A 115343-nucleotide genomic window follows, 5' to 3' on the forward strand; every position below is an offset into this window, starting at 1 on the left:
ATACTTTGCGCTCGGTACCTTTTCGCCGAAGGTACTGCAAGCCTTGCAGGTCAAGGACGGCTTTGTCGGTGGACTCGTTTATAACGTGCTGCTGTTCGCCGGAGCGATCTTTGGATTGCTAATCGTCGACAGACTCTCGCGCCGCGCGTTTCTCATTGGTAGCTTCTATCTCGCAGCGATCGGACTGGCGGTGCTCGCCTACGCCGGATTCGGTCCGCTCGGCACAATCCTCGCATTTGGCATTTTCGCCTGTATTCTCTCGGCCGCCGCGAACCTCGAATTCGTCTATCCGCCAGAGCTTTTCCCGACCCACCTGCGCGCGTCAGGCGTCGGGCTCGCCGTTGCCTCCAGCCGCTTCGGTTCCGCGATCAGTACGTTTCTTCTGCCCGTGGCCGTGCAACAGGTTGGCATTCACGCAGCGCTCGGCGTGTGCGTGGCCGTATTGGTGTTCGGCGGCGTGTTCTGTCATTTGTTCGCACCGGAAACCGGCAAAGAGAGTCTTTCGGATATGGGTTCTGGTCAGGGCAGCAACGAGCCGGCGGCGGACGGCGCACCGAACGTGAGCCTGCATACAGCGGGACATCGCCACTGAAGGCCTGGCGTGTGACGCTCCCACGTTGGCGCACTCGTGGCAACGTCTGCTGACAGTAACTATGGGAGAGTTCATCGTGTCGCTCAACAAGCCGATCGATATGTATGCGGTGCAGGTCTTCGTCGCAGTGGCGGAGGAAGGCAGCATGTCCGGGGCGGCCGCACGCATGGGCATTTCCCAATCGGGTGTCTCGCAGATCGTCCGCCAGCTGGAGGACGAACTGGGGGTCGTGCTGGTCAATCGTACGACCCGTCCGCTCGCGTTGACGCCATACGGCATCGCATTGAGGAACCGCGGAGCGGTGCTCAGCGAGGAGATCGCCAATCTGAAGGCCCAGGTCGTCGAAGCGGGGCGCGGCATCAAGCCTGATCTTCGCATCGGGTTTGTCGACTCGTTCGCTGCTACCTGCGGCTCGGCTCTTACGAAGCGGCTGCTGGAGAAGGTATCGCAACTGTCGATCCGTACGGGATTGAGCCCGCAGCAAGGCGAGGCGCTGCTGCGGCGCGACCTGGACCTCATCGTCACGAGCGACGCGTTGATCGACGCCAATGACGTAGTGCGCTTCCGGCTCCTCTCCGAGAAGTACTTTGTCATCACGCCGCGGGATTTCCGCAAGTCGGTCCGCACCGTGGAGGACATCCGGGCCCTGGCGGACGCATTGCCCATCGTGCGCTTTAACCGCAAATCGCAGGTCGGCATGCAGATCGAGCGCTATCTGCGTCGAATTGAAGTGCGTACGCCGACGAGGCTCGAGCTCGACAACGCCGACGCGCTGACATCGATGGTGGCCGAAGGCATCGGCTGGGCCGTGACCTCGCCGATGTGTCTGCTTCAGGGTGCGGCTTACGCGGATGGAGTGACTCGCCACGTTGTCGACAGACTGGGCCTCGAACGGTCGCTGTATCTGGTAGCGCGGCGCGACGAATACAGCGCGTTTTTCGAAGATGCATGCGACACGGCGTCCGAAGTGATCAAAACATCGTTCCTCCCGCGAGTGAAAAAGGCTCTCGGTCAGGAAATTGAACAACTGATTGATATTGGAAACAGGAACTCAAATGAACAGTCAAGCCAAAGCTGAAACGCGTACCGAACGCGATTACGTTGGTGAAGTCGAAATTCCGGTCGAGAAATTGTATGGCGTCAACTCGGTGAGGGGCGTCGACAATCTGACGGTTTCTCCTCTCAGCATTGCTCACTACCCGGCGTTCGCGGTGGCTTTCGCGCAGTGCAAATGGGCGGCCGCGCTCGCGAACCGGGACACCGATGTCATCACGCCGGAACAATGCGACGCAATCAGCCGTGCGTGTCAGGAAATCATCGAAGGCAAGTTTCGTGACTCACTGATCGTCGATCTGCTCGAGGGCTCGGGTGGAACGTCGACGAACATGAACTTCAACGAGGTGATCGCCAATCGGGCGCAGCAGCTTTTGGGTCACGCGCCGGGCTCGTACGACGTGATCCATCCCAACGATCATGTCAACCGCTCGCAGTCCACGAACGACGTGTATCCCGCTGCGCTGAAGATTGCGACCTACGCAATGCTCGGACCGCTCATTGCGGAAGTGGAAAAACTGGCTGCGCAGTTCGATCAGAAGGCTATCGAGTTTGCCGACGTCCTTCACCTCGGCCGTACCTGTCTGCAGGATGCGCAGCCGATGCGTCTCGGTCAGCTTTTCGGCGGTTACGCGTCGCTCACACGACGTCTCGCGGAAGAACTGATGGCGGTTCGCGACAAGCTGCGTACGCTGCCGCTCGGTGGTACGGCTATCGGTACGGGATTTGGTGCACCGGCCGGGTATCGAACTGCGGTCTACCGGCACCTCGCGGATATCGCAGGCGTCGACTATGTCGCGCCGGCAAACTCGTTCGACGCGATGCAGAACATGGACGTGTTCTCGCGCGTTTCGGGTGAGCTTCGCACCTGTGCGGCGTCCATTGCGAAAATTGCATCGGACCTGACGGTGCTCTCCTCCGGTCCCGTGGGCGGAATTGGGGAGTTGCGCTTGCCGGAGGCGCAGGCCGGCTCGTCGATCATGCCGGGCAAGGTGAATCCTGTGCTGCCGATGGCGATGATCCAGTTGAGCTTTGCCGTTATCGGCAATGATGTCGCAGTGGCTCAGGCGGTTCAGTATGGAGAACTGGAAATCAATCACTTCGAGCCCGTAGTGGCCTCCCGTGTGTTCGACAGCATCATGCTGCTGACCAACGGCATCGAGAGATTCACGCAGAAGTGTATCGCCGGCATCACCGCCGACGGTGCATGCAATGAGCGACACCTGATGGACTCGATGGCTGTGGCCACAGCGCTCGTGCCGAAGCTTGGATATGCTCGTGTCAGCAAGCTGGCGCGACAGTCGGTTGCGCAAGGTCGGCCACTCGTGCAGATTCTCGACGAATCCGGGCTGCTTTCGCGCGACGATACCCTGTCGCTGATCGATACGGCCTCGTACCCGGTATTCGAGCCGAGGTAATTGACCCTGGATTGAGGCAACCTGGACCCGGCCCGGCGACCGCACTCAGCACGCCCTCGGAATACCGCCACACTTGTTACTCCCGACTTCCGATTCCCGGTAGCAAACTACTCACGTCACCCAATGAGCGACGCGTAGCGGACGCAATCGCGCCGCAGGAATTTGCCCTATTCAGGAGGTCGCAAAAGCCATGAGTTCATCAGCCGAAAACGGAAGGAAAGGCGGCCAGCCCGCCATGGCCACTCCACCGGTCGTCTCATCGCAAGCGTGGGAAGCAGCGCGCCAGCAGTTGTTAGTAAAGGAAAAGGCGCTGACCCGGGCTCGAGACGCCCTGGCCGCCGAGCGCCGGCGAATGCCCTGGATGGCGGTGGAGAAGGCCTACGCATTCGAAGGTCCCGCGGGCAAGCTCAGTCTGCTGGATCTGTTCGACGGCCGGCGTCAACTGATCGTCTACCGCGCTTTCTTCGAACCGGGCGTGTTCGGGTGGCCCGAGCATGCCTGCCGGGGCTGCTCGATGGTGGCGGATCAGGTCGCCCACGTCGCTCACCTGAACGCCCGCGACACGACGCTCGTCTTCGTCTCGCGTGCGCCTCAGGCCGACATCGCGCGACTGAAGGCGCACATGGGCTGGCAGATGCCATGGTTCACCATTACGGACAGCTTCGACGCCGACTTCGGTGTCGACGAGTGGCACGGCACGAACGTGTTCTACCGCGATGGCGAGCGCGTATTCCGTACGTACTTCATCAACAATCGCGGCGATGAACAGATGGGGGGCACCTGGAACTACCTCGACATGACGCCGCTGGGTCGCCAGGAGCTCTGGGAGGACTCGCCCGAGGGCTATCCCCAGACCCCAACCTACAAGTGGTGGAACTGGCACGACAGCTACACCGCAGACGCGCCGCCCGACAAGAAGTGGGTCGAGGTATCGGATGCAGGCGAGGCTGCGTTCCGCAAAGAGCACAAGGAATGAACGCCCTGGGCGAAGCGTGTTCGGCCGTATGCATGCCTCAAGCAGCAAGCGCTGCATCGACGGCAGCCAGGTATTGCTGGAAGCCGGTCTGCAGCAGCACGGTGCGCACGCGCGCGAGCTCGCCTCGCGCGGCATCGTCGGCGGGCGCCTGCAGGACGCGCGCTAGCGCGCGTGCGCGTGCCGCGAACAGCTCGGCCCAGGGCAGCGGTTCGTGCCGCGTGTAGTCCTCCAATGCGCTCGCGTAGCGCAGCACGCCGGCCGGATCGCGGGCCGCCAGCATCGCCTCGATCGCGTCGCGGTAGAACCAGAGATGGTTGTGGCCGACCGTGCCGAGGCGCAGCAGGTCCGCGCCTTCTGCGAGCAGGCGCGTGCGCTCGTCATGATCGTCGACCGCGCGGGCGAGGGCGCTCAGATTCTTCGGCGCGGAGAATTGCGTGCCGACCTCGCGCGAGATCGCAAGCGCCTCGCGCAGCGCATCGACGGCTTCGCCGCGGCGTCCATCGGCGAGCCAGACACGTCCCTGCATTTCCAGGTTCTGCGCTTCGAACCGGCGCGCGCCCAATTGCCGGATCACGCGCTTTTCCTGCTCCAGATGGACCTGCGTAGCCGGCATATCGCCTAGTTCGTAGCAGGCGAACACGCCGAGCGTCTCGCCCAGCAATTGCGCGCGCGGCTGCCCGATCAACGCGGCGGCGCGAACGGCGGCAACGGCGTCTTCGCGCGCCTGCCGCGGCTCGTTCAGGTAGATGCGGCTGAAGCCCTGCATCGACAGATTGGCGACTTCGATCCGGCCGCACCCGTGCTCGCGGCTCAACGCCACGCAATCGCTGAAATGGCGGAACGCGGTCCGCATCCGCCCTTGCGCGTAGGCGGCATCGGCGAGGCCGCCGAGCGCGCGGGCCTCGGCCTCCGGCAGGCCGAGGCGGCGCGCATAGTCGAGCCCGCGTTCGTGTTCGGTGCTGCAGGCATCGATCTTGCCGAGCGGGAAGTAGATGTTGCCGCGCAGATAGTGAAGGCTCGCGAGTTCGGCCACCCGGTCATCGCGCTCCGCGATCCGCTGCGCAGCCTCGATCAGGTCCAGCGCTTCGTCGAGGCCTTCGCTCACACGCAGGCCTTCCGCAAGTCCTAGCTGGCAGCGGCACAGACTGGCGTCGTCGGGGGCGGCTGCGAGCGCCGCGCGCCAGGTCGCGATCGATCCCGCGATGTCGCCGAGGTCGCGCTGCAGTTCGCCCTTGCAGCAGCTCAGGCTGTGGCGGTCCGTCTCGCTCTGGGCAATCTCGAGGCCCCGCTCGGCGAGGCGCAGCGCGGCCTCGAGCAGGTGCGCCGTGCGCTGCGCGAGCGCGGCGGCGAGGTAGGCTTGCGGCGCGCGTTCGTCCTCGGCGCGGTCGAGATGCTGGGCGTGCAGCGTGGGGTCGCCGTGCGCGAACCAGTCGGCCGCGCAGCGGTGCAACTCGCGTCGGCGCGCACGCAGCAGCGTCGAATAGGCGCTCTCCTGGATCAGCGCGTGGGCGAACAGAAACTCTTCGCCCTCCGGCAGCACGAGCGCATTGGCGAGCAGGCCGTCGCAGACGTAGCCGGGGTCGTCGATGAGCCGTCGCAACAACGCGATGCCGAACCGCTGCCCGATCACGGCAGCCGCCTGGAAGGCCAGACGGTCGCGCGGCGCGAGCCGGTCCATCCGCGCGAGCACGAGGCTGCGGATCGAACCTGGCACGGCGTTGCCGCTGCCTTCCTCGGCGTTGCGCAAGAGCTGCTCGAGGAACAGCGGGTTGCCGCCCGCGCGCTCGATGCAGGCGAGCGCGACCCGTTGCGTCGCGTCGATGAAGTTGCCTGCGAGGCTCAGTGCTTCGTCCTGGCGCAAGGGCCCGAGGTCGATCGTCGCGAACGGGATGTCGCGGCAGCGCGCGCGCCACGCCGCATCGATCGGGTCGCCTTCCACGCGCGAGGTCGTCACGAGCAGGCCCGGGCCGTTCGCGATGCCCGAGGCGAAGGCCGAGAGATAGTCGAGCATTTCGGGCTCGGCCCAATGGAGGTCTTCTACGACGATCAGCGTGGCGGCCCGCCTGCAGGCGTCGCCGGTCAGTCTCGCGGCGAGCGCCTGCTTGCCGCGCTTGCGCGCGCCGTGGTCCATGGCGTCGTAGACGGTTCGCCATTCGTCCGCGAGCGGCAGGTCGAGAAGGTCGTGGAGGAACGCATGCTGCCCGGCCTCGAGGCTGCCTTCAGCGGCGAATCGCGCGGCGGCGGCGCGCCGCGCGTCGCTCGATGCGCCGGCCGGCAGACCGAACAGACTGCCGGCGATCGTGTGCACGGGATCCTGCCCCTTGCCCACGCCGAAATCGAGCACGAGGCCCCGATGGATCTCGAAGCCCTGCGACTGCGCATGGCGGCGCATCTCGTCGACGAGACGCGTCTTGCCGATGCCCGCTTCGCCGCGCACATGGACGATGTGGCCAGCCCGCCTCGCGACGCACGCGCGGACGATACCGTGAAACTGCTCGAGCTCGGCCTCGCGTCCGACGAAAAGGCTCTGACCCGTCTTCGCCGATTCGCTCGCCGGGTCGCTCGAAATCGCGCGCAGTCGCCATGCGCGCACTGGCGTGTCGATGCCCTTGAAGCACTGCTCGCCGAGCGCGTCGCAGACGGCGGCGTCGCCAAGCGCGCGCGCCACGTCATCGGAGAGCCAGGTCTCGCCGGCCGCCGCTGCGACCTGCAGGCGCGCGGCCAGGTTCACCGGACTGCCGGTGACGGTGTAGTCGCGCGCGTCGACGCAGCCGAGCGCGCCGGCGACGACTTCGCCGCTCGCGATGCCGATATGGGCCTGCAACGTGCGTGCCGCCTCCAGGCTCAATGGCGTCAGCGCCTCATGGATCTCGAGCGCCGCGCGCGCGGCGCGCAGCGTGTCCGTCTCGTGCGCGCGCGGCGCGCCGAACAGTGCCATCACCGCGTCGCCGATATGCCTGTCCGTCGTCCCGCCCCAGGCGAGCACGATGCCGTCGACGAGCGCCGTGAAGCGGCCGATCAGCGCGCGCACCTCCTCGGGATCGAGCGTACGCGAAAGCGCGGTGAAGCCGCAGAGATCGGCAAACAGGACGGTGACCTGCCGGCGTTCGTCCGCGGGGATCTCCAGCGCGTGGGGGGCGACCGCCGTTTGCGCCACGGGCAAAGCCGCGGCTGGCGGCTTCGGCGCGGCGGCAGCGAGGATGCGCTTGCGGTGGCCGAGCGACTGCACGCCGAGTTCCCGCAGATCCGCGTCGGTCAGCTGCGCGAGCAGCGAGAGATCGATGTCGTTAGCCGCGAACGCTTGCGCGTACTGCTCGAGTCCCAGGGCGTGCAGCCATTGCTCAATATCCATGTTCGCCGCCTGGATGCGATGCCGGTTGCCTGATGCGAACCGCCCCGAGCCCGTCGGGGGATCGTGCCGGTGAATTTCCAGTGTAGGCGCGCGCAACGGGCTGCGTACGGCGTTTGACAGGCTTTCCGGCGCGGACGGATACTGGATCGCTCCCCATCGCGCCTCGCGCATTCCACCGGGAATTCACGTGAAGCCGGGCAAGACCGTTACTGTCGCCGACGTCCCGCCGCGCTCGCGCATCGCGGCGCTGCCCGGCGATCTGGCGGCCGGCGCGGTATCGGCGCTCGTCATGCTGTGCTACGCGATGAGCCTCGGCACGCTGATCTTCAGCGCCGATCTCGCCCGCTACGCCATGCTCGGCGTGCCCACCGCGCTCGTCAGCTGTGTCGTCACCGCGCTCGTGATCGCCTTGACGAGTTCGATGCGCCTGAACATCGGCGGCCCCGACAGCAATGCGGCGGCGTTTCTTGCGGGCGTGGCGGCAGGCGTCGCGAGCAGCGTGCGGGCGGACGGCGGTTCGCCGCAAACGCTGCTGCTCACCGTGCTGATCGCCATCGCGCTTTGCTCGCTCGTGACCGGCGTCGTGCTCTACGCAATCGGGTCGTCGAAGCGCAGCCGCTCGCTGCAGTTCCTGCCTTACCCGGTCCTCGGCGGTTTCCTCGCCGGCACGGGCTATCTGCTGCTCGCCGGCGCGTTTCGCGTCATGACGGGCGAGTCGCTGCAATGGCGCACGCTCGCGTTGCTGACGCATCTCCACTGGCTCGCATGGTTGCCCGCGCTCGTCGTCGGCGTGCTGGCCACGATCCTGATGCGCAGCTGGAAGCACGTTGCCGCGCTGCCGCTCACGCTGGCCTTCGGCATCGTGCTCTTCTACGTTTTGCTGCGTGCCGCGGGCCTGTCGATCGACGACGCGCGCGCCATGGGCCTGCTGCTGCCGCGCGCGGCGCTGCGGCTCACCGGGCTACCGGAGCTGCACCTGCGCGCGCAGCTCGGGCAGGGCGGCATCGACTGGACGGCGATCGCCGCACACCTTCCGGAGAGCCTCGTGGTCACCTCGGTTTCGGCCGTCACGATCCTGATGAATTCGACGGCGATCGGCGCGGCGACGGGCGAGGAAGTCGACCTCAATCGCGAGCTGCGGGCCGCGGGCCTCGCCAATCTCGCGAGCGGTCTGTTGGGCGGCATGGTCGGTTATCAGTCGTTCAATCGCTCGATGCTCAACGCGCGCGTGGGCGCGACGAGCCGGCTGGCGGGCGTGTTCGCCTCGCTCGCATGCCTCGTCGTGCTGGCCGCGTCGCCCGGTTTTGTCGCGCTCTTTCCCGTGCCGGTGCTCGTCGGCCTCCAGCTTTTCATGGGGCTGCGCCTCATCGTGCAGTGGGTGGTCGGCGCCTGGGCGAAGCTCGCCTGGTACGAGTATCTGCTCGTGCCCGTCATTCTCTGCACGATCGCGGGCTGGGGCGTGCTCATCGGCGTGGGCGCGGGCGTGATTGCCGCCTGCGTGATGTTCACGCTGCTCTACGGCCGCGTGAGCTGCATTCGCATGGCGTTCGACCTGCGCACCCGGACCTCGAATGTCGAGCGCAACATCGAGGAGACCGAAGCGTTGCGAGGGCTCGGCGCGCAGGTGTGCGGCATGTGCCTGCAAGGGTTTCTCTTTTTCGGCACGGCCAATTCGATCCTCCAGCGCATACGGGAGCGCCTCGCCGCGCGCACTCCGGTGCGGGTTCGATTCGTTGTACTTGATTTCGCGGCGACCCAGGGCATCGACGCGTCGGTGTCGATCAGCTTCGTCAAGCTGCGGCAGCTCTGCGCGGCGACGGACGCGGACCTGATCCTGACCGCGCTGCCGTCGCGCTCGCGCGATCTGCTGACGAAAACCGGCACGCTCAATCTGCGTATTCGCGAATTCGACACGCTCGATGCGGGCCTGGAATGGGTCGAAGACCAGCTGCTCGCGTCGAGCGCGCTCGCGCCGAAACCCGGTGACGACCTCAACTCACTGCTCGCGCCGCATTTCACGGCGAGCGCGCTGAACACGCTCTCCACGCGGCTCGAAGCGAAGGATCTGCAGGCGGGCCAGGCGCTGTTTCTTCGCGGGGACCCGGGCGACGCGCTGTACCTCATCGAGCGCGGGCGGCTCGCCGTTTCGCTGCCGCTCGGCAACGGGCGGTCGGTGCGGGTGCGCGCCTGCCTGCCGGGCACGGTCATCGGGGAAATGGCCGTATACACGCAGCAACCGCGCAGCGCGGACGTGTTCGCCGAGGCGCCGACGCGGGTGCGCAGGCTGTCGCTGGCGGCGCTCGTTGCGCTCGAGCGGGACGACCCCGTGGCCGCCCAGCAGTTTCATCGCTTTCTGGTGAAGGTCATTGCGTCGCGCCTTGCCTTGGCCACGGAGGCCCTGCGCGCGGCCTACTGAGCAGCGGAGGGTTCACGTCAGACTGAATTGTGCGGTGCGTCTTGCAGACCTCGCGCCGCAACGCGTTCCGGTACACCTTCATGCGAGTGATCGTCGAGCGAAATCCGCGACGTTTCCGGCAAGGACAACCCGCCAACCAGTGCCAGCAGCGAGACGGCGATGAGGTAGTAAGCGGGCGAGATGCTGTTACCCGTCGACTCGATCAGCCAGGTGGCGACAAGCGGCGCCGTGCCGCCAAAGATCGTGTAGGCCAGGTTGTAGGTGATCGCCGAAGCGGTGTAACGGGTGCGGGTCGGAAAGATTTCGGAGAGCAGTGCCGCCGTGACCACACCCGACAGGACCGCGCCGAGCGCAAGCATGCATGCGCCAGCAATCGCGGAACAAAAATCCCCTGAGCCTCCCAGCGAAAAAGAGGGGTACACCGCCGCGATCAGGATGGCGCATGCCGTGAAGACGGTTTTTCGTCTTCCCACGGCATCGGAGTAGAGGCCGGCGAGCGGGCAGATGGCCGCGGCAAAGACGAGTGCGAAGACCGTGACCAATAACGCGTTGGCCCGGCTCAGATGACCGACGACCTGCAGATACGTCGCGAAATAGGTCGTGAACGTATAGAAGGAGAGCGCAGTCACGGACACGAAGGCACCCAGGCGCACGATCGCGCCTGCCTGGGTCTTTAGCGTTTCGCGCAGCGGGGCATGAGCGAGGTCGTGATCGTGTTCGACTGCGGCAAACGATGGCGTTTCACCAAGGCGCGTGCGCAGATACAGTCCGACCAGACCGATAGGCGCCGCGGCGATGAATGGGATTCTCCAGCCCCAATTGCTCATCGCCTCTGGCGACAGCACGGCGTCCAGTCCCGACGCCACGACTGCGGCGCTCGCGAACGACAGGAACGTGGAGACCGGAAGAAAGCTCCCGTATCGCGCGCGCTGGTGCTTAGGCGCATGTTCCATCAGATACGCGCAGGCGCCGGCGTATTCGCCGCCGGCGGAAAAACCTTGCACGCAGCGCACGATTGCGAGCAGCAAGGGGGCGAGCATGCCGACCGATGCGTAGGTCGGCAGGAAGCCGATGACCGTTGTTGCCCCTGCCATGATCAAGATGGTCAGGGCGAGCGTTTTCTTGCGGCCCACCCGGTCTCCCACCACGCCGAAGAAGACCCCGCCGAGCGGCCTGAATGCAAAGGCGACGGCGAACACCGCGAAGGTCTTCATCAACGCGATCGCCGGGTCGCCATTCGGAAAGAACTGGCGAGTCAGCAGGGTTGCCAGAAATCCATAAACGGCAAAGTCGAACCATTCGACGAAATTGCCAACCGCAGCGGCAACGATCACCTTGCGAAGCGTCTTTGGGTCCACTTTGGGCTGATACGCTTTCATGATCTGGCCGTCCCTTGTGCGTTGAATAAGACGTGCGTCTCACCCCGAATGGTGAAGCCATGGGAGGCGAGCGGTTTTAACGCTGAAGTCGCACGGTAATGATTTGCACAGTTAATGCGACCAGAAATGTCGCTCCTAGAACGAAGCCGACAGGGTGACGCGCTGGAAGCGACATCGGACTGGTGCTGTCGCGCGAGGGCAAGACAACGTCGTTTTTCGAATGGTTTGGTTCTTCGGCGGCGGAAAAGTCAGATCTCATTCACCAACCGGCCTCGCAATTGTCGCCGCATCAGCTCGGCGTGAATCTCACTTATCGCGAACTGGACGGGTACTCCGCGCGCCTTGAAAGGCGATCCTGTCGCCGAAGCGCGCGACGGCCTGTACCGGCAGGGCTGCCATCGAGGGGTAGTCGTCGAGGTCGACGTCGGCCGCAACGCCAGCAGGATATTGCGAAAGCCAGGGCAAGTTTGACATTGGGATATGGCTATTCGACGGGAGCCGGCTGAACGTTGATTTCCAGCGGTTCGCCAGGCATTTGCGACGCGGGCGCGGCGTCTTCTACCGGCGTCGGCTGGGCGGTCTGAACGGCGGGCGGCGGGACGCCCTTGCCAACAACGGGCGCGTCGGAAACCGGCACGGGCGCTCGGGGCTCCGCGCTATGGGCAGCGGTCATGCCCGTGCCGACGTTCGAGCCCGTGCTGTTGGCGCCCTTGAGAAGACCGTGCGAATCGAACAGAAACACGGCCGCCGACGAGTGTGTGTCGGCGCCGGCGACCAGCGAGCCGATGAAGGGGATATAGCTTTCCGGGTGCGGACGCGACGTCACGTAGGTGTAGACGAGCAGCGTCGAGCCGTCGTCCAACGCGGTCTCGACCGACGCCGGGCCGAGCGCGACGATCACGTCCTGCAGCGTCGTCACACCGTGCCTGAAGTTCGCCATCTGTTCGGGCCTGACCTCGACGCCGGCCGTCACGCAGCCGGCGAGTAGTGCGCCGCACAGCAGCCCAGTGACCACTTCGCGCTTCATGTCGCCTCCCCCTGAAAGGAATTCTAGGACGAAGAAGACTGGCCGGTTGACGTAAAGAGCGTCTGCGTTTCGCCGCCGTACGGCCCCCGGAGGTCGTCGACATGACCGGTGCGCTAATCGACGCCTGCACGTCGATTTCGTGCGGTGCGTCGACATGGACACGCCGGTTACCTGAGCGTCATTGCGTGGGGGGAGGGCCGCACGGCACGCGTCGATCCTTGATATCCGGCTCACGCTCAAAACGACTGATGTGGTTGAAGCATTGCGGTACTGCATTCACAATGACCGCCAGGCGCTTTCCCACCGCGTGAGACGAGGTCGACTCCATGATGAACGGGTTCCAGGAGAAGTTCGCGTACGTCAACGGCATCCGCATGCACTACGTCGAAAGAGGCACGGGCCCGCTCGTGCTGCTTTGCCACGGCTGGCCGGAGTCCTGGTACGTGTGGCGCTGGCAGATCGATGCGCTGGCGGCTGCGGGCTATCGCGCGGTTGCGCCGGACCAGCGCGGATATGGGCTCACCGACGCCCCGGAAGCGATCGAGGCTTACGACATCCTGAACCTGGTCGGCGACCTCGTTGGCCTCGTCAAGGCGCTCGGTGAAGAGCAGGCGATTCTGATCGGACATGACTGGGGCGCCGCTGTCGCTGCTTACGCAGCGTTGCTGCGCCCCGACCTGTTTCCCGTTCTCGGCCTGCTGAGCGTGCCTTACATGCCTCGCCGTCCGGTGCGCCCATCGGTGCGCTTTGCGCAGATCACGCAGGAGTGTCACTTCTATCAGGACTATTTTCAGTTGCCGGGACGCATCGAGCGTGAACTGGAAGAAGATGTCCGTCGCTCGATGCTTGGCATTCTCTACTCGGCGTCGGGAGACCCGGTGGTGAAAGGACAGCCGGCCAATTTCGCGATCTTTCCCAAATCGACTCGACTCGTGGACAACCTCACGTTGCCCGACGAGCTTCCGCCATGGTTGACCGAAGCGGATCTGCAATATTTCGTCGCTCAGTTCGAGCGCAGCGGGTTTCGCGGGCCAATCAACTGGTATCGGAATATCGACCGGAACTGGGCGCTCACCAGCTTTCTCGACGGCGCCCGGATCATGCAACCGACGCTCTTTCTCGCGGGAGAGCTGGACGGCGTCGTGAAAATGGCCGCGAAGGACTACGACGCGTTGGAGAGCAACGTTCCCAACCTATGGAAGAAGCATCTCATCGCGAAGGCGGGTCACTGGGTGCAACAAGAGCGTCCGGACGAGGTGAACGAATTCATCCTGAACTTCCTCGCCGGATCGGTTCACGCGCTGGCCGGCGGCGCAGCCGAAAGCCAGCCGAAAGCACCGGCTGGCAAGTTCCGGTAAGGCGAGGCGGAGCCGCCTTGCGCGTCAGTGTGTGGCAACGCTGACGGCGACGATTTCGTATCCGGGGTCGGCGTGCTCGGACGCCGCCTTTTCGGCTTCCTCGTATGAGACGAAGGACTTGGCCCCGCCAATCTCCGGCGCCATGCCGATATCGCCGTCCTCTGCGCAGCAGAGGTACTGCTCGCCAGTCTTTACCACGTAGACAGTCGTCATGATTCCCTCCATGGTTCGCGGGGGAACTTCCAGTCTAGCAGGTCAAAACCGCGCCCGAAGCCGGCTCGATTGCCTTTACGCTATCGGCTGGAACCTTCGATTCTATTCGCTTCACGGTGGACGGCAACCCTTCCGTTGTTTCGAACCCAACATCGGCCGTCGTCGCCGGCAGATTTGTTCCGGATGTGCAACGATAGACGTGCAACTCGCAGCTGTGTGTTGAGCTGGACAATCCAACGGGGAGGGTAGATGAGAGAGAACGCCGAGACGCTATTCGTCGCTTCCGAAGACATTGCAACCGCGTTGAACCTGCTGGAGAGCATAGAGGTCGAGGTCGGCTTCGACAGCGACGATCCGGAGAGTATCGAGCAGGCGATTCTCGCCGTCGAGGAGGCGATCGATACTCGCCTGAAGGGCCATCGCGGCGACGCACGGGTCGAATCCGCGATCCTTCGCGTCAAGTTCGATTTCCGCTGCGCGATCATCGAACAGGCCGCGTCCGAAGATGCGGGTGCCGACACCATCGGCAGCGTCCAAACCCTGCATTGAAACTTTCGGGGAATCCGGCGCCAGCTTGATTCCAACGGATGAATGGCACCGCGCTCGGCGCGCCGCCATTCATCCGGCAACGAACTTTACACGTTGTTACCCGCGCGCAGCGGACGTCCGGGCGGGCTTTGCTTATACTGCCGCGCAATCGCCACTCCTCCTCATGCTTGTCGTGCCCGCAGCGGCGGCAATGCGAACCCACCGTGACGTCCATGCTCTCTACCAAGTCCGCCCTCACCGCCGCGCTTGTCGCTGCAGCCAGTCTTTCGTTGTCCGCATGCGTTGCTCCGGGCTACTCGCAGTACGGCGCGCAGCAAGGCTACCAGGGCCAATATGCAGCACCGGCGGCGTCTGCGTACGGCCAGCCCGCTTACGCACAACCGGGCACCGTGCAGCAACCCGCCTACGCACCGCCGCCTGCGCCGCAACAGCCGTATGACTCGCAAAGCAACGGTCAGTACGGTGCGCAGTACAACCCGCAATACGGCAACCAATACGGTACGCAGTACGGCACGATCTCGAGCATCCGGCCGTTGAGCAACGCCACGGGTGCTTCGGGCATCGCCGGAACCGTGGTCGGCGCGCTGGTTGGCGGCGTGCTCGGCAATCAGGTCGGCGGTGGCCACGGCCGCGACGCGGCGACCGTCATCGGCGCGCTCGGGGGAGCCTATGCAGGCAACCGGATCGGCCAGCAGATGGGCCAGCCCGCAGGATTCCAGATCGACGTGCAGTTGAGCGACGGCTCGACCCGCGCGTTCAACGTGCCGACACCCGGCGACCTGCGCCCAGGCGATCGCGTACAGGTCAACGGCAGCCAGCTCGCGCGCTACTGATTCCGGCGGCTGTTTCATCCGACGTCACGGAGGCGTTTGCCGCCACGCAAGATCGACGAAGCGACGCAGCAAAACGCGGCGCTCGTGGAGCAGGCGTCGGCGGCGGCGCAATCCATGCAGGATCAGGCGAGGCTGCTCGAAAGAACGGTGAGCGTGTTTCACGTCGCCGCCTGATCCGCTGCGTTCGTCCAACGGGCGAGCGCAGCGGGAGTGTGGAAAACCTGCGCCGTAACGCCCGTGCGCCGCACGGGCTAATACGCGCACTACTGCGCGATCTGCTGACGCTGATATTCGTTGTGCTTCATTTGCATGTAGTCGGCGCGGCTGACCTCGTGCAATTGGCGCGGATACTGCTCGGTGGCATCGAACCACTTGGTGAGGCGTTTGTCGAGGCGGCCATTGGGCGGGCTGGAAAGCGCATCGAGATACGCTTCGATGGCGAGGTAATAGCGCATGGTGTTGCGTTCGACCAGACCGCGTACGCCGGCGATGTATCGCGTTTCGTTCGTCGACGGATCGCGGGTCGTGGAAAAGCCGACTTTGTCGCTGCCTATCGTTGCCAGATAGGCTTTCATGGCAAGCCGGCCGGCCGTGCCGTAACCGTAGGCGTAAGTCAGATGAATAAAGGTCCGATCGTCGCCCACGGGTATGGCCTCCACCACGATCCGGTAGTCTTTCGTACTCAGCGGACCCGTGGCGGCGGAAAGCTCCACGCGAAAATAATCAGGGCTGCTCACTGCCTGGTTCCAGGCGAATTGCACGCGGTAGGATGAGGTAAGCGATTCCTCGGTTTTCTTGCCGATATTCACCGCGAGCACCGTACCGCTCGCGCCGGTCGAGGCATGGCAGTACTTGATGTTCAAGTGCAGGATCAGCACATCGCACCAGTTGGCCGGCCCTTGAGTCGGATGGTTGAGCGTGTCGCTGACCGTCGCGAAAGGGAAGTTGACCACACCGTAAATGTCCCCTTTGAGTGCCGAAGGCAACTCCTGCGATTCGAGGTATAGCGGGCGCTGGAACTGGTTTTGCGCGAGTTGCTGCGTGAGACTCTGGTACTTTTCGCGCAGGCTCGTCGCCCTGACGTCCGCTTGCGCGAAAGCGCCCTGGCCCAGCAAACAGAGCGCCGCGGTCATCGCGGCCATCCACCACAGGCGCGTGCACCGGACGCCCGATGTGAATCTGGCAAGCGTACTCATGGCCTTCCTCCCACGTTGACTCCGTGTGATCTGCATCGCTACGACTACCCATTTGGGTGGTGCGCGCCGCCCGTCGTTCTGTCATTGTGAACCCACGAATGGTGAACCCACACTGGCAGGAGACGTGAAATGGAAACGACATCTTCGGGCGCAAATCCTTTGATGGCTCTCTCGGACGGTCTGGCCGACATTGTCGCGCGAGTCGGGCAGAGCGTCGTGGCAATCCATGGCCGGCATCGCATGCCGTCGAGTGGCGTAATCTGGCGCCATGGCGTCGTCGTGACGGCTGCCCATACGATCCGGCGCGAGGAGGGGATCGAAATCACCTTGAGCGACGGTCGTACGGTTGCCGCGGTCCTCGCAGGCCAGGATCCGGGCACGGACCTCGCCGTGCTGAAGTTGGACGGCGTGGACCTGGGCCCGGTCGAGTCCGGCGATGCCGGCTCACTGAAGCCGGGTCATCTGGCGCTCGCCGTCGCGCGTGCCGACGAACTCGGCGTCAGCGCGGATTTTGGCGTGATCGGCAGCACGGGTGGTGCCTGGCGCACGTGGCGAGGCGGCCAGCTCGACGCATTCGTGCGGCTGGACGGCGGTCTGCGCCCGGGGTTCTCGGGCGCGGCGCTCGCCGATATGCGCGGTCAGGTCGTGGGCATCTGCACCTCGGGACTGATGCGCGGCGCCGGCATGGTGATTCCCGCGATGACGGTGGAGCGTGTCGCCGACGAACTGCTGGCCAAGGGACGCGTCTCGCGGGGCTACCTTGGCGTCGGCACACAGCAGGTCAGCCTGCCGAACGCATGGGCGGAGAAAATGAACCTGTCGTTCAATAGCGGATTGCTGATCAGCTCGCTTGCGCCGGGCGGTCCTGCGGAACAGGCAGGCGTGCTCATCGGCGATGTGCTGATCGAACTGGACGGCCAACCTTGCCGCGACATCGGTGACCTGCACGCCGCGCTGGGCTCGACGGGCATCGGGCAGCCGTTGCCAGTCACGTTGATCCGGGGCGGCGAGCGCCACGCGTGCACGGCTACCGTGGGCGAACGGCCCCAACGGCATGCATGCAGGTGAGGTCCGGGACACGGCGATATGTGGGATGGAACGATGGAACCCATGGGGCCGGTGCGGGTCGCGGTAATCGCGGCATCGCCGGAGGTGCGTGCGAGCCTCGAGGCGATCGTCGAGGCGCAGCCGGCGCTCGCGTTCCTGGGTAGCGCCGCCGACGCCGAAGCGCTTGCCGCTTACCTCGCCGGTTCGGTGCCGGACGTCGTCGTGGCCGACATCGAGCCTCTGGCGAGCGACGCGCTCAAGACGCTGTTCGACCCAGGCCACGCACCAGCGGCGCTGGTCCTGTTGCTCGACGACCCGGATAGCGACGCGTTCCTCGACGAACTGCCCGCCTATGCGACGGCAATCCTGTCGCGCGACGTGACGCCCGCCGAGATCGTCGCGGCCATCGAAGCGGCGGCCGCCGGCCTGTGCGTGCTGTCGCCCGACATCCTCGCAAGGCTGCTCGCTGGACGAAAACCGTTGCGCCAGTCGGCAACCGGCGGACCGTTCGAAGCCTTGTCGCTACGGGAGATCGAAGTGCTGGCGATGCTCGCCGACGGACTCGGCAACAAGGAGATCGCCCGGCAACTCGACATCTCGGACAACACGGTGAAATCGCACCTCTCGTCCATCTTCGGCAAACTCGGCGCGACCAATCGCACCGAGGCGGTGATGCTCGGCATGCGGCACGGATACATCATGGTGTAAGCAGGCCACGACCGCCCCGCGATAAAAGCGGCACGGACAGCGCTCAAGAAACCGTCAAGCTTGCCGATAACACGCGGATAGGGCGTTATTCGGCAGCGCTGCGCAGCCCCTGACTTACGGCGAGAAAGATTCCATGCAGATTCAACCCATTACCGCGACGACGACCACGACGACTGCCTACGGCGGCGGCACGCAGGCTTCGACGGGCGGCGCAGGCAACGGCGCTTCCTCGGGCGCGGCATCGTCGAACTCGAATGACAGCAGCACGACGAGTTCGTCGACGAGCACACCCAGCAGCGGCACCACGTCGACGTCGACGTCGACTTCGACGCAGAGCACTTCGGCGTCTTCGAAGTCGGGCGGCGGCGGTGGAGGCGCAGCGGCATCCTCCCGCAGTTCGTCTTCGAGCGAAGTCGACGAATTGAACGCGCTCATCGCGTCGCTTCAGGCGCAACTCGCACAGGTGTCGTCGCAGACATCCAGCGCCGCGGCGCAAGGCTCGAACTCGGGCGAGGTCAGCCAGATCAAGGCGCAGATCCAGAATGCGCAGAGCGCGTTGAGCTCGGCGTCGCAATCGGACGCGAGCCAGGTCAGCCAGATCGCGTCGCAACTGGCGAGCGTGCAGACTTCGCTGGCGCAGCTGATGGTCGCGAGCGGCAAGACCACGGGGCTGGTCTCGGCGACGGCTTAAGCGGGGCAGGCTGAGTCGACCAGCCTGCCGGTGGCCGAGCGCAACGGCGGCTGGGCTTGCTACTATCGTCGGCGCCAACAACGGAGCCGACTGTGACCAACCCCGCTCTCCACCTCTACGCCGACGCACAGTACGCCAGTCCCTACGCGATGTCCGTCTTCGTCGCGCTGCACGAAAAGGCGCTCGCGTTCGAGCTTTCGACCGTCGATCTCGCGAAGAGTGAAAACCAGCAGCCGGAATTCGCGGCGAAGTCGCTCACGCGGCGCGTGCCGACCCTGATCCACGACGGCTTCGCGCTCTCGGAGTCCTCGGCGATCACGGAGTATCTCGAAGAGACCTTCCCCGGCGTGGCGCTTTATCCGGCAGAGCGGCAACAGCGTGCCCGCGCGCGCCAGGTTCAGGCGTGGCTGCGCAGCGATCTCATGCCGATCCGCCAGGAGCGCTCGACCGAGGTTGTGTTTTACGGCCCGACCACGGCGCCCCTTTCCGGCGCGGCCCAGCTCGCGGCGGAGAAGCTCTTCGCGATGGCCGAAGCGCTGCTCGCACGAGGCGAAAAGCATCTTTTCGGCGAGTGGTCGATCGCCGACGTGGACCTCGCGTTGATGCTGAACCGTCTGGTGCTGAACGGCGATCCGGTGCCGCATCGGCTGGCGCAATACGCCCTGGCTCAGTGGCAGAGGCCCTCCGTGCAGCGCTGGCTCACGTTCGAGCGGCCGCCGCTCTAAGGCTGTGTCGTCACGCAGGGCTTGCGGATGCTGACCGGATGACGTTCACCCCAGCCTCAGAAAATCGAGCGCCCGGTGCGCGTCGTCAACCACTCCAGCGCCAGCGAGCCGACCAGCGAATTCCCCGTCGCGTCGAGGCCCGGCGACCACACGCACACCGCGAATTCGCCGGGCAGCACCGCGATGATCCCGCCGCCCACACCGCTCTTCGCGGGCAAGCCGACGCGGTACACGAAATCGCCGGCCGCGTCGTAGGTGCCGCAGGTCAGCATCAGCGCGGAAAGGCGCTTGGCCGAACTCGCGTCGAGCACGGGTTCGCCGCTCGCGGGCGAGACGCCGCCGTTGGCCAGAAAGAGTGCTGCGCGCGCCAGTTCCACGCAGCTCATCGAGATCGCGCACTGGCGGCAATACGCGTCGATCACGGTATCGGCGGGCATCTCCAGGTTGCCGAAGCTTGCGATGAAATGCGCCATCGCGCGATTGCGTTCGGCGTGCGCGAGTTCCGACTGCGCGACGCGCAGGTCGTAGCCGATGCCGGGCTCGCCCGAGAGGCGCCGCATGAAATCGACGAGCGCGGTTTCCGCCTGCACGAAGCGGCGGCACAGCACGTCGGTCACGACGAGCGCGCCCGCGTTGATGAACGGGTTGCGCGGCTTGCCCGCCTCGAATTCGAGCTGCACGAGCGAGTTGAATGCTGTGCCCGAAGGCTCGCGGCCCACGCGCTGCCAGAGCACGTCGCCGAGCAGCTGGAACGCGAGCGTACAGGCGAACAGCTTCGAAATGCTCTGGATGGAAAAGCGCACATCGGCGTCGCCGGTGCGGTACACCTGGCCGTCCACCGTGACGATAGCCATGCCGAAGTGATCGGCGCGCACCGTGGCGAGTTCGGGAATGTAGTCGGCAACGCGGCCCGTGCCGATATACGGCTGCAGGTCGCGATGGATGGCGTCGAGGATGGGCGTGTAGTCGAACGTGTGATTCATGGAGGGAGCCAGGCAATCGCGGCAGAGCGCCCGCCGCGGTCCCGCGATTGTAGCGGCTCGCGCTTACCGCCACGGCTTCATTGCGCGCCCTGACTCGACCTTTCGGGTCAATGCGCCCCTGCTGCGCCGCCGCCTGCGCCGCCCTTCGTCGACTTCGTGATCCAGATGAGCGGAATGATCACGAGAAAGATGATCGCCGAGATATAGAAAATGTCGTTCAGGCCCATCATGGCGGCCTGCGTGGTGAGCTGGAAGTCGAACAGCGCGCGTGCGGAGGGCTCGCTCATATTCAGCACCTTCTGGGTCTGGTCCATCGCCTGCACGAAAGTCGGGTTGTTGACCGAGGCTTGTTCCGTGAGTCGCGCGTGATGCAGGATCGTGCGGTTGTTCCAGGCGTTGGTCGCGATCGAGGTGCCCACTGCGCCGCAGAACACGCGCACGAAGTTCGAGAGGCCAGCCGCCGCCGGCACGCGGCTCGGCGGCTGGCCCGCGAGAATGATCGCGGTGAGCGGCACGAAGAAGAGCGCCATGGGGATGCCTTGCAGCAGCGTGGGCAGCACGAGATGGAAGGTATCGATTTCGATCACGTACTGCGAACGCATGTAGAACACCCCCGCGAACATCACGAACGCGATCGTCGCGATGATGCGCGCGTCGGAGCGCGGCAACAGGCGCCCCACGACCGGAGACAGGATCACCGCGAACACGCCGAGCGGCGCGGTCACGAGGCCCGCGTCCACCGAGCGATAGTTGAGGTACTCCTGCATCCATTGCGGCAGCAGCACCAGATTGCCGAAGAACACCGCGTACGCCACTGAAATCGCAATCGTGCCGCCGAGGAAGTTACGTTGTCCGAACAAACGCAAATCGACGATCGGGTGCTCCTCGGTCAGCTCCCACACGAGGAAAAACGCAAAACTGATGAGCGCGAGGATGCCGAGCGTCACGATCACCGGCGAATTGAACCAGTCGAGGTCCTTGCCCTTGTCGAGCATGATCTGCAGCGAAGCAACCCAGGTGATGAGCAGACCGAGGCCCACGACGTCGATAGGCGGCTTGCGCGTGGGTGACTCGCGGTTGCGATAGATCGTCCACGTGACGAAGCCCGCGAAGAGGCCCACCGGAATGTTGATGTAAAAGATCCACGACCAGTTGTAGCTATCGGTGATCCAGCCGCCGAGCGCCGGTCCCGCGATCGGGCCGACGGTCGTGGTCATCGCCCAGAAGGCGAGCGCGGTGGACGATTTGTCTTTCGGCCAGGATCCGAGCAGCACGGCCTGGGAAAGCGGAATGAGCGGGCCGGCCACGGCGCCTTGCAGCACGCGCGCGACGAGCAGAAACGGCAGGGTCGGCGCGATGCCGCACAGCCACGACGCCAGCACGAACGAGAGGATCGAGGTGACGAACAGGCGCACCTGGCCGAAACGCTGCGTGAGCCAGCCGGTCAGCGGAATGGAAACGGCGTTGGCCGCCGCGAACACGGTGATGACCCATGTGCCTTCGTCGACGGAAACGCCCATGTCGCCGGAGATGGTCGGAATGGCGACGTTGGCGATCGACGTGTCGAGCACGTTCATGAAGGTCGCGAGCGAGACCGCGATAGTGCCGAGGACCAGACTGCCTCCCTGGAGCGGCGGCGGCGCGGGCGGCGCCGATGATGCGGCGGGCTGATTCAAGCGTGTTCTCCGCGTATTCGGTTTGCGGCACAGGATACCTGTAATCGCCTTTTGTCATCGCCAGCCGCGGAGCATCCCCATGCAGCGCAGGGTCATGGGGCTTGCGAATGGCTTTCGCGCGCGATCGGGCTGCCGTTGCGGCTTTATGTAACGCCGGGAAATGGAGTCTTTCGTACACGCGTAGCGCGGCGAGCGTATCCTTGCGCCTGCCGCGCGCCGCGCAAAATGCGTGCGCTGGACACACAATACGATCGTCAGTACAGGGGAGGTCCGACCATGAGCTGGGAAGCATTCGAAGGGGGCTGGCGTCTGGCGCCGGCCGATGGCGCCGCGCACGCGCTCGTCGTGCTGCTGCACGGGGTAGGCAGCAACGCACAGGACCTCACGCCGCTCGCCGACGTGTGGCGCGACGCGCTGCCGGGGGTCGCGTTCTCGTCGCTCGACGGCAGCGAGCCGTTCGACGGCGGCTTCGGCGGACGCCAGTGGTTCAGCCTGCGCGACATCAGCGAGACCAATCGCGAGGCGCGCGTCGTTGCCGCCTCGCAGGTGTTCGAGCGGCGGCTCGCCGCCGAACTCGCCCATTGGGGGCTCGGTCACGACGCGCTCGCGCTGGTGGGCTTCTCGCAAGGCTCGATCATGTCGCTGTACCACGTGGCCACACAGGCGGCGGGCGCGGCGGCCGTGGTCGCGTATGCGGGCCGGCTCGTTACGCCCGTGGTCGCGAAAAGCCGCACGGTGCTCACGCTCGTGCACGGCGAGGACGACGAAGTGATTCCGGCGAGCGAACTGGAGCGCGCCGCCGCCGCGTTCAGCGACGCGGGCTTCGCGGTCACCGCTTTCGCGCTGCCGGGCGTCGGCCACACGATTACGCCGCAGGGCGTCATGCTTGGGCGCGACGCCCTGGTGCGCGCGCTCGCGCGCGGCTAATCGCGAGACCGATCCGGTCGCTGGCGGGGACGAGGTCGGTCCCCGTTAATCAGCATGTATCGGCCGGCATCGGCGGGCCAAATCGGTACGAATTGGCAGTGGCATAAGCCCGTAGTGTCGTATTTCGGCCATATTTTCCGCATAACCTAGGCAGTTGTTTTTGGACCGGCTAAAGTTCGCGCCGGTCGCGGCCGTTAATACGGGGAGTCGCCGCGACCTTATGGGCCGCGTAGGCCCGTTCCGCCCGGCGCGCGGCTGGTTCGCGCTGCCTGGACGAGGCCGCCATCGGGAATGCCATCCGGCGGCGCGTCGTCTGCCGGGTCGCCAAAAAGAACCGAACTTCAGACCAATATGGCCCGAGCCAAGCCGCAATCCATTTTTTCCAAAAGGCTGTTCCGCCAGGACGTGGCGCTCGATCTCGGTACGGCCAACACGCTCATCTACACCGCCGACAAGGGCATCGTGCTGAATCAGCCCTCCGTGGTCTGCTTCGAACGCCGCGCGGGGGCGAGCGAGACGACGGTGGCCGCGGTGGGCCGCGAGGCGAAGGATCTGCTTGGCCGCGCCCCGGCCAATATGGAGACGGTGCGGCCGCTCTCGCACGGCGTGATCGCCAATTTCTCCGCTGCCGAACACATGATGCGCCGCTTCGTGGCGATGGCGCAGCCGCGCCGTCTGCTCGGCCGCCGTGCGGCATTCACGGTGTGCGTGCCGGCGGGCGCGACGCGCGTCGAGCGCCGCGCGATTCGCGAGGCGGCCTTCGCGGCAGGCGCGGCGAGCGTGAACCTGATCGGCGAGTCGCTGGCTTCGGCGCTCGGTGCGGGTTTGCCGGTGCACGCGGCGACGGGCTCGATGGTCGTCGATATCGGCGGCGGCACGACGGAAGTGGGCATCGTCGCGCTAGGCGGCGTGGCGTGCAGCGGCTCGGTGCGCGTGGGCGGCGACCAGTTCGACCGCGCCATCGTCGATCATGTGCGCACGCTCTATGGCGTCGTGCTGGGCGACCAGACCGCGGAACACGTGAAAAAGACGATTGGCTGCGCGCTCTACGGCGAACCCATCGAACGCATACGCGCGACCGGACGCAGCATGGAAGACGGTCTGCCGCGCACGGTCGAGATCACGAGCCACGACGTGGTGGACGCGCTAGCCGCGCCCTTGCGCGTGGTGATCAACACGGTGCGGCAGGTGCTGGAGACGGCGCCCGCCGAACTCGTCACCGATATCGCCGATAGCGGCATCGTGCTCACGGGCGGCGGTTCGCTGCTCGGCAGGCTCGACCAGTGCCTCGCCGCCGAACTTGGCGTGACGGTGCGCGTGGCCGACGAGCCGCTCACCTGCGCGGTGCGCGGCGCGGGCGCGGCGGCCTCGCTCATGAGCGAGCACGCTTTCGAAATGGTCGAATAACGGCCCAAGCCGGCGCACGAGGCAAGGCCGCTTCGCGAGGGCGCCGGCTTGACCGCTGTTGGCGCCGCGGGCATGGGACAATACGCCACTTTGCCGGCGTGCGCCGCGATGGACTGCCCGTAGGCCGTTGTCCGTTGCAATGCGCCGCTGTCCCGTTGTCTCCACATCGTTCAGCCGTGAATCCAGCCGCCTTTCCGGCCCCCGGTACGTTCATCGAACTGCCCGGCGGCCTGCCCATGCCCTATGTCGAACGAGGCGCGGGCGAACTTCTTCTCTTCGTGCACGGCTCGCTTTGTGACTACCGCTACTGGCAGCCACAGCTGGCCGGCCTCGCGCAGCAGTATCGCTGTGTCTCGGTGAGTCTCACGCACTACTGGCCCGCCGCGGAGGCGGCACGCGGCCTGCCGTTCAGCTGGCGGCAGCATGCGGATGAGCTTGCGGCGTTCGTCGATGCCCTGGGCGCCGGCCCGGCGCACGTGATCGGGCATTCGCGCGGCGGCCTCGTGTCATTCCAGTTCGCGCGGCGCCATCCGCAGCACGTGCGCACACTCACGCTCGCCGATCCTGGCGGGCCGGTCCACCAGCCGGGCCAGACGCTCGCCACGCTGCCCGAGAACGTCAATGCGCTGCGCGCCCGCGCCGTGGCGCTGATCGAGTCGGGCCAGGTGGACGCGGGGCTGGAGTTGTTCGTCGATTCGGTGAGCCGGCCCGGCTTCTGGGCGAAGAGCACACATGGGTTTCGCCGCATGGCCACCGACAACGCGCACACGCTTGGGCCGCAGTTTCAGGATCCGCTGCCTGCGTACTCGCGCGAGCAAGCCGCCGAGGTGCAATGCCCCGTGCTGCTGATCGACGGCGAGCTGAGCCCGGAAGTGTTTCATCGGGCCGTGGCTGCGCTCGATGCCTGGCTGCCTGATGCGCGCCGCGCGAGTGTGGCGGGCGCATCGCATGGGATGAATCTGGCGCGGCCCGCGGCGTTCAACGAGTTGATCGACCGCTTCGTGAGCGGCCACGGGCGCTGACGCGCGCTGATTCACGCGATGCGAAAAAGGGGCGGCCACGCGATGCGGCCGCCCCTTTTCGTTGCTGCGAGAAATACCGTAGTCCGAAGGACTCTCGCCTAGTCGCGACCGTGCGCGTGGGCGTCGAGCTTGTGCTCGGCCGCCTCGCCGACGAGGCCCGCGTAGTAGAGGTGCACGCCGATCGCGAGCGAATCGTTGCGGATTTCGTGAAAGGCCTTCCATGCCTTCACCGGATCCTTGAACACGAGATAGTGCGCTTCCTGCGAAACGAGGCGGGCGACCTGGTGCAGGCCGTGGCCGTTGAGCGCGTCCACGAGGTGATCGAGGCTGCGGTGCGTGCGCGCGTCGGTGCGCGGATACAGCATGTGCAGCACGGCCACGCGTTCGCTGGCGAGCGCGGCCGACAGTGCGACCACGATGTCCTGGTGATTGAGTGCCGTGACAACGGCGCCCTCTGCTTGTTCGTCTTCTGCGAACAGGGTGTCGACCGAGATGTTCATCTGTTGCTTCCTTACGTTTTGCTTTAAGCGCGTGTGGCGGTGAAAACGGCCGCCCGTGAGATCAGGCTGGATTACAAAATGCAAGTAATGGAAAACCCTTGCATGTCAAGCAGTATCGCAAAGATGGGGTGCGACATGTTGCGCTGCAAGAGCAAAATATTGTTGCAGGAATCGGCGTTAAGGAAGCCGCAAGCTTCGCAGTGTTGCGGGGTTGAAGAGGGATTGTTGCTGGCTGCGCTATCAATCGATGCTGCACCGCGCCGTAGAATGCGGCAAGCGGTCGCAGCGATGCCGGCCATTCCGGCGGCTGCGTCCTGTTGCGCGAAGTTATGCGCGAAGTATTGCGATGTGACAGCAATTCAAGGACACACAATGATCGACTCGAAGACACACGCCACGCTCACGATCCCCGGCCACGCTGAAGGCGTGCAGTTGCCGGTCTACAAGGGCACCCAGGGCCCGGACGTGATCGACATCCGCAAGCTGTACGGCCAGACCGGCATGTTCACGTATGACCCGGGCTTCATGTCCACGGCGTCGTGCAACTCGGCGATCACCTATATCGACGGCGACAAGGGCGAGTTGCTCTACCGCGGCTACCCGATCGACAACCTCGCGCAAAACGCCGACTTCCTCGAAAGCTGCTACCTCCTGCTCAAGGGCGAGCTGCCCACGCAGCAGCAGAAGGACGAATTCGTGGCCTCGGTGACGAACCACACGATGGTTCACGAGCAGATGCACTTCTTTTTCCGGGGGTTCCGCCGTGACGCACATCCGATGGCGATTCTGGTGGCGGCGGTCGGCGCGCTGTCCGCGTTCTATCACGACTCGCTCGACATCAACAACGCGGAGCATCGTGAAGTGTCGGCGATCCGTATGATCGCGAAGCTGCCGACGCTCGTCGCCATGGCGTACAAGTACTCGATCGGCCAGCCGTTCGTGTATCCGCAGAACGACCTGTCGTACAGCGCGAACTTCATGCGCATGATGTTCTCCGCGCCGAGCGAGGAGTACAAGGTCAACGACGTGCTCGTGCGCGCGCTCGACCGCATTCTCATCCTTCACGCCGACCACGAGCAGAACGCTTCGACGTCTACCGTGCGTCTGGCCGGTTCGTCGGGTGCGAATCCGTTCGCGTGTATCGCCGCGGGCATCGCTTGCCTGTGGGGCCCGGCGCACGGTGGTGCGAACGAAGCCGCACTGAACATGCTCGAAGAAATCGGCTCGGTCGATAACATCCCGAAGTTCATCGAGCAGGTGAAGGACAAGAACTCGGGCGTGAAGCTGATGGGCTTCGGCCACCGCGTGTACAAGAACTACGACCCGCGTGCGAAGCTCATGCGCGAAACGTGCTACGAAGTGCTGAACGAACTCGGTCTGCACGACGATCCTTTGTTCAAGCTCGCCATGCAGCTCGAAAAGATCGCGCTGGAAGACGAATATTTCGTGTCGCGCAAGCTGTACCCGAACGTCGACTTCTACTCGGGCATCGTGCAGCGCGCGCTGGGCATCCCGACCTCGATGTTCACCTGCATCTTCGCGATGGCGCGCACGGTGGGCTGGATCGCGCAGTGGAACGAAATGATCGCCGACCCCGAGCAGAAAATCGGCCGTCCGCGTCAGCTGTTCATCGGCGAAACGCCGCGCGTCGCGAAGCCGATTTCGCAACGCTGATCCTCACGGCGCGCGCCGCTTCCGGCGCGCGAGCGCATTGCCTCCACGGGCGCCCGCACGTTACGTCGTGCCGGCGCCCGCAATTTTTTCCGCGCACGTTCCTTGCTCCGCACTGCGATTTGCCACTCATTTCGCGCGTATCTTTCGGCCGTTCTTTGCGCATTCGCCCAACGCGTGCGCCGAAGCCACTACAATCAACCGCAAGCGAACCGTACCGTAACCCTTTGCATGGCACCCAGGAGGCACGCAATGCAGGATCCTGAAACACTCGGCGGCGTCACGCGCTCAAGCGGCGTGGATCATCCCGACCAGGACACGCGGGAAACCGACAGCGCGTTCATCGCGCCCGAAACGCCGGAGGTCGCAAGCGCCGACCAGCATGTGCTGAAGTCGGGCGGCACCTTCATCGTCAACGATCCGCTCGGCGACATCACCGGCATCGACGACGGCCTGTTCGTCAACGACACGCGTGTGCTCTCGTCGCTGCGCCTCACTTTCGGCGGACGCGTGCCCTCACTGCTCTCGGGCAGCGTGAGCAGCGACAACGCCGTGTTCACGGCCCACCTGACCAATCGTCCGCTGCCGCCGCTCGGCGGCAGTACCACGCCCGAAGGCGTGATTCACGTGCAGCGCGAGCGCGTGCTCTCCGGCACGATGATGACCGAGGCCATCGAGCTCACGAACTACGGCACGGAAGACGCCGTGGTGCCGCTTTCCATCTCGTTCGCGAGCGACTTCCGCGACATGTTCGAAGTACGCGGCCTGAAGCGCGAAAAACGCGGCACGCTCATGCCGCCGCGAGTCGAAGACGGCGAGGTCCGGCTCGAATACGTCGGCCTCGACAAGGTTGCGCGGCGCGTGCGTATCGAGTTCTCGCCCACGCCGAACAAACTCCTCGCCGATCGCGCCGACTTCACGGTCGATCTGCCCGCGCAGGCCTGCGTCTCGATCTATCTCACGGTGGCGATCGAAGTCGAGGCCATGCCCGGTGCCGCGCCCGGCACACAGAGCGCGGGCATCTTCCAGCCGCCGCATTGCCTCGCGGGCTCGCAGGAGCAGCGCGTGGGCCGCGCCGCTCAGCGCGCCGCGCTGGTGGATTCGCATATCGTGATGCGCGAACGCCGTCGAGCGGCGGCGCACTTGCGTTCGAGCAATCCGCTCTTCAATGCGTGGATCAACCGCTCGATCGCCGACCTCGGTCTGCTCACCACCGACCTGCCGACCGGCCCGTATCCGTATGCGGGCATTCCATGGTTTTCCACGCCGTTCGGCCGCGACGCGGTCATCACCTCGCTGCAGACGCTGTGGCTCACGCCCGCGCTCGCGCAGGGCGTGCTGCGTTTTCTCGCGGAACATCAGGCGCGCGAGGATTCGGCGTTCCGCGACGCGGCGGTCGGCAAGATCATGCACGAAATGCGCAAGAGCGAGATGGCCGCCACAGGCGAAGTGCCGTTTGCGCTCTACTACGGCGGGGTGGACACCACGCCGCTCTTCGTCGTGCTGGCGGGCGCTTATGTCGAACGCACGGGCGACGTTTCGCTGATCGACGAGTTATGGCCGGCGCTGGAGCGTGCGGCGGCCTGGGTCGCAGGTGTATGCGACCGCAATAGACTCGGTCTGCTCGACTACCGGCGCGAATCGGAGGGCGGGCTCGCGAACCAGGGCTGGAAGGACAGCCACGACTCTGTATTCCACGCGGACGGCCGTTTCCCCGATGGCCCGATTGCGCTCGTCGAAGTGCAGGCATATGCGAGCGCTGCGTTCGAAACGATGTCGCGCTTCGCCACGCATCGCGGCCAGATCGAAGACGCAGCGCGCTACGCCGCACGCGCCGCCAAAATCCGCCTCTGCGTAGAGGAGAAGTTCTGGATGCCGGAGTCGGACTTCTACGGCATTGCGCTCGATGGCCACGGCGATCTGTGCCGCGTGCTCGCGTCGAACGCCGGACATCTGCTCGCCTTCGGGCTGCCCGAGGAGGAGCGCGGCCGCGCCGTGGCGGAAGTGCTCGAATCGGCGCTGTTTCACACGGGCTGGGGCGTGCGTACGCTCGCGGCGGGCCAGGCGCGTTTCAATCCCATGGCGTACCACAATGGCTCGGTCTGGCCGCACGACAACGCGCTGTGCGCACGCGGTCTCGCGCGCTATGGCCGCAAGGCGGCAGCAGTGCGCCTCTTGCAGGCGCTGTTCGAGGCTGCGGTGACCTTCGACATGCGTCTGCCCGAACTGTTCTGCGGGTTCCCGCGCCGGCGCGGCGAGCCGCCCACCGCGTATCCGGTGGCCTGCCTGCCGCAAGCCTGGGCCGCGGGCTCGCCGTTCATGATGCTCGAAGCGTGTCTTGGCGTGACGATCGACGCGGCGCGCAACGAGGTGCGTGTCGAGCAGCCCATGCTGCCCGAAGGCATCGACTGGCTGGAAGTGGACGATCTGCGTGTGGGCAAGAATACGGTGACGCTCATGTTCCGCCGTGTGGACGGCAAGGTGGTGGCATCGGCCGATCGCAGCGACGTGAAAGTCGTGGCGTTGCTGTGAGTCTTGGCGCGGGCTTGCAAAGCCCGCGCCCTCATTTTGTGCTGGCTACGAAGCGACGCGCTCGAGTGAGAACTGCGGCGCGACGCAACCCGTCTCGACGCCCATCGTGTTGACGATGCGCGGGGCTTCGAATTTGCTTAGTTGTGCCAGCTGTTGTGGCGTGCCAATGCCCAGTTGTCTGAGCACTTCCACGACGGTGACATGGAGCGCGGTCAAATCGCCGTCCTCGATCTTCACCGCGATACCCAATGCCGGGCCGCCCGTATGCGTTGCGGTCGCCGCGCTTGCGCGCACGCCAATCGCATAACTGCCCGCCGCGCCGAGCTTGCCGACGAGCGCGCCTTCGAACGCGCTCATGAGCGTCGTGCAGAAGCGGCCTTCGCCCGCCACGAGTTCCGGATACGACGTCATGGCGCGATAGATGTGGGCGAGCGCCTGCGAGCGCGCATCGGCCGCGGCCGAGCCCGGCAAGGCCGCGTGGTCCTGCGCATCGGCGAGCTTCACGAACAGGCGGGCGAGCCGGTCGAGCGGGAAGGCGGGCGTGGGCAGATTGCAGCCGTCGATGCCCCACTCGACGCCCGTCTCGGGAAGATCGCAAACCTCGGCCACGACCTGCTTCACGCGTTGCTGCAAGGGGTGTGAAGGCAGATGGTAATCGGCCAGCGCCGCGCCGATGGCGCGGGCGCCGGCCAGCATGCCCGCGTGCTTGCCCGAGCAATTGCTGCACACCGCGCCCGGCGTGAAGTCGCGTTTGATCCACGCCTTGTAGACGGCGTCCGAGATCGGCACATGGCCGCCGCAGCGCAAATCCGATTCCGTGGCGGACACCTTCGCGAGCATCGCGCGCGTCCGCTCGATATGGCGGTCCTCGCTACTATGCGAGGCGCACATGAGCGCGAGATCGGCGTCGTCGAAGCCAAAGCGCTCGAGCGCGCCGGTTTCGACCACGGCGAGCGCCTGCGCGGGCTTGGCCGCCGAGCGCACGAGCGTCATGCGATGCGGGTCGCCGAGCGCGTAGAGCAGGCGGCCCTGAGCGTCGACCACGGCAATGTGGGCGATATGCGTGGTTTCGATGACATCGCCGCGCAGGATTTTCACGGCGGGTTGGGGAGCGCTCGTCGTCATGGTGCCGTTTGCCTTGGGTCTCGGATGGGATCGTGCTGCGCGGTCGATGTGCGATTCTAATCCGCGTGTGCGGGTCAGCGCATTTGCCGGGCCACGCGGCACGCGGCGAGATCCCAGGCGCCGCTGCCGACGGTCTTCAGCAGCACCGGACCGCCGTCATGTGCCGCGCCGTCCGTTACAGCGGAGCCGATCGTGCGCACGTTCGCCCAGTCGACGCCTGCCTGCAGCAGGTCACCGGCTTCTTCGCGCGCGGCTGCGAAATCGTCGACGAACACGCAGCTCGCACGCACCGTGTCCTGGGCGATTTCGGCCGCGTCCGGCGTGAAGGCGCCCACGCCGATCACGAGCCGGTCCTTGCGTGCCGCTTCGTCGTACACGGGCGTCTTGCTCGTTGTCGCGGCGATGACGACGTCGACTTCTTTCGGAACCGCACCGTGCGCGGGCGTCACGTCCACGCCAGCCTGCGCGAAGTGGGCGCGGAACGCCTGTTCGGACGCTTCGGTCCGGCCTTTCACGTAGAGCGTCGCCGACGGATACAGCTGGCCGATCGCCTGGGCATGAAATCGCGCCTGCTGTCCGGTGCCGATGACCAGGAATGCACGCGGCGCGCCGGGGTGAAAGAGGCGCACGCCCAGCATGGAGAGCGCCGCGGTGCGCCGCCCGGTGACGGTCGGGCCGTCGAGGATGAACTCCGGCTGCCCCGTCGCGCCGTTGCACACCGTCACCGCGCCGAAGATGGTCGGCATGCCGAGCGCCGTGTTGGCCGGGCACACGCTCACGAGTTTGTGGATGGCAATGTCGTCGGCGCTGGCGGGCATCGAAAGCATGACGCCGTTGCCCTTGAGCGGCACGCCCGTGCGCACGGGCGCGTGAATGCGGCCCGCGTCGTGATCCTGCGCGGCCGTGGCGAGGGCGTCGAGCAGCACGCCGAAGTCGAGCAGGCGCGCGGTGACGGTTGCGTCGTAAATCGCGATGGGCTCCATCGAATCTTCTCTCCTGATGAATGATGCGTGGGTGTGGCGCGTGAGTACTGCCGCCGGCCTCAAAAGCGGTCGATGCGAAACGGCGCGAGATCGACGGCGGGCGTCTCGCGCGCCATCAATTGTGCGACGAGTTCGCCGCTGAGCGGCCCGAGCGTGAGGCCCAGATGCTGATGGCCGGTCGCGACGAACACGTTCCGTGCGCCGCGCATCTCGCCGATCATCGGCAGATAGTCGGGCAGCGTGGGGCGCTCGCCGTACCAGCGGCTTGCGACCTGCACCGCGGGCGCGCCGGGAAAGAGCGTCTGGAATTGCGTGGCGAGCATGTCGGCGCGGCGCCAGTCGGGTGCGCCGCGCGCGCCGAGTTCGACGGTGCCGGCAAGCCGGATGCCTTGCGCCATCGGGTTACAGGTGAAGCCGCGCTCGACGAAGCTCACGGGCACGCGCAGCGTGTCTTGCGAGGGCGCGCCGACCTGCACGTGATAGCCGCGCTCGTTGGTCAGCGCAATCCTGGCGCCCAGTTGCTCTGCAAGTTCGGCGCTGCGCGAGCCGGCTGCGATCAGCACCTTGGCGGCTGGGTGCGTCGCGCCGTTCAGCGTGACGCCGATACGGCCGTCGGGGAGGGCGCGCAAGGCGTCGACGGCAGCGCTCGTGAATTTCGCGCCCGCTGCGAGCGCCGCCTCGAAAATGCGCTCGACGACCTGCTGCGGATTCGTGACCGAGGCCATGCCGGGAAAGTAGCGCGCATGGTTGATATGCGGCGTGAGCGACGGTAGATAGTCGCGCCGTACCTGCTCCGCTGTGAGATTCACGTAGCGCACGCCGTACCGGTCGAGCAGATCGAGTTGCGCGCATTCTGTTGCGTGCGCAACGGGTCGCTCGAACACGTAGAGCGAGCCGATGTCGCGAAAGAGGTCGGCGGCGATGCGCTGATCGAGCAGACGACGCCAGGCCTGTGCCGCACCGGTCACGAGACTCGCGAGCGCACGCGTGTTGCGCCGAAAGCGCGGGCGCTGCGCCTGCGCGGCGAACTCCAGCACCCACGGCGCCATGCGCGGCAGGCTGCGTTTGTGCAGGCGCAGCGGGCTGTCGCGGCGCAGCAGCATGCGGGGCAGACCGGCCATCGTCTCGGGGCTCGCGAGCGGCGCGACGTGATCGACCGCGATCAGGCCCGCGTTGCCGAACGAGCAGCCCGAACCGGGCGGCGCGCTGTCGACGATATGTACGCGCATGCCACGCTGCGCCAGATTGAGGGCGGCGCAGACCCCGATGATGCCTGCACCGATGACGACGACATCTTCCATGTCAGTCTCGCGACGAAGAAGTGATTTCGTTCGATGCTAACCTAACTATTTCCTATAGGAAACTTTTTTCTGATCGTATATCACGCGTACTCGACCCGCCGATCAGCGTTGCACTTGCGAAGCGTTGTAGGCGCTCGCCTGCTCGAGCAGCCACGCGCGGAACATCTCGAGTGGCTTGCCGTGGCTGAGTTCGGTGGGATAGACGAAGTAGTAGCCGCCATCGGCAATAGCAGGGGCTTCGAACGGAATGACGACGCCGAACCGCTCGAGCTGGCCTTCAACGAAGAACTTCGGCACGAGCGCCACGCCGAGGCCGGCGGCGGCCGCGGCGATCAGCATCGTGTGCAGCTCGTAGCGCACGCCGTGCATGGTGGCGTTGTCTTCCACGCCGAGGTCGGAGAACCAGCGCGTCCAGGCGTCGGGGCGCGTGGTGGAGTGCAGCAGCGGGTAGGCGAGCAGTTCGTGCGCCTTCTTGACGGGGCGCGCAAGCAGTGACGGAGAACAGACGGGCACCACTTCCTCGCCGAACAGAAAGTCGGAGGACGTGCCGGGCCAGGTCGGCTTGCCGTAGTGGATCGCGGCTTCGAAATGCGACTCCTCGAACGAAAACGTCTCGGTGCGCACGCCCATGTTCACGCGCACGTCGGGCGTGCGGTCGTAGAAGTCCTTGAGGCGCGGAAGCAGCCATTCGGACGCGAAGGTCGGCAGCACGGCGAGCTCCAGATAACCGCCGCCGCTGCCGTGCGCGATGATGGAGAGCGTGTCGCGATCGAGGTTTTCGAGCGCACGCCGCACCTGGGTGCTATAGAGCCGGCCCGCGCGCGTGAGCACGACCCGCTGTTTGGCGCGCACGAACAGGCGCACGCCGAGATTCGATTCGAGCGTGGCGATCTGGCGCGAGACCGCGCTTTCGGTGAGGAACAGCTCCTTGGCGGCGTGAGTGAAGCTCTCGTGCCGCGCCGCGGCTTCGAAGGCCGTCAGCGCGCCGATATTCGGGATCTTGAACTTGCGCATGGTGATTCCAGAAACTCATCAAGTGACAATTTAAACTCGCTTTACGCGGTGCGCAACCATTTGAATAATGCGTTTTACGTATAGCTGACCGAAACCGATGGCCAGAGGCCCCTTTGATGACTGCCGCCAGGCGGTCGTTTCCTGTGAGATTGGTGATGCGCAATTCGAACGTAGAACGCTTGTTGTCCGCGCTGCTGGGCCGCGAGAAAACTGAAACCCTGTTTGCAACGCTGAACTTTCCGTCGATGCTCGGCGACTGGGAAAGCGGCACCGTCACGCGTGCCGAACTCGCCCAGGCGATGAACATGGCGCTGTTCGAAGACCTGCTGGAGCGCTCTCCCAACGGCCGCACGTACACGAACGACACGGTGGCGCAGGGCGGTGCGGTGTACTTCGACCATGGCGCGCTGCGCACGGTGCGCTGGGCACAGAACGGCGCGCTGCCGCCCGGCGAAGCGGCGTTCACGCGCATTCTGCGGCCGCTCGGCTTTCGCCTGAATGGCCGCTATCCGCTTGACAAGCTCGGCATGACGGGGCGCGCCTACGCCCACGAAGACGCACCCGACGAGATCGCGCAGTTCTTCGTGAGCGAGCTGCACCCCGAGCGCTTTTCGGCGGCGTTCCAGCAAGCCGTGACGAACGTGGTGGGCGCATCGAAAGATCCGCTTACGCCGCTGGCCGTGGCGCAGCTCTCCGAACTGGAACGCGACGGCTCGCTGCCGCTCGACGCGGCGCTGCAACTGCTGCCCGTGATCGTCGGTGCATTCGCACGACAGCACGACGTGCCATCTATTTCGAACTACGAGACATTGCTGCAGGAATCGGCGGAAATGGCATGGATCGCGACGGAAGGCAACGCCTTCAATCACGCGACCGACCGCGTGGAAGACGTATTTCAGCTTTCGGACGACGAGAAGGCCAAGGGGCGCCCGATGAAGCCCAGCGTCGAGACTTCGCGCTCGGGCCGCGTGTTTCAGACGGCCTATCGAGCCGACACCGTGACGCGCGAGTTTCGCGCGGCGGACGGCCAGCGTGTGACGCGTGAGGTGCCGGGCTCGTTCTACGAGTTCATCACGCGCAAGCGCACGTTCGATCAGGTCACGCGGCGCTGGCAGACCGATCTGCGCTTCGATGCGGGTAACGCCACGGGCATCTTCAAGATGACCGCGAACGCCGCGTAAGCATGAAGGATCAAACGCCCGGCGCGCCGTCCTGCGTGTCCGGGTGCGGTTCGTTGATGAGCCAGAGGACTTCGGCGTCCTCTTCGCTCGTGGAGACGGCCGCATGCCCCGTGCGGCTGTCGAAATAGAGACTGTCGCCGGTTTCGAGATGTGTCGGTGCGTAAAGCTCGGAGTAGAGACACACCGAGCCGCTCAATATGAAGAGAAATTCCTCGCCTTCATGCCGGCCCCATTCCGTGAACTCGTCGAGCGAGTGCGCCGTCACGCGAATGCGAAACGGGTGCATCGCCTTGTGGGCGAGTTCCGTCGCCAGCAACTCCATCTGATAACAGCCTGCTGAATGCTGTTGCCCATCGCCCTTGCGGGTGAGCGCGCGGCGTCCGCTCGCGCGCGGCCTGGGCGCCGAGCCGAACAGTTCGCCGAGGTCGATCTTCAGACCGTGAACGATCTTCTGCAGCACGTCGAACGTCGGCGACATGACGCCGTTTTCCACCTTCGAGAGCGTGGAGCGCGACACGCCGCACACGCGGCTGGCGGCCTCGAGCGTGTAATCGTGCTTCAGCCGGGCCGCCTTGACGCGCTTGCCCAGCTCCGCCGAAGCATTCTCGGCGGCCTTGAGGGACGGGGTTTCCATTCGGGAACTCGGGGTGTTCGCTGGTGGTTCGCTGATGGTTCGCTGATGGTTCGTATCGTACTCTATGTTTCCGATAATAACATTTGCGTATCGCGCGACGTTTGGCGCGCCATCCAGCAATTAACAAGCATGGCTAAGTAAATCGATCGCCCCGAAGGTTGATGATTTCTGACGCAAACCCAGACGGCGCAAGGCCTGGCGTGCGCTCGATCCGGGCTCGCATGGCATCCACGCACAGGGGGCATATCGGCGTTATCGGGTATTTCCCAATGCCAGCGGGGCCGCGTCACGCCTTGCCGTATTCCCCGCGTGGACGGGCTTGATGAGAAAAGCGCATTACGTGGTGATTAGATTTCGTTTGATGCCGCCTGCACGGCTGCCGACAATCCGCTTACGTCCCGCCGCTCGGCATAGCGGGATGAATCCAGTGCGTCCGAAGGTCCGCGCGACCATTCGAACGCATCACGTGCCGGCTCCAGATACCGAAGGAATATCGCATGTCTCCTCGTTTCCTCGCTTCTCGTCGTGGCTGCGCGATCGCAGCGTCGTTGATGTTGGTTGCCGGCGCGGTGAGCGCACAGGAGATGGTCGTGAAGATCGGCGTGGCCAGCCCGCTTACGGGCGGCGGGGCAGCGTATGGCAAGGACATCGAGAACGGCGTGCGTCTGGCCGTGGACGAAGCCAACGCCGCGCATCCCACCATCGGCGGCAAGCCGGTCAAGTTCGTGATCGACTCGCAGGATGACCAGAGCGATCCGCGCATCGGCGTGCAGGTCGCGCAGCAACTCGTGGATGACAACGTGGCCGTCGTGATCGGCCACTTCAATTCGGGCACGACGCTGCCGGCCTCGAAGATCTACGCGAAGGCGGGCATTCCGATGATCACGCCGGCCGCCACCAACCCGGCCATCACGCAAAGCGGCGCGCCGACCATCTACCGCGTGATCGCCACCGACTCGCAAAACGCAGGCAACGCGGGCAACTATGCGGCGACGGTGACGAAGGCGAAACGCATTGCCATCATCGACGATCGCACGGCCTTCGGCCAGGGTGAAGCCGACGAGTTCGAGAAGGCCGTGAAGGCAAGCGGCGGCACGATCGTCGCGCGCGAGTTCACGAACGACAAGGCGGTGGATTTCAGCGCCCAGCTCACGAGCATCAAGCGCACGAATCCGGATCTCGTGTTCTTCGGCGGCCTCGACGCGCAGGCCGCCATGATCGTCAAGCGCATGCGCCAGCTTGGCCTGAAAGCGCAATTCCTCGCGGGCGGCGGCGTCATGGACGCGAACTTCATCAAGCTCGCCGGCGATTCCGCCGATGGCGCTTCGGTGTGGGAATACGGCCAGCCGCTCGGCACGCTGCCCAAGGGTAGGGGCTTCGAGGCGAAGTTCAAGCAGAAGTACGGCATCGACATGCTCGCCTACGCGCCGTTCGCCTACGACGCGGCGTGGGTCGCGATCACGGCGATGGAGAAGGCCGGCTCGGCGACGCCCGCGCAGTTCAACGCCGCGCTCAAGGCCACGAACTACGACGGCATTACGGGCAAGATCGCTTTCAACGCCCAGGGCGACCTGAAGAGCCCGAGTTCGACGCTGTATCAGGTCAAGAACGTGGCGTGGGTGCCGGTCACGACGCGAACCGCGGACTGAGATCACACGCCTCTGCTACCTTGAAGGGCGCCGGCACTGCCGGCGCCCCAATGCATTGTTTCCAATAGGAAAACAAAGGTGTGCCCGCAGTGCGGGTACATGCCATTTTCATGGCGCAAAGCCGGGCGGAAGCGGTACACGCGGCATGGCGAAATTCCCGTCGATTTTCGTGTTGTCGCCGCAAAATTGCGCGTGTATAGTTTCCTAAAGTAGCAATGTTTCGTATCGGAAATTTTTAAGGGATTCTACCTATGAAAGCCTCCTCCATCCTCTCGGATCTCGGTATCTCCCAGCTCGCGGAAGCGGGCGACATCGCCGTGCATTCACCGATCAACGGCGAACTGATCGGCCGCGTCGCGAGCCAGTCGGCGGCCGACGTCGACGCTGTGCTCGCGAAGGCGCAGGAGGCGTTCAAGACCTGGCGCAATGTGCCCGCGCCGCGCCGCGGCGAACTCGTGCGCCTGCTGGGCAACAAGCTGCGCGAACAGAAGCGCGCGCTCGGCAGCCTCGTCTCGCTGGAAACCGGCAAGATCTTCCAGGAAGGCTTGGGCGAAGTGCAGGAAATGATCGACATCTGCGACTTTGCGGTCGGCCTCTCGCGTCAGCTTTACGGTCTGACCATTGCTTCGGAGCGTCCCGGCCACCGCATGGCCGAATCGTGGCATCCGATGGGCGTGTGTACCGTGATTTCCGCGTTCAATTTCCCGGTCGCCGTGTGGTCGTGGAACGCCGCGCTCGCGCTCGTGTGCGGCAACGCTGTGGTCTGGAAGCCTTCGGAAAAAACGCCGCTCACCGCGGTTGCCGTCAACAAGATCATGCAGGACGTGTTGAAGGAATTCGGCGATGCGCCCGAAGGCCTCACGAGCCTCGTGGTCGGCGGCCGTGAAGTGGGCGCGAAGCTCGTGGCGGATCCGCGCTCGAACATCGTCAGCGCAACGGGCAGTACCGAAATGGGCCGCACCGTCGGCGTCGAGGTCGCGCGCCGCTTTGGCCGCTCGCTGCTCGAACTGGGCGGCAACAACGCAGGCATTGTCTCCCCGACAGCCGATCTCGAACTCGCGCTGCGCGGCATCCTGTTCTCGGCGGTCGGCACGGCCGGCCAGCGCTGCACGTCGCTGCGCCGCCTCTTCGTGCACGAGAGCGTGTACGACAAGGCAGTCGAGCGCCTGAAAGCGCTCTACGGCAAGGTGGTGATCGGCAATCCGCTGGAGCAGGGCACGCTGATGGGGCCGCTCATCGACGAGCAGTCGTTCGCCCGCATGCAGTCGGCACTCGAGCAGGCGAAGCGCGAAGGCGGCAAAGTGTTCGGCGGCGAGCGTCACACGGTGGCGGGCAACGAGAAGGGCTTCTACGTTCGCCCGGCTATTGTCGAGATGCCGTCGCAAACGGAAGTTGTCCTGAAGGAAACCTTCGCACCGATTCTTTACGTCCTCAAGTACAGCGACTTCGGCGACGCGATCGATGCTAACAACGCCGCCCACCATGGCCTGTCGTCGTGCGTATTCACGACGGACCTGCGCGAGAGCGAGCGCTTCACGTCGGCCGCGGGCAGCGATTGCGGCATCGCGAACGTGAATATCGGCCCGAGCGGCGCGGAGATCGGCGGCGCGTTCGGCGGCGAAAAGGAAACGGGCGGCGGGCGCGAATCGGGATCCGACTCGTGGAAGGCTTACATGCGTCGTGCGACCAACACGGTCAACTATTCGTCGGCGCTGCCGCTCGCACAGGGCATCGATTTCAACGTCGAATAAGCGCGTTTGAGGTACGTGACCGGGTGCATCGTGCGCCCGGTCGATGGATCGATTCGCGCAAACCCAATCCATGCGCGCTGCAGTTTTCCGCTATCTGGAGCAAGTCGTGAGTTCTCAAGTCGTTATCGTTGGCGGCGGGGTAATCGGTAGTTCTATTGCTTACTTTCTGCGCGCAGCCGACCCAACGGTTTCCGTGACCGTGTTCGAGCGCGACCCGAGTTATGCGCGCTCGTCGTCGGCGCTTTCGGCCGCGTCGATCCGGCAGCAGTTTTCCACGCCGTTGTCGATCCAGATGTCGCTGTTCGGCATCGAGTTTCTGCGCGGCATTGGCGAGCGGCTCGAAGTGAACGGCAACCGCCCGTCAATCGATCTGCACGAGGGCGGTTATCTCTTCCTCGCCACCGAAGCGGGCGATGCGACGCTGCGCGAGAATCACGCGCTGCAAACGCGCCTTGGTGCCGACATCGAACTCATGTCGCGCGATGCGCTGCACGCGAAGTTTCCCTGGCTCAACGTCGAGGATCTCGCGAGCGGTGCGTATGGACGCAGCGGCGAGGGGTGGTTCGACGGCTACGGCCTCGTGCAGGCGCTGCGCAAGAAGGCGCAGTCGCTCGGCGCGCGCTATGTGCCGGCGGATGTGACCGGCGTCGTGCGCAGTGGCCGCAAGGTCACGCACGTGATCGCGAGCGACGGCGAACGCCATGCGTGCGACACGCTCGTGAACGCAGCCGGCGCGTGGGCGCGCAAGCTCGCGGAAATGATGGACATCGACATTCCGGTTTATGCGCGCCGCCGCAGCATTTTCAACGTGTCGTCGCCGGCGCGGCTTACCACCTGCCCGTTGCTGATCGATCCGTCCGGCGTGTATTTCCGCCCCGAGGGCAACACGTACATCACGGGAACGTCGCCGAGCGCGGAGAACGACCCCAACGATCTGCCGCTCGACGAAGTCGATCACGCCATCTTCGACGACGTGATCTGGCCCACGCTTGCGCACCGCGTGCCGGGCTTCGAGGCGCTGCGTGTGGAGAACTGCTGGTCCGGTTATTACGAGTACAACGTGCTCGACCAGAACGCCATCATTGGTTACCACCCGGCTATCGACAATTGCGTGTTTGCCAATGGTTTCAGCGGGCACGGTCTTCAGCAGGGACCGGCAACCGGGCGCGGCGTGAGCGAGCTGATCCTCAACGGCCGGTATACGACGCTGGATCTGTCTTCGCTCGACTGGTCGCGCGTGCTGGAAAACCGGCCGATCGTCGAAAAGAACGTCGTGTGACGGTGGCATAGGCAGGCCGCACAACGCACAAAGTAGCGCCCGCGATTTCAGCGGGCTTTTTTATTGCGCGACGGCTTGATGAGCAAACCGCATGACGTGGTGATTAGATTTCGTTTGATGTGCCCGTGAGGGCTGACCACAATCGAAGCTTGTCCGTTGCCGCGCTTAACCGCCATCGACTCCATGTCCGCCATGTACGATTTCACCGCACCCTTTCAGCATCCCGCTGGTTCGCCCATTCGCGAGCTTTTCAAGTACCTGGGAGAACCAGGCATGATTTCCTTCGCTGGGGGCTACCCTGCCAGCGACCTGTTCGATGCCGATGGACTGCAGGCGGCAGCGGCCCAGGCATGGCAGGCTTCCACGCGCTGTCTGCAATATGGCCCGACCGACGGTTTGCCCGAATTGAAGACGCAACTGCTCGCGCTGATGGCGCGCCGCGGTGTGACCTGCGCTCCTGAGGAGATGCTCGTCACCACGGGGTCACAGCAAGGCCTCGACCTCTTGTTGCGCGTGCTGCTCAATCCGGGCGACACGGCCTTGACCGAGCAGCCCGCCTATCCGGCCACGCTGCAGGCGCTCAGGCTCCAGCAGGCGCATGTCGTGACGGTGCCTGTCGACGGCGACGGTCTCGACGTGGACGTACTCGCCGCGAAGCTTGCTTCGGGCGCGATCGTCCGGCCCAAGTTGCTGTACACGGTGCCGACCTTCGCGAATCCCACCGGGGCCACGCTCACACGCGAGCGGCGCCTTGCGCTCCTGCGTCTCGCCGTTCAGTACCGCTTTGTGATCGTCGAAGACGATCCGTACGGCGATCTGCGTTTCGCTGGCAACGCGGTGCCGTCGATGCTGGCGCTGGCAAGCGAGGTGCAGGGAGCACGCGATTGGCTCGTGCACTTCTCGAGTCTTTCGAAAGTCGTCGCGCCTGGCTTGCGCGTAGGCTGGACTATTGCGCCCGTTGAAATCGCGCGGCGCTGCGTGATCGCCAAGCAGACCGTCGACCTGTGCAGTACGCCGTGGACTCAGGCTATCGCCGCGCACTACCTGGCGGCGGGCTCGCTCGAACGGCACCTTCCGCACATCACGCAGGCTTATCAACGCAAGTGCGAAGCGCTTTGCGATGGCTTGCGCGCGCAATTCGGCGACGAGATCGCGTTTCATCAGCCCGAAGGCGGCATGTTCGTGTGGGCGCGCATTCCGGGTGTGGCGATCGATGCGCTCTTGCCGAATGCGATTGCCAACAAGGTGATTTTCGTTCCCGGCAAGGCGTTCTTCGCTGACGAGCCCGACACCGCGTCGCTGCGCCTTTCGTTTGCGGCGCCGAACGTCGATGAGATTCGCGAAGGCGTGACGCGTTTGAAGCGGGCCACGCACGCCACGCGAGCGGCGGACGTCACGTCGGCACGCGTCTGAATTTCGCGCGGTTCATGAGGCGCCGCGCGTATCCCGTTACGCAAGCGCCTGTGCAAGCTCGACGAAGAGCTCCACGTAAGGGCAACCGCCTGGTTGACAGCCCAAAGGAAGCGGCCGACAGTGAGGTGCCGAGTTATTGACCAGCGGAACACCGATCTGGCCGAGAAGCTTACGCGCGAACAGTCGATGCTTTCCAGAAACGCTTCCTCGAGGCAATCGCCGCCATGCACTTCCGAAAGGAGTAACCGTGGAATTGACTGACTTCGACACACTGACTTTCGACTGCTACGGCACGTTGATCGATTGGGAAAGCGGCATCTTCGCTGGCCTTAAGCCCCTGATCGAACGGGCCAGGGTGCCGCTGTCGAGAGACCAGGTTCTGGAGGCCCATGCGCGACACGAGTCGTCGCAGCAGAAATATACGCCGGCCAAGCGATACCAGGAGCTGCTGCCCATCGTCTATAAGCGGCTGGCCGAGGAATGGGGACTGCCCTTCACGCACGAGGAGTGCATGGCGTACGGGCGGTCGGTGCGGAACTGGCCGGTATTCGAGGACACCGTAGCCGCGTTGCAGTACCTGAAGCAGCACTACAAGCTGGTCATACTCTCCAACGTCGACAACGAAACTTTCAGCTACAGCAATGCAAGGTTGCAAGTAGCGTTCGACGCCATTTTCACGGCGGAAGATATCGGTTCGTACAAGCCATCGCCGCGAAACTTCGAATACATGCTCGAGAAGCTGGGTGAGCGTGGCATCAAGAAGGAAAAGATCCTTCACACAGCCGAAAGTCTTTTCCACGACCACAAGCCAGCCAGTGAATTTGGTCTGGCGTCGTGCTGGATTTACCGCCGTCATTCGCAGCCGGGCTTTGGCGCGACCATGAATTCCGGATGGCTGCCGAACGTCGCTTTCCGCTTCAACAGCATGGCGGACTTTGCGAAGGCGCATCAGGAAGCCGCGGCGCAAAAGTGAGGCGCGATTGATGCCCACGCCCGCCGAACACGAATCGCTGAGAGCACGCCTCGCGCGGGCGCGCCGGCTACTGGCACTTGCGCAAACGGGGTTGCACTACGCCACGAGCCCATTCGACACGGAACGGTACACGGAAATCGCCAGCATCGCGCATCAGCAACTCGCGGAAATGGCGTCCATGCGAACGAGCGATCTCGCCGCGCTGTTTGCTCTCGAAACGGGATACGCGAATCCTAAACTCGACGTCAGATGCGCCGTATTCAACCAGTCCGGTCAAATCCTTCTCGTGCGAGAGTCCGTGGACGGCTTGTGGTCTCTGCCCGGCGGTTGGGCCGACGTGGGCGTTTCGCCCGCCGAGAACGCGGCAAAAGAGGCACGTGAAGAAAGCGGCTACACGGTGAACGTCGTTCGGCTATTGGCCGTGTGGGACATGCTCAAGCACGGGCATCCGCCTTCTGTGTTTCACATCTGGAAACTGGTTTTCCTTGGGGAAATCGTGCGCGCGGGGAAAATAGCCGGAGCCGAAACCGACGCCGCTCAGTTCTTTGATATCGATAACCTGCCAGCCTTGTCCCAAGGCCGGATTCTGCCGGAACAAATTCGACGACTGGATGCACTGCGCAATAACAGTGACGTCGAATTCGACTGAAGTTTTGCTTTAACGCCGGGGCGGCGTTTAACCCGTCATGCTTTCAGGCGGCGCCGGAGTGCTCTGTTCTGACTTTTGCCAGGCGGCTGCCGGCAAATGGGTCCTGTCGCCAGTCCACGCTTGGGGCTTTCACTGATTGCTGTTCAGGTTCAGCCGCCTCGCCGACTGCAAAATGCTCGAGCGACTGCCCCGCGCTTGTCGCCTGCACCACCCACCGCGGGGCGTCGCCCTTGCCGTCCCACGTGTGGCCAGCCGCATCCCGGTAACGGGCGGCGCGCATTTGCGCGGCGTCTGCTGCCATTGACGCAGCAACATCTTCGGGTTCAATACCATATTCGGCCATCCGACGCCGCAGATAGGCCACGATGCTTTCGCGTTTTCGTTCGTCCATTTCTAGTTGTGCTTCGCTCTGAATGCAACTCTTGAGCAGAATATAGCGCAAGTCGCGTGCCGCCACGATATCACAGCTTGAATAGGCGTCCCCGGCGGCTGTCGCGAAAGGTCCGGCGGGAATCAGGTGTTGAGCTTCTGGGCGCGCTCGGCTTGATGTTCTGCGGCCCGTTCCTCCGCATGCTTTTTCGCAACGTGATGCCCCACGATGCAGCCGCCAACGGCGCCAGCAACGGCGTGGTGGCCCGCATAATGTCCGGCTACACCACCCACGACAGCACCTTTGAGGCAGCCGGCGGCATGTGCGCTGCTGGCTGCCGCGAGGCCTAAAGTTGCCGCCGCGGCAAGCACCCTGATTCGATTATTGACGTTCATGATAAACACTTGTGTGAAATATTAGCTTTGGAACCGGCTCAATAGCCCCAGCGGCCATTATCGTGCCACTCGCGCTCACGCCATTGGTGTTCGCGACGCTCGTGCTCCCGCCATTCGTGTTCCCGCCACTGACGCGCGCGCCAGTCGTCGTCGCCGCGCCAAGCCACCGCGACCGGAGGAGGCGCATAGGCGGCAGGCGGCGGAGCAACGTACACGGGCTGAGCCGGAGCGTAGGCGGCGCCAGGCAGTGCGACGCCCACGGCCAGATCGACGTGCGCAAACGCTGCGCTCGAAGCAGCCAGTGCGGCCGCGCCCAGTACCACGCCGAGAATCGTCCTTTTCATTTCACTACTCCTTCGCACCTGTCGTGCGTTTCTGGTGAGCACGGTTCGGAGTGTAGGCGGCGAGCCCGGACACAGGTGCAACGGCCGTGCGATTTTCGTAACGGCGCGTTATTTCGCATGTTCCGATATGTAAAAAAAGCGCGGACGCTCATTCACAGCGTTCCGGGCTGCCAGGTACCAAGAGGAAGAGGGCTAGCGGACAAGGAATCCGTAAGTCAGCGGATCGCGCTCGTCTACGATCCAGGTCGCGAAGCCGCACACGAACGCGTTGCCTTCGACTTCGGGAATCACTGCCTCGAAGTCGCCGACGGTCGTTTCGCCGAGCACGCGTCCCTTGAAAACCGTGCCGATAATGGACTCGTTCACGAGGGTCTCGTCTTTGCCGAGTTCGCCACGCAGGTACAACTGGGCGACGCGTCCACCCGTGCCGGAACCGGTCGGTGAGCGGTCCACTTCGCGGTCCGCGAACACGCAGCAGTTGGCTTGCGTCGAGCCTTCGTGCCGCGGTGCATTGGCGATGATGGTCCCGTAAATGTGGTTGATTTCGGGAATCTCGGGATGCTCGACAGGGTAGGCCTTGTTCGCGGCTTCCTTCACCTCTGCGCCGAAGCGGATGAGTTCCTCGACCGACGACTCGCGCACGGCGAGCTCATGTGGCTGGCCGTCAGTATAGAAATAAAACGCGCCGCCGAAAGCAATGTCGCCCTTCACCGTACCGAAGGACGGCGTCTCGACAGTCACATCGCGCTTCCAGATGAACGAGGGGACGTTCACGAATCGCACGTTGCCCGCGTGTTCGCCATCCCATTGAACGAAGGCTTCGATAAAGCCACAGGGAGCGTCGATGCCGACACGCGTTTCCGGAACACTGCGCTGCACCCAGCCAAGCTCGACCGCTGCGGTGGACAGCGCGATCACGCCGTGTCCGCAGTGGTCGCTATAGCCCTCGTTGTGAAGGAAGATGATGCCGAAGTCGGCGCTCGGGCTGACCGGTTCGGTCAGATAGCCGCCGTACATATCGGCGTGACCGCGCGGCTCGAACATCAACGCGGTGCGGATTTCGTCGGCGTTTTCCTTGAGCCACGCACGACGCTTCACGATCGTGTCGCCGGGCAGGCGAGGCAATCCGCTGGTGACGATACGGAATGCTTCGCCGCCGGTATGCACTTCGACGGTCGTTATCGTGCGAGTAGTCTTCATGATGTTTTTACGCTATTGACTCACTGGCCGTACGGAACCGGCAGGCCGTCCATTTCTCGGGCGCAATGTGGAACCAATCTATACCACTTGTGGTGGATAGCACGAAATGTGTCAATGTGGACTTAAACTAGACCAAAAAGTCTCGTCAGGTCCGGAAAATTGGTTTCTTCGCATGAACATGCCGCCAAGGCCAGCAGGGAGTGGTCGCGAAAGTGGTATGTTTGAGAACAACTCAAGGCGCACTGAGAACTCACGATGACCACTCGCGGAAGAAATTGCATCGACCATGGGCCAGTCGCTGTGCAAGCGACTCAAGGACGATGGGATTGACGACCCGGCTCGCATTCGGCTGTACGTTGCCGAGCATCGTCTGATTTACGAAGCCATTGTCTGCGGAGACGCCGATGCGGCGGCGTTCTATGTCGAGCGGCATATTCATCGGGTGCAAAGAGATATCACGCCGCAGTAAGTGACTTTATTGCGGCTCCCGGCAGCGTCATCGAAACGACATCCAGGCAACATGCTTCGTTCACCGTTTCAACAAACTGATGGTTGAAACTGGGGCCTTTGGCTAATACAGCAGAGGTGAACGATGTCGACGAAGGTCCGCAGCTATCTCTCCCCGACGCTGGTTTTACTCGCGCTCGACTGGCCGGACGGTGCGACACGTGCCGACTTCCTCGGTTTCGCTATTGAACGCGCCCCGGGCTTCACTAGCCCGGACGGTAAATCCCATGAGACGAGCAGCTGGCTCCCTAATCGAATCACGTTCAAGGGGCCCGTGCCGGACGGTAAACCCGATGCGCCTTCGAATATCGCGCCGATTCAAAAATTCATGTGGTGGGACGCGCGCATCGAGGAAGCCGACAGAGGCAAGCAATTCAGGTACACCATCTACCCGGTAGTCGGTACGCCGGACAATCTGAATCTGCTGAACGCAGAGGCGAGTTCGTGTGAGGTCACGTTACCGGCGCATATCGAAGACGGCGTGGGTACCTGGTTCAACCGCGCGGTGGTGAGCTCGCAGGCTTTCGCACGACAAGTGAAGGCGATGGGAATCGATCCGCATACCGCGCCGCCGGCCGCACAGGCGTTTGAACTTCGTACGTGGCTCGCCAACGATATGCAGCTCGTGTTCAAGGAAATATTCCAGGACGCGTCGCGCGCTGCAGCAGCCGTCTATCACCTGACCGACCCGCTTTGGGCGATCCCGGCGTTCAAGGAGTTCGGAACCGCTCACGGCAAAGCCAATGTCGCCGTCGTATACGACTCGCATCGGGTTCGCGAAAAAGGCAAAGCGCCCGCTGCATCGCCCAATCAACCCACGGTCGATGAACTGGGCAACGTCGTGACGTTCTGCCCGCGTGACAAGACGCACATCATGCACGACAAGCTCATCGTGACGGATAGGGGCGATCGGCAAGGCAACCCGGCATTCGTGGTTGCGGGTTCTGCGAATTTCACGACAGAAGGCATTACGGAGCAGGCCAACGTACTTCATCTGTTCGATTCGGCAGACCTCGCGAAACTGTACGACGACAGAACGAAAGCCATCGCCGGCAATCCGCCGATCAACCAGACCGCCGAACTCACGAATGGCTGGTCCGATTCCGTGACGGTGGGAAGCGCAGCCGTGCGCGTTTGCTTCTCTCCGGAAACGAAAACCAGACGTACCCAGATCGATACCATCGTCGAAGCGATAGGAAAGGCGCAGCATTCGGTTTTGTTCTGCCTCTTCATGCCGACAGACGAACCGCTTCGCGACGCCTGCTTTGCCGCCGGCGACAAGGGGCTCATGATGTTCGGCCTCGTCAACAATATCAGCGGAAAGTCCGCTGAGAATGCGCAAGAGGCGCAAAAAGCGGGAGAGGCAGTGAGTACGACTGCGCTGGCAAACCTCGCGCTCTATCATCGAAGCAGGGAAAACCGCGACGTCATCGATGCATCGTACTTTTCCCCGGCGACCGTGCCTGAAGGTTTCGAACCCGAGCTCCGCCTCTTTCCCGGCGAAGTCGCGCCCAGTTACGCGCCGGTCATTATCCACCATAAGTTCATCGTCATCGACGCCGAAGGAGACAATCCGATTGTCTACACGGGCTCGGCCAACATGAGCAACAACTCCGAGCATTTCAACGACGAGAATCTGCTCGAAATACAAGACAAGCGAATCGCCGCCATTTACCTCGCGGAATTCATGCGGTTGTACGAGCACTATCGTGCGCGCGCCGTTGGCATCGAGGAGCAGCAGCATAGAACCGTGCAACGGCTGTTGCTACAGCCCGACCGCAAGTGGGCCGACAAGTATTACAAGGCGAATAGTCCGGAGGAGAAGGCGCGGATTGCGTTGGCATCGGAGCCGGCCAGTTGATGCATTCGCTTCTGTGTTTGCGAAGTCACCGTGCACGCCTCGCACGACGGGGGCGCTGCGCGTTGCCGGCTAAAAATCCAGCGTGAACTGAGGCGACTCGTTACTGGAAGCTTCTCCGGTGTGTTGGAGGTTGCCGGCCTTCACCCCTAGCAGCCTGATGGATTTAACGAGTTCGACTCTTTTCAGGCACTCAGTCGCCGCGCGCCGCAATGCTTTCGCGTCATCAATAGGCTCAGGAAGCGTGACGTCACGCGTGACAGTCTTGAAGTCATTAAAGCGCAGCTTGATGCCGATCTTCCTGGCCAGATAGCCTTTTCGCTGGAGGTCGAGCGCCACCTGTTCGCATAGGCGGGTAAACGCTGCGCCCAGTTCCTGTCGATGCCGCACCGCGTGCAGATCGCGCTCGAATGTGGTTTCGCGACTCATCGAGACGGGCTCGCTATACGTCACCACCGGCCTGTCATCTAGTCCGTGTGAAACTCTGCGAAGCCACGCCCCGTAGCTTCGTCCGAAGTTTTCGATGAGCCAGTGCTCGTCGCGCGCAGCGATCTCACCGATGGTCGTGATTCCAAAAGACGCAAGCTTGGCGGCCGCCTTGGGGCCAACGCCGTTGATCTTGTTTGCGGCCATTGGCCAAATCCTGGATTGCACGTCCTCCGGCGTCAGGATTGTGATTCCGTCCGGCTTTTGCATATCGGAGCACAGCTTGGCGAGCAGCTTGTTTGGCGCGATACCGACGGAGCATGTGAGATTGGTTGCTTCGAAGACGGCGGATTTCAACTTGCGCGCGATTGCCTCCGAATCGCCATTCGTGAGTGAAACGTCTGCGTAGACCTCGTCGATTCCAACGTCTTCCATGCTCGAACTGATTGACCGGACGGCATCCTTGAACAGTCGCGAGTACGTTCGGTAGAGGTCGAAATTCACTGGAAGGAGAATCGCATCTGGCGCTAACCGGGCGGCTTTCATGGCGGGCATTCCGGAATGAACGCCGAGCGCGCGAGCCTCGTAGGTCGCGGTCGTCAGGACACCTCTGCCCACATAGTCGCGCAGGCGCGAGAATTCGCGAGTGCCGTCCGGCTTCGTTCGGGGCGTATCCGAGCGACGGCCAGCAACCACCATGGCTTGGCCTCGTAGCTCCGGATACTGCGAAAGTTCACACGACGCAAAGAATGCGTCCATGTCGATGTGGGCTATGCGCCGATCATCTGGCATGCCTTGGTACTCAAAAATAGCTCTCGATGGCTCCGCGCGACCGGCACGCTACTCATCATCGGGTATGGCGGCAGGAGCAGCGGGACGACGGCACCGTGCGTCCTGTGGAAAATTGAATGGAACTGTACATTTATACAGTCACTTTGTCAGGATACTGGAGCTGATTCGGAGATATTTTTTTGAGTGCGAAGATGTTCGCAAACGGCTCTTCCGCGGACGCCGCCGCTCTGACTGTGGAATCCAGGAAAAAGCCCGCCAATGCGGCGGGCTGTTGCGAACAGGCTGGTGGAGCAGCCTGTCATGTTTCAGTCCTGGCGCGGGTGCAAACGCCGGTAGACGCTCCAGATCGCCACGGCGGCGATGACGACGACAGCGGTGAGAATAAGCATGTTCAGTCCTCCGGTTGCTTGTCTGTTTGGTAATGCTTCAATGCTACGGAGCTTGGGTGCGCGCGAGGAGTGGCGCGACGTCGCGAATGGAGTACCTGGTCGAATTCTGGTCCGCTACGAATTTTCGCCTTCAAACGTCTTCAGGAGCGAGGGTTCGCGAGCAGGCCCCGAATTACATGGCATCGACCGTCCGGTTTACTTTGCATGCGAACTACCTATATACTTCGCATGCAAACTAAATTTCAGGAGAGCACATGAGCGCGGAGATTCACGTCGAACAAGCCGATGGCATTCTGACGATTACGCTGGCCCGACCGGACAAGAAGAATGCATTGACGAACGAGATGTATGGCACGCTGGCAGACATCATCGAGAATGCGGAGCACGACAGCGATGTCCGCGTATTGCTGCTGCAAGGGGACGGAGACATGTTCACCGCGGGCAACGATGTGGGCGAGTTCGCAGCCATTGCATCGGGGAAGGGGCCCAGTGAGCGACACGTGCATCGCTTTTTGCACGCCCTGGCGAAGTCGAGCGTGTCCATCATCGCGGCGGTTCAGGGCAAGGCGGTCGGTATTGGCACGACGCTTCTACTGCACTGCGACTACGTCCTGCTCGCGCCAGACGCAGAACTGATCACGCCGTTCGTCAATCTCGCGCTCGTCCCCGAGGCGGCGTCCAGCTACCTGCTTCCGCTGCGCGTCGGCCACGTGCGGGCGTTCGAGATGTTTGCGCTGGGCGAGCCGCTCGACGCGCAAACCGCTGTCGCGTGGGGTCTCGCCAACAAGGTCTGCGCAAAGGATCAACTACGCGACGACGCACGCAGGATGGCGGAAAGAATCGCCGCCAAGCCGGCCGGTTCACTGAGCGCCATGAAAAAGCTGATGCGCGAAGCCGAAACCCTGGTTGCGCAAATGGACAGCGAGAGCGCGAAGTTTCAGGAGCGGCTGACGAGCGCCGAGGCAAGAGAGGCATTCGCGGCCTTTGCCGAGAAGCGCAAGCCGGACTTCGCGAAGGTTGCCCGGCACTAGCCAGTGCCTTGCTGGCCGGCCACGGTCGAGGTTACGCGTCGCCGTCTTCGGCGAGCGGAAACCTGGTCTGCAGGCTGGTCAGCCACCGCGCTACGACGTCGATCTCCGCTTCCGTAAATCCTTCGGTCAATCGGGCGTTCAAGTCTTTCATGCGAAGCTTCGACTTTTGGCGCGCGGTACGTCCTGCTTGCGTCAACCACAGGCGCGACACCCGGCCATCGGTCTCGTCAGCCCGACGTTCGATCAACCCTGCCTTTTCTGTCCGGTCAGCGAGACCGCTCATGCCTGGTGCGCCCAGATCCAGCGCAGCAGCGGCTTCGCTCATGAGTGCGCCGTTGCGATCACCTAAAAAAAACAGCAGCCCGGCCTGGGCTGCTGTGACGCCGCCTCCGGCCGCGCGTGTTTGCGACCACCGTTGCAGCCGGCGCTGTCCGACGTTCAATAGATAGACGAGGCGATGTTTCATTTCCGCGCAGATAACATTGTGCGATTTAGTTCGCGTGCGAATTATATCATGCGGTGATCGACCCTTTCGAAAGGGCGCGAAGACGTTCAATGGCTTGCGGCCGTCGCGACAATCCCACTGGCCACGAACGGCTGATTGAGCACGGGTACACCCGCCTCTTGGACCCACGGCGTAGTGGTGAGGTCCGTGCATGCGGGAACGCCTTGCAGCAGGCCCAGCTTCGCGAGTATCAGCGTGGCGGAGCACTGTGCTCCGAGCAGCTGGCGCGTTGGGTCGAGCCGGATTTGAGACATCAGCGCAGCATGGACTGGCGACGGCGGCTATTGAACGGCGCGCGGGATGACGAAATGCGTCTGGCAGGGCCGATCATGAATGAAAAAACACCCCAAAGATTGGATCGACGTCCAACTCTTGGGGTGCAATTCACTAGCCAGGATTTCTTTGTCGGGGCAATGCGTCCACGACCCCGAGCTTCTGAACCTGCTATTAGAACCGGTGGTACATGCCAATGTTGGCTTGAACCTGGTTGCCGCCCGACGCCGTGTTGCCGAAGTCGGCAGCCGAAGCCTGAGCGCCCTGAGCATGAACGTAGGCACCCATGACGTATACCGACGTGAGCTTCGACAGCGCGTACGTAGCACCCAGCGAGGCCTGGTTGATCGAAGCCATCGTGCGGCCCTCAGCGGCTTGCGCAGGCGTGGCTGCCGAACCGTAGACGTACGTGTACCCAGCAGCCAGCGACAGCGCCGGGGTTGCCTGGTACTGCAGAAGGGCGCCCACTACGTTGAAGTGGATCGACGCCTGGCCGTCGTTGCCCTCGTATTGAGCGTTCGAGTACCGAAGGCCAGCCGTGTACCGGCCAAACTCGTATTGGCCAGCGATTTGAGCGATGCCCGCGCTCTTGAACGCATTGCCACCGTAGTAGCCCGAGCTCGGATAGCCCAGCGCACCACCGAACGACGGTTGTGCCGTTGCGTTCTGCCAGCCGTTCTCACCCTGGTTTGCAGCATGGAAGTAGCCGCCAGCGACCGTCAGACCACCTTGAGCGTAGTCCGCAGCCACCGACCACGATTGACCCGAACCCATCGCACCGGCAACGCCGCCGAACGAGTACGCGCCTTCAGCCTGGAAGCCATGGAAAAGCGGCGAAATGTACTTGACGGCGTTGTTCTGGTTCGTCGTATTGTCGTTGTTGTCCACGTCGCCCGGGGTCGAGAATGTCGACGCCGAAACGGCGTCGCCGGTCAGGCCCTGAACCATTTCCGTCACGGCGTCGATCTGGCGACCCATACGCAGGGTACCGTACTGGTCCGACGTGAGGCCTACATAGGCCTGGCGGTTGAACAGCGAACGCGAGGAACCGATGGGGCCCTGGCCGCCGATGCCACCGCTGGCAATGTTGAAACCGTTTTCGAGCTTGAAGACCGCCTTGAGGCCGCCGCCGAGGTCTTCCTGACCCTGGAGGCCCCACTTGTTCGAACCCGAGGCGCCGCCAACGAGGCCGACCAGCGAGTGGCCACCGACGTTCGAGGTGTAGCTGATACCTGCGTCCAGCATGCCGTACAGGGTGACCGACGACTGTGCCATTGCTGCCGAGGATGCGGCGAAAGCGGCAACAGCGGTAACCGTTGCCTTGATGGTGATGTTCTTCATCTGTAATTCAGTGTCCCTGAGTATCTTTTGGATTGGTTTATTCGTTACTGCGCGCCGGAGGATACGGCACGTCCTGCAAACTCACGAAACGAAAAAAAAAGACTGTCGCGAAAACGTAACAAAAGGCCCAATGCCTTGTGCGGCGGGCGATCGATGGACTTCGTGCCAGATCGGCAACAGCGGATGGTGGGTGCTTTCCGGAGGCGACAGGGTTCGACGTCCGGCCGAAACATTCTGTGACCCTATCTTGTACGAGAATCAGCGGTCCCTGGAGATCAAAACATCGCGCAGTACGCTGACGAACTGAGTCTTCCTCCTGACAGTTTGACTGCTGCGTTCAGCGGCCGTAACGACGAGCGCATTCAGAGCGACTTCGCGAGTGGCATACGGAGGGGGGGCATGGCACACCCACGCTGTTTATCAACGGCCATCTCTACGGCGGAGAGCACGACGCCCGAAGCTTGCTCGAAGCGTTGCAGCGTGCAGGGAAACGCTTGCGATCGTGACGATGCCAGGTTTCAAGTTCCGCACAGGCGCGGTATCAGTCTGCTGACGCCAGCGTTTTGAACTGTGCGGCGCGAGGCCGTCCCATCAGCACGGGCTGAAATACCACCGCGCCAATCAGTGTAGACACCAGCGACAACGCGAGCAGAGCACCCAGACTCGATGTCCCGGGATGATGTGAGAACCACAAGCTACCGAACGCTGCGCCCGTTGTCGCTGCGCTGAACACAACCGCATAAGTCAGGCTGGATTCCAGCAGCCGTGTTGCGCCACCTCGCCAGGCGATCACATAGTAGATCTTGAATGCGACGCCTACGCCAAGCATGAGGGGCAACGCGATGATGTTCGCGAAGTTCAACTGCAGATCGAGCGCTACAGACAATTCGAGTGTCAAAAGCGCGGAAACGAGCAACGGCACAACGGTTCGAAGGATGTCGTCGACCCGGCGCAGCGCGATCCACAAGATGACGACGATCGCTACCAGGGCGTATCCGCTCGCCTGAAGGAATGCCTTGATGACGAGGTTAGCCGAGTACAGGATCGAGATCGGACCGCCGATCGCATTCGGTTCCGCAGAACTCACTGCGTTGGCGAAGCTTCTCAACATCGCGTCATCATTGGGGTCGATACCGCTCGGGACGCGGGGAGAGATTTCGACGATTGCCTTGCCGTCGGCGGCGACCCAGTCTCTTGCGATCCCGGGCGGTAAATTGGCGCGGGTGATCTCGGCAGGATCGAGAAGCGCAACCAATCGCGCGAGCGCGATCTTCAACGGTGCCGTCATCGCATGGTCGGCGCGATCGCGTGTCGTGCTCGGCGCGTCGGCCAGACGGGTCAGCACGTGTGACAGTCGCGTCGCCTCGGCGGCGCCGGGCCCGGGGTGATCCTCTGCGGCAAGCGAGAGCTGGTGCGCCGCACGACGCAAGGCGTCGACGCGAACGGCGTCGCTTGCCGGCGGCGCGGGCGCCTGCGCCAGGACGGGGTCCAATACACGGGCAGCGTCTGCAATTGCGGCGAGTTTCTCTGCCTGGTCAGTCGGAATGAAAGTGGTGAGCGTGACCGTTCTGCCCACCTGCGGCAGCGTTGACAAGCGGGCGGCGATCGCATCGGCTTCGCTCAAGGAATTCGCCATGACGCGCACATTGTTGATGCCAATTTCGGGCGAGTCTTTCAGTGCGAGCAGGGTTGCCATCGATTCCGTGCGTGGATCCTTGAGATGCAGTGGATTGAAATCGAAGCGCAGGTGCAGCAGCAAGGGCGACGCGCCGAGAATGGCAACCGCCGCCACGGCCAACATGGCTTTGCGATGCCTGTCGAGGAAGTCGTCGGTTCCGGCAAGCCGCCTGAAGCCCGGCGACACTTTTTCGTCTCCTGGCCGCAGCACGCTGATGAGCGCGGGCAAGAGCGCCACACTGGTGAAATAGGCGACGATCATTCCCACTCCGGCGATCTTGCCCAGTTCCGACACGCCGCGATAAGCAGTCGGAATAAACGAAAAGAAGCTAACGGCGACGGCAATCGCGGCGAGGGACAGGCGACCGCCTAGCGTATTTGCCGTACTCATCAATGAGACGGGGATACGACTGTCCTTGTAGTGCTCTTCCCGATATCTCACGGTGAATTGCACACCGAAGTCGACGCCCAGGCCGACGAATAGCACCATGAACGCGACCGAGATCATGTTGAAGGCGTGCACCATCACCAGTCCCAAAGCTGCAGTGATGAGCAACCCGACGACGAGGCAGATAAAAACGGCCAGTACCAGTTTGGCGGACCGAAGCGCCACCCAGAGAATGCCGAGTACGACGAGAAGCGTCACGGCGCCATTCAATGCCGCACCGTCCTGGACCGATGCGAATTCGTCATCGGCGAGCGGTTGCTCGCCGGTAAGGCGCACGCGTGCGCCAAATCTCGCATCGAGATGCAGCGAGGCCGCCGTGTCGCGTATCAATGCCGATGCGTTGCCGCCTGCCCTCAGCGATGCGTAATCGAGCACGGGCTGCACGAGTACGAATGCGCGCGCAGGTGACGTCGCGTGGGAATCCATCAGCGACCGCCACGAAAAAGCGGCGGCCTGGTTCGCTAGCACGCGGTCCATGACGTCCGCGCTTTGATCGAGAAGCGGAGCCATCTGCTCCAGCTTGACCCGCCCGATTTGCAGCGGCAAAAGCAGGGTCGTCGTCAGCAAGTTGGCGAGACCGGTCAGACTGGGGTCATGCGAGAGCGCGTTGAGCAACGGGCGCGCTTGCGTCAACTGCGATGTCGTGGACTGCACGTCGCGCAACGACAGAAAAAGCAACCCATTGTGTTCGAAGAAGGGACCGGCACCCGGCTGCGTCACCGCAACGAACCGGTGCGTGTCCTTGCGCAATGCAGTGGCAAGCTCGCTGGCGGCGGTGTCGGCGAATTCCGGCGCACTCGATTCCACCACGACGAGAATGGAGCCCCCTCGTTGCGGAAAGGCGCGATCCAGCGACCTGGACAAGCTGTCCCACCGTTTGTCGACAGTCAGTAGCCGGTCCGTAGCCGTGTTGATCTTGAAGTGATGGGAGACGTAGTGACCGCTCAGCAACGCGAGGACGAGCGATAGCGCAATCACGCTGATCCGGTGACGGATGGACCATGAAACAAGACGGGCAACCGACGACATGATGGCGAAGGTTCAGGCGCGACGGACATCCCAGTCTAGCGTAATTATCCGGAACGTGTCCGCACGTGGTCGAAGCGGTGCCGATCCGTCGATATCGCAATTGAACGGCTTGCGTACACGCACGAGTCGCGGCACGGATCAGCCGAATTGAATTAACGTTGACTTGCGAAATCGTTTCGAGTCCGACATGACAGGAGGACAGCATGAAGCGCAAAGCATCGGCGATCTGGGAGGGAGGGCTGAGAGACGGAAACGGCTCGATATCTACAGATAGCGGCGTCCTCAAGGACACACAGTATTCGTTCTCGACACGCTTTGAAAATGGTATCGGCACGAATCCTGAAGAGCTGATCGCGGCAGCGCATGCCGGATGCTTTTCGATGGCGCTGTCTGCGGAGCTGGGTAAAGCGAACGTCAAGCCCGAACGCATCTCCACGACAGCGACGGTCACGCTCGAGATGATCAATGGCGGCTTCGCGGTGACCGCTTCGCACCTCGACGTGGTGGTGAACATCCCCGGCGCAGACAAGCAGGTGTTCGACAAGGCAGCGGCAGATGCGAAAGCCGGTTGCCCAGTGTCGAAGGTCTTGAACGCCACCATCACGATGGACGCGAAGCTCGAGACTTGATGGTTTCGCGACTGCGCGGACGAAGTTCGGGTACAGCATGTAATCCGGGTTTTCCCTGGCTGATGAGGCAACAGGCCATGCCAAAGACATACTCAGGTCGTTGCGCGTGCGGCGCCGTCAAGTTCCAGTTCGATGCCGATCCCACGTTTATTGCCGATTGCTACTGCCTGGATTGCCAGAAGGCGAGTGGCGGGGTCATGGCGACTTTTTTCGGTGTTCCTGAAAGTGCTTTCACGCTGCTGAGTGGAAATCCGCGCTCGTTCTCCTACATAGCGGACTCCGGCAAGAGGATAGATCGCAATTTTTGTCCTGAGTGTGGATCTCGCCTCTTTTCAAACAATTCAGGCGCGTTTCCGGATACGGTGTTCGTCATGATCGGCAGCCTCGACCGTCCCGATGGTATTCAGCCCGTTCTGGAGATGTACACGAAGCGCCGGTACAAATGGCTCAACCATCTCGACGTTCCGCAATTCCAGAACATGCCGACGTGACACGCGGGAGACCTTGTCATTCGAATTTTCGGGACGCCAGGTGAACACTGGCAAGCAACTCCCGCGATTCCTTTACATCAATGATTTCGAACCCGTCGGTGAATTTGCCGTAGATCGGCGCAAGCACGGACTCCACTTCTGCGGTCTTACCTTGCCTCAGCTTGAGGCGGGCGAGGCTCTTCGCGGCGCGTAGTGCCAGGAACAGCGCGCCTTGCTGCTGCGCGACTTCGATGGCATGCAGGTAAAGCGCTTCGGATGCACCGCGCGGATCGAGTTCGTCGTGCGTAGCGAGTATGTCGCCCTTGATCCTGACTAACTCCGAAATGCACCACAGTTCTTCGTGCGCCTTTGACCACGCCAGTGCATCCTCGATCGCCGCCAGCGCTCGTGCGTGATCGCCGAAGCGCAGCAAGCCCCGGGCATACATCCCCGCAAACATCGGATAACGCATTCCGATGTGCTCGCGCTCGAGTTGCGCCAACGCTTCGAGGAGGATCGGGAGCCCGGCAGGGTTCTCTTTCTCGACCAGAAACGCACCATGAAGACCGCGCGCCATCGCCTCGAAGAGGGCCAGCCCGTGCTTCGCCACGGTGTCCTGCAAAGTGATCAGGGCGCCTTCAGCCGAGGCGAGATCTCCTGCGTAGAGCGCGAGCGGAACGAAGGCAAACACGAGTACGTAGCCAATCGTCAGCGTGTGGCCGCTTTCTTGTGCGTCGAAGAGCGCCTGGCGCGCCTCCTTGAGCGCTCGTTCCGGACATCCCAGCGTCCACAGGACGCTGGCCATCAACGAACGGGTCCCCTCGCTTCCGCTTACATGGTTGGCGGAGAGTTGCGACTGATGGTGAGGCGAGTCGTACCATTCGAGCACACGCTCGAGCAATCGCCGAGCTTCGGTTTGCTTGCCCATGTGATGCCATGCAAACGCGGTAAGCCGGTTTCCTTCCGATATCGCGGTCTCATTCTGTGTTCCATTCGCAATGGAGCGGAACTTCAGCAGTCGATCGTCTGCGGCACGGTGTCTTCCTGAATACACCAGGCCACAACAGGCGGCGAACAACGAACGTAATTGATATTCCTTATCGTCAAGCCGCTCCGCAATGGCCAGTGCGGCGGTGCATGCAGCGTCGACTTGAGAGACCATGCCGCGTGTATAGAGTGCGGCGGCGGCAAGCGCCGTGTAGAGTTTCATCCGATGCCTGTCGAGCGTGGGCGAGCGGGCATCTGCGCGATAAAGTGCATGCTCGATGCGACTGCGGCATTCGTCTAGCGAGGAGAGCCGGATCCACGCAGGAATAGCGGCAACGGTGAGCGCGATGCCCAGCGATGAATCTCCTTGCGCGGAGAATGCCCAGTTCAGTGCGGCTCTGACGTCGTCGATCGTAGGGATGTGATTTGCCAGCCATCGTATATCGGGCGGCCGGTTCCAGCAGTCCGTGACACGCGCGTACAAGTCATGAAAATGCCCGGCGTGGCGACGGGAGACCAGGTCCAGTTCATTCGCATCTGCAAGCTTGCGTCTCGCGTAATCACGAGTCGTGTCGAGAAGTCGATATCGCAAGGGATCGTTGGCGACGTTTGCCGACAGCATCGACTTCGACACGAGGCTTGCAACCGCATCGATCACACTCGGGTAGGGCAGGTTTTCGTCGCCCACGACAGCAGCCGCAGAGGCGAGCGAAAAGATGCCCGGAAATATGCCCAAGCGGCGCAGCACGACGCGTTCGACCGCGGGCAACAACTGATGACTCCAGTCGAGTGTGGCCAGCAGCGTTCTCTGCCGCTCCGGAGCCGTGCGTCGCCCCTGCGCGAGCGCGGAAAAGCGGTCGTCGAGCAAATCGTGCAATTCCCGAATGCCGAAGGCATCCAGACGCGTTGCCGCAAGCTCGATCGCCAGCGCAATGCCGTCCAGCCGCCGGCAGATTTGCGCGACGACGGGCGCATCTTCGTCGGACGGCTCGAAGTCGCCGCGTGCGGCAATGGCTCGCTCGATAAACAGCTCGACAGCGGGGTACCGACGCGCGGCGTCGATCGTTACGTGTGCCGTGTCAGGAGGGCTTTCGAGCGCTTCGAGCCGGTACACGTATTCGCCAACGGCGCGCAGCGGCTCACGGCTGGTCGCGAGAACATGGATTTGCGGGGCCGCCGCGATCATCTGCTCGGCGATGATTGCTGCTGCCTCGACGATCTGTTCGCAGCTGTCGAGCACGATGAGCTGTGGACGATTCCGAAGCCGGAGGTAATTCGCCAGCGCGCGCACGATGTCATCCGAGTGAACGACGAGGCCGATCGTGCTGGCGACGGCATGAGGCACGAAGCGCGCGTCGGATAGCCGGGAAAGGTTGACGAACCAGACGTCGTGCTCGCCCAGTGCGACCAATTCGCGGGCAACCGCCAGCGCGACCGTCGTCTTGCCTATTCCTCCGGGCCCTGCCACCGTCAGAAGCCGTACGCGCGAGAGCCGCTTCAGCAGATCGTGAATCGTCTTCGCCCGTCCGATCGGTCGAATCAATGCGGCGGGAATGTTGTGCGAAACCTGGGGACGCGTTTGAGTTGGTGTCACGGCGCCGGACAGCGTTTCGCGCTCGACCGGCGCGACGAATTGATAGCCGCGGCCGACCACCGTCGCGATAAAGCGCTGGCCCTGAGGCGCGTCTCCCAATGCTTTGCGCAAGGCTGCGATATTCACCTTGAGATTGCCTTCCTCCACGACATTCTTCGGCCACGCGCGAGCCATGAGCTCTTGCTTGGTGATGAGTTCCCCGCGACGCTCGACGAGCGCGGTCAGCAAGTCGAGCGCTCGACCACCAATCAGTACGCGCGTGGCGCCGTCGAGCAAGGTGTTCTGTGAGGGAATCAGGTGGAACGAACCAAACTGGTAAGCCACTCCGCTTTCGGCGGTCGGGCGTGCCTCATCTCTCAGCCCTTCGTTGATTGGCAACCTTTGCATGATTGAGCCCCGAATTGGCGTCAGCATCGTCATGGGGAAACCGCCGCGCAGATGCCCGTGTTTGCATTTCTGCGATCAAATGGCTTTGCGAGCGTCATTCTATCGACCGGCGATGGCTGCGCTCGCAAGTTTCGATTTTTCATACGTTTCGCGCAGCCGCCCCACGTGGCACCGAGCGCCCGGCGTTGCAGGAATGGGCGTTTGGGGCGGCCGAATTGCAGGATATTTCCTCGCAGACTATAAATCAGTCGAGGAGGGGCCCCATATGCGGCGCATCCTGATGATCGTTTCCAGCGCACGCGAGCTTCCGCTCGAAGGCGGCGAAACGTTGCCCACCGGCTACTGGGCCGATGAAGTCTACACACCGCTCAGGCGTTTTCGCGCTGCCGGCGTGGACGTGCGAATCCACACAGTGGACGGGCGACCTGGCATTGCGGATCCCTTCAGCCTGGAGCCCCGATTTCATTATCCCGACACGGACAGGGACTTCCTCGCCGCCATCGTGAGATCCTTCGCCGACGATCCGGAAGGGGTTCGCTTTACGCTGCATCACTTCACGGAACTCGACTTGATCGCATCGCGCCGCGTGTACGAAGCCTTGACGTTTGCGAATATCGAACACGGGTTGGCGCGCACCAACGTAGAAGCGGCGGCAAAGGAAAGCTGGAAACACGACATCGGCTTTCTCGAAGCGCTCGCCGCGCGGCCGAAAATCAGCACGATCGTGCCGCCCGCGCGGGCGCAAGTCTTGGCCGATTCGGTGAAGCACGATAGTGAACGTCTGGCGCAAACCTGTGCTCATTCGCTGGCGAATGATCGCGCGCTGAACGCGCCATACGATCTCGGCAGTCTGTCAGACGAGGAAATTCTTTCGTTCGACGCGGTGTTCATTCCTGGCGGACACGGCGCAATCGTCGATCTGCCGGACAACCGCGATGTCGAGCGCGTGCTGCGCCTCGCGCATTCCCGGCGGAGCCTGATCGCGCTGCTTTGCCATGGACCCGCCGCGCTGCTATCGGTAGGCAACGGTCCCGATGGTGGCTGGCTATTCGACGGCTATCGGGTGGCGGCATTCAGCAATGAGGAAGAAGACCAGGCGATAGTCGGATTGCGGCGGCCTCCGTGGTTTCTCGAAAGCGAGTTGAAGAACCGGGGCGTCGTCTATGACGAAGCGCCCCCGTGGGTGTCCCATGTGGTTGTTGACCGTCATTTGCTTACGGCACAGAATCAGATGTCCGATGAGGCCTGTGCGGAAGCGGTGTTGCGCAAACTCGGTGTCCTGCAAGGGAGTGCGGCATGAGCATCGCCCTCGAAGTCGCCCATGCATTCATTGGCTGTCTCGCTCGGCATGATGTCGACGGCGCCCTCACCTCCTGCTCCCCGCACTGCTCCATTCATATTGTTCCTCTTGCGCTCGACGGCCCCATTCATGCTGAAGGGCGCCGATTCTTCGAGAACTGGTTTTCCGCGTTTCCGGACTTGACGTTGAGCACGCGGCGCATGTTCGCAACGCATGAAGATGTCGTGGCCGTGGAGACGACATTCGATGGCACGCAGGCGGGCGAATTTCTCGGCGTAATCAATCAGGAAAAGCATATCGATCTCGACGAAGCGTGGCTGCTGCATACGCGTAGCGATCGCATCGAGGCGGTCAAGCTGTTCTGGTGCCAGAATCAGCTATACCGGCGACTCGCCGTACGGCGTCTGGATCGCGTAACGATCACCGCGTCATTCTGATTCGCGGCGCTTTGCCGAATCGGACAAGGAGACACCGATGCCTGAAGTCCCGGAGGGCCGTGCGATCACCGCCGGGCAACGCGCCAGCCGCGCGGTGCTCCGGTTCTTCGACGCATATCGACGCCAGGACGTTGAGGGCATGGTCGATGCGTGCGTGGACAACGCGAACTTTCGCTATGTACCGGCCGAGGTCATGCGCAGGCAGCGAGTGGTGCGCGGCGACGGCAAGGTGCGCGGAGTCGGGAAAACCTGGTGGTCCTCGTTGATCGACGCTTTTCCCGACCTGACCAACGACGTGCAGTGGATCGGCAACGACGAGGAGGGCAACGTGGCGGCCGAGGTCACGATCTCCGGCACCCAGGCCAAGGCGTTCGGCACACTCGCGAACAGCGGCGAGCATTACGATCTGGCGCATCTTTTTCTCTTCCATGTCAATCGCGAAGGGCTGATCGACGACATCGTCGCCTATTGGGACACCGCGGACTGGTATCGGCAACTCGGACGGCTTGAATGTGACTGATGCCCCCGGCAACCAGATCTTCCGGGAAAGCGCGCAGGAGATATTGATGACTTCACTCAGGCGTGAAGATTGGTACGACGTGTATCGCGACGTCGAATGGACGCTCTCGTACGTCGACCAGGACGCGGTTTTTCCCGAATGGTTGTCCGGCACCGGTAAGGTGCCCATCGACGCATGGAAGCAGTGGGACGAGCCGTACAAGATCACCTATCCGGAGTACGTTGCGACGCAGCGAGAGAAGGAAGCTTCGGCCTATGCCGTGAAGTCGGCATTGCGACGCTCGTCGATCTTCGAGCAGCTCGACGAGGGCTGGAAGTCGGTTTCGAAAATTCACTACGGCGCGGTCTCGCTGATCGAATACCTGGCGGTGCTCGCGGAATTGCGCATGGCGCGCTTTGGTTTGGCGCCGGCGTGGCGGCAAATGGCGATGTTCGGTGCGCTCGATGAAATCCGTCACGCTCAGCTCGACTTGCTGTTCGCCCACGAATTCATCAGCCGGGACCAGCAATACGATTGGGCGCTCAAGACCTATCACACCGACGAATGGGTGGCCGTAGCCGGACGGGCGGCATTCGACGGCATGATGGTGAATCCGAGCGCGGTCGATATTGCCATTCAATTGCCGTTTACGTTCGAGACGGCATTTACCAACGTTCAGTTCATCGGCTTGGCGGCAGATGCGCTCAGCTCCGCCGACATCAATTTTGCAAACATGATTTCGTCCGTGCAGACGGACGAGGCGCGCCACGCGCAGCAGGGGCATCCTACGATCGAAATACTGATGCGGCACGATCCGAAACGGGCGCAGTGGCTGATCGACAAGACGTTCTGGATAAGCGCACGGCTTTTCGCGGTGATCAGCGGGATTTGTATGGATTACTACACACCGCTGGAGCACCGGAAACTTTCGTACAAGGAGTTCATGGAAGAGTGGGTCGTCAATCAGTATCAGCGCACCTTGCAGGAATATGGTTTGAAGCGGCCCTGGTTTTGGCAGGAATTCATCGATGGGCTCGACGTATGGCATCACTCGCTCCAGATGGGAATCTGGTTCTGGCGTCCCACAGTCTGGTGGAAGCCGCAGGGCGGTGTGAGCGAAGACGAACGGGCATGGCTGCGCGAAAAGTACCCGCGCTGGGAAAAGGAATTCGGCCCGGGCTGGGACACGATTATTGCGAACATCAATAGCGGGCAGGAAGAGAAAACGCTGCCAAAAACGCTTCCCTGGCTATGCAACTGTTGCCATCTGCCTATCGGGACGGCGGGTGCGCCGAACAACGACCGGTATCCGGTGCGCAGCTATCCGCTCGAACACAATGGCTACACCTACCATTTCTGCTCGAAACCGTGCCGGCAGATCTGGTGGGAAGACAAGGACACAATTCACCAGAAGACGGTGGTCGAACGGCTTCTGGGTGGAGAGGTGCACCCGCAAACGCTCGCAGGCGTGCTCGATTACATGGGGCTCACGCCCGAGGTAATGGGGAAGGATGCAAAGAATTACGCGTGGGCGTACTCGTACCGTGACGATAAAACCGCGGAGCAGGCTTGATATGAATGCAACCAGCACAACGAGCACAACCGGGGCAACCAGCAATACGCAGCCCACCACCCTGGCGATCAACGCGCTATTCATTGGCGACATCGTTACCCAGCTCGTTTTTGTGCGTGATACCGACACCATCGCGGAGGTCGCAGAGAAGGTCGCCGCGCAGTCGGTCGGTATCCGGGTGCCGCGCAGAGACGCGCCGATGGTCGTCTATTTCAACGGCGTCGCGTTGCCGATGAGCGAGACGGTCACAGGCGCCGGTATCGATGCGCTTCAATGCCTGACTGTGCGTTACGCGGAGTGAGCGGAAATGACGCGCTCAACGAACCTGGTGGGACCCGTGCTGCGCATGGTCGACGACGTCGATGCGGTGGTGCGCGCCATCGTGGAGGACAACCCGGATCGGGAGATCGAGCTTGTCGATCGCGGCGCATACATAAGGGTACAGGCGGAAGGGTTTCTTCGCGTGAGCCGGGATTCGATCGAACGGCAGGTCGGAAGGCCGTACCAGATGCGCGAACTGGAGCAGATGCTCGCTTCGTTTGCCGGCCGCATCGAGACGACGTCGGACGAAGTGACATGGCAGTACCGGTCTGATGTCGAACGTGCAACGCATAGGCGCTGAACATAAGGATGCTGATAATGGATGACTCCGCCTCGAATGCGAAAGCGAAACCGTTGCGCACATGGAGTGTGTTCGGCGAGATGCGCCGCGTGCCGAGCGAATATGAAATCGTCACGCACGAAGTGAATTACACGCTGCGCAAGCGCCGAACGGCTGCCTTCGAGTTGAATCCGACCACGCCGGCCAACATGTGGTACTTGACGTATCGCGACAAGTCGCCGGTGCAGGTTGCGGAGTGGAACGAATTCCGCGACCCGGACGAGATGACGTATCGCAAGTACGTAACGACCCAGGACGAACAGGAAAGCGTCATGAAAGGTGTGCTCGACCAATACGAGCGCACGGCGCATGACAGCGACGTCTCGGCGCGTTGGCTGGACACGCTGGCACATGTGCTCATACCAACCCGTTATCCGGTTCACGGGCTGCAGATGACGCAAGCCTACCTGGGCACGATCGCCCCTTCGTCGTACATCACGAATTGCGCTGCATTCGCGGCCGGCGACCTGTTGCGGCGCGGCTCGCTGATTGCGTACCGCACGCGCCAGCTGCAACTCGCGCGTCCCGACGTTCATGTGCTGGTCGACGCGCGGCGCATCTGGGAGGCAGATCTGGGCTGGCAGCCCGCCAGGAAGGCGTTGGAGACCGCGCTGATCACTTACGATTGGGCCGAGTGCCTGACCGCGGTGAATCTCGTGTTGCGCCCGGCGCTCGACGAAGTTCTGCTGGCGCAACTCGGGAACGTTGCGCGCAAGAATCGCGACGACCTGACCTGGCTGCTCCTCACGAACCTGGCCAGGGATTCGGCTCGCGCCGCGCGCTGGAGTTGCGCGCTTGCTCGTTTTGCGATCGCGCGCAACCCGGATAACGTCGGAAGTTTCGCGCGTTGGGTCAAAAAGTGGCGCGGCCGCGCCGAGGATGCCGCCGGCGGCCTCGCGACGTTGCTCACCAGCGTGTCGTCGCCGGGGCAGGAAGAACTGAAGACGCTCGAGGCGGCCCGCAATGCCATTGCGGCGTCCCTGGAGGCGGCCGGCATTACCGAAGACCTGGAGAAGACCGTTGTTGCCGCGAAAGACCCCGCGCAACCATCGGCGTCGCCGCAATACATGGCGCCCCTGCTCAGCGACCCGCTGATCGCACTGTTCGAAAAATACGCTATGGCCCCGGGCGCCAATCCGTGCCGATGGACCGGACTCACGTTCTACCGCTTCGAAAGCCCGGTGGCGCCGCACTGGGATCAGACGGCCTCGCTGGCGTTCTGCATTGTTGTGCAGGGACGCAAACGCGTGACGATCAATGGACGCAGATACTTCTTCGACCCCGCAAACTATTTTCTGATCAATCGAGCGACGCGGTTGCAGGCTGAGATTCTCGAAGGCTCTCCTGCGCAACCGTTTCTTTCGATGATCTTGCAGATTCCGGCGGCGGCGGTCGCCGAAGTGTTGATCGAAAGCCTGCCCGGGCTGGAAGCCCAGGCAGGCACGGATGAGGAGGAAGAAGCCTACGTGTCGAAATTCGACGGCGACCTGCGCGACGCGGTCATACGCTTTCTGAAGACGCTCGACGACGATAGTGAGCGCCGCCTGCTTGGACCGCTTTTTCTGCGGGAGATCGTTTTCCGGCTGCTACGTCAGGACCAGGCGCCGCGCCTCGTGACGGCAGCACTGTACGGAAAAACGTCGCGCAAGGTTTTCGCGGCGATTCGCTATATGCAGTCCGAGTTCAACAAATCTATCACCATCGACGACATCGCCCGCGCGGTGGGGGCGAGCACGTCGACGCTCGCCCATTCGTTCAAGGAGGTTATCGGTGTCTCGCCGTATCACTTCCTCAAGCAGTTGAGGCTAGAGCGCGCACGCGTCTTGATGATTCGAGAGGGCTGGGGCGTGAGCGAAGCCGCTGCTCGCACGGGCTATGCGAGTCCGTCGCATTTCGTGAAGGCATTTACCAGCTATTTTGGCGAGGCCCCGAGCCAATACGCGAACCAGTTTCGCGGCAAGCCGACGCTCAATGTGATGGAGACGACCGAACCGGGGATGTAATGGTGCAGGACCCCTCCTGGATCGACGTCATGGACGCCAACGACCTCTGGATCGGCGAGATGGTCGCTGTAGAGTCAGTTCTTGGTCCGCTGCTGATGATCAATATCGACGGTGCGGTTCTCGCATATGAGAACCGTTGCCCGCACATGGGCGGCCGCCTCAGCGACGGCGAATTCGCCAATGGCGTCGTTGTGTGCCCGAATCACCGCTGGGAGTTTTGTGCACATAGCGGGCGCGGAATCAACCCCAGCGGCCCGCAATTGAAGCCGTACCGGGTGCGGATCGTGAACAGCCGCATCCTGGTCGCATCGAGCCAGTCGTAGATTCTTCAGTTCAATTGCCCTAACGATGCGGCGGCCGCGCGTCACGCGTTAGCCGTGCCTCGAATCCCGCGTTGTACTCATACGCCTTGAGCGGCATCCGGCCGCCATGGCGTCGAATCCTGCGAGATTCGCGTGAATTCCTGCAAATGCAAGCCGGCGCGCTGTACGAGCCCGCAACCCTTGCCTTCAATGAAGGCAAGCCGGGCAGGCGGCGAGACATCGTTGATCCGCTTTGCCGGCGCATGCTTCGCGACTCAGGAGGGCACCATGCGATGCCGGTCAGTCTTTGGCGGTTGGCTGCCATGAAACCGCGCCCGACCGCTTCAGCCCGGTCGCCGGGCGCTGCGGGCTCCTTCTCGTTCGGCCCGTTCCGTTTGATTCCCGGGCAGCAATTGCTGCTCGAGGATGGAGCGCCTGTGCATATCGGCAGCCGCGCGCTGCTTCTTCTCACGGCGCTCGTCGAGAATGCGGGCGAACTGGTCAGCAAGAGCGACCTGATTGCGCGCGCGTGGCCAGACGCCGTGGTCGACGAGGGCAATCTCAAAGTCCATATCGCAGCGCTTCGCAGGGCGCTTGGAGACGGCCTGCGCGGAAACCGGTATCTCGCCACGATCAGCGGACGAGGCTACACCTTCGTCGCCCCGGTCGAGTACATCGAGCAAAAGGTGACGGCGCGGCGCAACGGCGCGGCTCTGGCCGCCTGCCGCCTTCCGGCGATACCGACCCACACGATCGGTCGCGCAGACGCCATCGAGAGGCTCGGCGATGCCTTGTCGCGCCAACGCCTCGTGACGGTGGTCGGCCCCGGCGGCATCGGCAAGACGGCCGTGGCGCTGTGTACGGCGCAAGGAGCGTGCGAGAACTATGCGCACGGCGTGAGCTTCGTCGATCTAGGGTCGGTAGCGGAACCGGGCGCATTCATTGCCACCGTTGCCGGTGCGCTCGGTCTGATCATTCGCAGTACCGATAAACAGTCGGCAATCATGGCACATCTACGCGAGCGGCAGATGCTGATCGTGCTCGACACCTGCGAACACGTGATAGACGAGGCGGCGCTGTTCGTGGAACAGGTGATGCGAGGCGCACCGAATGTCGCCATTATGGCGACGAGCCGTCAATCGCTGCGCGCCAGTGGCGAGTATTTGCACCGGTTGCTGCCGTTGCCGAGTCCACCCGACGCTGTCGGGCTCACGGCGTCGGAGGCGTTGACGTTCTCCGCTGTCCAGCTGTTCGTCGACCGCGCCGCTGCGGGCCAGCAGGGATTCGCACTGAGCGACGAGAATGCGCCGATCGTCGGAGAGATCTGTCGCAATCTGGACGGCCTGCCTCTCGCGATCGAACTGGTCGCGACGCGCTTCGATGCATTCGGTCTGCGCGGGCTGTCCTTGCTGCTCGACGACAACAGACGGTTGTTGAATCAGAGCCGGCGTACGACGCTGTTGCGTCATCGGACGCTCGCAGCCGCGCTCGAATGGAGCTACGAGCTGTTGCCGAGAGTGGAGCGTACGATACTGCGACGCCTTTCCTTGTTCGCGAGTCCGTTTACGCTCGAAGCTGCGAGCGCGCTCGCAGAAGATGGAGAGATCACCACGAGCGATGTGATTGGCAGCGTGGCCCAGCTCGTCGAAAAATCGCTCCTGTCAGCCGACGTGAGCGGTTCGACCACTCGATATCGCTTGCTCAATACCACGCGCGCTTATGCGCTGCAAAAACTTGCCGATGGCGGTGAGCTAGAGCAGATCACACGGCGCTACGCCGAACGGCTTCCCGGTTTGTTCGCGCCGACCGAGGCAAAAACCGCCATGGAGCCACGCAGGAAGTCGCGCGCGAATGATCAGCGAAAGCAATGAGTCTGGTTCGTGGGGGATTGCGCTGGCGGATCGCCGCTGCCTTGCGTCTGTGCCGCTTGCCGGGCAGCGAGGCGGGCTTCGGCCGCCTCGATGTTGAGAGGGAAGCGAAGTTCGGACGCCTGGGTGGGCCAAAAGCCTTCGCTTTCCAGGTCATAGAGATGCTGCAGCACCTCGGCTCGCGTGCATGGACCTGACGCCTGTTGGGCGAGAGAAGCGGCGGGCGATAGTCCGAGCTGGACGACGACTATCGTGAGAATACGCAAATCCATTTCGCTGATCCCGCCGTGTAGACGAAGCCGTCAAGCTGCACTGTCTTATGCCGCTAACTTCCGGTGAACAAGTTGCAGTAACTGTGCGGACCCACACATTCGCCATTGCCTGGTGTATTTCCGTTCTGCATTTGTTGCATACCCGGAGACCCGCTCTGGGAGTCGTTTGCCGGCATGGCGGATTGCGCCTGAGAAAGCACGGGCACCAGAAAGACAAAAAGAATGGTTGCTTTCATGAGCTTCATGTTCATACTCCTCGAGTGGCCTGAATCACGGCAAAGCCATATTCGCATTGCGTGCCCGTCGTGGCTTTCCAGAAAGCGCTGCAAGTTGCGGCTTTGCCCGAATCGGCGCATAGACCCCCCTCTCTGACAAATCGATTGGCATGTCTTAATATTTAGCGAACGGTTCGCGTAGGCAGTCAACGCGAGTTTCTCGCCAATGTTTTCATGGAGGTCGAGATGAATATCGATTTGAGTGGCAAGAGTGCGGTGGTCAGCGGGTCCAGTTCCGGTATCGGGCTTGCAATCGCAACGGGGCTCGCTGCAAGCGGCGCACTGACGATCGTTAATGGACGCAAACAGCACGCAGTGGACAGCGCCATCGCGCGTATCAAAGCCAGCGTGCCGGGCGCGAACGTCAGCGGCGTGGCGTGTGACCTCGGCACGCTCGAAGGCGTCACTGCGTTTGTCGAGCAGGTGCCCGAAGCGGACATCCTCGTGAACAACCTTGGCTTCTTCGGGCCCGGCGATATCCTGAGCACGGTGGACTCGGAATGGGAGCGCTACTTCCAGGTCAACGTGATGTCGGGCGTGCGCATGACGCGCGCCTATCTCGACGGCATGATGCGCCGGCGCTGGGGCAGAATCGTGTTCATTTCGTCGGAATCGGGACTGGCGATACCGCCCGATATGCTCGCATACGGCTTCACGAAAACGGCCCAATTGAGCATTTCACGGGGCGTCGCAAAGTTCGCCGCAAATAGCGGCGTGACCGTGAACGCGGTATTGCCCGGGCCGACGCTCTCCGAAGGCGCGCTCGATATGGTCGCCGCAACCGCGAAAGCGCAAAGCAAGACGCCGGATCAGGTGCTCAACGAATTTGTCATCAATACGCGCGGTTCGTCGATTATCCGGCGCGCCGCGACGACCGAAGAAGTGGCCAATATGGTGATCTACGTCTGCTCGCAGCAGGCTTCGGCCACGACGGGCGCTGCACTGAAAGTGGAAGGCGGGATCGTCGATACGATCGGCTGACGCACACGCGAGCAGGCATAGCCGGGCCTACCTCGTCCGCCAGTGCGGCTCGGCTTCCTCGACCCTTCTGTCCGGGCGCAAGTAGTCGAACGCGAGCGAGGCCAGTGCCGCCGTCTTGAGGACGGTTTCAACCAGCGAGAGGCAAAAGAACCACGGCGAAAGCGAGTACATACGCGGCAGCGCCATGGCGATGACGATGATGCTCACGGCACAGCAAAACGAAAACACGGCGAGCGCAAGATGGGCGCGGCGCAGTGTCCAGATCACGATGACGGTGAGGATCACTTTGGCGACGAGCAACGCCGCGACAGGAAGCACCTCCGTCTCGCCTGCGAGTTCCCAGCGGGTTTCGAAGAGCGCCCACAGCCAGACCATGACGATCGACGCCTTCGACATCGTTCCCAGCGCAATGCGTTGGGGCAGGGTGGTTTCACTCGTATCGATGTCGACAAAGGAGTGCGGGAATTCCGCGTGTGCAAAGTAACTGTCTTCGGCTTTCATGACAACCTCAACGACTTCGGGTAGAACACGATCGACTACGCGAAGCCAGTATGGAGGCGGTGTAGCAAGTGTTCTTTCTCGATGGACGCGCAAATTGCGCAGAAAAACGGGCCCGCGCGGCCCGGAATAGAGGCGCGAAGCCCGACGTAGCGGAGCTACCTTTTTTAACCGAAATTTACTGTCATTTCACCGGCGCCGTTTCTAAGCTTTGAGGAACTGCGGCGCGGCGATAGAGGCCTGTGATCGACCGTGGGATTTGCCATGCATGAAAAAGCGTACGCGGCGGAGTGCGAAGCCGTTGAAATCCATTGCACGAAGGAGTCGGAGGCAGACAAGCGTGGCCGCACGTTGTTTGCCCTTGCGCTCGGGAGCTTTTGCATCGGCACCTCGGAGTTCGCGAGCATGGGCATTCTGCAGCTCTTCGCGTCGGACCTCGATATCAGTATTCCGCGCGCGACCCATGCGGTCACGGCCTATGCGTTTGGCGTCGTCATTGGCGCGCCGGTGTTGACGTTGGCGGCGGCAAGGCTGAACCGGCGAACGCTCTTGCTGATCCTGATGGCGGTGTTCGCCGCGGGCAACCTGCTTTCCGCCGCGGCGACCCATATCGGCATGCTCGCAGTCGCCCGGTTCATCAGCGGTTTGCCACAAGGCGCGTATTTCGGCGCCGGCGCTTTTGTGGCGTCGTATATCGTTGGGCCCGGCGCGTCGGGCAAGGCGTTTGCATTCGTGATGACCGGGCTGACGATAGCGACGATATTCGGTTCGCCGCTCGCGACATTCCTCGGGCAGAGACTCGGCTGGCGGGAAACGTATATTGCCGTCGGCGTGCTGGCGCTGCTCGCGCTTGCCGCGTTGTGGGCCTGGGTGCCGGTGAACGATGCGTTGAATGGCGGCCCGTTGAAGCAGGAACTCGGCGCGCTGCGCAAGCCGTCGGTCTGGGTCATGATGAGCGTCGCCGCGCTGGGTGTCGGCAGTATCTTTGCGGTCTACACGTTCATTGGACCCTTCGTTACCGACGTCGCCAGGTTGCACGCATCGGCGATTCCCGTTGCACTGGCGCTCTTCGGTATCGGCATGACGCTCGGCAATGCCGCGGGAGGGCACATTGCCGACAAGCACAACGCGATGGGACTGTTATTGGGCTTCGGTTCTGCGCTCGTCGTATTAGCGCTGCTGGCGCTGTTCGGCGACTCGGTGTGGGTGCTGATGCTTTCGCTGCTTGGTATCGGTGCGACCATGATGGGCGCCATTCCGACCATCCAGGTTCGTCTCACGGCACTCGCGCCTGAAGCCGCGACGCTGATGGGGGCCATGAATCTCGCTTCGCTGAACGTCGCGAATGCGCTTGGCGCCTGGGCCGGGGCGCTGGCGATCGGAGCCGGGTGGGGCCTGCTGTCCGCGGTTTGGGCGGGTTTTGCGTTGACGCTCGCGGGGCTGCTGGTTTTCGCCTTCACGTTTGGCGCGCGCCGCCTGGTCTGAATGGAAGTGAACTAAAGAAGGCGCGGGGCTTCAATCCGCGCGTGGAGACCTCGCTTTATCAAGCGCACATTTGACGCTCCTTGCGACGATATCGAAGTCCGTAGGTTTGGGCAGGTAGGCCAGCGCGCCGTTGGCGAGGACAGCGGCTTCGTCGCGTGCGGTGGGATAGCCCGTGAGGAAGATGGTGGGAGGCGCGTAGCCGTTGGCCAGCAGGCAGGCATGCATTTCGATGCCCGACATGCCCGGCATACTGACGTCGCTGATCAGACAGTTTGTTTGGCTAACGGCGCCCGAATCCAGAAACGCGGCCGCGGATTCGAATGTCAGGACTTCCCAACCCATCGACCGTATGGCGCTCGCCGTTGCAATGCGCATGGATTCGTCGTCTTCGACTATGGAAACAAGGGCGACAGGCGTCACGATGTGCACCTAATGGGGAACAGAAGATCTGCCTCGTAGACTAGTCCGACAAACAACTTTCGATAACCATACGTTCGTATAATATCGGCTGTCATCTGGCCGGTTTGGAGTTTTAGCGCGCTGCTACAATGGAATCGGGGTGGAGTCGTCGGTCCTTAATCGTTTTCTTACGTATGCAGCGTACGCTGAGCGGTGCAATCGCCTGCCGCGACACGCGAGCGTCGTGACGCCCGAGGAAAGTCGGATGACTATCATGGCCAGGTCGACTACAGCGGACAACAGCGGCACGCCAGGGCCGTCGGTTGTCTATGTGATCGACGACGACGAGGAAATGAGACTCGCGCTAGGCGGCCTGCTTCGCTCGGTTGGACATCGTGTGGAGCTTTTCGATTCGCCGCACGCGTTCGTCAATTTTGCGCGCGACGATGTGCCGAGCTGCCTCATTCTCGACGTGCGGCTGAAGGGAGAAAACGGGCTCGCGTTCCAGCGGTCCATAGCGAAAATCGCGCCGCATATTCCGATCCTTTTCATCTCCGGTTATGCCGACGTCGAGATGTCGGTCAAAGCGATGAAAGCAGGAGCGGTGGACTTCTTCACGAAGCCGTTTCGTGAGCAGGACATGCTCGATGCGGTGGCGCAGGCGCTCATGCGCGACGCGGCACGCCTCTCTTCGGACTCCGCACTGGCCGAACTGCGCCAACGTTTCGAAGCGCTCACGCCGAAAGAGCACGAGGTGCTGGAGTTCGTGCTAGCCGGTCTGCTGAACAAGCAGATCGCCGAGGAAATGCATGTCAGCGAGATCACGGTGAAATTGCATCGCGGACAGGTCATGCGCAAGATGGGCATTCATTCGGTGGTCGAACTTGTCCGCCAGGCGCAAATGCTGGGCGTAGTGCCTCGCACGCCGACACGCCGCCGCTCATAGCACACCATCGTCTGATCCATTGCGCCGATTCACGCACGCGCCAGAAATAATTTTTCTTGAGTTAAACGAAAGTATTAGACAGAAGCGCTTTCCACGTCACGCCACAGCCGCTCGTATGGCTGGTATTGCGTGCGACGCGGCGGTATCGTTCGGACAACTACCAGGGAGACTCATACCAGAGTGGGAGTCAGAGATGAGTATTCGAAGCAGTTTGTTGAACGGTCCGCTGGGATTTGGCGCCGCCCCACTCGGGAACATGTTCCGCAATATTCCCGAGGAAGAAGCGCTGGAAACGGTCGAGTCGGCGTGGCAGCAGGGTGTACGTTATTTCGATACCGCACCGTTTTACGGCGCAGGGCTTTCCGAGTTGCGTATCGGCAAAGCGCTGTCGAAGCACAAACGCGACGACTATATTCTCAGCACCAAAGTCGGCCGCCTGATTCTCGATGAAGTCGAAACCGGCAAGCGGGATTTTGGCGAAAAGGGCGGACTGTTCGAATTTGCACTGCCGAACAAGATTCTCTACGACTACTCAGAGCGCGGCACCATGCAATCGCTCGAAGACAGCATGAAACGTCTTCAGGTCGATCGCATCGATTTCGTCTGGGTCCACGATATCGCGCAGGACTTCCATGGCGACGCGTGGCTCAAGGAATTCGAAGTGGCGCACACCGGCGCATTTCGCGCGTTGTCGAAGCTGCTCGACGAGGGCGTCATCAAAGGTTGGGGCCTCGGTGTGAATCGCGTCGAACCGATCGAGTTGACGCTCGGGCTGGCTGATGCGAAGCCCAATGGCATGCTGGTGGCGGGGCGCTATACGCTTCTGGATCACGAAGTCGCGCTGCAGCGGTTGATGCCCGCCGCGCTCGAGAAAGGGGTCGACATTGTCGTGGGTGGCCCGTATAGCTCGGGCGTGCTGGCCGGCGGCACGCATTTCGAATATCAGAAGGCTTCACCGGAAATCCTTGCAAAGGTCGCGCGAATTCGGGCGCTCGCGGAACGCTACGCGATTCCCGTCAAGGCAGCGGCCCTGCAGTTCGTGCTCGCGCATCCAGCCACGGCCGCGGTCATACCGGGCGCGAGCCGGCCCGAGCGTATCGCGGAAGATGTCGCCGCGCTGAAGGTGCCGATTCCTCATGACTTCTGGCGCGAGATGCGGGAGCAGGGCCTGGTATCGCCGCTGGCGCCGTTACCCATCGACAGCAAGTAGGGGGACATCATGGCGGAAGCTTTCGCAGCGCTCGAAGTCGCGTTGCCGGCCGCAACGGTCTGGCAATTGATCGGTGGGTTCGGTTCGTTACCCGACTGGTTGCCCTATATACCGAAGAGCGAATTGACTGATGGCGGCCGTGTGCGTCATCTCGCCAATCCAGATGGCGATCCGATTGTCGAGCGCATGCTTTCGTTTAGCGAAGCTTCGCGCAGCTACAGCTATGCGATCCTGAAAGCGCCCTTTCCAGTGAGCGATTATGTTTCGACATTGAGCGTGGTGGAGAAGGGTGCAATGACCTGTCGCGTGGAGTGGTCGGGCAAGTTTGTGCCGGTTGGCGTGACGGAGCAGGAAGCGTCGCGCCTTTTCGCGCAAATCTATGAAGGCGGACTTGACGCGCTCAAGGCGCAATTGGCAAAGCACACATGATTCCGGCACGTACGGCCTAAATAACTATCCTCATACCGATGCGCCGTATACGAGGTTGTGTGGCGCCTCACTGATTTGATTGCGCTAACGGGTTCGCATGGCGGTGGCGATAACGCCGGTATATATTAGCTTTGTCGAATCCCTTTGGGGCACTTTAGTGAGCGATAAGCATGCGGTCACCCACGGCGGTGAGGCGCCAACGGTCTTCCTGGTCGACGACGACGACGACGTCAGGGAGTCGCTCGAGCAATTGCTGAGGTCGGTGGGAATAAAGGCAAGTGCGTTCTCACGCGGCGAGGCGTTGATCGACGCGTTCGAAAGCGGCACTATTCGCAGTCCCGCGTGTATCGTGCTGGACGTTCGCCTTCGCGGCGCGAGCGGGCTGATGGTGCAGCAGGCACTTTCGCAGCGCGGCATTGCGCATCCCGTCATTTTCATCACGGGTCATGGCGACATCGTGATGACAGTGAAAGCGATGAAGGCCGGTGCGGTCAATTTCCTCACCAAGCCCGTGCGCGACCAGGATCTGCTCGAGGCGATAGCGGAAGCGGTCGACCTCGATCGGCGACGGATCGAGGATGTCGCGGCGGCGCAGGACGTCAAAAGCCGCTGGCTCGAATTGACGCCGCGCCAGAGGCAGGTCATGCATTGCGTTGCTTGTGGCGCATCGAATCGCGAGATCGCCGACGAGTTGGGCATCACGGAAATCACGGTGAAGATCTATCGCGGCGAGGGCATGCGACGCCTCGGAACAAAGACCCTCAGCGAGTTCCTCTCCAAGGCGGAGATGCTCGGAATCATCGACGGGACGTCGCACGATCTGCTCCGCGCTAATTGACGAACCTGGGGCGGCGCATGCAGCCGCCGCCCGAACCCCAAACCACGCACATCAGTGGCCGGCTTCGCGCATACGCACGTTGTTGGTCACGTTCGACACGCCCGGTACGCCGGCGGCAGCCGTGCCGGCGAGCTGGATCTGATCCTCATCCGGTACCGTCCCGTCGAGCGTGATTTTGCCGCTGCGCGCGACGACGATGATGCCGCCCGCGTCAAGATCCTTGGTCTTCGTGAGCGTGCGCCTCACCTGGTTTTCGAGTTGGCGATTCTGGGCCCGGATGGTCTTTTTGCTGACCGTTGTCGATGTGGGCGCCGACGCGTCGGTTTGAGCCAATGACGGGCCGACAGCAAGAGCGGAAGTGACCGTCAAAGCCACGATGGGCAAAAGCTTGCGTAAGAACATCGCTGTGCTCCTTGGAAGAAAGAGGGGTTACGCCTCGTGGGAATGGCGTCTGAACGTCGCCCTCCAGGAGCATTTTCAGCTGCTTCGTCTCCCTAAGTCTTTCCCAATCGCACCGCATTTTAAGCGGCGTATCGCTTCCGATCGCACGGGTTGCCGGCCGAGCGCGATACTACGACGCTTTACCACTTTTAACTTCCTGTCCAGGTGCGCGGGTGGCATATTGGGCTCAACACCCGGCGTTCAGTTGATCATTCGGCTTGCCCATCCATTCACGATGGATGCGGTCTATTCAAATCCTTCGACATGCAGACGCGAGAGGCAGATTCATGGTCCAGATCGTTCACCCGGGGCAGATCTTGCTCAGCAAGCTCGATGGATTTCGTCTGGAATTCGCGGACTCGAATGCTCGCGCCGATATTGTGTTGCAGCGGCCGCCACTCAATATCGTGAGCCTCGAAGAGCGTGAACAATTGCGCGTGGTGTTCGAGGCACTGGACGAAGACCCCCGGGTTCGCGTGATCGTACTTCGTTCGGCAGGCGAGCATTTTTCGGGGGGTGGCGATTTCAGTGGACTCAGCGAAGCCTCTACGGAGCGCATTTCGCGGCTGGCATGGAGCGTGTCCGCGCCTGCGCGCTGCGGCAAGCCCGTGATCGCCGCGAATCGCGGCTACTGCTTTGGGGTGGGATTCGAGCTGTCGCTGGCCTGCGATTTTCGTCTTGCAACTGAGACGACGTTATATGCGTTGTCCGAACGCAGACTCGGCGAGTTGCCGGGATCGGGAGGCGCGGCCCGGCTCCAGAAAATGGTGGGAACGTGCCGCACCAAGGATATCGTGATGCGTTCGCGCCAGATTCCCGGGCCGCAGGCTTATGACTGGGGCATTGCGACGGAGTTCGTGCCCGATAGCGATCTGGAGAGCGCCACCGACGAGATGGTGTCCGAATTGCTCGCGCTCTCGCCGTCGGCGCAGCGCGCGGCGAAGCGCCTTCTGAACGCCATCGACGACACGTCGCTATCGATGGGGATCGCATTGGATGGCCATCTCAACGGCAGGCTGCATGTTCCCGGCGAGTATCGGGAAAGAATGGAAGCGTTCGGCGAGAAGTGATGGCCGGTTGCAGCATGTGCTCAATGATTCTCGAGGTCCAGCTTATGAATATCAGCGTTTTCGCGAGCATCGTCCCCAGGCCGGAGCATGTTGAGGACGTGGAGGAAGAATTGCTCAGGATGGTGAGCGCGTCGCGCAAGGAGCCCGGCAACTTGCGTTACGACCTCTATCGCATTTCGGAAGGGCCAACGAGCTTCCATTTGTTCGAGACCTACGACGGTCCTGCCGCAATGGATGCGCACAGGGCGAGCGCGCACTATCAGAACTATCGGGCCAAGGTCGTGAACTGGCTGCTTTCTGCACCGGACGTCAAGGTGCTGACCGCGCTCGAAGCCGCCAGTTAACCATATTGTCTGTGCTCACTCGCTTTCAAAGAGGTCTCTGAAGCGGCGAGGCTGCGAGCGCAAATAGGGCTTCGGCGCGCGAACATGCGCGCCAAGGTCCGCCGCGGCGTGCCAGGGCCAGCGCGGGTCGTAGAGTATCGCCCGGGCCAGCGCAATAAAATCGGCGTCTCCGGTCGACACAATGGCGTCGGCTTGCTCGAAGCCCGTGATCAATCCAACTGCGACGACCGGCATCGAAACGGTTGCCTTGACCGCACGCGCGAGCGGCACCTGGTAATTGGGTCCCACTGGAATCTTTTGGTCGGGGTGCAGGCCGCCGCTCGTGACGTGGATGGCGTCACACCCGCGCGCTTCGAGCGCCGCGGAAAATGCGATGGTCTGCTCGATATCCCAGCCGCCTTCGACCCAGTCGGTGCCCGATACGCGCACGGTGACCGGCTTGTTGCGGGGAAAGGCTTCGCGAACCTCGTCGAATACTTCGAGCGGAAAACGCATGCGGTTTTCGAGCGTGCCGCCGTATTCGTCGGTGCGCCGGTTCGAGAGCGGCGAAAGAAACTGGTGCAGAAGATAGCCGTGGCCGATATGCAGCTGAATCAGGTCGATGCCGATGCGATGTGCGCGATGCGTCGCGGCGACAAACGCGTGACGCACACGGCGAAGCCCTTCGTGATCGAGTTCGACAGGTGGAACGTAGTTTTCTGCATACGCCACCGGCGAGGGCGCTTCGGTTTGCCAGCCGAGCGCGTGGTCAGGCGGGAATTGAGCGGGCTTTTTCCACGGCACCTCCGTTGAGGCTTTACGCCCGGCATGACTCAGTTGAATGCCGACGGGGACGTCCGAGCAGTGACGGATCGCCTCCAGCGTGCGCCGCATCGCGGCTTCCGTCTGGTCGTCGTAGAGCCCCACGTCCGCGTAGGTGATACGGCCTTCGGGCACCACGGCCGTCGCTTCGATGGTGAGCAGCGCCGCGCCGGAGATGGCCAGGTGGCCCAGATGCACGACATGCCAGTCGTTCATGCAGCCGTGCTTCGCGGAGTACTGGCACATCGGCGCGATGATGATGCGGTTTGCCAGCTCGAGATTGCCAACTCTCATCGGCATAAACAAGGCAGGGTTCCCCAAGATGGCCTCCGTACGCGTAGACGTGAATCAGGCAGGGACCAGGATAATGCGGCGCGTGGCAGACGCATAGCCCTACGATGGGTTCGAAGCGCTCGCGCAATCCGTATAAGGCTTATACCAAGGTTTAGGGTCCCGCCGATTCGAGTTTTGCGAGGCGGGTGCGCCGATGGTCGATTCGTTCGCGTCGAGCGACGATGCTTCCCATACGAACGTATAGTGCCTGCACGGCGGGCGGCGATTGACGTATGCCATGGTAGCGTGGACTTGCCTTCAGCGGACGACTACTCTGAAATCGTCGTGAGGAGCGCCGGCATGTGGCTCACGCGGCGGGTCTTCTGGAGTCAGTAAACATGTATCAGTCTGAGAAAGTGACGTTACACAACTGGATCATCGTTTGCAGCGATGCGTATATGGAATTTACCTTCGTCCCGTGGCTCGGCCGAAATGTCTATCGGCGCACTGTCGACTATCGGGACGTCTGCATGCAATAGCCGACGTATTCCCCGCGTGAAATAGGTTGGACAGGTCATGGCGCAGCCTGCGTGTCATTCCCATGAAAGCCACCTCTGAGGATCTCACCATCTTCGTCAGCGTTGTCGAATCGGGTTCGATTACAGCGGCGTCGCAAAGCCTTGGCCTTGCCCCCTCGGCGGTCAGCCGTACGCTGTCGAAGCTGGAAGAGAAGGTCGGTGCGACTCTGCTCAACCGCACGACGCGCCGCATGCATCTCACGGAGGAAGGCGCGTTCTACCTCGGCCATGCCAGGGAAATTCTGCACCGCATGGAAGACCTCGAAGAGCGTCTCACATGGCGCCTGCAAGCGCCGGTGGGAAGGTTGCGCATCAATGCCGCGTCCGCTTTCATGCTGCATGCGATCGTGCCGCACATCGGGGAATTCCGCCGCATTTATCCCGACATCGAACTCCAGCTCAACACGAGCGAATTCAACATCGACCTGTTGGCCGAGAGCACCGATATTGCAATTCGCACGGGCGCGTTGAGCGATTCGACGCTGCGCGCGCGGCCGTTGGGCGCGGTGCAAATGCAGGTGGTGGCCAGCCCCGAATACATCGTTCGCCACGGCGAACCTGCGAGTGTTCAGGGCCTGGCCGGCCACTTGCTGATTGGCTTCACGGAGCGCGAGTGGCGCAACGTCTGGCCCATGCGCAGCGCCGACGGAAAGTGTCTTCAGGTGCGTCCTGCCTTGAGCGCCTCGAGCGGCGAGACGATCCGTCAACTGGCGCTGGCGGGGCAGGGTATCGCCTGTCTTGCCAACTTCATGACCGCGCAGGACATCGCCGCCGGCCGCCTCGTGAAACTGACGTTCGAGGCCTTGAACAACGAGCTGCAACCAGTGCACGCGGTGTTCTACCGCAACTTGACGCTCTCCATCCGCATTCAGTGCTTTCTCGACTTCATTCAGTCACGCCTGAAAAACACGCTCATTGCGCTCGACTGACCCTGGGAGCCGGTGTGGACAATCCGCTGATCTTCGGCTTCGCGCTGGTGGCCATCGACGTCGCGGTGTGGCGCAGCGCCGTGCCGCGCAACGAAGTGGCGAGACTCCTCACGCGACTGTGCATCTATGGGGCGCTGAGTGCGCTGCTGTTCAGTTCGGGGCTGAGTCCTTTCTCCCAGCCGCCGTTCGAAGGCTCTCGCGCGCTGCATGTGGCGGGCGCGGTGCTCGAGATCATCTGGTGGCTGACCGGCGCGCGCCTTTTGAGCATCGTGCTCGATACCCTGTTCCTGCCGGAGACGTGGCGCCGTCAACGGCTCTTCGAAGACGTATTCGGCGCGGTCGCGTTTCTTGCCGCCGTGGTCGCCTCGCTGGCCTTCGTTCTCGAACTGCCGGTGCGTGGTCTCGTTGCCACGTCTGGCGCGCTCGCGATCGTTCTGGGCCTCGCGATCCAGAGTACGCTCAGCGACGTCTTTGCGGGCATCGTGATCAATACCACCGAGCCATATGAAGTCGGCAACTGGGTTTCCATCGACGGCGTGGAAGGCAGGGTGCTGGAGATGAACTGGCGCGCAACGCATTTGCTGACCGGGCAGGGCGACGTCATCATCGTGCCGAACGCCGTGGCCGCGAAGGCGAAGATCACCAACAGCAGCCGCCCCGCGGCGCTGCACGGCCTGACCATCACGCTCGAAATCACGCCCGAGGCGCGGCCCGGTGTCGTACTCGATGCGCTCCGTCTCGCGCTCGAGGGCGTGCGCGCGGTGCTCGCCGACCCCGCGCCGTCGGTGCTCGTGAAGGGGGCGAGCGTCCAGTCGCTCTCGTACGAAGTGACCGCCTTTGTCGACGACATGGGCAAGAAAGCCGCGGTGTCCAACGAGCTTTACGATCTTTGCTATCGGCATCTCGCTGCGGCCGGGGTCGACCTCAGAGCCCCCGGCGATTCCCGCCCGCGCGACCCGACGGCGGGCTCGGGCGATGGGCGCATCGACGTGCTGCGCCGCGTTCAACTGTTCGCCGCCTTGCCGCTCGAAGAACTCGCGCGACTCGCACAGGCGCTGTCCTGCCACGCCTACGAAGCGGGCGAGGTGCTGATCACATCGGGCAGCGTGTCCGACGCGCTCATGATCGTCGATTCCGGCGTGCTCTCCGCGGTGACCAGCAAAGGCGCGGAACAGATCGAGGTGGCGCGGTTCGGGCCGGGCGAAACGTGTGGCGAAGACGGCTTGCTTGCAGGCTTGCCGGCACGCGTGACGGTCACGGCCCTCACGAATGGCGTGATCTATCGCGCGAAAAAAGATGCGCTGACGCCCCTCTTCAAGAACTACCCGCATATCGTCCAGTCGATGTGCGGACTGCTATCGCGTCGTCAACAGACGCTCGACAGGATGGGCACCTCAAAGCCTGCCGCGCAGTCGGAGGAGTCGTTCTTTCAGTGGCTGATCGACAGGGTCCGCGAGCTGCACGACCTGAGTTTCTGAGTGGCGCAACGCGGCATCGTCGTTTTCCCGTTGCAAGGTCTTTTGCGAACTCGCATGGGATCCGGCGCGAATCAGCGTGTCTGATTATCGTTAGCAGAGCGTCACATGACACGGTACGGATACTCGAGGGTGACATGCCACGATCCTACGATAGCCTCACGCTGGAAGATGCGAAGAAGATGGTTTGCGCCGCGGAGGAGCGAGCCGCGAGCCTTGGCATTGCGTACAACATCGCGGTGGTCGACGCGGGCGGACATCTGATCGCGTTTCTTCGCCAGGACGGCGCGTTGATCGGCAGCATCGATCTTGCGATCGACAAGGCAGCGACCGCCCGGATCTTCGACACGGCGACCGCCGATCTGGCGACGCTCGCCCAGTCGGGAAAGCCGCTCTACGGCATACAGGAATCGAACGCCGGCAAAGTGGTGATCTTCGGCGGGGGTATCCCGATCGTTTTCAAAGGGAACGTCATTGGCGCAGTGGGCACGAGTGCGGGAACCGTCGAGCAGGACATCGAGGTTGCCGAGGCGGCGCTCGCCGCGCTCGCCTTCTGAACGCTCATGGCGAATTGAGGCATCGATGGAAAACGACCAACCGGAAATGACCCGCTCGACGGATACCGATGCGCCGATCTCGGTGCTGTCGAGCCCGCAGGAGCAGATGTTTCCGCTGCTGCCGGAGCGCGAAATCGAAACGGCGCGCGCGTTCGGCACGGTGATGCAGTGGCGGGCCGGCGAACTGATGTTCTCGATGGGACACCCGGCTCCCGGCCTCGTCGTCATGCTCGAAGGGCATGTGCGTGTGATCCGGCGCGATGCGCTGGGCCGTGTCCATCGCACCTTCGAGTATCGTCCGCGTCAGTTCATGGGGGAGATCGCGCAGCTGTTCGATCATCCGTGCCTTGGCGACGGCGTCGTCATCGAAAACACGACCGCCATCGTGATTCAGTCGGAGGATCTACGCAGGCTGCTTGTCATGGAGGCCGAACTGGGCGAGAAGATCATGCGCGCGCTGATTCTACGGCGCGTCGGCTTGATCGAGCGCGGCAGCGGCCCCGTGCTGATCGGCGAATCGACCGACGCCCGCCTGATCGCGCTGCAGGATCTGCTCAGACGAAACTCGTATCCGTATTCGCTGATCGACGCGCGCGAAGATCCCGAAACCGTGTCGCTGCTGCAACGCCTCTCGGCAACCGAGGCCGATTTCCCGGTCGTCGTCTGTCCGGACGGCACGGTGCTGCGCGCACCGGATGAGAGCGAGCTTGCGACGCGTCTTGGCTGGCTGCCCGATTTCGACCCCGGGCATGTCTACGACGTGCTCATCGTCGGTGCCGGGCCCGCCGGGCTGGCGGCGGCCGTGTACGCGGCTTCCGAGGGTTTGTCGGTGGCGATGTTCGACAGCTGGGGCCCCGGCGGGCAGGCCGGCACGAGTGCCCGGATCGAGAACTATCTGGGCTTTCCGGCCGGCATTTCCGGAGAGGCGTTGACCGGACGGGCCTTCATGCAGGCACAGAAGTTCGGCGTCCATATTTCGATTCCGACGCGCGTCACTTCGCTTTGTTGCGATGGCGTCCCGCTCGCGGTGGGGCTCGACGGCGGCAAGCGCATTGCCTCGCATACCATAGTGATTGCCTGTGGCGCCGTCTACGCGAAACCGGACATCGAAGGCCTCGAGCGCTTGACGGGCCGGGGCGTGTTCTTCGGATCGTCGCCGGTCGAGGCGAAACTGTGTCAGGGGCTGGAAGTCGTGGTCGTGGGCGGCGGCAACTCTTCCGGACAGGGTGTGGTGTATCTGGCGTCTCATGCCCGGCATGTGCACCTCATCGTGCGCGATCACAGTCTTGCGGAGCATATGTCGCAGTACCTGATCGACCGGATCGCCCGGCTACCCAACGTGACGCTCCATACCGACACGCAAGTGACCTCCCTCGCCGAGGACGATGGTGGGCTCGCCGGTGTCAGGTGCGAAGGCGCGCAAGGTGAACTTTCATTCAGCGTACGGCATCTCTTTCTCTTCACCGGCGCACAGCCGAACACCCAATGGCTCGACGGGTGCCGCATCGAGACCGATGCCAAAGGCTTCGTGCTGACGGGCGCAGAGGTGCATGGCGCGCGCGACGAAGGCGGCCACACCCTGGAAACGAGCGTAAGCGGCGTGTTCGCGATCGGCGACGTGCGCTCGGGATCGACCAAGCGCGTGTCGGCCGCGGTCGGCGAGGGCGCGGGCGTGGTGCCGCAAATCCACGGCGTCCTGCCCGAGCGGCAATCGCGCGCGCGGGAGGCGATCCGGCGGGTCGTGTGACCATGCTGGTATATTGGCCGGTGTCAGCCAGATATCAGGTGAAGCGTGGTGGCCAATCATCCAGATGCCGCGGGCGAAGCCTTTCTGTTCGGCGCTTTCCAGCTCATACCCGCGCAGCGGATGCTGTTCAATGGCGGCAATGCGGTGCGGGTGGGCAACCGCGCGCTGGAGATTCTCGTTGCGCTCGTGGAGCGTGGCGGCGAACTGGTCACGAAGCAGGAATTGATGGCGCGGGCCTGGCCGAACACCGTGGTCGAGGAAGGCAACCTCAAGGTGCAAATCGCCGCGTTGCGAAAGGCGCTAGGCGAAGGCCCGCACGATCAGCGTTATCTAACCACGGTGGTGGGCCGTGGCTATCGCTTCGTCGCACCGGTGGAACGGGTATTGCCCGCGCCGGATGAGGCGCATGGCGGCGCAGAGCCTCGCCTCGGCAACCCTGTTCCGCTGGCACTGGTGCGCCCGCTCGGGCGCGCGTCCGACATTCAGGCGCTGCTTAAATCCTTGCTCGACGCGCGGCTCGTGACCGTTGCGGGTCCGGGCGGAATCGGCAAGACGACGGTGGCGTTGGCGCTCGCGCGGCAAATGGCCGAAGCGGGCGAGCACGAGGTCTGGTTCGTCGACCTCTCCACGATTGCCGACGCGCATCTCGTGCCCAATGTCGTCGCGGCGGCGTTGGGCTTGGCCGTGCATTCGAACGACGTCGCCTCGGCGCTGGCGAGCTATTTCGCGCTGCGCGAGCGCCCACAGCTCGTCGTGCTCGACAGTTGCGAGCACGTCATCGAAGCCGCCTGCGCCATCGTCGAGCGTATCGTTTGCGCCTCGCCGCGGGTGCTGGTGCTCGCCACCAGCCGCGAGCCGCTGGCGGCGGCCGGCGAGCACGTGTACCGCCTCGAGCCGCTAGCCAGCCCGCTTGCCACTGAGGGGCTGACCGCAGACGTTGCGCTGCGCTATCCGGCGGTGCAACTGTTCATGGAGCGTGCGAGCGCGAGGCGCGGCGACTTCGAACTCGACGATGACGACGCGCCCGTGGTCGGCGAAATTTGCCGGCGGCTCGACGGCATCGCGCTCGCGATCGAACTCGCGGCCACGCGTCTCGATGCATTCGGCGTGCGCGAATTGCTGGGCCTGCTCGACGACCGCTTTTTCGCGCTCGGGCAGGGGCGGCGCACGGCCCCCGAGCGGCACCGGACGCTGGCCGCGATGCTGGACTGGAGTCATCAATTGCTGCCCGCGGTCGAGCGTGTCGTCTTGCGCCGCGTCGGGATATTCGCGGGCAGCTTCGTGCTGCGTTCGGCCGAAGCGGTGGCGGCCGGAGACGGCATTTCCAGCCGCGATGCGATCGATGCGATCGCGAGCCTCGTGGCGAAGTCGATGGTCACCGCGGACGTACGCGGCGAAACCGTGCACTACCGGCTGCTCGATTCGACGCGCGACTATGCGCGCCGCAAGCTTGCCGACGCGGGCGAACTGGACACCGTCGCGCGCCGTCACGCCGGACATTTTCTCGACATGTACGCACGCGCCGAGGATCAATGGAGCACGCAGCCGGAACGCCGCTGGGTGGAGGGGCATTTGCGCGCGATCGACGACGTGCGCGCGGCGCTCGACTGGGCGTTTGCGGCACGGGCGGAGGCCGAGCTTGGCGCGGCGCTCACGGTAGCGGCCATCCCGGCGTGGCTGCGCCTGTCGTCGCTCGAGGAATGCCGCAAGCGCGTGCAGCAGGCGTTGTCGGGCATCGATGGCGGCTCGCCCGCATTCGAGCGCTATCGCATGAAGCTTCATACGGCGCTGGCTGCAGCGGCCATGTACACGTGCGGCGTGATTCCCGAGGTCGACGCCGCGTGGAGAACGGCATTGACGATTGCGCGAGCGCTCGATGACAAGGAATATCAGTTGCGCGCATTGTTTGCCGGCTGTTGCGCGCTGGTTTATGCCGGCAAGAACCGCGCAGCCGACGCACTGCTCGAAAATTTTCGCTTCGTGGCACAGGCATCGGGCAACGCCGTCGCGCTTTCGGATGGCGACAGGCTCACTGCGTTCACCTGGCATCACATGGGCAAGCAGGCGGAAACGCGCGAACATCTCGAGCGCGTGCTGAGCCGCCATCTCGCGCCGCTCCAGCGGCCGCAACTCTCGCCGGTCCACGTCGACTGGCGCAACGGCTCCAGAACCATCCTGTCCAACGTGTTGTGGATTCAGGGGCTGGCCGATCAGGCGCTGCGGCTGGAACACGAAGCAAGAAGCGACGCGCAGGCCAGCGGCCATCCGTTGACGCTCGGCTATGTGCTCGCGCTTGCATCGGTGCCGATCGCCCTGCAGGTGGGGGATCTGGTCGCGGCGCGAGCCCATCTCAAGCGTTTGCAGGACCACCTCGCAAAGCATGGGCTCGTCATTTTCGAAGCGATGGCATGTTGCCTGCACGGCGCCGTGCTGATCGAGTGCGGCGAGCCGTCCGGTCTGCCGATACTGCGTGCCGGGCTGGAGCAGTACAGGCGCGAGCATATCGGTCTGCGCTATGCGATGTACGCGGGGGTCTACGCGCGCGGGCTGCGCGCGTTTGGGCGCAACGTGGAAGCGCGCGCGGTCGTCGAGGAAGCACTGGAATGGGCGAACGCGCACGACGAGTTGTGGTGCATGCCGGAACTGTTGCGCATCAAGGGAGAAATACTCGAAGAGAACGACGCGCTCGATATGCTGGGCCTGTCTGAGAGCCTGTATCAGCAGGCAATCGAGCTTTCCTGTCAGCAAGGCGCACTGTCCTGGGCGCTGCGCGCGGCAACCAGCCTCGCTCGACTGAGCCACAGGTTTGGCAAGACGCATCACGCCCAAACTGTGCTGGTTTCCGTCTATGAGCAATTCACCGAGGGGTTCGAGACGGTGGACCTCCAGGCAGCGCAAGCGAAGCTGGACGGTCCGCACAGAAGCCACGTGTAGCGCGTCAGCGCGTCAGCGTGTCGGGCGTGGCGCGACATGCCACGTTGGCAAGGTCACGCGCTCCCAGGCGCACCGTCGCCCCGTGCTTGCCGCGCCAGCGATGCGGCGTATCGTCGACGTGGCGTCGAAACACGGTGGTGAAGTGCGCCTGCGTACGGAATCCCACGCTAAAGGCAATATCGGCGACCGTCGACTTCGTGGTGGCGAGCAGCGTTTGGGCGTGTTCGATGCGTCTGCGAAGGATGAACGTATGCGGCGAGGTGCCCGTCGCGGCACGAAAGCGCGCCGCAAAGTGCATGGGCGACAGACCGACCGCCGCGCCCAGTTCGGCCGACGTCATGCTCTGGTCGATACGCTGATCGATGAAATCGATTGCCATCTTCACGCGCCACGCCTCGAGCGGCGAGACAGAGGGCGCGCGAGCGGGTTTGATCGTGGCGCGCAGGACCATGATTTCGAGCAGGCGCGCGAGAATGGACAACATGATGCCGTCCGCGTAAAACGTGCTCGTGGAGGTTTTGCCGTGAATCGCGCGCAACAGCGTGCCGGTCAGCTTGAAGACCACCGGATCGCGAAGATGCTGCGGCTCGGACAAAACGGAATCGATTTCCGGCACCTCGTCGTTGTCCAGCCACTCGGTGAGCCAGTATGGCGGAACATGAAGATGCAGGAAGTCGCTCGGCGTCGCGAAACGCGCATCGATCTGGGAACCGGCGGGTATCACGAGCACCGCGCCTCGATCGACGACGCCGTCATGAAATGACACGCCGTCTATCGCCAGCGTCAGGAGCGACTGGTTCAGGCAAAGCGCGACGAGAATGCACTGGCTGTCGATGCGCGTGCCCCATGCCTTGGGCGTTGCACTCGTCCAGCGCAGCACTTCGGGAAGCACGAGGCTGCGATCCGGTTCACACGATATGGTTTCCGATGACCTCGCATACTGGCCGATGAGAAGTGGCGCGTTCATGGATCTACCCTCCGTGTCCGTGCGGGAACCTGTCAGCACGATATCGCGTGGCGGCCGGCGCGGGTAGTCTACGGGGGTATGGGCCGGCGCCCCGAGGAACCCCCGCAGTATTAAACGAAGGTATAGGAAAGCACCGAAATAAAAAAAGCGTGCGTTCAGAAAATACGCGGGGACGGGTATCGGGAACAATGACTTGTGTCGTGCCTTCGTGCGGGCACGAGCAGATCCTCGGGGGAGTCCATGGATAACCTGACCCGGCGCCAGTTCCTCAAGCTCACTGCAACCACATTGGCGAGTTCGAGTCTCGCACTCACCGGGTTTTCGCCCGCCACCGCGCTGGCGGAGGTGCGCCAATACAAGCTCATGCGCACCACGGAGGTGAGAAACACCTGCACGTACTGTTCGGTAGGCTGCGGGATCCTGATGTACGCGCTCGGCGACGACGCCAAAAACGCCAAGGGCAGCATCATTCATATCGAAGGCGATCCCGACCACCCTGTGAATCGCGGCACGCTATGTCCGAAGGGCGCCAGTCTGCTCGACATCGTGCACAGCGAAGCGCGGCTCAAACTGCCCGAATACCGCGCGGCGGGATCGGACAAGTGGGTGCCCATCTCCTGGAACGAAGCGTTCGATCGTATCGCCGCGCTGATGAAAGCCGACCGCGACGCGAATTTCATTCATCGAACGGACGAGGGAAGAGTCGTCAACCGTTGGACCACCACAGGATTTCTCGCCGCTTCGGCCGCGAGCAACGAGGCCGGCTATCTGACCCACAAGGTCGTGCGCAGCCTGGGGATGCTCGCATTCGACAACCAGGCGCGTGTCTGACACGGCCCGACGGTGGCAGGTCTTGCCCCGACGTTCGGCCGCGGTTCGATGACGAATCACTGGGTGGATATCCGCAATGCCGATGTCATTCTGGTCATGGGCGGCAATGCGGCCGAGGCGCATCCATGCGGATTCAAATGGGTGGTCGAAGCGAAGGCGCATCGCGGCGCACAGCTCGTGGTGGTCGATCCACGCTTTACACGCACCGCTTCGGTGGCGGACTACTATGCGCCGATCCGCACCGGAACCGATATCGCTTTTCTGGGCGGCGTCATCAACTACCTGCTGACGAACGACAAGATCCAGCACGAGTACGTGAAGCACTACACCGACTTCGGCTTCATCGTCAGGGAGGACTTCGCTTTCGATAACGGGCTCTATTCGGGCTACGACGCCGGCAAGCGATCGTATGACAAGAGCACTTGGGAATATGAACTCGATGAAACCGGATTCGTGAAGACCGACGCGACGTTGTCGCATCCACGGTGCGTCTATCAATTGATGAAAGGACACTTCTCGCGGTACACGCCGCGAATGGTGGAAAAAATCTGCGGCACCCCGCAGGAGAAGTTCTTGCACGTATGCGAAATTCTCGCCAGTACCGCGGCGCCCAATCGTGCAGGGACGCTTCTCTACGCGCTCGGCTGGACACATCACTCGATCGGCTCGCAGATCATTCGCACAGGCGCCATGGTTCAGCTGCTGCTGGGCAACATAGGCATCTCGGGCGGCGGCGTGAACGCCTTGCGCGGCCACTCCAATATCCAGGGTTTGACCGACCTCGGGCTACTGAGCGAGATGTTGCCCGGTTACATGGTGTTGCCGTGGGAAGACGAGCAGGACTACGAGGCGTATATCGAGCGCCATGCACTGAAGCCTCTGCGCCCCAATCAATTGAGCTACTACCAGAATTACCGGGCCTTTTTCGTCAGCATGATGAAGTCCTGGTGGGGCGATGCGGCGACGAAAGAGAACAACTGGGCCTACGACTATCTGCCGAAGCCGGATAAAACCTATGACCTGATTCAAAACGTCGAGTCGATGAGCCAGGGAAAGATGACGGGGTACGTCTGCCAGGGTTTCAACATGATTGCTTCGGCGCCGAACAAGGCCAAGGTCTTCGAGGGGCTGTGCAAGCTCAAGTGGCTCGTCATCATGGACCCGCTCGCCACGGAAACGTCCGAATACTGGAAGGACTTTGGCGACTTTCACAAGGCCGATCCGGCGAAGATCCAGACGGAGGTGTTTCGGCTGCCTACCACCTGCTTCGCGGAAGAGAACGGCTCGGTGGTCAGTTCTTCGCGCGTGCTTCAATGGCATTGGAAGGGCGCCGAGCCGCCCGGCGACGCCCTCGGCGATGCCGAGATCATGTCGAACCTCTTCGTCCGGATGCGGGAGCTGTATCGCAAGCAAGGCGGGGCGTACGCCGACCCGATACTGAAGCTCAACTGGCCCTATGCGGACCCGCAAAGCCCCACGCCCGAGGAACTGGCCAAAGAGTACAACGGGTCGGCGCTTTCGGACCTTGGCGATGCGCACAACGCTGGCGCGATCGCCGTGAAAGCCGGTCAGCAACTTTCAGGCTTTTCGCAGCTGCGCGACGATGGCAGTACCGCGAGCGGCTGCTGGATCTTTTGCGGCGCATGGACGGAGGCGGGAAACATGATGGCCCGCCGCGACAACAGCGATCCCACCAGTATCGGTCAGTCGTTAGGCTGGGCATGGCCCGAGAATCGACGAATCCTCTATAACCGGGCTTCCTGCGACCTCAATGGGCAACCATTCGATCCGAGCCGGACGATCCTCAAATGGAATGGGCGCCAATGGAGCGGCGCGGATATCGCCGACTACAAGGAAGACGAAGCGCCCTCGCTTGGCATGGGGCCTTTCATCATGAACCCGGAAGGCGTGGCGCGCTTTTTCGCACGGCGGCAGATGAACGAAGGGCCGTTCCCCGAGCACTACGAGCCGTTCGAAACGCCCATTGGTTTCAATCCGCTTCATCCGGATCATCCCGACGTGACGAACAATCCGGTTGCGCGCGTATTCGCGCGTGACAGAAGGGATTTCGGCACAGCCCCCGAGTATCCGTATACGGCCACGACGTACCGGTTGACCGAGCATTTCCACTTCTGGACCAAGCATGCACGCCTGAACGCCATCATCCAGCCGGCGCAATTCGTCGAGATCGGCGATGAACTCGCCGATGAGCTGCGGATCGTTTCGGGCGACAGCGTGAAGGTGTCGTCGAAGCGCGGTTACATCGTTGCGGTCGCCCTCGTGACGAAGCGCATCCGGCCGCTCATGGTGGATGGCAAAAAGGTTCACACGGTAGGCGTGCCGCTGCATTGGGGCTATAAGGGGCTCGCCAAACCCGGCTATCTCGCCAATACGCTGACCCCATCGGTCGGCGACGCCAACACGCAGACGCCCGAATTCAAGTCTTTCCTCGTCAAGGTCGAAAAGGTATGAGGTGCAAACGTGTCCCTGCAATCACTGGATATCAGGCGGCTGTCCGCCACGACCGTGCCACCGCCCGGCGACCGGGTTCCGGTTACCGGCACGGTGGCCAAGCTGATCGACGTTTCGAAATGCATCGGGTGCAAGGCATGTCAGACCGCCTGCATGGAGTGGAACGACCTGAGAGACGAGATTGGCGAGAACGTCGGAGTCTACGACAACCCGCGTGATCTATCGGAGCACTCGTGGACCGTCATGCGCTTCACGGAATATGTGAATCCCAAGGGCGATCTGGAGTGGCTCATCCGCAAGGATGGCTGCATGCACTGCGAGGATCCCGGGTGTCTCAAGGCCTGCCCGTCGCCGGGCGCCATCGTGCAGTACACGAATGGCATCGTCGACTTTCATGAAGAGAACTGTATTGGCTGTGGCTACTGTATAGCCGGATGTCCGTTCAATATACCGAGGCTCTCGAAGACCGACCATCGCATGTACAAGTGCACGCTCTGCTCGGATCGTGTTGCCGTGGGTCAGGAGCCCGCCTGCTCGAAGACCTGTCCGACCGGGGCGATCATGTTCGGCACCAAGGAAGACATGAAGGCGCAAGCCGCCGATCGAATCGTCGATTTGAAGCGGCGCGGTTTCGAGAATGCAGGGCTCTATGATCCGGCCGGTGTTGGCGGCACGCACGTCATGTATGTCCTCCATCACGCGGATCAGCCCTCTCTCTATCACGGTCTGCCCGACCGGCCGCGAATCAATCCGCTCGTCATGGTGTGGAAGAGCCTTGCCAAGCCGCTGGCGCTGGCGGTGCTGTTTCTCACGCTTTTGACGACCTTTTTTCACTATGTACGGATCGGGCCGAACAGGGTGCACGAGTCCGACGAGGAAGCTGCGCGCGCAGATATCGAGGCCAGCAAGGAGGCAAAAGATGACCAGCAATAACCGCAGGCCCGATCTCCTGATCGAGCGTTATAACGCCAACGAACGGACCATTCACTGGATCACGGCACTGAGTTTCATCTTGCTCGCGTTGTCGGGGCTTGCGCTGTTTCATCCGGCGATGTTCTGGCTTTCGGCGCTATTTGGCGGCGGACAGTGGATGAGAATCCTGCACCCGTTCATCGGCCTCATCATGTTTTCGGCGTTCTCTTGCCTTGCGATTCGCTACTGGCGCCACAACCTCATCGAACTCAGTGACATTCAATGGCTTCTTCGCATCTTGCAGATTCTCCAGAATCGCGACGAAGGTCTTCCCGAGGTGGCTCGGTACAACGGCGGCCAGAAAATGCTGTTCTGGACGCTGTTGCCTTGCATGATCGCGCTACTGCTATCTGGCATCGTCATCTGGCGTCGCTATTTCTCTGCATACTTCGCCATTGACGTTCTTCGCTTCGCCGCGCTGGTGCATTCGATCGTTGCGTTCGTCCTGATCCTCGCGATCATGGTGCACATCTACGCCGGAATCTGGATCGACGGCACGCTGGGTGCGATGCTTCACGGCTATGTCACGCCGGGGTGGGCGAGAAAGCACCACCCGCGGTGGTTCCGGTCGGTGATCAAGTCACAGCATCTGAAGTGATGGAGTGTTCAGCCGCCTTCAACGCTGCAGGGCCACAACGAGAAAATGAAAGGGCATGGCGAGCAGAACGGTAAAGACGAAGCCGAGCAGCCAGAGTATGGCGAACCACGTCATACGCTTGCCGAGGGTGGGCTGCTCTTCGTGCGGGGTATCCGACATGGTTCTCTCCTCCGTCAATGATACTGGCTGCCTTGCTGGACTTTGCCGCGAAATACCCAGTAGCCCGCGGTCGTATACACGACAATGATCGGGATGATGATCACGGCGCCAACGAGCGCAAATACCTGGCTCGACCGCGGTGAAGCCGCTTGCCACAACGTCACGGAACGGGGAATCGCATACGGCCAGATGCTGATCAGCAGGCCAAGGTAGCCGAGAAGAATCAGGGCATTGCAAAGCAGGAACGGTGCGAAATCGGAGCGTCTCTTGACCGCGCGATACATGGCGACCGCCGTTACCGCAACGAGAATCGGGACCGGGTAAAGGCTATAGTGGAATGAGGAACTGAACCATCGCGCGGCGACTTCGGCGTCCGTGAGCGGCGTCCAGATGCTCACGGCGACGATGAACGCCAGCAACGCGAGCGTCATGGGCCAAACGATCCCGAACAGGCTGTCCTGCAGTTCGCCCTCGGTCTTCATGACGAGGTAGGTGGCGCCCTGCAGCGCATAGGTGACCATGAGGCCCATGCCGGTGAGGAAGCTGAAGGGGGACACCCAGAAGAACGGGTCCCCCGAGAAAACGCCGTCTTTCACGGGAATGCCCTGCAGGTAGGAGCCGAGGATCACGCCCTGGAAGAATGCGGCGCCGGCAGACCCGCAAATGAAGGCGAGACTCCAGAGGTTTTTCGTCCGGTTGGCCTTGCCGCGCAACTCGAATGAAACGCCGCGAAAAATCAGGCATACGAGCATGAAGATGATCGGCAAATAGAGCCCCGAGAGCGCGACGGCGTACACCATGGGAAAGGCGGCGAACAACGCTGCGCCGCCCAATACGAGCCACGTCTCATTGCCGTCCCATACGGGGGCGATGCTGTGCATCAGCATGTCGCGGATCGTGTCGGAGGGGAAGAAGGGGAAAATCATCCCGATGCCCAGATCGAACCCGTCGAGGACGATGTACATGAAAAGACCAATGGCGATGATGGTTGCCCAGACTACCGTGACATCCATGGCAGGCTCCTGAAGAATTGCGCATCTGGCTTGGTGTACAACTACTCGGTGGCCGCGGCAAGCGGACGGCGGCCTCCCACTCCGGGGTGATCGGCGACTTTGGCGGGCGCCGCGGATTCGTTTTCCAGCGGCGGCCCGGCGTAGATGAGCTTAAGGATGTAATAGACGCCCGTACCGAAGACCAGCACATAAACCATGAAGAACACCAGCAGGGAAACGCCCGCGCTTTGGGCGGTCAAAGGTGAGACGGCATCTCTCGTTCGCAATACGCCGAATACGACCCAGGGCTGGCGGCCCGCTTCGGTGGTGATCCAGCCGGCAATGAGCGAGACGATACCCATTGGGCCCATGATGACGGTGAGCCATTGGTAGGCGCGAAACTCGAAGAGTCTCGCGCCGCGTCGAAGGAGCGCGCCCACGAGCGCGGTCAGGATCATCAGTACGCCAAGCCCGGCCATGATCCGGAACGTCCAGAAAATCAGGCTCGAATTCGGGCGGTCTTCTTTGGGAAATTCCTTGAGCCCGCGAATTTCGCCGTCCCAGCTATGCGTGAGGATCAGGCTGCCGAGATGGGGAATCCGGATCGCATAGCGCGTCACTTCCGCGTTCATGTCAGGAAAGCCGATCAGATTGAGCGCCGTGCCGCCTTTTTCCGTTTCCCATAGACCTTCGATCGCGGCGATCTTGACGGGCTGATAGCGACGGGTGTTCAGCCCATGCTGGTCGCCAACAAAGGCTTGTATCGGTGCGAGAAAGAGGAGCAACCAGAGCGCCATCGAATACATGGTCTTAACCTCTGGGTCGCGCCGCCCGTGCAGAAGATGCCACCCGCCTGTTCCGGCAACGACCAGCGCAGCGACGATAAACGCCGCCATCGTCATGTGCGCAAGGCGATAGGGAAAAGAAGGATTGAAAATGACGGCGAGCCAGTCCACGGGAACGACATGACCGTCTTCGATCCTGAATCCCCGTGGGGTTTGCATCCAGCTGTTGGATGCCAGAATCCAGAACGTGGAGATGAGTGTTCCGATGGCAACCAGCAGCGTGGCCGCAAAGTGGGCCTTCGCGCCCACCTTTTCCCAACCGAACAGCATGATGCCCAGAAATCCGGCTTCGAGAAAGAAGGCGGTCATCACCTCGTAGGTGAGAAGCGGACCGGTAATCGGGCCGGCAAAGCGCGAGAAACCCGCCCAGTTCGTGCCGAACTGATAGGCCATGACAACACCCGAAACGACACCCATGCCGAAGCCGACGGCGAATATCTTCGCCCAATACATGGACAATGCCTTGTAATGCGGCTTGCCGGTTTTCAGGTAGCACGCCTCGAGGACTGCAAGGAAACTCGCGAGGCCGATACTGAGCGCGGGAAAAATGATATGGACGGATACGGTGAAGGCAAACTGAAGCCGTGACAGATCGAGCGCGTTGGCATCCATCGTGAGCCCCTTCTAGCAGGATGAGCGGACCGCATCCGGTCCGACATCAGCACACTAGCGCGCCGCGACAGTGTTGGAAACACTACCGCGGTATGCGACATGCGGCACGCAATGCCACTGACCTATACCGCCGTATAGGGATAAAGTGCAACGGGCGTGAAAACGCGGGATGGCATGAAGCGATCGAAGTGACGAGCAGGATTTCAGGCCTTCCCGACCGCCTGTCGAACCTTCTCGAGTATGACGCACGAGTCGACCGGTTTCTCGAGATAGGCCAGCGCGCCGTTGGCGAGCGCGACGGATTCGTCCTGCGCGGTTGGGTAAGCGGTAATGAAGATGGTTGGCGGTGCGTTGCCTTGCGAGCGCAACTGCGCATGCATTTCCAGGCCCGACATGCCCGGCATGGTGACGTCCGAGATGAGGCACCGCGTTTTGCGCACGGCGCCTGAACGGAGGAACGCGTCGGCTGAGTCGAAAGTCAAGACTTCCCATCCTAAGGCTCGAATGAGACTCTCGATTGATTCCCGAACCGACTCGTCGTCCTCGACTATCGAGACAAGAGCGACTGGAGTCACGCGATCCCTCGGACGGACTGCCCAGGCGGAGTGCAGCAGTCCTGCAGGTTGTTAGACTTTCGCATTGCAGAATAGTCCCGCATAGGTGGCGTGATAACCATACGAAGGTATAAAAGTGCACGACGCATTGGCCATTTCTTTCAGTCAGCCAACTCGAAGGCGTGCGCAAGCACTGTGCCCTCGGTGAGTATGTAAGCGTTATCTACATCAGGGCTATTGGAGCCAGTCGAAAGCGTTCCTCCAGCACGGAATTAAACGAAGGTATAGGGTTGCGGAAAATTCATGCGCGCGGCACAACCCTTTGTAGGGCTGTCTCATCGCGACGATCGGCGATACCTTGGTGATACGCCGGACCGGTTCATCGAACCGGCTCGCAGGATGTGATTGCCGATAGCAAGGAGGCGCCGATGTTGACCAACACAAACTTCGTCGATCCCTGGATTCGCACGATAGGTCTGCTGTCCATACCGGGGACTTCGGAAATCGTCGACGTGGAGCCCGTTCCTCTTGTGAAATGCCGGCACCGCGCGGAAGCCAACGTTTCGGACTGGCGTCCATTCGTGCGTATCATCGACCGGCCAAGCGCACACTCGATGACGATCGACTGGCGCGATCCGACCAAATGTTGCTACCGGGAGCAGCTGTGGGTGGCCGCGCATTCCCGCGTGAGCGGCCGTTGCGCGATGAGCGGAAAATCGATCGCACCAGGCGACGAGATCTTTCGTCCGCGCCCCACGAGACCGGCGCCGAGGAACGTTGGCGCGATGATTCTCGCTTCGGCCGTGGACGCCTGCTACCCGTACGGTTCGCAGGAGGAATGGAACGTAGAAGCCTCCGCATTGACGGCGTTACGTTAAAAGGAGATTTGCCTTCAGGTCGTCAATGAATGGCAATCTTTTCATTCCGATGCACGGGGTGGCGCAATTGATCGGTCGCCAGTCACGAATCGCCGTGGCTCCAGAATATTCCTCGCTATTTCACGAAAGAGGTGGCCCGTTGATCGCGCTAATATAAATGCCAGAACGATTCCGAACGATCGAGTGGAGGAGTCGTATGGCGCGCGGTTGACGGGTGAGGTCAAGCAGACATGATGACGACCTGGGAGGGCTTGCGCAAAGAATTTGCCGACGTGTACGGCGACGAGCTGCCGCGTATCGTGCACGCGTTCAAGGCTGCGCTGGCCGTGATCATCAGCATGCTGATATGCATGCGGCTCGAACTACGCGCACCCGGCACGGCCATGGTCTCGGCGGTGATCGTGATGTTCCATCAGCAAAGCGGAATGGTGATCGCGCGCGCGTTTTATCGGACCCTGGGCATTATCTGTGGATGCTTTGCAGGACTGATGCTGATCATCCTGTTCGCGCAGCAGCCCGGTCTTTTCCTGGGCGGTCTAGCAATCTGGGTCGGGCTCTTCGTCGCGGGGGCTTCGTACTATAAGAACTATCAGTCGTACGGCTTCGTGTTGTCCGGCTACGCGGCGTGTATTACCACGGTGCCCGAGTGGTCGACGCCCTATGACGTGACGTACAACATCATCTATACGATAAGCGAAGTCCTCATTGGTGTGGCGAGCGGCAGTCTCGTGAGTGCGCTGGTTTTTCCGCAGAGGGTCGTGCCCGCGCTCATCAAATGGCGTGCAAACGCGATGACGCTATTGTTGAACTCGCTGCGCGGCGCGGTGCGCGGCGAGCCTGGATATGAACCGGTTGAAACCTACCTCAAGCTGGTTCGCGAGAGCGCAACGATGGAGGGATTGCGCACGGCTGCCGTGTTTGAAGAGCCGGAAATGCGTTTGCGCGACGAGGGGCTCCTGGAGTTGGACAAGACATTCCTCGGTGTCGTCACGCGCATCTTTTCCGTCTTCCGTGCGCAGCGCAACTCGGCGAATACAGGCAAGGCGCTTCGCCCGATCATTGACGCGATATTCGGCAAGGTGGCGAATGTCATTGCGAACGAGAATGCCGACTGCCTGGAAACGGCGAGCGGACTCCAGCGCATGATCGAGAGATTGAGCGCACTGGAAGCGTCGTTGCTGCTTTATCTCGACCGCAGGACGAGCGGCAACGAACAGCAGGACGAGTCCGGGTACGAGGCCATCGCCATGGTCGCGGCCGAGGCCTGGTCGGCGGTCGTGGCGCTCCGCCTGTTCTGCAATACCTGCAAGGTACTGCTCGACCCGCCGAGAGTACGGCTCACGCAGCCCGTCGCCGAAGCGGTCGCGTTCATTCGCAGTGTTCCGCTGCATACGAGTGGCTTCACGGCGGCGATAGCGGGCTTGCGCGCGGCGCTGGCGGTGGCAGCCGTCGGATACGCGTGGGTGCTCTCGGGATGGGACAACGGCTATAGCGCTGTCGTGGCGGCAGGCATTACCAGTGGATTCTTTTCATTGAGCCCGACACCAGCCGTCGCGAGCTGGCAAGTCTTTGTCGGATGCCTGATCGCGTGGATCGTTGGCTTTGGCGTGAACTTCTTCGTGATGCCCGCATTGGGCGACGACGTCACGCTGTTCGCGCTGTGTCTGGGCATCGTGCTGTTCCTCGGGAGCTACGTCAATACGTTTCCGCGTGTCGCGCTTTTCGGCGCTGGGTTCAACATTTACTTCTGTTATGTGCTCACGCCAACGAACGTCGCGGTCTACAACCCGCCGTATATTCTCGACCGCGGATTCGGCCTGCTCATCGGCATTGGTGTCTCCGCCGTCGCCTTTTCCCTCGTGGTTTCGCGGGAAGGCGCCTGGATGGCGAGCCGCTCCGCGACGCGGATTCGCTCGATCGTGGAGCGCGCGGCGCGCGATCCTGTCGATACGAACGACGCCATACAGGTCGGAATCGCAATGCGCGACCTGATCGTGCATATCTCGACGTTGCCGCACGTCACGCCGGATCAACTGCAGCGCGCCACGAGTTGGGCCTTCGACCAGCTATGGATCGTCAACACGTTGATGAAGGTGCGCAATCTCGAGTTCACACAGCCGGATCTGCTTCCACCGGCGTGGGGCGAAGCGCAGGCTGAATGGCTCAGCGCGATGGAACGACTGGCGCAGCGCGCCGATTCCGCATCGGTCGAAACGGCGCTCGCGGCAATCAGGCGGGCATTGACGGCGCTGGCCGGCCCCCCTGGCGATCCGGCATCGGACGAATGCCGCGCGATACTGAAGATGCGCGCGCGGCTCTATTCGACCTGGGCGGCGCTGACCGACCAGTTGCCGCGCCTGACGGCAGTCACGGCGGCCGAGTCATGAGCGCCTGCGCGGGTTCCGGTGCTGGAGCGTTCGCGCTGCGGGTCGTGTCGTCGATGGCGCTCGCGGTGCTCGCGGGCTGCATCGACGGCGCGGGAATCAAGCCTGAGGCTTCTTATATCGATCCCGGCGGTGTGGACGCGGGCAGCGCAATGCGCACCGCAGTCATCGATGCGAAGTGGCCCACGAGCGACTGGTGGCTCGCCTGGCGAGACCCGCAGCTCGACATGTTGATGCAGCAGGCCGATAAGGGCAGCCCAACGCTCGCGATCGTGAGATCGCGCGTCACCGCCGCGATCTGGGAGGCGCGCGCAGCGCATGCGGACGAACTGCCCGACATCGAGGGCGATGGCCACTTCGCCCGCACGCGCTTCCCGCGCTACGCAACCCCTTCGCCGCCCGGCGGCACCACGGTCTGGAACAATGCCGCCGCGGTCACGCTTTCGTGGGACCTCGACTTCTGGGGCAAGAATCGCGCAATCGAGCAGGGCGCACTCAATCACGTGCAGGCTTCGGTGGCGGACGCACAGTTCGCCAAAGTCGAACTCGAAACGGCCGTTGCGCGCACCTATACGCGTTTCGCGCTTCAGGAAGCGCTGCTCGCGGTTTACCGGTCGATCAACGAGGAACAGGTGCGCAACCTGGATATCGCGGTCAAGCGCCGCGCGGCGGGCATCAGTGGCGAGATCGATGCGAGTCAGGCGAAAGCACAATATGAAGCAGGCCGAACCGATATCGCACGCACGCTGAACGAGATCGCGCTTGCCCGCTTACAGATTGCATATCTAGTCGGCGAGGGGCCCGGTTTCGGTGATCATCTCAAGGCGCCGACGCTGCCGGGCAACGTTGCCACGGCGCTGCCTTCGGCATTGCCCGCGGAACTCGTCGGCCATCGCGCCGACGTCGTCGCGCAACGATGGCGGGCCGCGGAAGCGGCAAAGAAGATCGACGCCGCGGACGCGGACTTTTACCCCAACATCGATCTCGTCGCCAGCGCCTCGCTCGCGTCATTGGCGCCGTTCGGCGGATTCTTCAACTTCATCAATAGCGACGCAGTCGGGCATAGCATCGGCATTGCCGGGTCATTGCCGATCTTCGATGCGGGCCGCCGGCGCGCCAACTTCGGCGTGGCTAATGCCGAATACGACGACGCGGTGCTCAAGTACAACGACACGGTGTTGTCCGCCATGCAGAGCGTCGCTCAGGACGTGACGTCGCTGCAGTCGCTCGGCGTTCAGCAGCAATCAGCCGAAGCGGCGTGGCAATCGTCGCGACGCGCCTACGATCTCGCGGTAAGCGGCTATCGAGGCGGGATCACCGAGTACCTCGATGTGCTGGTGGCGCAAAAGATCATGCTCGAACAAGAGCGCGATCTCACCCTGATCCATGCGCAACGCGTCGACGCATGGGTGCTGCTGATGAAAGACCTGGGCGGAGGCGCGCAGATCCACGCAATGCCGGTTGGCGCAAAGGAAGGGGAAAGCGATGCCCGTGGAAATTGACCTGTACGGCTTTTTTGCGCCCACGCTGCTACTCGTGTTTCTAGGGAGCGTCGTCGTATTCGTGGCGCTGGACATGTTGTTGGCGAAGGTCGGTGCCTATCAGTTCGCGTGGCATCCGGGCCTGTTCCGGGTTGCGGTCTTCGTGGCTCTGTTTTGCGGCGCGGCTCTGATCGTCCAGAGAGCGTGAATACCGATGCCCACGGGGCCGCCGCATGAAAACGAGGCGATAGATGAACAAGCCGTATTTCATACGCTTTGCGACAACGCTGATTGTGGTCGTGATTGCGCTCGTGCTCATGCATGCGATCTGGGATCGTTATATGTATTCGCCGTGGACGCGCGACGGACGCGTGCGGGCAAACGTCATCAATCTTTCGACCGACGTTTCGGGAATCGTGAAGGAAGTTCGGGTCAAGGACAACGAATGGGTTCACAAGGGCGAAGTGCTGTACGTGCTCGATCCGAACCGCTTCGTCTATGCGTTGCAGCAGGCCGATGCGGATGTCGCGCGCGCGCAGGCGCAGTTGCTTCAGTCCGAGTCGCTTTCGAATGCGAGCCAGTACGAACTGAAGATGCGCAAGGATCAGGCAGCGAGGCGCGAGAAGCTCTCGGCCGATGTCGTGTCTGAGGAACTGCGATCGGACTACGCCTGGCAGTCGCAGCAATCCCAATCCACGCTCGATGCGGCGCGGGCCGCTCACGCGGCCGCCGAGGCGAGCCTCAAAGCCGCGCTCGTACACCGCGAGACTGCACGGCTCGACCTCGAAAGGAGCAGTGTGCGCGCGCCGACGGATGGCTACATCACGAACCTGAACCTCTTTCCGGGGGACTTCGCGACGGCAGGCGTCGCGCGTATGGCCATGATCGATTCGCACTCGTTCTGGGTGTACGGCTACTTCGAGGAAACTAAGATACAGGGCGTTCAGATCGGCGAGCACGCCATTGTCCGGCTGCTGGGCGCGAAGGTGGACATCGACGGGCATGTCGATAGCATCGCGAGCGGCATCGTGGATCGCGACAATCCCACGGGGCAGAGTGAACTGCTGGCGAACGTCGACCCGGTGTTTACCTGGATACGCCTTGCGCAGAGAGTGCCCGTGCGGATTCATCTGGATAACGTTCCGCGCAACGTCCATCTCGCGATGGGCATGACGTGCACGATTACGCTCAGCGCGGCAAAACAGTCTGGATGACGCGAGCGTGGCGACGCTTGGCGCGTCGTCCTCGTGGGGAGCGGAAAAATCGCGTGTTTTCAAAAAAGACGCTCATACAGTCGGTGGCTATTCTGGATTCGGCCGCCTTGAGAAAAGGAGAGCGCGTCATGTTGCAGGAGAGCTACCCGTACTACCTTGCGAACGAGGCAGTCGCCGCCAATACCGACCTGGAGGTGACGGACAAGTTCAGCGGCGAAGTCGCCACGCGCGTCGCGCTGGCCGACGCGAAAACGATCGACAAGGCCATAGGCTTCGCCGAAGCGGCCATGCCCGAGATGCGCAAGTTTGCCCCGTATAAACGTCAAGCCGTGCTCGAGCACTGCGTGGCGCGTTTTCGCGAGCGTGCCGAAGAAATGGCGGTCGCCCTGTGTATCGAGGCGGGCAAGCCGATCAAGGATTCGCGTGGTGAGGTGAGCCGCCTGATCGACACGTTCAAGGTCGCGGCAGAGGAGTCGGTGCGAATCGGTGGCGAAATCATCAATCTCGAGATTTCGCAGCGTGCCAGGGGATACCAGGGTTACGTGAAGCGGGTTCCCATCGGACCATGCTCGTTTGTCTCGCCGTTCAACTTTCCGCTGAACCTCGCCGCACACAAGGTGGCGCCGGCGTTGGCCTGCGGCGTTCCGTTCGTGTTGAAGCCCGCGAGCCGCACGCCCATCGGCGCCCTCATTATCGGTGAGGTCATGGCGGAAACCGATCTGCCCAGGGGCGCGTTTTCGATTCTTCCCGCCCATCGCGACGGTGCGGATCTTTTCACGACGGACGAGCGTTTCAAGCTGCTTTCGTTCACGGGCTCGCCTGGAGTGGGCTGGGAGTTGAAGGCGAAAGCGGGCAAGAAGAAGGTCGTGCTGGAACTCGGCGGCAATGCGGCAGTGATCGTCGATAGCGATCAGCGCGAAAAGCTCGACTATGTCGTCGAGCGGCTCGCGTTTGGCGCGTTTTATCAGTCGGGTCAGAGCTGCATTCATGTGCAGCGGATTCTCGTGCACGCTTCGATTTATGACGAATTGCGCGAGAAGTTGATTGCAAAAACGAAATCGCTCAAGGCGGGAGACCCGAAGGACGAGGCCACCTTTGTCGGCCCGATGATATCGGTGTCCGAGTCGCGTCGGCTCGCGGGCTGGATGGAAAGCGCGGTGGCGGCTGGCGCGTCGATCATCGCGGGCGGGAAGGTGGAAGGCGCGATGTTCGAGGCGACACTCGTCGAGAATGTCGGGCGCGAAACCGATCTCTATCGGAAGGAGGCGTTCGGGCCCGTCGCCATTCTCGAGAAATTCGACGATTTCGAAAAAGCGCTCGTCACGGTCAACGATAGCGATTTCGGCCTGCAGGCAGGCGTGTTTACCGATTCGCTTTCGCACGCGCACCGCGCGTGGGATGAACTGGACGTGGGCGGTGTGGTCATCAACGACATTTCGTCCTTCCGCGTCGACAACATGCCGTATGGCGGCGTGAAAGATTCAGGCATCGGGCGTGAAGGCGTGCGATACGCGATCGAGGACATGACGGAGCTGCGTTTGATGGTCGTGAAGCAGAGTTGAGTACCGCGCATGGATTTCGCCGGAGACGCACTGATCAGGAGTTTCGATGGTAACGCTTGAAGTCAACGGTCAGCAGCGTACGGTGGACGCGCCGCCCGACATGCCTGTGCTGTGGGTGTTGCGTGACCTCGTCGGGCTCACGGGCACCAAGTTTGGCTGCGGAATCGCGCAGTGCGGCGCCTGCACCATCCATGTCGACGGCGTCGCGGTCCGCTCGTGCGTCTATCCGGTCGGGGCCGTGGGCGAGCGCAAGATCACGACCATCGAGGCAGTCGGCGATACGGCCGCGGGAAAACGCATTCAGGCCGCGTGGCGCAAGCTCGACGTGGTCCAGTGCGGCTATTGCCAGTCGGGACAAGTGATGCAGGCGGCGTCGCTGCTTGCGCAGAACGGCAACCCGAGCGACGCCGATATCGATGCTGCGATGGCGGGCAATATCTGCCGTTGCGGCACCTATAACCGCATTCGCGCGGCCATCAAACAGGCGGTCAAGGAGGCGTGACGTGTCGCAGGGACTCGTTGATGCGCAAAATGGCGAACCGCGGGACGAAGCGCTAGCAGGCCTCACACGCAGGGCTTTTCTGAAGTTCAGCGCGAGCGTGGCGGTGCTGGGCAGCGGCGGGTTGATACTCGGGTTCAGCTTGCCCGCGCGCAGCGAGGGCGACGTAGGCAAGACGGTGATTGGCGGCGACGGCGTCGAGACTGCGCAGAGCGCGGTGTTTGCGCCGAATGCGTTCGTGCAGATCGACACGTCGGGCAAGGTGACGCTCATTATCCCGAAGGTCGAAATGGGACAGGGCGTGTACACCTCGATCCCGATGCTGATCGCAGAAGAGCTGGAAGTCCCGCTCGACAGCATCACGCTCGACCACGCGCCGCCCAATGAGAAGCTGTTCTTCGATCCGTTGCTGGGCGGTCAGTTGACGGGCGGATCGACGTCGATCCGCTACGCGTGGGAGCCAATGCGGCGCGCCGGCGCCACGGCGCGGACGCTGCTCGTCAACGCCGCCGCGCAGCGGTGGCAGGTCGACCCCGCGACGTGCCACGCGCAGAACGGCCAGGTGATTCACGCCGCCACGAATCGCACGCTCGCCTACGGCCAACTCACGGAAGCCGCCGGCAAGCTGCCGGTTCCGGGCGAGGTCACGCTAAAGGACCCGAAAGACTTCAAGCTCATCGGCACGATGGCGCGACGGCTCGACTCGCCCGAAAAGGTGGACGGCAGTGCGATGTTCGGGCTGGATGTGCGGCTGCCCGGCATGGTGTACGCGGTGATCGTCAACTGCCCCGTGTTCGGCGGAAAACTCGCCGCAGTGGACGATAGCGCGGCGAGGAAGATCCCGGGCGTGCGCCAGATCGTCAAGATCGACAATGCCGTGGCCGTGGTCGGCGACCATACCTGGGCGGCGAAGCGCGGCGCGGCGGCGTTGAAGATCAGCTGGGACGCAGGGGCGGGCGCGTCGGTGTCCATCAAGACGATCGTCGACGACCTCGAGCGGGCTTCACAGCGCGAAGGTGCCGTCGCGCGAAAGGAAGGGGACGTGGACCGCGCATTCGCAGGTGCAAAGACGCGTGTGGATGCGGTCTATCGGCAGCCGTTCCTTGCGCACGCAACGATGGAACCGATGAATTGCACGGTGCATGTGCAGCAGGATAGCTGCGATATCTGGGTCGGCACGCAGGTCCCCACACGCGCGCGTGACGCAGGCGCAAAAATTACCGGTCTCCCGGCGGATAAGGTCGTGGTGCACAACTTCCTGCTCGGCGGCGGATTCGGGCGGCGGCTCGAGGTGGATGGCGTCACACAGGCGGTGAAAGTCGCGAAGCAGGTGGACGCGCCCGTCAAGGTGACTTGGACGCGCGAGGAGGACATCCAGCACGACATGTACCGGCCTTACTACTACGACCGCATTTCGGCGGGTCTCGACGAGCACGGCAAACCGGTTGCATGGCAGCATCGCATTGCCGGATCGTCGATCCTTTCGCGGTTCGCGCCTTCGACGATCAAGAACGGCGTCGATCCCGATGCGGTGGAAGTTGCGGCGGCGCTTCCCTACGATTTGCCGAATCAGCTTGTCGACTACGTGCGGCAAGAGCCGGACGCGGTCCCGACTGCGTTCTGGCGAGGTGTCGGCCCGACGCGCGGTACGTTTGTCGTCGAAAGCTTTATCGATGAGCTTGCGGTACAGACTAAGACCGATCCCGTGCAGTATCGCCGCGATCTGCTCGGCAAGTCGCCGCGCGCGCTGAACGTGCTTGATATCGCCACCCGGCTTTCGGGCTGGGGAAACGCATTGCCGAAGGGCCAGGGGCGCGGCGTTTCCGTCATGCACGCCTTCGGCAGCTATCTTTCGATGGTCGCTGAAGTCACGGTCGAGCAGGGCGAAGTGCGCGTAAACCGCGTGGTGTGTGCCGTGGATTGCGGGATGTTCGTCAATCCGAACACGGTGGAAGCGCAGATTCAGGGCGGCGTGATCTTCGCCATCACGGGCGCACTGTACAGCGAGGTGAGGATCGAACGGGGCCGCGTGCTGCAGGGCAACTTTACGGACTACCGGATATTGCGCATTCACGAAGCGCCCGAAATTCTCGTGCATATCGTCAAGAGCGCCGAAGCGCCTGGTGGAATCGGAGAGCCCGGCACGTCGGCGGCAATGCCCGCTATCGCAAATGCAATTTATGCGGCAACCGGCAAGCGCTTGCGTGATCTGCCGGTGGGTAAGCAGTTGCAGTCCGTATAGACGGAGGCCAACGATGAGAACGGCGTTGAAGGCACTCGTCCGCAGTTGCGAAGTTGCCTTGATGATGGTTTCGACCCTGGCTTGCGCGGATGACGCCGCGCTGATACAGCGTGGCGAATATCTCGCGAAGGTGGGCGATTGCGTAGCTTGCCACTTGACGCAAAATGGCAAACCGTTCGTGGGGGGACTGAAAATGATGACGCCAATGGGCGCCATCTATTCGACGAACATCACGCCCGATGCCGATACCGGCATTGGCCGCTACACCGAAGCGGACTTCGCACGCGCCTTGCGTGAAGGCGTGGCCAGAGACGGCCACAATCTGTATCCGGCCATGCCTTACCCATCGTATACGAAGGTCAGCGATAGCGACGTGCACGCGCTTTATACCTACTTCATGAAAGGCGTTGCACCTGTGAAGCAGGCGAATCGCGAGTCCGATATCAAATGGCCGCTGAACATGAGATGGCCGCTCATGTTCTGGAATATGGTGTTTCTGCACAAGGGCGCGTATGAAGACAAGGCGGGCAAAGACGTCGCCTGGAACCGCGGGGCCTATCTAGTGCAAGGGCTCGGTCACTGCGGGTCGTGCCATACACCGCGCGGTATCGGGTTTCAGGAGAAAGCGCTCGACGAGAGCGACGGCGTCTATTTGACGGGCGCGCCCGTGGATAACTGGTTCGCTTCGAATCTCACGGGAGACCACAATGCGGGGTTGGGTCGCTGGTCGGAGGCGGATATCGCGCAGTTCCTGAAAACAGGGGCGAATCTGCACGCGGCTGCATTCGGTTCGATGACGAGTGTGATCAACCATAGCAGTCAGGCGATGTCCGATGCCGACCTCGCGGCGATTTCGCGCTATCTGAAATCGCTGCCCGCAGCAGGCGGATCGGGCGGTCCTGACTATGCGTACGACGCCAAAGCGACGAAGGTGGCGCTCGGGCGCCCGGCAAACGACGCCGGTGCGCGCCTCTATACGGCTTTCTGCATGCATTGTCACGGCCCGGACGGAAGAGGGTTCCCACCGCTGCTGGCGCCGCTTGCCGGCAACCCGAACGTACTGGCAGAACAGCCGCTCTCTTTGATCAACGTGACCTTGAATGGCACGGAAGACATCATCATCGGCGGTGTACCGGCGCCATACCCGATGCCCAAATTCGCGGACGTGCTCGACGACGAGCAGATCGCCAATGTTCTGACGTTTATACGCAGCGGCTGGAATAACGGGGCGCCGCCAGTTTCCGCGCGTGAAGTGGAAAAGCTCCGTCAGCAAACAGTGAAAGGTTCGGCGCAATAGCAGGCAATAGGTAACACGGCAACACGGCCACCATTCCTCCAGGCGGCCGCGCTATTTCCGGAATCCCGAACCGGAACGCGCGTAAAGCACGGCATCAGGTTGTCGTGTATAACGTCGATACCTCTAGACCTGCCCTTCTTGTGACACGCGCCCGCAGGCGTCTGTCTCCTCGATGTCCTCACGCTTGGCGCCCCAATTGTTCGCGGTCAATGCTGGTTGCAGCTAGCCGTTTGGTAGTCGCCAAACATGCTATTGGCATAGACTGAAGCAGGGCATCGAGTTATTACGGCAAGGCGCGGTTATTTGAATTGCCGATGCATCTCGCCAGCTTCCTGGGAGTATCAGTCGATGCGATTGGCCCCTTGGCCCGACGCTAAGTCTGTCGAATCGCTTCAAGCCGCGTGGAATGATGGCGCCTTTGTCGTCTGCCGCGGCAAACGGCGAATGGATGATGACACGCGCGAATCCGTGCTGATCGTGTGCCCGGCGCGCAATCTGCCGAATCGTGAGGCGGTGGGCCGCCTCGCGCACGAATACGCGCTCGCCGACAAGCTCGACTGCTCCGCCGCGGCGCGTCCGCTGCAACTGCTGGACGAGCAGGGGCAGACAATGCTGGTGCTCGAAGACGCCGGCGACGAGCCTCTCGAAACGCTTTCCGTTCCCGTGACGCCAGTCGAATTTCTGCGCCTTGCCGTGACCATCGCGAACGCATTGGGCAAAGTGCATGCAAGGGGGATCGTCCACCGCGACATCAATCCGCGACATATTTTGTTGAACAAAGGGAACGGCGCGGTGCGTTTCACGGGCTTTGGCATCGCTTCGGTGATTCAGCGCGAACGCCAGTTGCCGGTGCCTCCGGAATTCATCGCGGGAACGCTCGCTTTCATGGCGCCCGAGCAGACCGGGCGGATGAACCGATCGATCGATTCGCGCAGCGATCTCTATGCGCTGGGCGTGGTCTTCTACTGGTTGCTGACAGGGCAGTTGCCGTTTAGCGCAACCGATCCGATGGAACTCGTGCATTGCCATATCGCACGACAACCTCCTTCGCCGGCCGATCTCGTGGCGTCGCTCGCGCAGCCGATTTCGGCAATCGTCATGAAGCTGCTGGGCAAGACGGCCGAAGATCGATATCAAACGGCGGCCGGCATTGTCCACGATCTGCGGCGCTGCCTCGCTCACTGGGAGACACACGGGCATATTGCGAGCTTCGCGCTTGCGCAATTCGACATGCCCGATCAATTGCTGATGCCGGAAACGCTCTATGGCCGCACTGCGGAAGTTGCCGCGCTTCTTGCCGCCTTCGAGCGTGTGTCGAAGGAAGGACGCAGCGAACTCGTGCTCGTTGCCGGTTACTCGGGCGTCGGAAAATCAGCGGTCGTCAACGAATTGCACAAGGCCCTCGTGCCCAGCAGAGGGCTTTTTCTCGCCGGGAAGTTCGACCAGTTTGCGCGTGATATTCCCTACGCGTCGCTCGCCATGGCGTTTCGCTCCGGCGTTCGATTGCTGTTGGGCGAGAGTGAAGACGAGCTCGCGGTGTGGCGCGACGAATTTCGGCGCGCATTGGGCCCCAACGGTCAACTCATCGTCGATCTGGTGCCCGAACTGGCCATGATCATCGGCGAGCAGTTGCCCGTGCCGCTTCTGGCTGCGCAGGACGCGCGAAGGCGCTTCCATCTCGTCTTTCGCCGTTTCATTTCCGTATTCGCTCGCCCCGAGCACCCACTCACGATTTTTATCGACGATCTGCAATGGCTCGACATTGCGACGCTCGATTTCCTCGAAGACCTGGTCGTTCAGGGCGACACAGAGCATCTGCTGGTCGTGGGCGCATACCGGAACAACGAGGTGGGTGCGGAGCATCCGCTCGCACAGAAAATGGAGGCCATCCGCGCGTCCGGCGCGCCTGTCCAAGACATCGTGCTCGCGCCGCTCGCGAATCTGCATCTCGAACAACTCGTGTGTGATGCGTTGCATTGCCCCACCACACGCGCCGTGCCGCTGGCCCGTCTGCTGCACAAGAAGACCGGCGGCAATCCTTTTTTCACGCTGCAGTTCCTCTCGGCGCTTGCCGACGAGGGCTTGCTGACGTTCGATCACGTCGCCAGCCGATGGTCATGGGATCTCCAGCAAATTCACGCCAAGGGCTACACGGAGAACGTCGTCGCGCTGATGCTGGACAAGCTGGGGCGGCTGCCCGAGCGCACGCAGATCGTCCTGAAGCAGTTTGCCTGTATCGGCAATGCGGCCAACGTCGCGCTGCTCGAGACGATCTGCGAGTTGCCGGATGAGGCAATACGCGAAGCGCTTGCGCCTGCGGTGCAGGCCGGACTGGTACTTTGCGCCGGCGGGGCTTATCGCTTTCTTCACGACAGGGTGCAGGAAGCCGCATACACGCTCGTTGACGAATCGGCGCGAACGTCGATGCATTTGCGCATAGGCAGGCGGCTGCTCGACAATACGCCGCCAGCGAATCGTGAAGACGCAGTGTTTGACATCGTCAGCCAGTTCAATCGCGCCACGCGGCAACTCGAGGAGCGCGCGGAACGCGAACAGGTGGCGCAACTCAATCTCATGGCGGCGCAACGCGCAAAAGCCGCGACCGCATTTGATTCCGCGCTCGCCTATCTTTGTGCCGGCCGTTCGCTGTTGACGGACACCGACTGGCTCGCCAACTACGATCTGCTTTTCTCGATTGAATATCTGTTCGCCGAGTGCGAACTGCTGAGCACGAAAACGTATTCGGCGCAAACGCGGCTCTTGGAACTGGTGCGACGCGCGAGAACACGGCATCACGCTGCGATGGTGACGCGATTGCGCATCACACTCCATACGACACTCGACCAGAGCGAGCGCAGCGTTGAGATCTGCCTGCAATACCTGCGGGAGGGCGGAACGGACTGGTCGCCCCATCCCGACGAATGGGCGGTGCGGCACGAATTCGAACGTATCGCCGCGTTGCTTGGCGAGCGGGAGATCGAAGACTTGATCGATTTGCCCTTGCTCGCCGATTCCGAAGTGCAGGATACGCTCGACGTGTTGACGGAAATCGTGACACCGGCATTCTTCACCGATCAGCATCTCTGCGCGTTGGTACTGTGCCGGATGGTCAACCTGAGCCTCGAATACGGCAATAGCGACGCATCCTGCTATGCCTATGTGTGGCTCGCAACGTATGCCGGTCCGGTTTTCGATCAATACGAGGCCGGCTATCGCTTTGGGCGGCTCGGCCTCGATCTGGTCGAGAAAAAGCGCCTCACGAAGTACAGAGCCCGAACCTACACCTCTTTCGGCAATATCGTGGTGCCATGGGCGCGTCATGTCCTCGAAGGCCGCGAGCCGATACGGCGGGCGCTCGAGATGGCGAACGAAAGCGGAGACCTGACCTATACGCTGTATATCCTTTGCGATCTGACGCAGAATCTCGTCTCGGTCGGCGACAATCTCGAAGATGTGCAGGCCGAAGTAGACAGGGCAGTGGCGATATCCGAACGCGCCCGGTTTCAGCTCGTCACCGACATGCTCGTCACGTATCGGGGTCTCGTGAGGACCCTGCGCGGGGAGACGGAACGTCTTGGCTCGTTCGATGACGCGCAATTCGACGAGGCGGCATTCGAAAGCCACCTGCACAGTTCCCCGAGCCTGGCGCTCCCCGCGTTCGACTACTGGACGCGCAAATTGCAGGCGAGATATATCGTCGACGAATTTGCTGAGGCGCTCGATGCGAAACGACACGCCGAAAAGGTGTTGTGGGTCGCGACCTCGCAGTTCGAAACGGCGGAGTTTCACTTCTACGGCGCGCTCAGTCATGCGGCCTGCTGGAACGAAGCGGACATGCCGGACCGGCAGGCACATGTCGATGCGATCCGTGTTCATTTGGCACATCTGGAGAAATGGGCCTCGCATTGCCCGCAAAATTTCGTGAGCCGCGCGGCGCTCGCGGGTGCAGAAATGGCGCGTATTCGTGGAGACATAGCGCAGGCGGAACAGCGATACGATCTCGCGATCCGCTCTGCGCGCGAGAACGGCTTCATCCATAACGAGGCGGTGGCGTGTCAGGCAGCCGCGCGTTTCTACGCCGCGCGCGGACTGGCCGAAATTGGCGACATGTACATGGGGAACGCACGGCAGGCGTTCGCGCGATGGGGCGCGAAACGCAAGGTTCGGCAACTCGACGCTTTGCATCCGCGCATCGAGCAACCCAGCCAGCCTTACTCGGTGGTCAGCAGCATGGAAGCGTCTGTCGAGCATCTCGATCTCGCCACGGTCATCAGGGTCTCGAAAGCGATTTCGAGCGAGATCGTGCTCGACGACCTGATTCAAACGGTGATGCGCACGGCCGTCGAACATGCGGGCGCGGACCGCGGTCTGTTGATCGTCGTAAGCGACGCCGCCTTTCACATCGAGGCCGAAGCAACCACAGGCGGCGGGGTGATCGCGGTCAGTCTGGAGAAGTCGGCCGTGGAGAGCGGGCGCTTGCCTGTATCGATATTTCAGTATGTGATCAGGACGCGCGAGAACGTCATCATTCACGACGCGAGCGCCCGGCACGACTTTTCATCGGATCGGTATTTTCTGGAGCGCCATACGCACTCGGTGGCCTGCATGCCTTTGCTGCACCAGGGCAAACCGATTGCCTTGCTCTACCTCGAAAACAATCTCGCCTCCAGCGTGTTCACCGCGAGCCGGGTGGCTGTGCTGAAACTGCTGGCTTCCCAAGCTGCGATTTCGTTCGAGAATTCCCGCCTGTATCGCGATCTCGCGGAGCGCGAGGCGAAAATTCGCCGTCTCGTCGATGCGAATATCGTGGGCGTCTTTATCTGGGATTTCGTGGGCCCGATTTACGAAGCCAACGAGGCGTTTCTGCGCATGATCGGTTACAGCAAGGACGACCTTGCAGCGGGGCTCGTCGACTGCACGCGGATTACGCCCGACGAGTGGCATGAGCAGGATCTGGCGGCCATTGCCGAATTGAGAAAGAAGGGTGTGCTGCCGCCGATCGAGAAGGAGTATATCCGCGCCGACGGCAGCCGCGTCGCGGTGCTGCTGGGTGCCGCGATGTTCAGCAGTTCACCGGAGCAGGTGGTGGCGTTCGTCGTCGATCTCACGGAGCGCAAACGTGCCGAGGCGGACGCGAGGAGCCATGAGCAACGCTCGCACGAAATCGAAATGGAGCTGACCCACGCGAACCGCGTTGCCTCGCTGGGGCATCTCACCGCTTCGATCAGTCATGAGATCACGCAGCCTATCGCGTCGGCGGTGTTCAATGCGCAAGCCGCCACGCACTGGCTGGACGCAAGCCCGCCCAATCTGGGCGAGGTGCGTGCGGCTATCGCGCGCGTCGTGAAGAACGGTACGCGCGCCAATGACGTGATTCGACGAATCAGGGCGCTTGTCAAAAAGCAGTTGGCGAAGCAGGAGCTATTTCTGGTCAACGACGCGATTCGCGAGGTCATCGTGCTAACGCGCGGCGAAGCGTCGAAACACCATGTTACGTTGCACGAACAGCTGGAGGCGGATGTGCCGACGGTGGAGGGTGACCGCGTCCAGTTTCAACAGGTCGTCATGAACCTGATCATCAACGCGGTCGAGGCGATGAGCGATTGCGCCGACGGCGTGCGGCAACTGACGATCGCCACGCGCGCCGGCGACGCCAAGACCGTACGGATAACGGTCAGCGATACAGGACCGGGCATCGGCGAAACTGACGCCGAACGGCTGTTCGAACCGTTCTTCACCACGAAGGCTTCCGGCATGGGGATGGGCCTGTCGATCTGCCGATCCATCGTCGAGGCGCACGGGGGCACGTTGCAGGTTCATGCGAACGTGCCGACGGGCGCCGTATTCGAGTTCGAGTTGCCGGGCGCCGATTACGGAGCACCGTGAGGGCTCGGGTATGCCTGTGAACTAGTTGCGGCTGGAGGTCTTGCCGGCAACCAGGCCGTTATCGACTGGCATGTCCGAAACGGTATCGCCCCACGGCGCCATCGCTTCAAAGACACCGTCGCGCCGGATCAGCGCGTGCAAAAGCGCGGCAGCGATATGAGCGACGATGAGAAAGAAAAATAGCAGCGCGAGAATTTTGTGCGAGTTCCAGAACAGCGTGTGCAAAGCGTCGCTGTGCGGCGCGATGGCAGGCAAGCGCACGCCGGCAACCACCACCGGATAGTCGCCGGCCGAGAGCATGCTCCAGCCAAGCAGCGGCAACGCGATCATCAAGACATAGAAGGCAAGATGCGAAAGATGCGCGGCAAGCTTCATGACAGGCGGCATCGCGGCGGGCAACGGCGGCGCGCCTTTTACAAGTCTTACCGCGAGACGAATCAAGGCGAGCACGAGAATCAGAATGCCGAGCGGCTTGTGTATGGAAAGCAGCGTGAGATGATCGGGGCGCATGGTGGACACCATACCCACGCCGATGAACAACATCGCGAGAATCGCAAGCGCCATGAGCCAGTGAAGAAGACGCTGTAGCGCCGAGAAGCGTTGGCCGGTCGGGTTCATTGTGCTACTCCTGCCGCAGCGGTACGGGGATAATCGCCGGCTTCCGCGGTTCTTCTGTTGAACGACACGGAATAGGCGGCTGAACGCGCCGCAGGGAACGGATCGTCTGAAACATGCATGCCAGGCGGAAGCACCGTAGGGTCGAAGTTGAGGTCGCGGCACGGGCCATCGGCTTCCGGCTCGATCGCTTGCACGACCAGGGTGCCCGCTGAAATCTTGCGGCGATCGTCGGGCCATGCCTTGCTCGGATCGGCGCTCGGGTCGCCGGGACTGGCGACGGTGACGATCATCGTCCATCGT

At 62.5% G+C, this 115343-nt stretch carries 100 protein-coding genes and 2 pseudogenes (2 of these 102 cut by a window edge); 65 read left to right on the plus strand and 37 right to left on the minus strand.

Features of this window, described 5'->3' with window-relative positions; translation table 11 throughout:
• The 4 genes from AB3X99_RS19510 to AB3X99_RS19525 all read left to right on the plus strand — a co-directional run.
• Positions 1-592 carry the 3' portion of an MFS transporter gene (locus AB3X99_RS19510; RefSeq protein ID WP_368617836.1) on the plus strand. The gene continues 788 nt to the left of window position 1, outside the view, so the window shows 592 of its 1380 coding nt (coding positions 789-1380); its start codon lies off the left edge, out of view; it ends in the stop codon at positions 590-592.
• A 76-nt stretch (positions 593-668) separates the two neighbouring features.
• A complete protein-coding gene (locus AB3X99_RS19515; RefSeq protein ID WP_368617837.1) occupies positions 669-1670 on the plus strand; it encodes a LysR family transcriptional regulator in 1002 nt (333 codons plus the stop codon).
• Positions 1648-3063, plus strand: coding sequence for an aspartate ammonia-lyase (locus AB3X99_RS19520; RefSeq protein ID WP_368617838.1), 1416 nt, complete (start codon positions 1648-1650; stop codon positions 3061-3063). The genes AB3X99_RS19515 and AB3X99_RS19520 overlap by 23 nt, the downstream gene beginning before the upstream one ends.
• Positions 3064-3253: 190 nt before the next feature.
• Entirely contained in the window at positions 3254-4039 is a 786-nt protein-coding gene (locus AB3X99_RS19525; RefSeq protein WP_342946029.1) for a DUF899 domain-containing protein, read from the plus strand.
• 37 nt (positions 4040-4076) lie between these two features.
• On the opposite strand, the gene AB3X99_RS19530 is transcribed toward AB3X99_RS19525, so the two are convergent.
• Positions 4077-7391, minus strand: coding sequence for an adenylate/guanylate cyclase domain-containing protein (locus AB3X99_RS19530; RefSeq protein WP_368617839.1), 3315 nt, complete (start codon positions 7389-7391; stop codon positions 4077-4079).
• A 187-nt stretch (positions 7392-7578) separates the two neighbouring features.
• Between AB3X99_RS19530 and AB3X99_RS19535 the strand changes: the two genes are divergently transcribed.
• Positions 7579-9807: a SulP family inorganic anion transporter gene (locus AB3X99_RS19535; protein WP_368617840.1), complete on the plus strand. Its 2229-nt coding sequence runs from the start codon at positions 7579-7581 to the stop codon at positions 9805-9807.
• Between the two features lie 17 nt (positions 9808-9824).
• On the opposite strand, the gene AB3X99_RS19540 is transcribed toward AB3X99_RS19535, so the two are convergent.
• Positions 9825-11186, minus strand: coding sequence for an MFS transporter (locus tag AB3X99_RS19540; protein ID WP_368617841.1), 1362 nt, complete (start codon positions 11184-11186; stop codon positions 9825-9827).
• Between the two features lie 484 nt (positions 11187-11670).
• Positions 11671-12213, minus strand: coding sequence for a hypothetical protein (locus tag AB3X99_RS19545; protein ID WP_368617842.1), 543 nt, complete (start codon positions 12211-12213; stop codon positions 11671-11673).
• A 326-nt stretch (positions 12214-12539) separates the two neighbouring features.
• Here AB3X99_RS19545 and AB3X99_RS19550 point away from each other — a divergent pair, with 326 nt between their 5' ends.
• On the plus strand, positions 12540-13571 hold the full coding sequence (locus AB3X99_RS19550) for an alpha/beta fold hydrolase (RefSeq protein WP_368617843.1): 1032 nt from the start codon (positions 12540-12542) through the stop codon (positions 13569-13571).
• Between the two features lie 24 nt (positions 13572-13595).
• Here AB3X99_RS19550 and AB3X99_RS19555 read toward each other — a convergent pair whose 3' ends face one another.
• The gene (locus tag AB3X99_RS19555) at positions 13596-13784 is read right to left on the minus strand and encodes a hypothetical protein (RefSeq protein ID WP_028203473.1); all 189 of its coding nucleotides are present in this window, start codon (positions 13782-13784) and stop codon (positions 13596-13598) included.
• Positions 13785-14033: 249 nt separating this feature from the next.
• On the opposite strand from AB3X99_RS19555, the gene AB3X99_RS19560 reads away from it, so the two are divergent.
• The 3 genes from AB3X99_RS19560 to AB3X99_RS19570 all read left to right on the plus strand — a co-directional run bounded on the left by AB3X99_RS19560 (position 14034) and on the right by AB3X99_RS19570 (position 15340).
• A complete protein-coding gene (locus AB3X99_RS19560) occupies positions 14034-14333 on the plus strand; it encodes a hypothetical protein (protein WP_069262014.1) in 300 nt (99 codons plus the stop codon).
• A gap of 203 nt (positions 14334-14536) precedes the next feature.
• The gene (locus AB3X99_RS19565) at positions 14537-15166 is read left to right on the plus strand and encodes a glycine zipper 2TM domain-containing protein (protein WP_141710563.1); all 630 of its coding nucleotides are present in this window, start codon (positions 14537-14539) and stop codon (positions 15164-15166) included.
• A 36-nt stretch (positions 15167-15202) separates the two neighbouring features.
• A complete protein-coding gene (locus AB3X99_RS19570) occupies positions 15203-15340 on the plus strand; it encodes a hypothetical protein (RefSeq protein ID WP_368618001.1) in 138 nt (45 codons plus the stop codon).
• A gap of 89 nt (positions 15341-15429) precedes the next feature.
• Here the strand turns inward: AB3X99_RS19570 and AB3X99_RS19575 are convergent, their stop codons facing one another.
• Positions 15430-16362 (minus strand): hypothetical protein, encoded by a 933-nt coding sequence (locus AB3X99_RS19575; protein WP_368617844.1) that lies wholly within the window; start codon positions 16360-16362, stop codon positions 15430-15432.
• A gap of 162 nt (positions 16363-16524) precedes the next feature.
• Here AB3X99_RS19575 and AB3X99_RS19580 point away from each other — a divergent pair, with 162 nt between their 5' ends.
• Positions 16525-17430 (plus strand): S1C family serine protease, encoded by a 906-nt coding sequence (locus tag AB3X99_RS19580; protein WP_368617984.1) that lies wholly within the window; start codon positions 16525-16527, stop codon positions 17428-17430.
• A 42-nt stretch (positions 17431-17472) separates the two neighbouring features.
• Entirely contained in the window at positions 17473-18117 is a 645-nt protein-coding gene (locus AB3X99_RS19585) for a response regulator transcription factor (protein ID WP_368617985.1), read from the plus strand.
• A gap of 177 nt (positions 18118-18294) precedes the next feature.
• Here the strand turns inward: AB3X99_RS19585 and AB3X99_RS19590 are convergent, their stop codons facing one another.
• Complete coding sequence (locus AB3X99_RS19590; RefSeq protein ID WP_368617845.1) at positions 18295-18552, minus strand: hypothetical protein; 258 nt, start codon at positions 18550-18552, stop codon at positions 18295-18297.
• On the opposite strand from AB3X99_RS19590, the gene AB3X99_RS19595 reads away from it, so the two are divergent.
• Together AB3X99_RS19595 and yfcF are read left to right on the plus strand one after the other, a co-directional pair.
• Positions 18539-18808 carry a hypothetical protein gene (locus tag AB3X99_RS19595; protein ID WP_069262009.1) on the plus strand — a complete coding sequence of 90 codons (270 nt, stop codon included), beginning with the start codon at positions 18539-18541 and terminating at the stop codon, positions 18806-18808. The two genes, AB3X99_RS19590 and AB3X99_RS19595, sit on opposite strands and share 14 nt — an antisense overlap.
• Before the next feature lie 92 nt (positions 18809-18900).
• Positions 18901-19533, plus strand: a complete 633-nt coding sequence (yfcF, locus tag AB3X99_RS19600; RefSeq protein WP_368617846.1) for a glutathione transferase — start codon at positions 18901-18903, stop codon at positions 19531-19533.
• Between the two features lie 56 nt (positions 19534-19589).
• Here the strand turns inward: yfcF and AB3X99_RS19605 are convergent, their stop codons facing one another.
• On the minus strand, positions 19590-20516 hold the full coding sequence (locus AB3X99_RS19605) for a glutaminase (protein WP_069262008.1): 927 nt from the start codon (positions 20514-20516) through the stop codon (positions 19590-19592).
• Between the two features lie 107 nt (positions 20517-20623).
• Positions 20624-22192, minus strand: a complete 1569-nt coding sequence (locus AB3X99_RS19610; protein WP_368604793.1) for a DHA2 family efflux MFS transporter permease subunit — start codon at positions 22190-22192, stop codon at positions 20624-20626.
• A gap of 276 nt (positions 22193-22468) precedes the next feature.
• On the opposite strand from AB3X99_RS19610, the gene AB3X99_RS19615 reads away from it, so the two are divergent.
• The 3 genes from AB3X99_RS19615 (at position 22469) to AB3X99_RS19625 (ending at position 25548) form a co-directional block, all read left to right on the plus strand.
• Complete coding sequence (locus AB3X99_RS19615; protein WP_069262006.1) at positions 22469-23119, plus strand: alpha/beta hydrolase; 651 nt, start codon at positions 22469-22471, stop codon at positions 23117-23119.
• A gap of 351 nt (positions 23120-23470) precedes the next feature.
• The gene (locus AB3X99_RS19620) at positions 23471-24526 is read left to right on the plus strand and encodes a rod shape-determining protein (protein ID WP_069262005.1); all 1056 of its coding nucleotides are present in this window, start codon (positions 23471-23473) and stop codon (positions 24524-24526) included.
• A 236-nt stretch (positions 24527-24762) separates the two neighbouring features.
• Complete coding sequence (locus AB3X99_RS19625; RefSeq protein ID WP_368617986.1) at positions 24763-25548, plus strand: alpha/beta fold hydrolase; 786 nt, start codon at positions 24763-24765, stop codon at positions 25546-25548.
• 98 nt (positions 25549-25646) lie between these two features.
• Here the strand turns inward: AB3X99_RS19625 and AB3X99_RS19630 are convergent, their stop codons facing one another.
• Positions 25647-26048 (minus strand): hypothetical protein, encoded by a 402-nt coding sequence (locus tag AB3X99_RS19630; protein ID WP_028203504.1) that lies wholly within the window; start codon positions 26046-26048, stop codon positions 25647-25649.
• Positions 26049-26420: 372 nt separating this feature from the next.
• Between AB3X99_RS19630 and gltA the strand changes: the two genes are divergently transcribed.
• Together gltA and AB3X99_RS19640 are read left to right on the plus strand one after the other, a co-directional pair.
• On the plus strand, positions 26421-27722 hold the full coding sequence (gene gltA, locus AB3X99_RS19635) for a citrate synthase (RefSeq protein WP_069262004.1): 1302 nt from the start codon (positions 26421-26423) through the stop codon (positions 27720-27722).
• Positions 27723-27971: 249 nt separating this feature from the next.
• A complete protein-coding gene (locus tag AB3X99_RS19640) occupies positions 27972-30251 on the plus strand; it encodes a glycogen debranching N-terminal domain-containing protein (protein WP_368617847.1) in 2280 nt (759 codons plus the stop codon).
• A 45-nt stretch (positions 30252-30296) separates the two neighbouring features.
• Here the strand turns inward: AB3X99_RS19640 and AB3X99_RS19645 are convergent, their stop codons facing one another.
• From AB3X99_RS19645 to AB3X99_RS19660, 4 genes are all read right to left on the minus strand, one after another.
• Positions 30297-31376, minus strand: coding sequence for an asparaginase (locus tag AB3X99_RS19645; protein WP_368617848.1), 1080 nt, complete (start codon positions 31374-31376; stop codon positions 30297-30299).
• A gap of 74 nt (positions 31377-31450) precedes the next feature.
• On the minus strand, positions 31451-32359 hold the full coding sequence (gene lhpI / locus AB3X99_RS19650; RefSeq protein ID WP_368617849.1) for a bifunctional Delta(1)-pyrroline-2-carboxylate/Delta(1)-piperideine-2-carboxylate reductase: 909 nt from the start codon (positions 32357-32359) through the stop codon (positions 31451-31453).
• Positions 32360-32418: 59 nt separating this feature from the next.
• Positions 32419-33660, minus strand: a complete 1242-nt coding sequence (locus tag AB3X99_RS19655; RefSeq protein ID WP_368617850.1) for an NAD(P)/FAD-dependent oxidoreductase — start codon at positions 33658-33660, stop codon at positions 32419-32421.
• 102 nt (positions 33661-33762) lie between these two features.
• Positions 33763-34674 (minus strand): LysR family transcriptional regulator, encoded by a 912-nt coding sequence (locus AB3X99_RS19660; protein ID WP_368604797.1) that lies wholly within the window; start codon positions 34672-34674, stop codon positions 33763-33765.
• A 155-nt stretch (positions 34675-34829) separates the two neighbouring features.
• Here AB3X99_RS19660 and AB3X99_RS19665 point away from each other — a divergent pair, with 155 nt between their 5' ends.
• Entirely contained in the window at positions 34830-35855 is a 1026-nt protein-coding gene (locus AB3X99_RS19665) for a DUF1338 domain-containing protein (protein WP_368617851.1), read from the plus strand.
• 10 nt (positions 35856-35865) lie between these two features.
• On the opposite strand, the gene AB3X99_RS19670 is transcribed toward AB3X99_RS19665, so the two are convergent.
• A complete protein-coding gene (locus tag AB3X99_RS19670; protein ID WP_069261997.1) occupies positions 35866-36489 on the minus strand; it encodes a helix-turn-helix domain-containing protein in 624 nt (207 codons plus the stop codon).
• 497 nt (positions 36490-36986) lie between these two features.
• Between AB3X99_RS19670 and AB3X99_RS19675 the strand changes: the two genes are divergently transcribed.
• The 6 genes from AB3X99_RS19675 (at position 36987) to AB3X99_RS19700 (ending at position 44203) form a co-directional block, all read left to right on the plus strand.
• Complete coding sequence (locus tag AB3X99_RS19675; RefSeq protein WP_069261996.1) at positions 36987-38138, plus strand: branched-chain amino acid ABC transporter substrate-binding protein; 1152 nt, start codon at positions 36987-36989, stop codon at positions 38136-38138.
• A 251-nt stretch (positions 38139-38389) separates the two neighbouring features.
• Positions 38390-39889: an aldehyde dehydrogenase family protein gene (locus AB3X99_RS19680; RefSeq protein ID WP_069261995.1), complete on the plus strand. Its 1500-nt coding sequence runs from the start codon at positions 38390-38392 to the stop codon at positions 39887-39889.
• A gap of 106 nt (positions 39890-39995) precedes the next feature.
• The gene (locus tag AB3X99_RS19685; protein WP_069262394.1) at positions 39996-41168 is read left to right on the plus strand and encodes an FAD-binding oxidoreductase; all 1173 of its coding nucleotides are present in this window, start codon (positions 39996-39998) and stop codon (positions 41166-41168) included.
• A gap of 192 nt (positions 41169-41360) precedes the next feature.
• Positions 41361-42581, plus strand: coding sequence for a PLP-dependent aminotransferase family protein (locus AB3X99_RS19690; RefSeq protein ID WP_368617852.1), 1221 nt, complete (start codon positions 41361-41363; stop codon positions 42579-42581).
• Positions 42582-42828: 247 nt separating this feature from the next.
• Positions 42829-43554 carry a haloacid dehalogenase type II gene (locus AB3X99_RS19695; RefSeq protein WP_368617853.1) on the plus strand — a complete coding sequence of 242 codons (726 nt, stop codon included), beginning with the start codon at positions 42829-42831 and terminating at the stop codon, positions 43552-43554.
• Positions 43555-43564: 10 nt separating this feature from the next.
• On the plus strand, positions 43565-44203 hold the full coding sequence (locus AB3X99_RS19700) for an NUDIX hydrolase N-terminal domain-containing protein (protein ID WP_368617854.1): 639 nt from the start codon (positions 43565-43567) through the stop codon (positions 44201-44203).
• Between the two features lie 43 nt (positions 44204-44246).
• Here the strand turns inward: AB3X99_RS19700 and AB3X99_RS19705 are convergent, their stop codons facing one another.
• The 4 genes from AB3X99_RS19705 to lhpH form a co-directional block, all read right to left on the minus strand.
• Positions 44247-44618 (minus strand): H-NS family nucleoid-associated regulatory protein, encoded by a 372-nt coding sequence (locus AB3X99_RS19705; protein WP_368617987.1) that lies wholly within the window; start codon positions 44616-44618, stop codon positions 44247-44249.
• Positions 44619-44716: 98 nt separating this feature from the next.
• Entirely contained in the window at positions 44717-44968 is a 252-nt protein-coding gene (locus tag AB3X99_RS19710) for a hypothetical protein (RefSeq protein WP_342946052.1), read from the minus strand.
• Positions 44969-45006: 38 nt separating this feature from the next.
• Positions 45007-45312 (minus strand): hypothetical protein, encoded by a 306-nt coding sequence (locus tag AB3X99_RS19715; RefSeq protein ID WP_069261991.1) that lies wholly within the window; start codon positions 45310-45312, stop codon positions 45007-45009.
• A 192-nt stretch (positions 45313-45504) separates the two neighbouring features.
• A complete protein-coding gene (lhpH, locus tag AB3X99_RS19720; protein WP_069261990.1) occupies positions 45505-46512 on the minus strand; it encodes a trans-3-hydroxy-L-proline dehydratase in 1008 nt (335 codons plus the stop codon).
• Positions 46513-46774: 262 nt separating this feature from the next.
• Here lhpH and AB3X99_RS19725 point away from each other — a divergent pair.
• Positions 46775-46981, plus strand: a pseudogene (locus AB3X99_RS19725) (FCD domain-containing protein); the annotation flags it as partial.
• 123 nt (positions 46982-47104) lie between these two features.
• A complete protein-coding gene (locus tag AB3X99_RS19730; RefSeq protein ID WP_368617855.1) occupies positions 47105-48880 on the plus strand; it encodes a phospholipase D-like domain-containing protein in 1776 nt (591 codons plus the stop codon).
• Between the two features lie 69 nt (positions 48881-48949).
• Here AB3X99_RS19730 and dinB read toward each other — a convergent pair whose 3' ends face one another.
• A complete protein-coding gene (gene dinB, locus AB3X99_RS19735; protein ID WP_368617856.1) occupies positions 48950-50095 on the minus strand; it encodes a DNA polymerase IV in 1146 nt (381 codons plus the stop codon).
• A 643-nt stretch (positions 50096-50738) separates the two neighbouring features.
• Between dinB and AB3X99_RS19740 the strand changes: the two genes are divergently transcribed.
• On the plus strand, positions 50739-51515 hold the full coding sequence (locus AB3X99_RS19740) for an enoyl-CoA hydratase-related protein (protein ID WP_342946055.1): 777 nt from the start codon (positions 50739-50741) through the stop codon (positions 51513-51515).
• Between the two features lie 31 nt (positions 51516-51546).
• Here AB3X99_RS19740 and AB3X99_RS19745 read toward each other — a convergent pair whose 3' ends face one another.
• From AB3X99_RS19745 to AB3X99_RS19760, 4 genes and pseudogenes are all read right to left on the minus strand, one after another.
• Positions 51547-51981, minus strand: a complete 435-nt coding sequence (locus tag AB3X99_RS19745) for a MarR family winged helix-turn-helix transcriptional regulator (RefSeq protein WP_069261985.1) — start codon at positions 51979-51981, stop codon at positions 51547-51549.
• Between the two features lie 98 nt (positions 51982-52079).
• Positions 52080-52283: pseudogene (locus AB3X99_RS19750) on the minus strand (AraC family transcriptional regulator); the annotation flags it as partial.
• Between the two features lie 184 nt (positions 52284-52467).
• Entirely contained in the window at positions 52468-53634 is a 1167-nt protein-coding gene (locus AB3X99_RS19755; RefSeq protein ID WP_368617857.1) for a porin, read from the minus strand.
• A 541-nt stretch (positions 53635-54175) separates the two neighbouring features.
• The gene (locus AB3X99_RS19760) at positions 54176-56788 is read right to left on the minus strand and encodes an MMPL family transporter (RefSeq protein ID WP_368617858.1); all 2613 of its coding nucleotides are present in this window, start codon (positions 56786-56788) and stop codon (positions 54176-54178) included.
• A 203-nt stretch (positions 56789-56991) separates the two neighbouring features.
• On the opposite strand from AB3X99_RS19760, the gene AB3X99_RS19765 reads away from it, so the two are divergent.
• Positions 56992-57417, plus strand: a complete 426-nt coding sequence (locus tag AB3X99_RS19765) for an OsmC family protein (RefSeq protein WP_368617859.1) — start codon at positions 56992-56994, stop codon at positions 57415-57417.
• Between the two features lie 77 nt (positions 57418-57494).
• Positions 57495-57908: a GFA family protein gene (locus AB3X99_RS19770; protein WP_368617860.1), complete on the plus strand. Its 414-nt coding sequence runs from the start codon at positions 57495-57497 to the stop codon at positions 57906-57908.
• Positions 57909-57924: 16 nt separating this feature from the next.
• On the opposite strand, the gene AB3X99_RS19775 is transcribed toward AB3X99_RS19770, so the two are convergent.
• Positions 57925-60888, minus strand: a complete 2964-nt coding sequence (locus AB3X99_RS19775) for a winged helix-turn-helix domain-containing protein (RefSeq protein WP_368617861.1) — start codon at positions 60886-60888, stop codon at positions 57925-57927.
• On the opposite strand from AB3X99_RS19775, the gene AB3X99_RS19780 reads away from it, so the two are divergent.
• From AB3X99_RS19780 to AB3X99_RS19820, 9 genes are all read left to right on the plus strand, one after another.
• Positions 60836-62155, plus strand: a complete 1320-nt coding sequence (locus AB3X99_RS19780; protein WP_368617862.1) for a type 1 glutamine amidotransferase domain-containing protein — start codon at positions 60836-60838, stop codon at positions 62153-62155. The two genes, AB3X99_RS19775 and AB3X99_RS19780, sit on opposite strands and share 53 nt — an antisense overlap.
• Positions 62152-62592 carry a nuclear transport factor 2 family protein gene (locus AB3X99_RS19785; RefSeq protein WP_368617863.1) on the plus strand — a complete coding sequence of 147 codons (441 nt, stop codon included), beginning with the start codon at positions 62152-62154 and terminating at the stop codon, positions 62590-62592. The genes AB3X99_RS19780 and AB3X99_RS19785 overlap by 4 nt, the downstream gene beginning before the upstream one ends.
• Positions 62593-62629: 37 nt before the next feature.
• Entirely contained in the window at positions 62630-63112 is a 483-nt protein-coding gene (locus tag AB3X99_RS19790) for a nuclear transport factor 2 family protein (RefSeq protein ID WP_368617864.1), read from the plus strand.
• Positions 63113-63158: 46 nt separating this feature from the next.
• Entirely contained in the window at positions 63159-64664 is a 1506-nt protein-coding gene (locus tag AB3X99_RS19795; RefSeq protein ID WP_368617865.1) for a toluene monooxygenase, read from the plus strand.
• Between the two features lies 1 nt (position 64665).
• Complete coding sequence (locus tag AB3X99_RS19800; protein WP_368617866.1) at positions 64666-64965, plus strand: toluene-4-monooxygenase system B family protein; 300 nt, start codon at positions 64666-64668, stop codon at positions 64963-64965.
• Between the two features lie 6 nt (positions 64966-64971).
• Positions 64972-65286 (plus strand): MmoB/DmpM family protein, encoded by a 315-nt coding sequence (locus tag AB3X99_RS19805; protein ID WP_368617867.1) that lies wholly within the window; start codon positions 64972-64974, stop codon positions 65284-65286.
• 17 nt (positions 65287-65303) lie between these two features.
• Positions 65304-67328, plus strand: a complete 2025-nt coding sequence (locus AB3X99_RS19810) for an AraC family transcriptional regulator N-terminal domain-containing protein (protein ID WP_368617868.1) — start codon at positions 65304-65306, stop codon at positions 67326-67328.
• Positions 67328-67651 (plus strand): Rieske (2Fe-2S) protein, encoded by a 324-nt coding sequence (locus tag AB3X99_RS19815; protein ID WP_368617869.1) that lies wholly within the window; start codon positions 67328-67330, stop codon positions 67649-67651. The genes AB3X99_RS19810 and AB3X99_RS19815 overlap by 1 nt, the downstream gene beginning before the upstream one ends.
• 302 nt (positions 67652-67953) lie before the next feature.
• Positions 67954-69501 (plus strand): winged helix-turn-helix domain-containing protein, encoded by a 1548-nt coding sequence (locus AB3X99_RS19820; RefSeq protein WP_368617870.1) that lies wholly within the window; start codon positions 67954-67956, stop codon positions 69499-69501.
• Here AB3X99_RS19820 and AB3X99_RS19825 read toward each other — a convergent pair.
• Positions 69486-69770: a DUF4148 domain-containing protein gene (locus AB3X99_RS19825; protein WP_368617871.1), complete on the minus strand. Its 285-nt coding sequence runs from the start codon at positions 69768-69770 to the stop codon at positions 69486-69488. The genes AB3X99_RS19820 and AB3X99_RS19825 overlap by 16 nt on opposite strands.
• A 53-nt stretch (positions 69771-69823) precedes the next feature.
• Entirely contained in the window at positions 69824-70015 is a 192-nt protein-coding gene (locus AB3X99_RS19830) for a hypothetical protein (protein WP_368617872.1), read from the minus strand.
• Between the two features lie 216 nt (positions 70016-70231).
• Here AB3X99_RS19830 and AB3X99_RS19835 point away from each other — a divergent pair, with 216 nt between their 5' ends.
• Entirely contained in the window at positions 70232-71026 is a 795-nt protein-coding gene (locus AB3X99_RS19835) for an SDR family NAD(P)-dependent oxidoreductase (RefSeq protein WP_368617873.1), read from the plus strand.
• A 27-nt stretch (positions 71027-71053) separates the two neighbouring features.
• Here AB3X99_RS19835 and AB3X99_RS19840 read toward each other — a convergent pair whose 3' ends face one another.
• On the minus strand, positions 71054-71527 hold the full coding sequence (locus AB3X99_RS19840) for a hypothetical protein (protein ID WP_368617874.1): 474 nt from the start codon (positions 71525-71527) through the stop codon (positions 71054-71056).
• A gap of 261 nt (positions 71528-71788) precedes the next feature.
• On the opposite strand from AB3X99_RS19840, the gene AB3X99_RS19845 reads away from it, so the two are divergent.
• Positions 71789-73009, plus strand: a complete 1221-nt coding sequence (locus tag AB3X99_RS19845) for an MFS transporter (protein WP_368617875.1) — start codon at positions 71789-71791, stop codon at positions 73007-73009.
• 30 nt (positions 73010-73039) lie between these two features.
• Here AB3X99_RS19845 and AB3X99_RS19850 read toward each other — a convergent pair whose 3' ends face one another.
• Positions 73040-73429 carry a response regulator transcription factor gene (locus tag AB3X99_RS19850; RefSeq protein ID WP_368617876.1) on the minus strand — a complete coding sequence of 130 codons (390 nt, stop codon included), beginning with the start codon at positions 73427-73429 and terminating at the stop codon, positions 73040-73042.
• Positions 73430-73682: 253 nt separating this feature from the next.
• Between AB3X99_RS19850 and AB3X99_RS19855 the strand changes: the two genes are divergently transcribed.
• The 4 genes from AB3X99_RS19855 (at position 73683) to AB3X99_RS19870 (ending at position 76831) form a co-directional block, all read left to right on the plus strand.
• Positions 73683-74354 carry a response regulator transcription factor gene (locus AB3X99_RS19855; protein ID WP_368617877.1) on the plus strand — a complete coding sequence of 224 codons (672 nt, stop codon included), beginning with the start codon at positions 73683-73685 and terminating at the stop codon, positions 74352-74354.
• Positions 74355-74547: 193 nt separating this feature from the next.
• Positions 74548-75564: an aldo/keto reductase gene (locus AB3X99_RS19860; RefSeq protein WP_368617988.1), complete on the plus strand. Its 1017-nt coding sequence runs from the start codon at positions 74548-74550 to the stop codon at positions 75562-75564.
• 9 nt (positions 75565-75573) lie between these two features.
• The gene (locus tag AB3X99_RS19865) at positions 75574-75993 is read left to right on the plus strand and encodes an SRPBCC family protein (RefSeq protein WP_368617878.1); all 420 of its coding nucleotides are present in this window, start codon (positions 75574-75576) and stop codon (positions 75991-75993) included.
• A 97-nt stretch (positions 75994-76090) separates the two neighbouring features.
• A complete protein-coding gene (locus tag AB3X99_RS19870) occupies positions 76091-76831 on the plus strand; it encodes a response regulator transcription factor (protein WP_368617879.1) in 741 nt (246 codons plus the stop codon).
• A gap of 51 nt (positions 76832-76882) precedes the next feature.
• Here the strand turns inward: AB3X99_RS19870 and AB3X99_RS19875 are convergent, their stop codons facing one another.
• Positions 76883-77233: a BON domain-containing protein gene (locus tag AB3X99_RS19875; protein ID WP_368617880.1), complete on the minus strand. Its 351-nt coding sequence runs from the start codon at positions 77231-77233 to the stop codon at positions 76883-76885.
• A gap of 326 nt (positions 77234-77559) precedes the next feature.
• Here AB3X99_RS19875 and AB3X99_RS19880 point away from each other — a divergent pair, with 326 nt between their 5' ends.
• Positions 77560-78342 (plus strand): enoyl-CoA hydratase/isomerase family protein, encoded by a 783-nt coding sequence (locus AB3X99_RS19880; protein ID WP_368617989.1) that lies wholly within the window; start codon positions 77560-77562, stop codon positions 78340-78342.
• A 44-nt stretch (positions 78343-78386) separates the two neighbouring features.
• Complete coding sequence (locus AB3X99_RS19885; protein ID WP_368617881.1) at positions 78387-78686, plus strand: putative quinol monooxygenase; 300 nt, start codon at positions 78387-78389, stop codon at positions 78684-78686.
• Between the two features lie 15 nt (positions 78687-78701).
• Here the strand turns inward: AB3X99_RS19885 and AB3X99_RS19890 are convergent, their stop codons facing one another.
• Positions 78702-79781: an NADH:flavin oxidoreductase/NADH oxidase gene (locus AB3X99_RS19890; RefSeq protein WP_368617882.1), complete on the minus strand. Its 1080-nt coding sequence runs from the start codon at positions 79779-79781 to the stop codon at positions 78702-78704.
• Positions 79782-80361: 580 nt separating this feature from the next.
• Here AB3X99_RS19890 and AB3X99_RS19895 point away from each other — a divergent pair.
• From AB3X99_RS19895 to AB3X99_RS19915, 5 genes are all read left to right on the plus strand, one after another.
• Positions 80362-81267, plus strand: coding sequence for a LysR family transcriptional regulator (locus AB3X99_RS19895; protein ID WP_368617883.1), 906 nt, complete (start codon positions 80362-80364; stop codon positions 81265-81267).
• 14 nt (positions 81268-81281) lie between these two features.
• A complete protein-coding gene (locus tag AB3X99_RS19900; RefSeq protein WP_368617884.1) occupies positions 81282-82745 on the plus strand; it encodes a mechanosensitive ion channel domain-containing protein in 1464 nt (487 codons plus the stop codon).
• A 134-nt stretch (positions 82746-82879) separates the two neighbouring features.
• Complete coding sequence (locus AB3X99_RS19905) at positions 82880-83299, plus strand: heme-binding protein (protein ID WP_368617885.1); 420 nt, start codon at positions 82880-82882, stop codon at positions 83297-83299.
• A 25-nt stretch (positions 83300-83324) separates the two neighbouring features.
• Positions 83325-85046, plus strand: coding sequence for an FAD-dependent oxidoreductase (locus AB3X99_RS19910; protein ID WP_368617886.1), 1722 nt, complete (start codon positions 83325-83327; stop codon positions 85044-85046).
• Positions 85047-85094: 48 nt separating this feature from the next.
• Entirely contained in the window at positions 85095-87980 is a 2886-nt protein-coding gene (locus AB3X99_RS19915; protein ID WP_368617887.1) for a winged helix-turn-helix domain-containing protein, read from the plus strand.
• Positions 87981-87984: 4 nt separating this feature from the next.
• On the opposite strand, the gene AB3X99_RS19920 is transcribed toward AB3X99_RS19915, so the two are convergent.
• Complete coding sequence (locus AB3X99_RS19920; RefSeq protein WP_368617888.1) at positions 87985-88947, minus strand: helix-turn-helix domain-containing protein; 963 nt, start codon at positions 88945-88947, stop codon at positions 87985-87987.
• Positions 88948-89187: 240 nt separating this feature from the next.
• Between AB3X99_RS19920 and fdnG the strand changes: the two genes are divergently transcribed.
• Genes fdnG through AB3X99_RS19935 form a run of 3 tightly spaced genes read left to right on the plus strand, consistent with a single transcriptional unit; the run spans position 89188 to position 93820 of the window.
• Positions 89188-92250: a formate dehydrogenase-N subunit alpha gene (fdnG, locus tag AB3X99_RS19925; protein ID WP_368617889.1), complete on the plus strand. Its 3063-nt coding sequence runs from the start codon at positions 89188-89190 to the stop codon at positions 92248-92250.
• A gap of 9 nt (positions 92251-92259) precedes the next feature.
• On the plus strand, positions 92260-93183 hold the full coding sequence (fdxH, locus tag AB3X99_RS19930; RefSeq protein WP_368617890.1) for a formate dehydrogenase subunit beta: 924 nt from the start codon (positions 92260-92262) through the stop codon (positions 93181-93183).
• The gene (locus tag AB3X99_RS19935) at positions 93170-93820 is read left to right on the plus strand and encodes a formate dehydrogenase subunit gamma (RefSeq protein ID WP_368617891.1); all 651 of its coding nucleotides are present in this window, start codon (positions 93170-93172) and stop codon (positions 93818-93820) included. Before fdxH ends, AB3X99_RS19935 begins: the two co-directional genes overlap by 14 nt.
• An 18-nt stretch (positions 93821-93838) precedes the next feature.
• Here the strand turns inward: AB3X99_RS19935 and AB3X99_RS19940 are convergent, their stop codons facing one another.
• The 4 genes from AB3X99_RS19940 to AB3X99_RS19955 form a co-directional block, all read right to left on the minus strand.
• Positions 93839-93979: a hypothetical protein gene (locus AB3X99_RS19940; RefSeq protein ID WP_368617892.1), complete on the minus strand. Its 141-nt coding sequence runs from the start codon at positions 93977-93979 to the stop codon at positions 93839-93841.
• A 14-nt stretch (positions 93980-93993) separates the two neighbouring features.
• A complete protein-coding gene (gene cydB, locus AB3X99_RS19945) occupies positions 93994-94992 on the minus strand; it encodes a cytochrome d ubiquinol oxidase subunit II (protein ID WP_368617893.1) in 999 nt (332 codons plus the stop codon).
• Between the two features lie 41 nt (positions 94993-95033).
• On the minus strand, positions 95034-96428 hold the full coding sequence (locus AB3X99_RS19950) for a cytochrome ubiquinol oxidase subunit I (protein WP_368617894.1): 1395 nt from the start codon (positions 96426-96428) through the stop codon (positions 95034-95036).
• Between the two features lie 203 nt (positions 96429-96631).
• Entirely contained in the window at positions 96632-97003 is a 372-nt protein-coding gene (locus AB3X99_RS19955; RefSeq protein WP_368617895.1) for a response regulator transcription factor, read from the minus strand.
• Between the two features lie 407 nt (positions 97004-97410).
• On the opposite strand from AB3X99_RS19955, the gene AB3X99_RS19960 reads away from it, so the two are divergent.
• The 10 genes from AB3X99_RS19960 (at position 97411) to AB3X99_RS20005 (ending at position 114425) form a co-directional block, all read left to right on the plus strand.
• Positions 97411-97860, plus strand: coding sequence for a DUF3331 domain-containing protein (locus AB3X99_RS19960; protein ID WP_368617896.1), 450 nt, complete (start codon positions 97411-97413; stop codon positions 97858-97860).
• 230 nt (positions 97861-98090) lie between these two features.
• Positions 98091-100247: an FUSC family protein gene (locus AB3X99_RS19965; protein WP_368617897.1), complete on the plus strand. Its 2157-nt coding sequence runs from the start codon at positions 98091-98093 to the stop codon at positions 100245-100247.
• On the plus strand, positions 100244-101746 hold the full coding sequence (locus AB3X99_RS19970; protein ID WP_368617898.1) for an efflux transporter outer membrane subunit: 1503 nt from the start codon (positions 100244-100246) through the stop codon (positions 101744-101746). Before AB3X99_RS19965 ends, AB3X99_RS19970 begins: the two co-directional genes overlap by 4 nt.
• Entirely contained in the window at positions 101730-101933 is a 204-nt protein-coding gene (locus AB3X99_RS19975) for a DUF1656 domain-containing protein (protein ID WP_368617899.1), read from the plus strand. The genes AB3X99_RS19970 and AB3X99_RS19975 overlap by 17 nt, the downstream gene beginning before the upstream one ends.
• Positions 101934-101976: 43 nt before the next feature.
• Positions 101977-102939, plus strand: coding sequence for a biotin/lipoyl-binding protein (locus tag AB3X99_RS19980; protein WP_368617900.1), 963 nt, complete (start codon positions 101977-101979; stop codon positions 102937-102939).
• A gap of 128 nt (positions 102940-103067) precedes the next feature.
• Positions 103068-104501 (plus strand): aldehyde dehydrogenase family protein, encoded by a 1434-nt coding sequence (locus AB3X99_RS19985; RefSeq protein ID WP_368617901.1) that lies wholly within the window; start codon positions 103068-103070, stop codon positions 104499-104501.
• Positions 104502-104547: 46 nt separating this feature from the next.
• Positions 104548-105003, plus strand: a complete 456-nt coding sequence (locus AB3X99_RS19990; RefSeq protein WP_368617902.1) for a (2Fe-2S)-binding protein — start codon at positions 104548-104550, stop codon at positions 105001-105003.
• 1 nt (position 105004) lies between these two features.
• Positions 105005-107242 (plus strand): molybdopterin cofactor-binding domain-containing protein, encoded by a 2238-nt coding sequence (locus AB3X99_RS19995; RefSeq protein ID WP_368617903.1) that lies wholly within the window; start codon positions 105005-105007, stop codon positions 107240-107242.
• Between the two features lie 13 nt (positions 107243-107255).
• Positions 107256-108539, plus strand: coding sequence for a cytochrome c (locus tag AB3X99_RS20000; RefSeq protein ID WP_368617904.1), 1284 nt, complete (start codon positions 107256-107258; stop codon positions 108537-108539).
• 348 nt (positions 108540-108887) lie between these two features.
• Positions 108888-114425, plus strand: a complete 5538-nt coding sequence (locus tag AB3X99_RS20005) for an AAA family ATPase (protein WP_368617905.1) — start codon at positions 108888-108890, stop codon at positions 114423-114425.
• A gap of 21 nt (positions 114426-114446) precedes the next feature.
• Here AB3X99_RS20005 and AB3X99_RS20010 read toward each other — a convergent pair whose 3' ends face one another.
• Both AB3X99_RS20010 and AB3X99_RS20015 read right to left on the minus strand, forming a co-directional pair.
• The gene (locus AB3X99_RS20010; protein WP_368617906.1) at positions 114447-115043 is read right to left on the minus strand and encodes a cytochrome b; all 597 of its coding nucleotides are present in this window, start codon (positions 115041-115043) and stop codon (positions 114447-114449) included.
• Positions 115040-115343, minus strand: partial view of a catalase family peroxidase gene (locus AB3X99_RS20015; protein ID WP_368617990.1) — the end only. It continues 758 nt past the right edge of the window; the window shows 304 of its 1062 coding nt (coding positions 759-1062); its start codon lies off the right edge, out of view; the stop codon is at positions 115040-115042. The genes AB3X99_RS20010 and AB3X99_RS20015 overlap by 4 nt, the downstream gene beginning before the upstream one ends.

The sequence above is a fragment of the Paraburkholderia sp. BR10882 genome (assembly GCF_040948855.1).
GTDB classification, from domain to species: Bacteria; Pseudomonadota; Gammaproteobacteria; order Burkholderiales; family Burkholderiaceae; genus Paraburkholderia; species Paraburkholderia nodosa_A.

Excerpts from the sequence above, each read along its gene's own strand:
- AB3X99_RS19520 (WP_368617838.1), top strand. The coding sequence starts at position 1,648 with ATGAACAGTCAAGCCAAAGCTGAAACGCGTACCGAACGCGATTACGTT.
- AB3X99_RS19525 (WP_342946029.1), top strand. The coding sequence starts at position 3,254 with ATGAGTTCATCAGCCGAAAACGGAAGGAAAGGCGGCCAGCCCGCCATG.
- AB3X99_RS19530 (WP_368617839.1), bottom strand. The coding sequence starts at position 7,391 with ATGGATATTGAGCAATGGCTGCACGCCCTGGGACTCGAGCAGTACGCG.
- AB3X99_RS19540 (WP_368617841.1), bottom strand. The coding sequence starts at position 11,186 with ATGAAAGCGTATCAGCCCAAAGTGGACCCAAAGACGCTTCGCAAGGTG.
- AB3X99_RS19545 (WP_368617842.1), bottom strand. The coding sequence starts at position 12,213 with ATGAAGCGCGAAGTGGTCACTGGGCTGCTGTGCGGCGCACTACTCGCC.
- AB3X99_RS19550 (WP_368617843.1), top strand. The coding sequence starts at position 12,540 with ATGATGAACGGGTTCCAGGAGAAGTTCGCGTACGTCAACGGCATCCGC.
- AB3X99_RS19555 (WP_028203473.1), bottom strand. The coding sequence starts at position 13,784 with ATGACGACTGTCTACGTGGTAAAGACTGGCGAGCAGTACCTCTGCTGC.
- AB3X99_RS19560 (WP_069262014.1), top strand. The coding sequence starts at position 14,034 with ATGAGAGAGAACGCCGAGACGCTATTCGTCGCTTCCGAAGACATTGCA.
- AB3X99_RS19575 (WP_368617844.1), bottom strand. The coding sequence starts at position 16,362 with ATGAGTACGCTTGCCAGATTCACATCGGGCGTCCGGTGCACGCGCCTG.
- AB3X99_RS19580 (WP_368617984.1), top strand. The coding sequence starts at position 16,525 with ATGGCTCTCTCGGACGGTCTGGCCGACATTGTCGCGCGAGTCGGGCAG.
- AB3X99_RS19585 (WP_368617985.1), top strand. The coding sequence starts at position 17,473 with ATGGGGCCGGTGCGGGTCGCGGTAATCGCGGCATCGCCGGAGGTGCGT.
- AB3X99_RS19590 (WP_368617845.1), bottom strand. The coding sequence starts at position 18,552 with ATGAGCGCGTTCAATTCGTCGACTTCGCTCGAAGACGAACTGCGGGAG.
- AB3X99_RS19605 (WP_069262008.1), bottom strand. The coding sequence starts at position 20,516 with ATGAATCACACGTTCGACTACACGCCCATCCTCGACGCCATCCATCGC.
- AB3X99_RS19615 (WP_069262006.1), top strand. The coding sequence starts at position 22,469 with ATGAGCTGGGAAGCATTCGAAGGGGGCTGGCGTCTGGCGCCGGCCGAT.
- AB3X99_RS19620 (WP_069262005.1), top strand. The coding sequence starts at position 23,471 with ATGGCCCGAGCCAAGCCGCAATCCATTTTTTCCAAAAGGCTGTTCCGC.
- AB3X99_RS19625 (WP_368617986.1), top strand. The coding sequence starts at position 24,763 with ATGCCCTATGTCGAACGAGGCGCGGGCGAACTTCTTCTCTTCGTGCAC.
- AB3X99_RS19630 (WP_028203504.1), bottom strand. The coding sequence starts at position 26,048 with ATGAACATCTCGGTCGACACCCTGTTCGCAGAAGACGAACAAGCAGAG.
- gltA (WP_069262004.1), top strand. The coding sequence starts at position 26,421 with ATGATCGACTCGAAGACACACGCCACGCTCACGATCCCCGGCCACGCT.
- AB3X99_RS19640 (WP_368617847.1), top strand. The coding sequence starts at position 27,972 with ATGCAGGATCCTGAAACACTCGGCGGCGTCACGCGCTCAAGCGGCGTG.
- AB3X99_RS19645 (WP_368617848.1), bottom strand. The coding sequence starts at position 31,376 with ATGACGACGAGCGCTCCCCAACCCGCCGTGAAAATCCTGCGCGGCGAT.
- lhpI (WP_368617849.1), bottom strand. The coding sequence starts at position 32,359 with ATGGAGCCCATCGCGATTTACGACGCAACCGTCACCGCGCGCCTGCTC.
- AB3X99_RS19655 (WP_368617850.1), bottom strand. The coding sequence starts at position 33,660 with ATGGAAGATGTCGTCGTCATCGGTGCAGGCATCATCGGGGTCTGCGCC.
- AB3X99_RS19660 (WP_368604797.1), bottom strand. The coding sequence starts at position 34,674 with ATGCGCAAGTTCAAGATCCCGAATATCGGCGCGCTGACGGCCTTCGAA.
- AB3X99_RS19665 (WP_368617851.1), top strand. The coding sequence starts at position 34,830 with ATGCGCAATTCGAACGTAGAACGCTTGTTGTCCGCGCTGCTGGGCCGC.
- AB3X99_RS19670 (WP_069261997.1), bottom strand. The coding sequence starts at position 36,489 with ATGGAAACCCCGTCCCTCAAGGCCGCCGAGAATGCTTCGGCGGAGCTG.
- AB3X99_RS19675 (WP_069261996.1), top strand. The coding sequence starts at position 36,987 with ATGTCTCCTCGTTTCCTCGCTTCTCGTCGTGGCTGCGCGATCGCAGCG.
- AB3X99_RS19680 (WP_069261995.1), top strand. The coding sequence starts at position 38,390 with ATGAAAGCCTCCTCCATCCTCTCGGATCTCGGTATCTCCCAGCTCGCG.
- AB3X99_RS19690 (WP_368617852.1), top strand. The coding sequence starts at position 41,361 with ATGTACGATTTCACCGCACCCTTTCAGCATCCCGCTGGTTCGCCCATT.
- AB3X99_RS19700 (WP_368617854.1), top strand. The coding sequence starts at position 43,565 with ATGCCCACGCCCGCCGAACACGAATCGCTGAGAGCACGCCTCGCGCGG.
- AB3X99_RS19710 (WP_342946052.1), bottom strand. The coding sequence starts at position 44,968 with ATGAACGTCAATAATCGAATCAGGGTGCTTGCCGCGGCGGCAACTTTA.
- AB3X99_RS19715 (WP_069261991.1), bottom strand. The coding sequence starts at position 45,312 with ATGAAAAGGACGATTCTCGGCGTGGTACTGGGCGCGGCCGCACTGGCT.
- lhpH (WP_069261990.1), bottom strand. The coding sequence starts at position 46,512 with ATGAAGACTACTCGCACGATAACGACCGTCGAAGTGCATACCGGCGGC.
- AB3X99_RS19730 (WP_368617855.1), top strand. The coding sequence starts at position 47,105 with ATGTCGACGAAGGTCCGCAGCTATCTCTCCCCGACGCTGGTTTTACTC.
- dinB (WP_368617856.1), bottom strand. The coding sequence starts at position 50,095 with ATGCCAGATGATCGGCGCATAGCCCACATCGACATGGACGCATTCTTT.
- AB3X99_RS19740 (WP_342946055.1), top strand. The coding sequence starts at position 50,739 with ATGAGCGCGGAGATTCACGTCGAACAAGCCGATGGCATTCTGACGATT.
- AB3X99_RS19745 (WP_069261985.1), bottom strand. The coding sequence starts at position 51,981 with ATGAAACATCGCCTCGTCTATCTATTGAACGTCGGACAGCGCCGGCTG.
- AB3X99_RS19755 (WP_368617857.1), bottom strand. The coding sequence starts at position 53,634 with ATGAAGAACATCACCATCAAGGCAACGGTTACCGCTGTTGCCGCTTTC.
- AB3X99_RS19760 (WP_368617858.1), bottom strand. The coding sequence starts at position 56,788 with ATGTCGTCGGTTGCCCGTCTTGTTTCATGGTCCATCCGTCACCGGATC.
- AB3X99_RS19765 (WP_368617859.1), top strand. The coding sequence starts at position 56,992 with ATGAAGCGCAAAGCATCGGCGATCTGGGAGGGAGGGCTGAGAGACGGA.
- AB3X99_RS19770 (WP_368617860.1), top strand. The coding sequence starts at position 57,495 with ATGCCAAAGACATACTCAGGTCGTTGCGCGTGCGGCGCCGTCAAGTTC.
- AB3X99_RS19775 (WP_368617861.1), bottom strand. The coding sequence starts at position 60,888 with ATGACGATGCTGACGCCAATTCGGGGCTCAATCATGCAAAGGTTGCCA.
- AB3X99_RS19785 (WP_368617863.1), top strand. The coding sequence starts at position 62,152 with ATGAGCATCGCCCTCGAAGTCGCCCATGCATTCATTGGCTGTCTCGCT.
- AB3X99_RS19790 (WP_368617864.1), top strand. The coding sequence starts at position 62,630 with ATGCCTGAAGTCCCGGAGGGCCGTGCGATCACCGCCGGGCAACGCGCC.
- AB3X99_RS19795 (WP_368617865.1), top strand. The coding sequence starts at position 63,159 with ATGACTTCACTCAGGCGTGAAGATTGGTACGACGTGTATCGCGACGTC.
- AB3X99_RS19800 (WP_368617866.1), top strand. The coding sequence starts at position 64,666 with ATGAATGCAACCAGCACAACGAGCACAACCGGGGCAACCAGCAATACG.
- AB3X99_RS19805 (WP_368617867.1), top strand. The coding sequence starts at position 64,972 with ATGACGCGCTCAACGAACCTGGTGGGACCCGTGCTGCGCATGGTCGAC.
- AB3X99_RS19810 (WP_368617868.1), top strand. The coding sequence starts at position 65,304 with ATGGATGACTCCGCCTCGAATGCGAAAGCGAAACCGTTGCGCACATGG.
- AB3X99_RS19815 (WP_368617869.1), top strand. The coding sequence starts at position 67,328 with ATGGTGCAGGACCCCTCCTGGATCGACGTCATGGACGCCAACGACCTC.
- AB3X99_RS19820 (WP_368617870.1), top strand. The coding sequence starts at position 67,954 with ATGAAACCGCGCCCGACCGCTTCAGCCCGGTCGCCGGGCGCTGCGGGC.
- AB3X99_RS19825 (WP_368617871.1), bottom strand. The coding sequence starts at position 69,770 with ATGGATTTGCGTATTCTCACGATAGTCGTCGTCCAGCTCGGACTATCG.
- AB3X99_RS19830 (WP_368617872.1), bottom strand. The coding sequence starts at position 70,015 with ATGAAGCTCATGAAAGCAACCATTCTTTTTGTCTTTCTGGTGCCCGTG.
- AB3X99_RS19835 (WP_368617873.1), top strand. The coding sequence starts at position 70,232 with ATGAATATCGATTTGAGTGGCAAGAGTGCGGTGGTCAGCGGGTCCAGT.
- AB3X99_RS19840 (WP_368617874.1), bottom strand. The coding sequence starts at position 71,527 with ATGAAAGCCGAAGACAGTTACTTTGCACACGCGGAATTCCCGCACTCC.
- AB3X99_RS19845 (WP_368617875.1), top strand. The coding sequence starts at position 71,789 with ATGCATGAAAAAGCGTACGCGGCGGAGTGCGAAGCCGTTGAAATCCAT.
- AB3X99_RS19855 (WP_368617877.1), top strand. The coding sequence starts at position 73,683 with ATGGCCAGGTCGACTACAGCGGACAACAGCGGCACGCCAGGGCCGTCG.
- AB3X99_RS19860 (WP_368617988.1), top strand. The coding sequence starts at position 74,548 with ATGAGTATTCGAAGCAGTTTGTTGAACGGTCCGCTGGGATTTGGCGCC.
- AB3X99_RS19865 (WP_368617878.1), top strand. The coding sequence starts at position 75,574 with ATGGCGGAAGCTTTCGCAGCGCTCGAAGTCGCGTTGCCGGCCGCAACG.
- AB3X99_RS19870 (WP_368617879.1), top strand. The coding sequence starts at position 76,091 with ATGGCGGTGGCGATAACGCCGGTATATATTAGCTTTGTCGAATCCCTT.
- AB3X99_RS19875 (WP_368617880.1), bottom strand. The coding sequence starts at position 77,233 with ATGTTCTTACGCAAGCTTTTGCCCATCGTGGCTTTGACGGTCACTTCC.
- AB3X99_RS19880 (WP_368617989.1), top strand. The coding sequence starts at position 77,560 with ATGGTCCAGATCGTTCACCCGGGGCAGATCTTGCTCAGCAAGCTCGAT.
- AB3X99_RS19885 (WP_368617881.1), top strand. The coding sequence starts at position 78,387 with ATGAATATCAGCGTTTTCGCGAGCATCGTCCCCAGGCCGGAGCATGTT.
- AB3X99_RS19890 (WP_368617882.1), bottom strand. The coding sequence starts at position 79,781 with ATGAGAGTTGGCAATCTCGAGCTGGCAAACCGCATCATCATCGCGCCG.
- AB3X99_RS19895 (WP_368617883.1), top strand. The coding sequence starts at position 80,362 with ATGAAAGCCACCTCTGAGGATCTCACCATCTTCGTCAGCGTTGTCGAA.
- AB3X99_RS19905 (WP_368617885.1), top strand. The coding sequence starts at position 82,880 with ATGCCACGATCCTACGATAGCCTCACGCTGGAAGATGCGAAGAAGATG.
- AB3X99_RS19910 (WP_368617886.1), top strand. The coding sequence starts at position 83,325 with ATGGAAAACGACCAACCGGAAATGACCCGCTCGACGGATACCGATGCG.
- AB3X99_RS19920 (WP_368617888.1), bottom strand. The coding sequence starts at position 88,947 with ATGAACGCGCCACTTCTCATCGGCCAGTATGCGAGGTCATCGGAAACC.
- AB3X99_RS19935 (WP_368617891.1), top strand. The coding sequence starts at position 93,170 with ATGACCAGCAATAACCGCAGGCCCGATCTCCTGATCGAGCGTTATAAC.
- AB3X99_RS19940 (WP_368617892.1), bottom strand. The coding sequence starts at position 93,979 with ATGTCGGATACCCCGCACGAAGAGCAGCCCACCCTCGGCAAGCGTATG.
- cydB (WP_368617893.1), bottom strand. The coding sequence starts at position 94,992 with ATGGATGTCACGGTAGTCTGGGCAACCATCATCGCCATTGGTCTTTTC.
- AB3X99_RS19950 (WP_368617894.1), bottom strand. The coding sequence starts at position 96,428 with ATGGATGCCAACGCGCTCGATCTGTCACGGCTTCAGTTTGCCTTCACC.
- AB3X99_RS19960 (WP_368617896.1), top strand. The coding sequence starts at position 97,411 with ATGTTGACCAACACAAACTTCGTCGATCCCTGGATTCGCACGATAGGT.
- AB3X99_RS19965 (WP_368617897.1), top strand. The coding sequence starts at position 98,091 with ATGATGACGACCTGGGAGGGCTTGCGCAAAGAATTTGCCGACGTGTAC.
- AB3X99_RS19970 (WP_368617898.1), top strand. The coding sequence starts at position 100,244 with ATGAGCGCCTGCGCGGGTTCCGGTGCTGGAGCGTTCGCGCTGCGGGTC.
- AB3X99_RS19975 (WP_368617899.1), top strand. The coding sequence starts at position 101,730 with ATGCCCGTGGAAATTGACCTGTACGGCTTTTTTGCGCCCACGCTGCTA.
- AB3X99_RS19980 (WP_368617900.1), top strand. The coding sequence starts at position 101,977 with ATGAACAAGCCGTATTTCATACGCTTTGCGACAACGCTGATTGTGGTC.
- AB3X99_RS19985 (WP_368617901.1), top strand. The coding sequence starts at position 103,068 with ATGTTGCAGGAGAGCTACCCGTACTACCTTGCGAACGAGGCAGTCGCC.
- AB3X99_RS19990 (WP_368617902.1), top strand. The coding sequence starts at position 104,548 with ATGGTAACGCTTGAAGTCAACGGTCAGCAGCGTACGGTGGACGCGCCG.
- AB3X99_RS20000 (WP_368617904.1), top strand. The coding sequence starts at position 107,256 with ATGAGAACGGCGTTGAAGGCACTCGTCCGCAGTTGCGAAGTTGCCTTG.
- AB3X99_RS20005 (WP_368617905.1), top strand. The coding sequence starts at position 108,888 with ATGCGATTGGCCCCTTGGCCCGACGCTAAGTCTGTCGAATCGCTTCAA.
- AB3X99_RS20010 (WP_368617906.1), bottom strand. The coding sequence starts at position 115,043 with ATGAACCCGACCGGCCAACGCTTCTCGGCGCTACAGCGTCTTCTTCAC.